The sequence below is a fragment of the Lentzea rhizosphaerae genome, from assembly GCF_042649515.1.
In the GTDB taxonomy this organism is placed as follows: Bacteria; Actinomycetota; Actinomycetes; order Mycobacteriales; family Pseudonocardiaceae; genus Lentzea; species Lentzea aerocolonigenes.
Window position 1 is genome coordinate 1 of sequence record NZ_JBHRZI010000046.1, and the last position, 111,126, is coordinate 111,126.

Consider the following 111,126-nt stretch of genomic DNA (forward strand, 5'->3'; position numbering starts at 1 on the left):
TTCGGCGGGCACGGTCTTCATGATCTCGGCGACTGCTGCGACGTGCTCGACCGACAGCGCACCCTCGGCCACCGCCTCGGCCGTGAGCGGAAGCGCCGGGGCGAGTTCGCTGCCGGTCGGGGTGATCTCGTTGGTCAGCAACGCGGCATTGGCGATCCAGCGCCTGGCGGTGGTGAGATCCCAGCGGACAGCATGCCGCAACACACGCGGCAAATCCTTGTACCCCAGCTCGCTGGCGGCTCCGCGCCGTTCGAGCTCGGCGATTTCCTGCATCACCTCGTTCTCGCGCACCCGAATCTCCGTCACCTTGCTGACGACACTGCGAAGCAGCTCGTCAGTGGGGAGGAGCCGGGTTTCGATCACGTGTTCTAATCTACCGCAAGATCACGACAAGATAACGGGAAATGTCGGACACTATCGAGTGAATCGCCCAACCGCCACCCCCACCGGGAACGCGATGCCGAAGGCGAGCCGGACAGACCTATGCGAACGCAGGCAAGCGGTAATGACGGAAGCCGAACAACAAACGGGACCACGCACGCTTGCGATTGGGGCTTGACTTTGGGTGCGAGGTGCTATGCTGGTTGGATCGGCCGGGCTCTTATTGCCCGGCTTTTTAAGGCCGATGAGCGCCTCGCAAGGGCCCCGAAGTCAAGCCCCAATCGCAATCGTCGCGAAGCGGCGATGACGCAACCAAAGCTCGTCACAAAACCAACGCAACCACGCTGGAACGCGACCCGAACAGCCCCAGAACACGACAAAGGGCGGCCAGGCCAAAGCCCAGCCGCCCCGTCAAGGCGTAACGAACAGCGATCAGCCGCGCTGCTTCAACCGCGACCGCTCACGCCCACGCAGGTTCGCGTCCAGCGTCACCTTGCGGACGCGCACGACCTCCGGTGCCACCTCCACGCACTCGTCGAAGGCGCAGAACTCCAGGGCCTCTTCCAGCGACAGCTTGCGCGGGCGGGCCAGGGTCTCCATCACGTCGGCCGTGGAGGAGCGCATGTTGGTGAGCTTCTTCTCGCGGGTGACGTTGACGTCGAGGTCCTCGGCGCGCGGGTTCTCGCCCACGACCATGCCCTCGTAGGCGTCGGCGCCCGGCTCCACGAAGAAGGTGCCGCGGTCGGCCAGCTGGATCATCGCGTAGGCGGTGATCGAGCCGGAGCGGTCGGCCACCAGGGAGCCGTTGTGGCGGGTGCGGATCTCGCCCGCCCACGGGCCGTAGCCCTCGGACACGGCGTTGGCGATGCCGGTGCCGCGGGTTTCCGTCAAGAATTCAGTCCGGAAGCCGATCAGGCCTCGCGACGGGACCACGTAGTCGAGCTTGATGCGGCCGGTGCCGTGGCCCGACATGTTCTCCATGCGGCCCTTGCGGTTGGCCAGCAGCTGCGTGACGGCGCCGAGGTGCTCCTCGGGGCAGTCGACGGACAGGCGCTCGAACGGCTCGTGGACCTTGCCGTCGACCGTGCGAGTGACCACCTGGGGCTTGCCCACGGTCAGCTCGAAGCCCTCGCGGCGCATCTGCTCGACCAGGATGGCCAGCGCCAGCTCGCCGCGGCCCTGCACCTCCCAGGTGTCCGGGCGCTCGGTCGGGAGGACGCGCACGGACACGTTGCCGATCAGCTCGGAGTCGAGACGCGACTTGAGCATGCGGGCGGTGAGCTTGGTGCCGCCGTTGCGACCCGCCAGAGGCGACGTGTTCACACCGACGGTCATCGAGATCGCGGGCTCGTCGACCGTGATGCGGGGCAGCGCGACCGGGGCCTCGGCGTCGGCCAGCGTGTCACCGATGGTGATGTCCGGGATGCCGGCGATGGCGACCAGGTCACCCGCGCGGGCGACCTCGGCGGGCTGACGGTCCAGCGCCTCCGTGATCAGCAGCTCGGTGATGCGGACCTTGACGGGCTCGCCGTCCTCGCGGCACCACGCCACGGTCTCGCCCTTGCGCAGCGTGCCCTGGTGGATGCGGCACAGCGCGATGCGGCCGAGGAACGTCGACGCGTCGAGGTTCGTGACGAGCGCCTGCAGCGGGCCGTCCACGTCGACCTTCGGCGCGGGGATGTGCTCGAGCAGCACCTGGAACAGGGTGTCGAGGTTCTCCTCGTCCGGCAGGCCGCCGTCCTCGGGCTGGGTGAGCGAGGCACGACCGGCGCGCGCGGAGGCGTAGACGACCGGCAGGTCCAGGACGGACTCGTCGGCGCCGACCTCGGTGGCCAAGTCGAGCAGCAGGTCGTGGGCTTCCTCGACGACCTCGGAGATCCGGGCGTCGGGGCGGTCGACCTTGTTGACCAGCAGGATCACCGGCAGGCCGGCGGCCAGGGTCTTGCGCAGCACGAAGCGCGTCTGGGGCAGCGGGCCCTCGGACGCGTCGACGAGCAGGACGACACCGTCCACCATCGACAGCGCGCGCTCGACCTCGCCGCCGAAGTCGGCGTGGCCGGGGGTGTCGACGACGTTGATGATCACGTCGCCGTCCGGCGTGTGGCGACGCACAGCCGTGTTCTTGGCGAGGATCGTGATGCCCTTCTCACGCTCGAGCTCGCCGGAGTCCATGACCCGGTCGACGAGCTCGGCACGCGCGGAGAAGGCGCCGGACTGGCGCAGCATGGCGTCGACCAGGGTGGTCTTGCCGTGGTCGACGTGCGCGACGATCGCTACATTTCGCAGGTCGGTGCGCGTCTGAAGGGCAGACGCGGTGGCCGTGGGCACGCAGAACTCCTAGAGCTTCGAAGGCGTTGGAGGGGCTCGCGCCGGACACTTCGATGCGCAGGGCCGCTGCTGATACTACCGGTTGCGTCGGCATTACCACACAAGTGTGCCGAGTGAAGTGAGCCTCACCTACTCTGGCGACACGTGTCGGAGTGGAGTGCAACCAGTGGGTAAGAAGCTCAAGAAGAAGTGCTGCAGGTCGAAGCCCCAGTGCAAGCGCTGCCCCGTGCCGTTCCTGCTCAAGGAGCGTGACAAGGCCCGCAAGAAGGCGGCGAAGAAGGCAGCGAAGGCGGCCAAGAAGGCCCTGAAGAAGGCCGCCTGATGCGGCTGGCGTTCCTGGCTGTGCTGCTGTTGATCGTCACCGCCGGTGAACCCGTCTCCGCACCCCGCGCGTATCTCGACACCGCACTCGACCTGCTGCAGCAGCACTCGGTGGAGAGCCCGAAAGCCGACTGGCCGCGGCTACGTGCCCAAGCTCACCGTGACATCGCGCACGCCCAACGGCCCGCCGACACCTATCGCGCCATCAACCGGGTGATCGCCCGGCTCGGCAACTCGCACACCTTCCTGGACGCCTCGGCTGCCGGCGGCGCGCCGTCCACGGTCGGCACCACCCCGGACGGCCGGATGATCGGCACCACCGCGTACCTGCGGATCCCGTCGGTCTCGTCGGACCACGGCGAGGCGTACGTCGATGCCGGCCGGCGCGTGTTCGGCGATCTCCTCGCCGCCCGGCCGCGGAGCTGGGTCGTCGACCTGCGCGGCAACGGTGGCGGCGACATGCACCCGATGCTCACGGTGGTCGCGCCGTTGCTGGGCGAAGGCAGGACGGGGTCGTTCGTCGGCCCGCGCGGCGGCATCGGGGACTGGGGTGTCCGGGACGGTCACGTCTACAACGGTGACGAAGTCGCATTCCCGCAGGTGAAGATGCCGGCCGCGGTCGACGGACCGGTGGCGGTGCTGGTCGACGGCCAGACCGCGAGCTCGGGTGAGGCGGTCCTGATCTCGTTCACCGGCGCGGCGAACGCACGCAGCTTCGGCGAACCGACGACGGGCTTCGCCACGGCCAACAACAGTTTCGAACTGCCCGATGGCGCGCGGCTCGCAATCACCGTGGGGCACATGGTCGACCGCACCGGCCGGGCGTACGGCAACGCCCCGATCGCCCCGCACACAGCCGTCGACAGTCGCAAAGCGCTCGACGCGGCGATCGAGTGGCTGGCCACGCGGCGCTAGTGCTGCAGCGCCACGGCCTCGTTCAGCTTCACGAGCTCCGGCGCCGTCCGCGTCGCCTCGAACTCGGTGATCTCGTACTTCACCAGGTTCTGCGAGGCCCACGGGTCCGTCGCGAGCAGCGCTTCGAGCTTCCCGCGGGGCATGGGCCGCGTGATGATCACGCCGCCGACCCTCGGCACCTGACGCCCGGAAGCGAGGAAGTAACCCCGCTCGTACTGCTTCTCGACCCACTCGCGGTGGTCGGGCAGGGCGTAGTCGATCTGTTCCAGTGGCGCGACGTACTTCAGCAGCACGATGAACATCCCTCAACGGTAGTCCTATACTGGTGATCGTGCGCACTCTGAACGCCTTCTGGCGGGCCGCTTCCAGGCGGCCGGAGTAGCTGTGCGCTGACTCGTTCACAGGCCGCCCGAGACGGGCGGCTTTTTTGTGCGTTTCGTCCGGGCGGTCCTCCACGAAAGGACCACCACCATGATCAGGCTCTCCGCGATCACTCCCTCCGGCCAGGTCCACCTGGGCAACTACCTGGGGGCGCTGCGGACCTGGGCTCGTGAGGGCACCCACGAGGACGTCTACTTCATCAGCGACCTGCACGCGATGACGTCGTCGCACAACCCGCAACGACTGCGATCCATGACGCGCGAACAGCTCGCCGTGCTGGTCGCGTCCGGCATCGACCCGGCGAGCGTGTGCGTGCAGAGCGACCTGATCCGCGAGCTGGGAGCCCTCAACTGGGTGCTGGAGTGCACCTGCACCTACGGCGAGGCCGCGCGGATGATCCAGTTCAAGGAGAAGTCGCTCGGGCGCGAGTCCGTGCGCCTCAGCCTGCTCACCTACCCGGTGCTGATGGCGGCGGACATCCTGCTGCAGGGCACCGCGGAGGTGCCGGTCGGCGAGGACCAGCTCCAACACGTCGAGCTGGCCCGCGCGCTCGCCCGGCGCTTCAACAACGCGTACGGGGACGCGTTCATCGTCCCCACCGCGGTCGTGCCGAAGGTGGGCGCGCGGATCAAGGACCTCTCGGACCCCGCGCGCAAGATGGACAAGTCCGCGCAGAACTCCGCGGGCGTCGTGTTCGTGCTCGACGAGCCGGACCTGGTGCGCCGCAAGGTCCGGCGCGCCGTCTCGTCCACGGAGGGCATCGAGAACCTGACCGAGATCCTCGCCTCCTGCACCGGCAAGGAACCCGAGGACTACACGAGCAGGTTCTCCGAGCTCAAGAACGTCGTGGCCGAGGCCGTGATCGAGGAGCTGCGTCCCGTGCGCGACCGGACGCTGGAGCTCCTCGCCGACCCGGCGGAGCTGGACCGCATCCGTTCGGCGGGTGCGGACAGAGCCCGTGACCGCGCCCAGCACCGGCTGGACGCGGCGCTGCGCCTCTCCGGGCTCAGTTGAGGAGCTCCTGAAGGGCCGGCACCAGCACCCGGTCCGCGGGCAGCCAGTCCGTCACCGGCAGCTCGGCGGCGGTGAGCCACCGGACAGCGTTGTGCTCCAACGCTTCCGGCTCATCGCCGTCGAGCTCCGCCAACTCGGCGGCGAAGATCCGCAGCACCATGTCCTTGCGCAACGGCACGTCCGGCCCGACCTGCTCGCCGACGACGACGCTCACGCCGAGCTCCTCGACGCACTCGCGAACCAGCGCCTCCTCCGGCTTCTCGCCGTCCTCGACCCGTCCGCCGGGAAGTTCCCACTGCCCCGCGTGACTCTCCGGATAGGACCGTTGCTGCGCGAGCAACCGTCCACTCCGGACGATCGCCGCCCCGACCACGAGCCTGGCCTCGCCGAGCTCCCTGGACCGTTCCGCGAGCAGCGCCGACCGCTTCTGCAGCACCCGCAACGCCATCCCGCGCCCGACCGTGACGTCCGCGAACCGCCCGACCACACCACCGACGGTCGTCCAGGCGACGCGGTCGATCACCATCGTCCCGGCCCCGGTGACCACGAGATCCGTGTGCAGCTCCAGAAAATCCCCGGCGGCGGACACACCGGACAAATCAGCGCGGGTGACCGTCAGCTTCACCCCGAACGGCCCGGTGAGCACATCTCCCAGGCACAGCAGGGGACCCGCCACCTTCACCCCGAACCCCGCGATCAGCGAGGTGTCCAGCAGGGCACCGGCAACGACGGCAACAGGCGCGTCGACCAGCGCCGACGCTCGCAACTCTGGCACCACCGTTGACTACCAGGAAGGCCAGCGGATCTCAAAACGCGCACCACCGGCAGGTGACTCCGCCGCCCGCACCGACCCGCCACGCCGCTGCACGAGGTGCGCCACCAGCGCGAGCCCGAGCCCGAACCCACCCGACCGCCGCCCGCGATCTTCCTCCACCCGGTAGAACCTGTCGAAGACCTTCGCCCGGTGCTCAACGGGAATCCCGTGCCCGTCGTCGTCCACGAGCAACCGCACGTCCCGCCCCACCGGCACCAATGTCAACGTGATCGTCGAGTACGCGTACCGCGCCGCGTTGCGCAACAGGTTGTCCAGCACCAGCTCGACCTCGGACCGCGCCGCCGACACCAGACAGGCCGACGGCGGAGCGCTCAACCGCACCAGCAACTCGGTGTCGAGCCGCGCGATGGCCGCCTCGGCCTCCAGCACGAGATCCACCGCCTCGGCCCGAGGCGGCGCCCCGGTGTCCGCCCGAGCCAGGATCAGCAACGAGTCCACCAGCGCACTGAGCCGGATCGACTCCTCGACCACCGACTCCAGCACCTCGATCGAAAAGTCCGGATCGGGATGCGCCACCGCCACCTCGGCCTGCGCCCGCACCGAGGCAACCGGCGACCGCAGCTCGTGCGCGGCGTCCCCCGTGAACCGCCGCAACCGCTCCGTTGCCTCGTCCCGCCGAGCCAGCAACGCGTTCAACGCCTCGGCCAACGCCTGCAACTCGTCCCGCGACGGCGGCACCGGCAACCGCTCCCCGTGCGGCAACTCCCCCGCAGCCACCCGCATCCGCTCCACCGGCCGCAACGACGACCGCACAGCCAACCAGGTGGCGATCCCCACCAGCCCCGCCACCAGCACAGCCGCAACGGCCAACCACCGAGTCCCCAACGTGTTGGCGTTCTCGTACCCGAGCAACGTGCTCCCGTACACCTCGAGCCGAGGCGTCCCGTCCTCCGCGAACACCACCCGCCCCCGGAACCGGTGCGCAGACTCCCCGTCCAGCCGCAACACGGGTTGCCCGGACTTCAACGTCCGAATGTCCTGAGCCGTCAACGGAAGCGGAGCCTCCCCGTCGACAGGCACCCCCGACACGTCCAGCACTCGCGGCGGCGACTTCTCCAGCTCCTGATCCACAGCCGTGATCTGGACCAGCCCGATCAACGCGGGCGCCAGCCCGGTGAACGCCAGCAAGCACAACAACGCCACCCCGGTGGCCACCACGGTGATCCGAAACCGCAGCGTCCGCCGAAACCACCAGCGGCGAGGGTTCACCGATTCCCCAGTGCGCTGTCGAGGTCCGGAGTGGACGCGATGTACCCGTGCCCCCGAATGGTCCGAACGACCTCCCCAGCCCCCACAGCCTCCAACTTCCGCCTGAGGTACCCCACGTAAACCTCAACCGCATTCCGCGTGGCGGCCTGCTCGTCCCCCCAAACAGTCCGCAACAACTCGTCCTTGGTCACCACAGACCCAGCCCGAGAAGCCAACACGTCCAGCACCGCGTACTCCCGCGGGCTCAACGACACGTCCTGCCCACCCCAACTGACCTCGCGCAACCCCCGGTCGATCACCAAACTCCCGAGCGTCAACCGCCGCCGAGCCCCACCCCCACGCCGCAACAGGGCCCGCACCTGCGCCACCAACACCACAAAACTGAACGGCTTGACCAGGTACCCATCGGCCCCGAGATCCAGCCCATCGGCCTGATCGATCTCCCCGTCCTTGGCCGACACCATCAACACAGGCGTCCGCACCCCATCGGCCCGCATGCGCTGCAAAATCCGGTACCCGGACAACCCGGGCAACATGATGTCCAACAACACGACATCAAAGGCCCCGGTCAACGCCACCCGCAAAGCGGTGGGCCCGTCAGAGGCCGTGACGACCTCCATCCCCTCAGCGGCCAGCCCACGCTCCAACGCCCGGCGCACGCCGACCTCGTCGTCCACGACCAGCACTCGAGGCTTCACACGCACAGCATGCCGCGCACGGCTCTCAGCCGCGCGAATGATCTCAGCCGACTCTCAGCAAGCACCCGGAAACCCGCGCAAACCCCCAGCTCAGAGTAGTCTCAGCACCATCTCAGCAACCCCACCCCAAGCTAGTAGTCACAAGCCCTTGGAGGAGGGGACAACAGATGAACAACCGAAAGGTGACCCTGGCCGCAGCAGCGGCCGGCGTGCTCACCGGCGCAGCAGGCCTGAGCCTGCTGGCCATGCCCGCAGGCGCAGGCCAGCCACCTTCCCTGCCGAACATCGCCCCGGAAACGCTGGTAGAACAGGTCCTGACCAGCAAACCAGGCGCATTCGGCGGCACGATCGAGGTAGACAACAAACTGGGCCTCCCGTCGATCGCCGAGATCCCGCAACTGGCAGACGGCAAGCACAGCGCCAGGATCTGGACCGACGGCAACGGCAAGCTCCGCCTGGCCCTCCCGAACGGCCAGTCCGAGCAGACGATCGTCGACGACGGCACCACCACGTGGTCCTGGAACTCTCAGGACAACGAGGTCACCAAGTCCGAGCACAAGCCGGACCAGTCGAAGGACCAGAAGGACCAGTCGGGCCAGAAGGGCACGCCCGAGAAGTCGATCGACCCCGCGACCGCCGCCAAGGAGATCGTCGCCAAGACCAAGGAGTTCAGCGACATCTCCGTGGACGGCACGGCACGGGTGGCCAACCGCGCCGCCTACGAGCTCGTCCTCACCCCGAAGGCCAGCGAGAAGACGCTGGTCCGCGAGGTCAGGATCGCCGTCGACTCCGAGCTCAAGATGCCGCTGCGCGTCGCCGTGCTGACCAACGGCACCGCGGAGCCGGTGGGTCAGGTCGGCTTCAGCCAGATCAACGTCGGCCCGCAGGACTCGAAGCTGTTCGAGTTCACGCCGCCGTCGGGCGCCAAGGTCACCACCCCGGAGGCCAAGGAAGAGCAGCAGAGGCACAAGCCCGAGGTCGGCGTCGAGCAGGCGCTGCAGGGTGAGAACCCGCAGATCTTCGGCACGGGCTGGGACACGGTCGTCGGGGCGAGGATCCCGGCTGACGCCATGACCCAGGTGCCGGCCGAGGCGCAGGGCCTGGTCGACCGGTTCACCAAGAAGGTGAGCGGGAACTGGGGCAGCGGCAAGCTGTTCACGACCAAGGTCGCCACGATCCTGATCGCGGACGACGGCCGCGTGGTCGCGGGTGCCGTGCCCGAGCAGGTGCTGTTCGACACGATCGGACAGGTGAAGTGACCACCTCGACCAGCGCGCCGGTGACAGCGCCGACAACACACGCTGTCGCCGCGCGGACCAAGGGTCTGCGCAAGGAGTACGGGAGCACGGTCGCCGTGGACCGCGTCGACCTCGAGCTGCCGGAAGGAGCCGTGCTCGGCATGCTCGGCCCCAACGGGTCGGGCAAGACGACCACGATCCGGATGCTGCTCGGGTTGGTCCGCCCCACGCAGGGGGAGATCGAGCTGCTCGGTCAACGTCTTCCGGACGGGGTCGAGCAGGCGCTGCCGCACGTGGGCGCGCTGGTCGAGGGTCCGGGGTTCCACCCGTTCCTCAGCGGGCGGGAGAACCTCATCCGCTGTGCCGCGTTCGAGCCTCTCCTGCCGAAGAAGCAGATCAAGCAGGCCGTGGAGGACGCTCTCGAACGCGTCGGGCTCGCGCAGGCGGCCCACCGCAGGTACCGGGGGTACTCGCTCGGCATGAAGCAACGTCTCGGCCTGGCCGGGGCGTTGCTCGTGCCGCGCAAGCTGGTCGTGCTGGACGAGCCGACGAACGGCCTCGACCCGGCGGGCACCAGGGAGATCCGCAAGATCATCGCGGAGCTGCACGGGCAGGGCAGCACGGTCCTCGTCTCCAGCCACCTGCTGAGCGAGGTCGAGGCGACCTGCACGCACGTCGCCGTCCTGCACCGCGGAACCGTGGTGGCGCAGGGAGAGCTGACCGAGCTGCTGCAGGCGGGCGGCTCGGCGCTGCAGGTGATCACCCCGGACGTCGAGACGGCGCTGGGCGCACTGCGGCAGGCCAAGATCTCCGCACGACCGCTGGGCGAGGGCCTGCGCGTCGAGCTCGCGGGAACGTCAGCGCCGCAGGTGATCGAGACGCTCGTCAAGGCGGGCGTCGGCGTCTACGAGGCCACCCGGTGGAAGACCGGTCTGGAGGAGCTGTTCGCGCGGCTCACCGAGGCCGAGGAGGCCGAGCGCGGAATGGCCGCTGTGGACACCCTGGACGGGGGCTCGCGATGATCACGCGTCAGTTCGGTTCCGAGGTGCGCTGGATGCTGCGCAGGCCCCGGACGATCATCGGTCTGTTCGGGCTCGTCCTGGTGCCGATCATCATCAGCTTCGGCATCTGGACCGCCGGCGAGGACGGTGGCGGCGGTCCGGGACTCTCCGCGATTCTGCAGGGCAACGGCATGGTCGTGCCCATCTTCACGCTGTTCCTGTCGCTCAACCTGCTGCTGCCGCTGGTCGCCTCGATCTGGGCGGCGGACGGCCTCGCGGGCGAGGCGCAGCACGGCACGTTGCGCGGCCTGCTGGTCGCGCCTGTGTCACGGGTGCGGCTGCTGTTCGTGAAGCTGTTCGGGCTGACCGCGATGTCGCTGTTCGCCGTCACGCTGATGGCGGTCGTGGGCATCATCGCGGGCACCGCGTTCCTCGGCACGGACGGCATGATGACGCTGTCCGGCACCACCCTCAGCACCGCTGAGGGCCTGGTGCGCATCGCCTTGTTCATCCTGCTGGTGACGTTCCAGATGGTGTCGATCGGCGCGGTCGCCCTCGCCGTCAGCTCGGCCACCGAGCACCCGCTGGTGGTGCAGGCGGCGACGATGACGACGATCATCGTGTTCCAGGTGCTGGGTCAGTTCCCGTCGCTCGACTGGCTGCACCCGTTCCTGATCACGACCGGTTTCCCCGGCCTGATCGACGTGATGCGGGACCCGATCCCGTTCGACCAGATCTGGGACAGCACGCTGCTCGCGGGCTGCTACCTGCTGATCGGGACGGGCCTCGCCGCGATGCGCCTGATCACCAAGGACAACTAGTTCTCGATGAACGGCGCATTTGTCCACGTGAGGTGGACGAATGCGCCGTTCATCACTTTCAGCGGAAACCGCCTTCGCTGTTGATCACCTGACCGGTGATCCACCCGGCGTCGTCGGTGCACAGCCAGGAGACCAGCCGGGCGGCGTCGTCCGGCTGGCCCCAGCGGCCGAGCGACATCCGCTCCCGCACCCACTCGTGTGTCTGGGCGCTCGCGTAACCGGTGTCCGTCGGGCCGGGGTTCACGGCGTTGACCGCGATCCCCTGCCTGATCAGGTGGTGCGACAGCGTCGGCATGATCCCCACCAGCGCACCCTTCGACGCCGCGTACGCGACCTCGCTGGGCATCGGCCCGAGGTTCTGCCCGGACGTCATGAACACGACCCGCCCGCCCGGCGCGCCGTCGTGCTGCCGGGCAAACGCTTGCGCCAGCAGGATCGACGACCTCGTGTTCACCGCGTAGTGCCTGTCCAGCATGGCCGCGTCCAGCTCGCCCAACGGTCCGTCCGACCCGCTCAGCGCGTGGTTGCACACCAGCACGTCGACGCGCCCGTACACCTCGACCGCGGCCGCCACCAGCTGGTCCGGCGCATCGGGAGCCGTCAGATCGAGACCGAGGTGCTCGACCCTGCCGTCGATGCCGTCGATCACCCGCCTCGATCGAGTCCGCGCCCCACGGCTGCGAGGCGTCGTGCGCGACGTGGTGCTGCACGAACAGATCAGCGCCCAGCCCCGCCAGCCGGGATGCGATCGCGTAGCCGATGCCCTGCCGCCTGCTCACTCCGGTGACGAGCGCCACTCGTCCATCAAGAGATCCCATAGGGCTCCCAGCTAACCGATTCGAGCGACGCCGTCCAAGTCGATTTCGAGCCGCACCCGGTCCCCGACCTCGGTCATGGGCCCGACGGCCTCGAACTCCTCGCCGTCGATCTCCACCAGCAACCGCACGTGATCACGCCGGTGCACCCGCTCCAGCACCGTGCCCTCCAACGGGCCGGAATCGGCCACCCGCAACGCCGTGGCCCGCAGCCCGACCCGTCCAGCGGAGAGCCCCACGAACGACCCCGGCACGAACTTGTTGCATCCCAGGAACTTCGCGGTCTCCACGTCGACCGGCGACGACCACACCTCTGCCGGTGGTCCGACCTGGACGATCCGGCCGCGCGACATGATCGCCACCCGGTCGGCCAGCGTGAACGCCTCGTCGTGGTCGTGCGTCACGACCAGCGCGGTGGTCCGAGCCTCCCGCAGCAGCCGCGCCAGGTCCACCGCGAGCTGCTCGCGCAACGCCCGGTCCAGCGCCGACAAGGGTTCGTCCAGCAGCAGCAACCGCGGTGACGGCGCCAACGCCCGCGCCAGCGCCACCCGTTGCTGCTCGCCGCCGGACAGCTGCGTCACCCGGCGGTCGGCATACCCCTCGAGGCCGACCAGTTCCAGCAGCGACAGCACCCGCTTGTCCCGCGACTCGCGCTCGACCTTCTGCATCCGCAGCCCGAACGCCACGTTCCCCGCGACCGACCGGTGCGGGAACAGCTGCCCGTCCTGGAAGACCAGCCCGAACTCGCGCCGGTGCACCGGAACGCCGGCCAGATCACGCGAATCCCACCGCACAGCACCGGAAGAAGGCTTCTCCAGGCCCGCGATCGTGCGCAGCAACGTCGACTTCCCGCACCCGGACGGCCCGAGCAGCGCCACGACCTCCCCGTCGGCGACGGACAGCGACACGTCCGACACCGCGACCGTCTGTCCATATCGGACGGTGATCGAGTCCAGTTCCAGCGCCATCAGAACTCCCCGCTGCTCGGCACGCGCAACCGTTCGATCAGCAGCACGCACCCGACCGTGACGACCATCAGCAGCGCGCACGCCGCGTACGCCATCTGGCTGTTCAACTCCCCCGGCCGCGACATCAGCCGCGCGATCACCACCGGCAACGTCGGCGCGTCCGGTCGCGCGAGGAAGCTCGTCGCCCCGAACTCCCCCAGTGCCACCACGTACCCGAACCCGGCCGCCGCCGCCAGCGAACGGCCGACCAGCGGCAGGTCCACCTCGCGCCACACGCGCCACGGCGAAGCGCCCAGCGTCGCCGCCGCCTGCCGCAGCCGTTCGTCGACGGCCCGCAACACCGGCAGCACCATCCGCACGATCAACGGCGTCACCACCAACGCCTGCGCCAGCGGCACCAGCATCGGCGAGGTCCGGAAGTCACCGGGCAACGCGTCCATCGTGACCAGGTAACCGAAGCCGACCGTCACCGCGGACACCCCGAGAGGCAGCATCAACGCCGTGTCGAGCACCTCGGAGATCCGTGATCCCGACCTCCGCAACCCGACCAGCACCACCGCCGAGAACACCCCGACCACCAACGCCACCAGCGTCGCGTCGAACGCGGTTCGCACCGAGTTCAGCGCGGCGTCGATCCCGGTCACCGCGAGCGTGCCGCGATCACCTCGGGACGCCAGCGCCGCGTAGCCCGCGAAGCTCCAGCCGTCCCGAGTGGACAGTGACCGCGTCACCAGCCCGACGACCGGCGTCAGCAGCGCGACCACGACACCGAACGCCACGGCCACGACGTACCACTCGCCACCGGACGGCCGCCGCGCCAGCTCTTCCCTGCCGCGCAACGACAACGCGGTCTCCCGCCGGCGCCGGGCGAGGGCCCCCAGCACCAGCACGGCGAGCACCGCGGCGAACTGGAGCAACGACAGCGCCGCCGCCCCCGACAGGTCGAACAGCTCGACCGTCCGCAGGTAGATCTCGGTCTCCAGCGTCCGGTACCGCGATCCGCCCAGCACCAGGACCACACCGAAACTGGTGGCGCAGAACAGGAACACGACCGCCGCGGCCGACCCGATCGCGGGCGCCAGCGCGGGCAGCACCACCGACAGGAACGCGCGCGGCCGTGAGGCGCCCAAAGCACGGGCCGCGTCCTCGGCCCGTCGATCCGTGTGCGCCCAGAGCCCGCCGACGGTTCGTGCGACGACGGCGACGTTGAAGAAAGCGTTGGCCAGCACGATCGGCAGCACCCCGCCGTCCGGCCAGAACGTGCGGAAGGCCAGGCCCACCACCACTGTCGGCAGCACGAACGGCACCATCACGGCCGCGCGCACGAACCCGAGCCCGCGCAGGCGGCAGCGCGCGAGCACGAACGCCACGGGCAGCCCGGCGACGACTGCCACGACCGTCGACGCCAGAGCCTGCCCGAGGGTGAAGCCGACGAGCTCCCAGGTCTCCCCGGAGAACACCGCGTCGAGCACGCCGCCCTCGCGCAGGCCGAGGGTGACGATGGCCAGGACCGGCCAGGCGAAGAACAGGGCCAGGAAGGCCAGCGGCAGCAGGGCCGCCGCTGACCAGCCAGAACGAGCCGTGATCAGCCCTGCACGAGCTTGCGCCACTGCTCGACCCACGCTTCGCGGTTGTCCTTCACCTTGTCCGCGGGCAGCGTCTGCGGGTTCGTGGGCAACGGCGCGTCCTTGGCCCACGACTCGGGCAGCGCGACGCCCTCGCGCGACGGGTAGACGTACATCTGCTCGGCGACCTGGGCCTGGAACTTCTCGCCCAGCAGGAAGTCGAGGACCTTCTTCGCGTCCTCCGGGTTCTTCGCCCCGGACAGCACCCCGGCGTACTCGACCTGGCGGTAGCAGGTGCCGAGCACGGCCTTGGTCTTGCCGCCCTCCGCCGACGGCGACGAGGCGTAGGACACCACGATGGGCCGCGTGCCCTTCGTGGCCGAGAACTCCTGGTTGTAGGCCTCTTCCCAGCCGCTCACGACCTTGACGCCGTTGGCCTTGAGCTTGGTCCAGTAGTCCTGCCAGCCGTTCTCGCCGAACTTCGCGATCGTGCCGAGCAGGAACGCGAGCCCCGGCGAGGACGTGGCCGGGTTCTCCACGACCAGCTTGTCCTTGAACTTCGGGTCGATCAGGTCCTCGTACGAGGTCGGCTCGACCCCGCCGAGCTTCGCCGGGTCGATGTTCAGGCACACGTCACCGACGTCGACGGCCTGCAGCCGGTTCGAGTCGTCGGCCTTGTACCGCTGCGCGCCCTTCGAGGCCTCCGGCGAGGCGTACTCGGCGAACACGCCCTCGGACAGCGCCCGCGAGGCGAACGTCGAGTCGACGCCGAACGCGATGTCGCCGATCGGGTTGGCCTTGGTGAGCACCAGCTTGTTCGTGAGCTCGCCGGCGTCACCCGAAGCGATCTGCTTCACGGTGATGCCGCTGGCCTTCTGGAACTCGTCCAGGAGGCCCTCCTTGACCGCGAACGAGTCGTGCGTCACCAGAGTGACCTCGTGCGTCTGCGGCGCGGTCGACGTACCGGCCGAACAACCGGTCAGCGCGACAGCGGCGAGAACAGCAAAAATCCTTCTCACGTCAATCTCTCCCTACGCCGGTATGACCCGGATCAGGTGGACGGTCGAGGGCTTGCGAGCCCTCCTCTCAGCCCGGCGCTTCACCGGACTCCCGTGGCAAACGCGCAGCTTACGTGACGTGGTGGGACGATCAGGACATGGCCGAGCTGTTGAGCGACGATCAGCTGAACGACGTGCTGCCCAAGCTGCCCGACTGGACCGCCCAGGACGCGACCCTGGTCCGGACCGTGGAACTGGCGAGCTTCGCGCAGGCGATCATGGTCGTGAACCGGGTCGCGGAGATCGCGGAGAACGACAACCACCACCCTGACGTCGACATTCGCTACAAGACCCTGACATTTCGCCTGAGCACTCACTACAAGGGAGGAATCACCGCGCTCGACGTGTCTCTCGCCGAGGAAATCGACGGGGTCCTGGACGCGTTGGCCTGATTCGGTCAAGATGTGCGCTGCCGCCGCCCGCGGATATGAGAGGGAACACCCTCATGCGGTTGCGCACACCACTTTCCGTCGTGGCGCTGGCAGGCAGTCTTCTGATCGCTCCGGCGGCCGCGCAGGCCGTGCCCTGTGCCGTGACGGACGTGATGATCAAGGCCAGTACGGCGTGGGTCACCAAGGGCACCGACCTCAAGGCGAACAACTGGTCCAACGCGAACTTCCACACGGGCAACATCGCGCAGGTCCGGACGACCGGGATCAGCAACCACAAGACGTGGCCGTGGGTGCAGGCCAACAAGTTCCTGCTGCCCCTCGACCCGGCGAACCCGTACGCCCCGGACCCGCAGGCGAGCGGTGAGGCCTACCTCGCCGTGTCGTTCTTCCACCCGGAGCCCGAGGTGCTCCAGCCGTTGCGGGACAACCTGCGGGCCCAGGCGAAGACCGGGAAGGTCGACTACTGGAAGTCGCCGGACGCGCTGACCATGTCGCTGCCGTCCTTCACCGAGGTCGCCGTGCGCGACCTCGACCAGGACCTGCTCGACTACTCCTACCGGTCGTACCGCAGCCTCAAGAAGCGCACGTTCAACGAGCTCACGGGCCTGTGGAGCCTGAATGTGCAAACCAACGGCTGGGCCGTGCAGGGTCTCGCCAAGGCGATCCTGGCGTTGCCGAAGGACAACCCGTACCGCGCCGACTACGCCAAGACCCTGCGCAAGAGCGCGCACACGCTGCGGTACCTGCAGCGCCACGACGGGTTCTGGGGCGCCACCGGCAAGGACTCGGCGGCCACGGCGATGATCACCTATGCGTTCGCCGCGGGCATCAACGCGGGCGTCCTCGACAAGGACACCTACCTGCCGCACGTGCAGAAGGGCTGGCAGGCGCTCCAGACCGCGCTCGACGCCGACGGCCTGCTCGGCTGGACGGCGGCCCGCAACTCGTGGAAGCCCGCCTCAGCCGGAGACTCGGCTGGGTTCGCCGTCGGCAGCTTCCTCCTCGCCGGTCAGCAGCTCGTCCCGCTGACGCCGGGTTGCTAGACCGATCGCCACCAGCGTGAGCACGCCCGCGGCCGGATAGCCCCAGCCGAGCAGCACGAAGATCCACGGCCGCGGGAAGTCCCAGATGTTCGGCTGGGCGAGCAGCAGGAACGAGATCAGGTAGCCGCCGGTCAGCACCACCCAGAGACCGGCGGTGATCTTGCACAGGAGGTGTCCGCCCTCGTAGATCAGCCACAGCAGGGCGGGCACCATCCACACCCAGTGGTGGCTCCACGAGATCGGCGAGACCAGCAGGCCGAGCATCTGGACGCTCACGATCAACGCGAGCACGTCCTTGGTCTTGCTGACCGCGAACCACGTCAGCGCCGCCGCCACGAGCACGGCGACGATGTAGATGGGCCCGGTCTTGACGTCGTAGCCGAAGGTCCGGCTCAACGCGCCGCGCATCGACTGGTTGATCGCACTGCCGACCGGCCCGACGCGGCTCGCGTCACCGAGCAGCTGGAACCAGAACTTGTCGGACTGCGCGGGCGAGATCGCCCAGCCGATGCCGTACACGACGACGAAGGCCACGAACGACCACACGGCGGCCATCCACCGCCGTTGGATCAGGAAGAAGAGCCCGGAGATCGCGGGCGTCAGCTTGATGCCCGCGGTGAAACCCACACCGGCGCCGCCGACCCAGTTCCGCGCACTGGCGAGCGTGCCGATCAGGATCGCGCACAGCACCAGGTTGATCTGGCCGTAGTTGAGCGTGGTGCGCACCGGCTCGATCCACAGCACCAGCGCGGTCCAGAACATCGCGCGGCGCGGGTCGTTCAGCTTCAGCAGCTTGAGGCTCGTGCGCACGATGAAGTACAGGCAGCCGAGACAGATCAGCTGCCAGACCCAGCGGGACGCCTCCCACGGGATCCAGCTCATCGGCGTGAAGATCGCGGCCGCGAACGGCGGGTACGTGAACGGCAGCGGGAACACGTCCGCGTACTGGTCGAGCCGCCACTCGTACAGGTCACCCTTGAAGAGGTGCGGCGACCCGTTCCGGTAGACCAGCAGGTCGATCATGGTCATCTTCGTCTGGAACGCGACCATGAACAGATGCCCGACGACCGACAGGGCGAGCAGCCACGGTGCTACGGAGAGCACACGCGCTTCCACAGCACGGAGTTTCACCCCGAAAACGTTACCCGAGGCAACGTTTGCGGGTACCCCGGCGTCATAGGGACGGGAGAGATCGCAAGAGGGAGTTTTTCTGATCATGTCTGTTGATCTTGTTGTTGCCGCTGTCGCCGCTCTGGCCATGCTGGGGGTCGCGTTCGGAGTGTTCGCAGCTGCCGCACGCGCGAAGAACAACGTGTAAAACCGTTGTAAGACAACACGAAGGGGGAGCCTCCACTGTGGAGGCTCCCCCTTCGTGGTTCCTCAGTGGGAACCGGACGCTCAGGCGGCCTTAGAAGTAGTGCGCGCGTCCACCGACCGGCTTGCCGACCGCGCCGAGCACGGCCAGGATCGCGCCGATCACCAGAAGCACTACTCCGATGGTCGTCAGGATGCTGATGCCAGCCAGCCATCCGACGACGAGCAGGATCAGACCGAGAACGATCATGACACCTCCAGGTGGGGAATCCTTCTCTGGGCTACCCCACAGAGGTCGGTACAAACCTAATCGAGTGAAGAGAGAAGTTCTCGCACGTCCGCGAGCTCAGGCCGCCCCAACTGCAGGTAGATGGACTCCGCTTCGACGAGGTGGCCACGAGCACTCCCGGCGTCTCCGGTGGCGAGGTGGACCTTGGCCAGGTTGACGAGCGACACCGCCAGGTCTTTCACGGCCTTCATCTGCCGCAGCAGCCCGATGGCCTCCCGGTAACTGTCGATCGACTCCGCGTGACGGCTGAGCTCGAAGTGGATGGCACCCAGGGTCTCGAACGCGGTGGCGCGGGCCTCGGTGGGCATCTGGTCGGGGAACCGGTCGAACAGCGCAGTCGCACGACTGCAGGCTTTCAACGCTTGTTCGTGCTCACCCACCTTGTGATGAGCGAACCCGAGCGCGCTGAGGTAGTTGGCTTCCTCCAGGCTCCCCCGCAGACCGGCGGCCTTCGGCTGGAACTCCTCCAGCACCCTGAGCGCGTCCTGCCTGCGTCCCTGCAGCTCGTAGACGAAGGACAGGCCGCGCAGGAGGTTCGACTCCTCCGGAAGGGGGCCGAACTCGCTTTCGTAGCGCAGCGCTGCCTCGAGGTGACTCACCGCCTGCGGCAGAGCACGCAGGCCGATGCAGGTCGCGGCGAGGCAGCGGTGCAGGCGCGCCTCTGCCCACCGGTCACCCAGCCGCTGGGCGGCGAGAAGCCCTCGTTGCTCGACCGCTTCGGCCTCTCGCAGATCACCGCTGAACAACAGGATCAGGTGCAGCGACAGGGCCAACCGCCAGATGGCGTCGTCCGCCCCTGCGGCCTCCGCCCGGGAAACAACGGACAGCAACACCCGGATTTCCGCGGCGAACCACTCCTGGGCGGCGTCGTAGTCCGCTGGGGCGACGACCAGCGCACCCCGCACCGGCAGTCCGCCGGCCTGCTCGGCGGTCACGTTGGAAATCATTCGCCAGGCGGCGAGCGAGCTGTGGACGTAGTGGTCGAACATCCGCCGCTGTGCCTCCGCGTGCCGTGCCGGTGGCAGCTCGGCGGCACGTTCCGCGGCGTAGTCCCGGAGCAGGTCGTGCAGGGCGAACCGGCCGGCGCCCAGCGCGCTCGCCAGACTGCCCGCGACGAGCTCGTTCAGCGCTTTCCGCGCCTCGGTGAGCGACAGTGCGGCGAGGCTGGCGACGGCGGCGACCGTGACGTCCGGCCCGGGATGCAGGCCCAGCAACACGAACACCTCCGCCGCGGCCTCGCCGACGGAGCGCAGCGACCAGGAGAAGACGGACCTGATGCCGGTCCGCGGATCATCGATGTCGAGCGCGTCGAGCCGTTCCTGGTCCAGTTCGTCCGCCAGCACGGTGAGCGAGTCCCCGTAGGCCGCCCGTGCGGCGACGATGCCGAGCGCCAGCGGCAACCCCGCACACCGTTCGACCAGCCGTGCCACCGCGCCGGGCTCCGCGTTCACCCGCGCCGCACCGATCCGTTCGGCCAGGAGCGCGACCGCGGCCTGCTCGTCCAGCACATCGACCGCGACTGGCCGCGCGCCCTCCCGCGCGACGAGACCGCTCAGGCGGTTGCGACTGGTGATCAGGACCAGACTCGCGGTGCCACCCGGCAGCAACGGACGGACCTGTTCGACGTCCCTCGCGTTGTCCAGCACCAGCAGCACCCGCCGCCGTGCCAGCTCGGACCGGTACGACGCGATCAACGCCTCCCTCGACGACGGCACGTCCTTCGCCGGCACGCCGAGCGCGAGCAGGAAGTCGCGGGCGACCGCGGCCGGGTTCAGCGGCTCGGCGCCGGTGTCGAAGCCGCGCAGGTTGGCGTGGAGCTGACCGTCCGGGAAGCAGTCGGCGACCTGGTGCGCCCACTGCAGCGCGAGGGCGGTCTTGCCGACGCCGCCGATGCCGTTGATCGCGGAGATCAGCAGCGGCTCTCCCGGCCGGGCGGCGAGCGTCTCGGTGAGCCGCTTCAGTTCGTCCTCGCGACCGACGAAGTGCGGAGGTGCGGGAGGGAGCTGGCGCGGCACCACGAGTGGGGCTTCACCGCGCAGCACCTGTTCGTGCGCCTCACGCAGCCGTTGCCCGGGGCTCGCGCCCAGCTCCTCGGCCAGCAGCTCGCGGATCTCCTGGTACGCGGCCAAGGCCTCGGCCTGCTGCCCGGCGCGGTGCAGGGCGAGCATCAGCTGCGCCCAGAACGTCTCCCGCAGCGGGTGCTTCTGGACCAACGACCGAAGTTCGGGCACCAGCACGTCCGTGGCGCGGGTGAGGTCGTCGTCGATCCGGCGTTCGAGCGCGACGAGCTGCTCCTCGACCAGCCGCGGCACGTCCTCGTGGTGCAACGACTCGGACCGGACGTCGGCCAGCACCGGTCCCCGCCACAGCTGGAGCGCCGCTCGGAACTGGCCCTGCCCGGCCAGCGCGCGGAAACGGGCGAGGTCGAGCTGGTGGGGTTCGACCTGCGCGCTGTACCCGCCCGACACCGTCCTGACGCAGTTGGCCGCGCCGAGCGCCTGCCTGAGGCGCAGCACGACCGTCTGCAACGTCTTGTGCGCGCGGTCCGGTGCCGGCGGCGCACCGTCCCAGATGCGGTCCACGAGCTGGTCGATCGGCACGAACTCGTTGGCGCGCAACAGCAGGGTGGCGAGCAGCACCCGGCCCCTGCCCGCGGGCACGACGACGGGCTCGCCGTCGAGCAGCACCTCCAACTGGCCCAGCACGCGGTACTCGACGATCACACCGCCGAAGTCTAGGCGCGCGAGATGCGGCGCACTGTCCACGCGAGCACGGTTGGGCTGCCGGCCTTCGGACATGCGGGGAGTGAGCAGAACAGCGCTGTGGGTGGCTTCGGTGCTGTGCACGGCCGCGCTGGGTTGATCAGGTACGACAGACTACGGCGATGGCGATCAGATCCGACTGGACCTTGGAGATCATGCTGGAGCAAGCCAGAGATGCTTGCGACGACAGCGACGCACGAGACTCGATCGTCGACGCTCTCACCCACATGAACAGCGGCAAGAGCGGTCGCCGGGGCGGCAGGCACCTGGTCGAGCTCATGCAGGCCGCGCTCGATCTCGCCGAGCGGACCGAGGACGAGTCCGTCGTTCAGCGCCTGCGCGACGGCATCGACTACGCCGAGGGCCGCAAGTTCAAGCGGGACATGGAGGACCGCTACCCGCTGTTCCGCGACAAGCGCAGCGACCTCAACCTGAGCTTCCTCGGGACCATGCTCCAGACCACCGTGGAGTACAGCAGGAAGATCTGCGAGGAGTTCTTGCAGGAGCACCCCTCCGCGACCGGCGACGAGGTCGTCAACCACCTGCGGTCACTCGAGCTCGACATCCCGTTCATGGACGCTCCGGCGGAACGGCCAGGTCGATACCGGCTGGTACGAGGACGCGCCGAAAGCGCGGCGTGGATCACCGCGGTCCTCGCCGACCGCATCGACGTCGAGGACGTCGACGAAGCCGCACGGAAGATCGTCACGAACCCCGCCGCACTGGCCGCCCTCGCCGCCGACGAGGGCGGGGAGGTGCTCATCCAGGCGATGGAACTGAAGCGCAGGCACAGCGGCCTGACGAACCTGCGCGCGGTGATCGAGGACCCCGACTCGTCCGAGCACGACATCCACCGCGCGTTGCGCGATCAGCTGTGGATCTTCGGAGGGCGATTCGTCGGCGAAGCGCGACACCGCCGTCTCGTGCCAGGTGACGAGCTGGACATCCCGCTGCTGCGCCCGGACGGCACCTTGTGCGTGGTCGAGTTGAAGCGCGCGAACGAGCGGGTCGTCAAACGGCACCGCGGCGCGTGGGTGGCGACCGCCGACGTCCACGCCGGGGTCAGCCAGGCGTTGAACTACCTGTGTGCGCTCGACGAGAACAGGAACGAGGTCGTCGCCGAGTTCGCGATCGACGCCCGGCGCGCCAACGCCATCGTGCTGATCGGACACCCGCAGTTCCAGCCCGACGTTCCCGAAGCGACCGTCAACGAGGCCCTGCGCATCCAGAACGCGCACCTCACCCGTGTCGAGGTGCTCACCTACAAGGAGTTGCTGGATGCCGCAGAGCGCTCGTTGCTCCTGGACGATCAGACGTTGAAGCGGAACTCCACCACGTCACCGTCGACCATCACGTAGTCCTTGCCTTCCATCCGAACCTTGCCGGCGGCCTTCGCGTCCGCCTTCGACCCAGCCGCCACCAGGTCGTCGAACGACACGACCTCGGCCTTGATGAAGCCCTTCTCGAAGTCCGTGTGAATCACACCCGCAGCCTGCGGCGCCGTCGCACCCTGCGGAATCGTCCACGCCCGAGCTTCCTTCGGACCCGCCGTCAGGTACGTCTGCAGACCCAGCGTGTGGAAACCCGCACGCGCCAACGAGTGCAAGCCCGGCTCGTGCTGGCCGATCGACTCCAGCAGCTCGCGCGCCGACTCCTCGTCCAGCTCCAGCAGCTCCGACTCGACCTTGGCGTCCAGGAACACCGCGTCGGCCGGGGCCACCAGCTCGCGCAGCTCCTTCATGCGGGCCTCGTCGCTCAGCACGCCCTCGTCGGCGTTGAAGACGTAGAGGAACGGCTTGGTGGTGAGCAGCGAGAGCTCGCGCAGCAGTTCGCCGTCCACTTCGGACTGCGCGGAGAACAGGGTGCGGCCGGAGTCGAGGATCTCCTTGGCCTTCTTCGCGTTCTCCACGGCGGCGCGGCGGTCCTTCTGCATCCGCGCCTCCTTCTCGATCCTCGGAATGGCCTTCTCGAGGGTCTGGAGGTCGGCGAGGATCAGCTCGGTGTTGATCGTCTCGATGTCGCTCGACGGGTCCACGCGGCCGTCGACGTGCACGACGTCCGGGTCGTCGAAGACTCGGATGACCTGGCAGATCGCGTTGGCCTCGCGGATGTTGGCGAGGAACTTGTTGCCGAGGCCCTCGCCCTCCGACGCGCCCTTGACGATGCCCGCGATGTCGACGAACGACACGACGGCGGGCACCTCGCGCTCGGAGCCGAAGATCTCGGCGAGCTTGGTGAGGCGCGCGTCCGGCAGCGGCACGACGCCCACGTTCGGCTCGATGGTCGCGAACGGGTAGTTCGCGGCGAGCACGTCGTTGCGCGTGAGCGCGTTGAAGAGGGTGGACTTGCCGACGTTGGGCAGGCCGACGATACCGAGGGTCAAACTCACGGGAAGCGAGTCTACGGCAGGCCACGGTCATGTCCGATTCCCGCGAGCCATTGGCCGTTCCCGCTGGCAGGATCGATGGCATGGTCATTGACGAAGAACACGCGTATCGGGTCTGCGCCGCGCGTGACGCCCGGTTCGACGGGTGCTTCATCCACGCGGTGCGCACGACCGGCATCTACTGCCGGCCGTCGTGCCCCGCGGTGACCCCGAAGCGCCGCAACAGCCAGTTCTTCCTGACGGCGGCCGCGGCGCAGTCGGCGGGCTTCCGCGCGTGCCGCCGGTGCCTGCCGGACGCCGTGCCGGGCTCGCCGGAGTGGAACCTGCGGGCCGACCTCGCGGGCCGGGCGATGCGCCTGATCAGCGACGGCATCGTCGAGCGCGACGGCGTGTCCGGGCTGGCGGCGAAGCTCGGGTACTCGGAGCGGCACCTCACGCGGGTGCTGACCGCTGAGCTGGGTGCCGGGCCGCTCGCCCTCGCCCGGGCCCACCGGGCCCACGCCGCCCGGTTGCTCATCGAGACGACCGAGCTGCCGTTCGCGGACATCGCGTTCGCCGCCGGTTTCGCGTCGGTGCGGCAGTTCAACGACACCATCCGCATGGTGTTCGCCTCGACACCGTCCGACATGCGCGGCCGCGGCAAGGCGCCAGTGGGTACACCGGGCCGGATCGTGCTGCGGCTGCCGTACCGCGCGCCGTTTGACGCCATCGGGCTGTTGACCTACTTCCGCGCGCACGCGTTGCCGGGCGTGGAAGAGGTGACAGACGACTCCTACGCGCGCACGTTGTCATTGCCCCATGGCGAGGCAACGGTCCGTTTGACGTTCCCTGCGGACCACGTGCTGTGCTCGCTGCGGCTCGCCGACGTGCGCGACCTGGGCGCGGCGGTCTCCCGCGTGCGGCGCCTGCTGGACCTGGACGCCGACCCGGTCGCCGTGGACTCGTTCCTCGGCGCGGACCCGGTGATCGGCCCGCTGGTCCGCGAGGTGCCCGGCATCCGCGTCGCGGGCAGCGTCGACGGCGCCGAGACCCTGCTGCGGCTGGTGGCACCGTTCGCCGGCACGCCGCTGCGGATCCCGGACGGGGCGCTGACCCACCTCTACTCGGCCGGGGACCACCCCGTCACCGAGGCCGTGACGAGCGGCAGACTCGTCGTGGACGTGGGCCGCTCGATCGAGGACCTGACCGAGGAGCTCACACCACTGGTCGGCGCACGGGTCGCCGACGAGGTGGCCATGCGGGTGCTGGGCGCACCGGACGTGCTGGTGCTCCCGCGGTCGATGCAGAACCTTGCTTCCCACGGCCCCGACTGGCGGCCGTGGCGCTCCTACGCCGGAGCACACCTGACCAGGAAGGCAGCAACATCATGAGCGTCGCACACACGTCCACTGTGGACACCCCGGCGGGGCCGTTCACCGCGGTGGTCGCGCCGGACGGAGCGGTGCTGGCGAGCGGCTGGACCAGCGACATCTCCCTGCTGACGCCCCAGATCCACGCTTCCCTGATGCCGTCGGAGATCACGCCGCGCGCCGACCTGGGCGACGTCACCAAGGCCGTCGTCGCCTACCACGAGGGCGACCTGACCGCGATCGACACGATCGAGGTCCGGCAGAAGTCCGGCCCGTTCCTGCAGCACGCGTGGGACGTCCTGCGCACGGTCCGCGCTGGCGAACCCGTGACGTACAGCGAGTACGCGGAACTGTCCGGCCGCCCGGCCGCCATCCGCGCCGCGGCCTCGGCGTGCGCGCGGAACTCGGTGGCGCTGTTCGTGCCGTGCCACCGGGTGATCCGGATCGGCGGCAACCTGGGCGGGTTCCGCTGGGGCCTGGACGTCAAGCGCTGGCTGCTCGCCCACGAGGCCTAACCGACGAGGTCGATCCCCGGCGGACCGGCCATGGTCACCAGTTCCGTGCCGCACCGGGGACACGGCCTGGTGACGGGCCAGACCTGGTCGGTCTGCACCGAGTCCTGCGGCCCGAACCAGTCGTCGTGGCCCGCGTCCCGGCAGACGTGACAGCCGACGCGGAAGTGCAGCCGCACCCACGGGCGCTCGGCCAGCTCGGAAGCGCGCTGGCCGGGCCGCTCGAGGTCGAAGAACGGCGCCCACCAGAAGGACAGCCGACAACGCAACCGCTCGACACCGCCGCCCGCGGTGGTGTCGAACCCGGTGATCCTGATCGGGGCCGGATGCGCATCCGCGACGTCGTCCTGCTCGTCGAGCCGGCCGTCCGATGAGTGGCAGAGCCCGCTCTCGGCGCCGGGGTGCAGCGCCACCGTGCGGCCCACCCGGCGGCACACGAAGCAGTCGTGCGAGTACTCCAGGCGGTTCGACCACACGAAGTGGGCGGCCGGGGTGACCGTGGCTCGCGCGGTGATCTCCACGTGGGACAGCACGAGGCGAGGATAGTGGGGTGGGTCGGGACGTTGCCGGATGAAACTTGCGGTGCGACCGGGTGCGGCACGGGTTGAAAGCTGCTGGGCGAACCCGCGACCCGACTGGCGCGACACAGTCCCGAAGCCGCCGAACCAATTCACGGTCCGACGGGTGCGACACCGTCCAGAAGCTGCCGGACCGATCCGCGGTCAAGTGGATCTGGCGCGGCGCGGAGTCGGGAGCCGCCCACCTCTCGCCCCAGGCAGGCCAACAGCCACGCCGCAGCGCGCCGAACTGCTCTTCAGCGTGCACGAGCGCCGCGTTGACGCCCTCCCGTTCGGCGACCAGCCACGCTGCAACTCCCCACACCCGTTCGGCGACCAACAGCGTGGCGACTCCCAGCACCCGTTCGACGATTAGCCGCGCGGCGGCTGCCAGCACCCGGTCGTCGTCGGCAAGCGGCTAGGCCAGCGACACCTCCAGCGTGGACCCCGAGCGCGCCTTGCGGACGCGGAGCCGGGTCGGGATGCGTTGGCGCAGCTCCTCCACGTGTGAGACCAGGCCTACGACTCGGCCGCCGGCTCGGAGTTCGTCGAGGGTGTTCATGACGATGTCGAGGGTGTCCGAGTCGAGGGTGCCGAAGCCCTCGTCCACGAACAACGTGTCGAGCAGGGCGCCGCCGGTCTCGTTCGCCACTACGTCTGCCAGGCCCAGGGCCAGGGACAGCGAGGCCAGGAAGGACTCGCCGCCCGACAGCGTTTTGGCGGGGCGGGAGCGGCCCGAGTAGTCGTCCAGCACGTCCAGGCTCAGGCCGCCTCGGGTGCCGCGGGCGCCGGCCGAGTCGGAGTGCACGAAGCTGTAGCGGCCCTGGCTCATGCGGTGCAGGCGGGCCGAGGCGGCTACGGCCACCTCTTCCAGGCGGGCTGCCAGGACGTACGAGCGGAGCGTCATCTTCTTCGAGTTCTGGCCGCGGCCGTTGATCACGTCGGTCAGCGCGTCCAGCTCCGCGTAGGTGGCTTCGAGCGGCTCCAGCGACTTCCACTCGGCTCGCAGGCGGGCGGCCAGTTCGCTCACGCGGTCGAGGGCCGCGCGGGCTCGGGCCAGGCGGGTGGCCGCTTCGGACGCTGCGGCGCGGGCCGATGAGGCCTGGGCTGTCACCTCGGCCAGGTCCACCTCGGTTGACGGGTCGATCTCCGCCAGTTCTTCGAGGGTCGCCAGAGCTGAGGCGCGGGCGCGTTCCCAGGCGGCGATGCGGTCGTCCAAGGCTGCGAGCTTGATCGCGGGGCGGGCGGCGGCCAGTGCGGACTCCACGTCCGGGAAGCCCGCTTCGGTGGCCAGGGCGGCTACTGAGGCCTGTTGTTCCTCCACGCGGGCCAGGGCGGCGTCACGGGCCGAGCGGCGGTCGGCCAGCTCCACCAAGGCCTTCGCGAGGCGCAGCAGGTGGTCGCGGCGGGTCAGGACGTCCTCGTGCTCGCCGCGCGCCTTGTCCAGCCGGGCGCCGCGTTCTTCGACGACGGTGGTCAGCGACGCGTGTTCGGTGCGCAGGCCCACCAGGTCCTGCTCGACCTTGGCCTTCTCGGCGCCCAGGTCGCGGGTTTTCGCTTCCAGCGCAACGAACTCCGTCTGGCGCTGCGACCGCGTGCGAGCGAGTTCGCGAGCCGCGCCGTACTCCGCCAGGACGGCGGACGGCTCGTCAGATCCCAGAACTTCCCAGCACGCCTGGATGCGCAGCTCGGCGGCGTGCGCGGACCGTTCGGCCTCGTTGCGGCGGTCCAGCGCCGACTGTTCCTCGGCGGCGGCCACTTCCTCGTCGGCCGCGTCCACGCCGCCCAGCATCGGCTGCGCGGGCGCGGGGTGGCTCGGCGAACCGCAGACCGCGCACGGCTTGCCGCGCTTCAACGCCGCGGCCAGCTCGATGGCCATGTTCTCCAGGCGTTGCTGACGAACCTGCTGCAGGACGTCCTTGGCCTTCTGGTGAACGTCGATCGCCTCGTGCAGCTCCTTCTTGGTGCGCTCCAACGCTTCCCCGGCGCCGGGCAACGACTCCGCCGCCTCCGCGCGCACCTTCAGGCTCTCCAACCGGCCCGAGGCCTCCACCGCCGCGTCCAGCTGAACCCTGCACTGCGCCAGGCGTTCCGGCAGCACCTCCAGCTCCGCGTTGAGCGCCAGCAACCGGCGTTCGACCTGGTACGACGAGTTCTTCAGCACCGACAGTTTGCGCACGTCCGCCTGCTGGCGTTCCGCCTCCGCCGCAAGCTCGCCCAGGCCGCCCGCCTCCTCGCGGTAGCGCTCGGCGTCCTCCCGCAACGAGGAACCCTCGTATCCCAGGCGCGCCAACGACTCCGCGGCACGGGCCTCGTCGCGCACGGCGAACTCGTAGGACTGCTGGAGTTTCGCGATCTCCCCGAACGCCGGCACGACAGGGCTCGCGCGGCGGGCCGCGTCGCGTTCGGCGAACCACGACGCCGAGTCCGCCGCCTCGACGCGGGCCAGCAGCTCGCGGGCCTCGCGCACGCGGCGGATCTGGTCGGCCTGCACGCGGGCCTGGGCCAGCAGGGCGTCCGCGCCGTCGGCCACGCCCGCCGTCTCCACCGACAGCGCATCGGCCTCCCGGACGGCGAGAGAAAGCCGCTCCAGCACCGATTCCAGCCAGCCCGGCTCGAACGACGGCTCCTCACCAGCCGCCTCCGCCACGCGGTGCATCAGCTCCGAGGCACCCTTGCGACGCTCCTCCAGCACCCGGCCCGCGGCGACTCGCTTGTCGCGGAACCACTTCTCGACGTCCAGGAACCGCTCGGTGCCGAAGAGCTTCTCCAGCAACACCTCGCGTTCGGCCGTCTCCGAGCGCAGGAACTTCGCGAACTCGCCCTGCGGCAGCAGCACGACCTGGAAGAACTGCTCGTACGACATCCCCAGCAGATCTTCGACGGCACGCGCCACGTCGTCGATGCGCGTGATGCCCTCGCCGTCCCACCCTTCGAGCCACGTCAGCGAGCACTTCGCGGGCTGCGTCGTGAAACCGCCGCCGCGCTTCTTCGGCCTGTCGAACTCCGGCGACCGCACGATCCGGAACCGCCGCGACTGCACCGTGAGCTCGAGCGACACCTCCGTCGGCACCTCGGGATCCGCGTACTCGCACCGCAGCTTCTTCACGTCGCCACGCGCACCCGGCACCCGGCCGAACAGGGCGAACGCCACCGCGTCGAGCAGCGTCGTCTTGCCCGCGCCCGTGTCGCCGTGCAGCAGGAACAACCCGTCCGCGCCCAGCTCGTCGAAGTCGACGGTCTCCGGCCGCGGGTAGGGCCCGAACGCGGTCAGCTCCAGGCGGTGCAGTCTCATTGCTCCTGCTCCCTCGCCACCGACGCGAACGCCTCGCGCAGCAACGCCTTCTCCGCTTCGGAAGGCTCGGAACCCCGCGCGTCCGACACGAAGCAGCAGGCCACTTCCTCGTCGGTGCGGCCGCGCACCCGTTCCGCGTACGTCATCGTGTGCTGCTGGGCCTGCTCCGGCCGCCACTCCACGTGCACCGCGTGCTCGAACCGCTTCTGCAGCTGCCGCAACGCGTCCATCGGCCGCACCTGGTCCGTCAGCACGACCGACAGGAAGTGGTCCTCGATCGGCGTGTGCGCCGGATCCTCCAGCACCTCGGCCAACGTGCCGCTCACGACGGCCAGCTGCCGCGGCACGGGCAGATCACGCCGCTCCACCCCGACGAGGCCGCCGGAGTCCAGCTCGACCAGCCACACCGACTTCCGCTGCCGCGCCTCGGAGAACGAGTACGCGAGCGGGCTGCCCGAGTACCGCAGGTTCTCCGCCAGCGTCTGCGGTCCGTGCAGATGCCCCAGAGCCACGTAGTCGACGCCCTCGAACACGTGCATCGACACGTCCTGCACGCCACCCACCGCGATGGTGCGCTCGGACTCCGACGGCGCCCCGCCGGTGACGAACGCGTGCGCCAGCACCACCGACCGCGCCTCGCGACCGGCCAGATCGGCACGGATCCGCCGCATCGCCTCACCGAGCACGGGAGCGTGCCCCTTCTCCGCGACCCCGAGCACGTGACGAGCCGGTTCCGGTTCCAGGAAAGGGATCCCGTACACCGCGACGGGACCGTGCTCGTCCTCCAGCTCGACGGGCTTGTCCAGCAACGAGATCTGCGTGCGGAGGAAGAGCCCGCCCGCCGCCGCGAACTCGCCGAACACCCCGATCCGCGCCGCCGAGTCGTGGTTGCCGGGCGTGATCACGATCCGCGCACCGGCAGCGCGGATCCGCATCAGCACCCGCGCGCACAACGCCACCGCGTCGGCCGAGGGCACCGCCCTGTCGTAGAGGTCGCCGGAGATGACCACGACGTCGACCTTCTCGGAAGACACCAGGTCAGCGAGGCCGCTCAGCACCGACTCCTGCTCGACGAGCAGGTCGCGGCCGTGGAAGGTGCGCCCCACGTGCCAGTCGGAGGTGTGCAGGATCCGCATGGCACCAACCGTAGAGACGAGGTCTGACAAATCTCCGGGAGGGTTCCCGGCGTGTCACCCGATCGAGTTCAACATCTTTGAGGGAGCATCATCGGTGCCGTGACCGCAGTGATCATCACCGCCTCGCTCGTCCTGGCGCTCGTCAGTGCCGGGGCGCTGGTCTTCGTCTGGCGCCTCTACCAGGACAGCGTTCGCCGCACCGACGAAGCGCTCAACGCCATCAGCACCGAACGCGCGCGCTACGACGCACAGCAACAAGCCCTGCAACGGTACGAAGTGGCGTTCTCCAGCGTCAGCGGCCGCGGTGAGCTCGGCGAACAGGTGCTCGTCGAGACGGCGCGCGCACTCGGCCTGAGGGAAAACCTCCACTACACGCTGCAGACCGACGTCGCCGGCGGCGGTGCGGTGCGTCCGGACATGGTGCTGAACGTCGGCGGCGGCCGCATGGTCCCGGTCGACTCGAAGATGTCCATGGCAACGTGGGCCGAAGCGGTCGAAACGGACGATCCGCAGGAACGTCAGGACGCGCTCAGGGTCCACGTCCGCAACATCCGCTCCCGCGCCGCCGAACTGGCGGGCAAGGGCTACCAGCGCTGGGCCGACGCGATCTACGGCACGATCATGTTCGTCCCCAACGACGGCGCGGTCGTCGCCGCCCTGGACACCGATCCCGAACTGCTGCGCTGGCTGCTGGACCGCCGCGTCTTCCTCTGCGGCCCGACCGGGTTCGCCGTGATCGCCTCCAGCGCGATGTTCGCGGTCACCGAACGAGCCCTCGCCGACGACGTCGAGCAGGTCAGGCTCCAGGCCGGGCGCGCCAACCGGGCCGCGGACACCGCCATCGAGGCGGTCAACCTCTCCACGACGCACCTGCAGCGCTTCCTCTCGGCACGGCGCAGGGAGCTCGACGCCCTGGAGGGCTTCCGGGCGAGCGTGGAGCCGCTCACGGACGCCTCGGCCACCCCCACGCCCCTGCCTCTCGTCCGAAGGGCGGACGAACAGTCCGCTTAAAACGCACGCAGAGTGCCCAAAGGTTGCTTCTGGGTGAGAAAGCAGCGGACCGGCGAACACCGAATGGCCGAACGGCTACCGTGTGCGGCGTGAGTGAGTTGCGCGAGCGTTCGGCAGCCTTCGATGACGACGTCGAGGACTATGACGCGGTTCCGTGGAACTACCGGGCTGCCTTCGGCGAGTTCAAGGGCATCCCGTGGTGGGCGGCGATCCTGTCGGCCCTGGTCCCGGCGTTCATCGGCGCGTTCATCGACATCAACTCCAGCAAGACCGTGGGCTGGACGTTCAACGCGGTGTTCTTCGTCGGCGCGCTCGCCGCGATCCTGCTGGTCCAGCGCCGCAGCCTGTTCGCGCCCATGGTCCAGCCGCCGCTGGTCCTCGCCGCCACCGTGCCCCTGCTCGTGCTGTTCACCGGCGGCATCCAGAAGGGCAACCTGGCGTCCATGGCGCTCGGCCTGGGCCGGCCGTTGATCGACAGCTTCCCGGTCATGGCGGTCACCACCGCCGTCACCGTCGCGCTGGGCATCGTGCGGATCTTCCTCCAGAAGGACCCGAACCGGCCGTCCAAGGACGAGGTCCGCGAGGCCAAGGCCGAGCTGAAGTCCCGCGGCAAGCCCGCCGCCCGCAAGCCCGCACGTGAGCGCGAGGAGCCCGCAGAGGAGCGCCCGCGCCGTCCCCGCCCGGAAGGCGCACCGGCGCGCCGCCCGCGTCCCGAGGGCGCCCCTGCCCGCCGTCCACGCCCGGAAGGCGCCCGCGGCGAGCGTCCGGCAGGCCAGCGCAGGCCGCGGCCGCCGCGTGAGGACCGCTAGCCGGTTGTTCGGGATCGCTCTCCGAACCACGAACAACGGATCACGGACAACAACGCCCTGACCTGCACCGCACTCTGCCAGCATGAGTGCGATGCCTAGAGGGGAACGTCCGCTGGACGACGGCGACAGTCCACTGCTGCTGTTCGCCGCGGACCTGCGACAACTGCGCACCAACGCGGGGAAGCCGAGCTACCGGGAGCTGTCCCGGCGCGCGCACTTCTCCGCGAGCACTCTGTCCGACGCGGCGGGCGGGCGGAAGCTGCCCGGCCTCGACGTCACGCTCGCCTACGTCAGGGCGTGCCACGGCGACGAGACCGCGTGGGAACGGCGCTGGCACGACCTCGCCGTCGCGATGGCGCGGAGCAGGACCACCGACGGGCCGTCCCCGTACGTGGGCCTGAACCCGTTCACCGCCGAGGACGCCGATCGCTTCTTCGGCAGGGAGACCCTCACCGCCTCGTTGCTCGACCGGCTCGGCCGCCAGCGGTTCCTCGCCGTGTTCGGCGCTTCCGGCGAGGGCAAGTCGTCACTGCTCAGGGCGGGCATCGCGGCGAAGTTCCCGAACGCGGTGGTGTGCACGCCCGGCCAGGACCCCGACGCCGCGATCGCCGAGGCGCTGGCCCGCGACCCCGAACTGCTCGTCGTGGACCAGTTCGAGGAGCTCTTCACGCTCTGCGAGGACGAGGTCCAGCGCACGGCGTTCCTGGACGCCCTGCTCACCGCCGGCTGCCGGCGCGTGATCGCCGTGCGGTCCGACTTCTACCCGCACTGCGCGCAGTACCCGAAGCTCGCGGACGCACTCACGGACGCACAGGTGCTCCTCGGCACGATGACACCCGACGAGCTGCGCCGTGCCATCACCCAGCCCGCCGCGACCGCCGGCTGCACGGTCGAGACAGCCCTGCTGACCACCCTCGTCGCCGAGGCCGCCGGACGCAGCGGAGTGCTCCCCCTCGTCTCCCACGCGCTGCTCGAGACGTGGCACCGCAGGCGCGGCCACACGCTCACGCTCGCGGGCTACCAGGCCGCCGGCGGCATCCAGGGCGCACTCGCACAGAGCGCGGAGGCCGCGTTCGCTTCCCTCGACGACTCCGAGCAGCACCTCGCCAGGCAACTGCTGCTCCGGCTGAGCTCCGACGGCACGAAACGCCCGGTCCCGCGCCTGGAGGTCGTGGGCGAGGAGGTCCTGAACGTTCTGGCCGAGACCAGGTTGATCACCGTCGGCGAGCACACCGTCGAGGTCACCCACGAGGCGCTGTTCTCGGCCTGGCCGCGGCTGCGCGCCTGGCTGGACGAGGACCGCGAAGGCCTCCGCACGCACCGCAGGCTCACCGACGCCGCCAGGACGTGGGCCGAGCTGGGCCGGGACACCGACTCGCTCTACCGGTCCACCAGGCTCGCCGAGACCGACGAGTGGGTCGCCCGCACCAGGCCGGAGCTGACCGGCACCGAGCGCGAGTTCATCGGCGCCTCCAGGGCTCTGCAACGCCGCCGCCTGCGCCGCCTGCGCTGGGTCGCGACCGGGCTGTCGGCCCTGCTCGTGGCCATCACGGCGACGGCGGTGGTCGCCGTGCAGCAACGCCGCGAGGTCGAGCGGCTCAGCCTCATCACGCAGTCGCAACAGCTCGCGTCGGCCTCGGACGCGCTGGCCGTCAGCGATCCCCTGCAGTCCGCCCGCAAGGCGACCGAGGCGTACCGGACCTACCCCACCACCGAGGCACGCAGCCGTCTGCTCAGCGCAGCAGCAGCGGCACGTGGCCGCAAGGTCGACCACAACGGCGCGTGGAGCTTCGGCACGGGCAAGGACACCATCAACCTGATGGGACCTGACGGGCTCATGCAGTACGACGCGGCCAGCCTGTCACCGAAAGCGAAGTGGCGGCCGAGCCAGGACAGCTACGTGCACTCCTGGGACATCGCACCGGACGGCCGCACGATCGCGGCGGTCCTGCAGAACGGGCGAATCCTCCTCTGGACGGGCCCAGAGGCCGACCCCGTCGTGATGCAGGAGTACGGCACACACGGCGGTGTCGCGTTCACGTCCGATGGCCGCTCTCTCGTCGTAGGCGGCGACGTCTGGGACATGACCACCCGCAAGCTCGAGTTCTCATTGCCGGTCGGCCAGGATTACGGCCCGTTCGCGCTCAACGACCGTGTCCTGGCGTTGTCGAAAGGCGACGCCATCTCGTTGTGGGACCTCCAGACACGGCAGCAGACCGGCACACTCCAGGTGCAGACGAGCGGGATCAGCAAGATCCGCCTGCTGCCCGGCGGCAAGCTCGTCGCGATCGCCACCACCGAAGGCCAGGTGCAGGTGCGCGACCTCGCCACGGGTGCGGTGGCCGCCACCCCGCCCGCCCACACGGGCATCGTCCAGGACCTCTTCCTCAACCCTGACGGCAGCGTGCTCGTCTCGGCAGGTGAGGACGGCCGTGTGCACCTGTGGGACCTCACGCGCAACGCGGTCATCACGACGCTCACGGTCAACGAACCCGCCCGCAGCGCGAAGTTCACCGCGGACGGCACCCTCGCCGTGCTCACGCCGCGTGCTCTGCGGTTCTGGCCTCCCGGCAGCCTGCCGACGAGGGTCGGTCACACGGTCCAGGCGCTCGCGGTGGACAAGGACGGCTCGGTGCTCACCCTCGACGAGATCGGCGTGATCGAACGCCGCGACTCGGCCCTGCGCACACAGCAGCGCGTTGAGACCGGTGCAGAACAACACACATCGGGCCGTTTCAGCCCCGACGGCACTCTCGTCGCGACGAGCTGGCCGTTCGCGGTGCGTGACGTGGCGACGGGAAAGCCGGTCATCGAGCCGAAAGCGGGCGGCGGCAGCCTGCTGATGTCGCGCTCGGCGGTCGCGTTCGGCGAGAACGCCGTCGCCGTGGTGGGCGCCACCAGTCCCGACGCCGTCTGGCCGCTCACCGGCGAGATCACGCCGTCGTACATCGGCGGCGACTCAGCGGGCCCGCGCACCGCGGTCTCGTTCGGCCGGCGCGGCAACCAGCTCGTGCTCGCCCGTGAGGACGGCGAGGTGCAGATCCGCGACGACGGCCTGAACACGCTCACGTTGCCCCGCACGCACTCCGCGGCCGTGCGGGCGATCGCGCTCTCCGCCGGCCGGAAGTTCCTCGCAACGGGCGGCGACGACGGCCTGATCGCGCTCTGGGACACCGCGACGTGGAAGAAGATCGGCGAGCTGCGCGGGCACTCCGACGCGGTCACGGCGCTGCAGTTCAGCCAGGACGGCAACCGGCTCGTGAGCGGTGGCGCCGACCGCACGGTGATCGTGTGGGACGTGCGCGCGCAGGCGGCGTGGGCGAAGCTGCGCGGCCACAGCCGGGGCGTCACGCACCTGGCGTGGGGCAAGGAGGGCAGGACCGTGGTGTCCGCCGGTCCCGACGGCATCGTGGTGTGGGGCCTGGACGTGGACCAGGCCCTGCGCACCCTCGGCTGAACGGCACGCGGGGCCCTCTCGTGCGCTCAGAGTGCACGAAAGCTCCCCGCGTGCACTCGGAACTAGCGGACCATGTCCTTGCGGAGCTCGCGTGGCAACGCGAAGGCGATCTTCTCGTTGGCCGTGGTGATCTCCTCGACCTCACCGAACCCCTGCGACTCCAGGAACTTCAGCAGCTCCATCACCAGGATGTCCGGCACCGACGCGCCCGACGTGACGCCGACGGTCTCGACGCCCTCGAGCCACGCCGTGTCGACCTCCTTGGCGTAGTCGATGAGGTACGAGGCCTTGGCGCCGTGCTGCAGCGCGACCTCGACCAGCCGGACGGAGTTCGACGAGTTCTTCGAGCCCACGACCAGCACCAGGTCACACGACGGCGCCATCGTCTTCACCGCGGTCTGGCGGTTCGACGTGGCGTAGCAGATGTCGTCCGACGGCGGGTCCTGCAGCTCGGGGAAGCGGTCCTTGAGCTGCCGCACGCGCACCATGGTCTCGTCGACCGAGAGCGTGGTCTGCGACAGCCAGATGACCTTGGACGGGTCGCGCACCTCGACGGTCGCGGCGTCCTCGGCGGTGTCGACGAGCTGGACGTGGTCCGGCGCCTCACCGGCGGTGCCCTCGACCTCCTCGTGGCCCTCGTGGCCGATCAGGAGGATGTCGTAGTCCTCCTTGGCGAAGCGCACGGCTTCCTTGTGCACCTTCGTCACCAACGGGCAGGTGGCGTCGATGGTGCGCAACGAGCGCTGCGCCGCCTCCTCGTGGACGGCGGGCGACACGCCGTGCGCTGAGAACACCACGAGTGCGCCCTCAGGAACCTCGTCCGTCTCGTTGACGAAGATGGCACCGCGGTCGGACAGCGTCTCCACGACGTACTTGTTGTGGACGATTTCCTTGCGCACGTAGACGGGTGCGCCGTACTGCTCGAGAGCGCGCTCGACCGTCTCCACGGCACGATCAACGCCCGCGCAGTAACCACGCGGCTTCGCCAACAGGACTCGCTTGGGCATGACACCAGGGTACCCAGCGCGAGTTCTTCGCATCTCAGCCGCTGTTGCGGCAGGCTAGTGGCCATGAAGCCACTGCCTCTGGGTGTCCGCGTCGCCGCCGGACTCGCGGTGACCGCCCTCGAACAGGCCCGCAAGCTGCCGCAGCAGCTCGCCGGACTCCCGTTGACGGTGGTCAGCGAGGCGATGCAGCTGTCCATGCGCGTTCAGCAGCATGTGACCGAACTCGCCATCAAGGGCGACGACGTCCTCTCCGGACTGAGGCCCGCGGAGGAGGAGCCGGAGTGGGCGACCTTCGACGAGGACGAGACGCCCGTCACGACTTCTCAGGAAGTGATCGCCGACGACCCGTGGGAAGAGGAAGAGCGGGCGATCGCCGAGGTTCCCGAGTTCCTGCCGTCCTACGACGAGCTGTCGATCGCCCAGCTGCGCGCCCGGTTGCGCAACCTGGACGTGGAGCAGCTCGAGGAACTGCTGCGCTACGAGAAGGCGCACGCGGCCAGGCCTGAGTTCGTCGGCATGCTCAACCGCCGGATCGCGACGGTCAAAGCTCAGTGACCGACGCGAAATCCACGCCGGAGAACCCGTGGCCGGTGCGGACCGTCGCGCGCAAGCTGCTCGACTGGATCAACCGGCTCGGCGACGTCTGGGTCGAGGGCCAGGTCACGCAGCTCAACGCGCGCAGCTCCACGGCGTTCCTGACGTTGCGCGACCCGAGCGTCGACATGTCGATGTCGATCACCTGCAACGCCGGGATGATCCGCGAGCTGCAGCTCACCGAGGGCAGCCGCGTGATCGTGCACGGGAAGATCAGCTTCTACCCGAACCGCGGCACGCTGTCGTTGCGGGCGGACGACATCCGCGCGGTCGGCGTCGGCGAGCTGCTGGCGCGCATCGAACGGTTGCGCAAGCTGCTGCACGCCGAGGGCCTCTTCGACCCGCGCCGCAAGCGCCGTCCGCCGTTCCTGCCGAACAAGATCGGCCTGATCACCGGTCGCGCCTCTGCGGCCGAACGCGACGTGCTCACGAACGCGCGCAACCGCTGGCCCGGAGCGCACTTCCGGGTCATCAACGTCGCCGTGCAGGGCCCGATGGCGGTCACCCAGGTGATGACCGCACTGTCCACTCTGGAACGCGACCCCGAGTGCGACGTGATCATCATCGCCCGGGGTGGCGGCAGCGTGGAGGACCTGCTGCCGTTCTCCGACGAGGCGTTGTGCCGCGCGGTGTCCTCGTGCCGCACGCCGGTGCTCTCCGCGATCGGTCACGAGCCGGACACCCCGCTCCTCGACCACGTCGCGGACCTGCGCTGTTCGACGCCGACCGACGCGGGCAAACGGGTGGTTCCCGATGTCGCCGAAGAGAGTGAACGCGTCCGCCAGATGCGCGACCGCGGGCGGCGGGCGCTGCACGGCTGGGTCGACCGGGAACGCAAACTGCTCGACGCGCTGCGGTCACGACCAGTACTTTCGGACCCGTACGGCCCTCTGGAGCGCCGCGCCGAGGACGTGAAACGTTTTCGCGACCAAGGCCGTAGGGCTGTCACGCAACGTCTCGACACCGAAGACGTCCACCTGTCGGGGACGAAAGCCCGCTTGACGACCCTCGGACCAGCCGCCACGCTGGCCCGCGGCTACGCCGTTGTGCAACTCGTCACACCTGAGGGGCCGGACGGCGTGCTGCGGTCTGTGGTGGACGCCCCGAGCGGAACACAGCTGCGGGTACGCGTCGTTGACGGAGCAGTGGGAGCAGTGGTCACCAACGTGGAAGGGGGAGGTACCGATGATGCGTGATGCCGTGTTCCTGCCCCTGACCATGGAGGCGGCCGGCTCGTGCGGCTCGGGGCTGCGGAACAAGGCGGAGGCGGCGAACAGGGCCGCGGCCGAGTGCTGGACGGAGATGGTGGGCGACTGCGACACCACCAGCCGCCGCACGCTGATCCTCACGTTGCACGACCTGAGCGAGGCCACCGCCGGAACTGTGCAGTACCGGCGTGTTGCGGAGGCCGAGGCGCTCATCGACGAGGCGGTGCGAGAGGGTGACGGCGAGGAGTTCGCGGAGGCGCTCGTCGGGTACGACCTGGCCGTCGCGACAGTGCTGAGCCGTCTGAGGAGCCAATCCGCGTGAGTTCGGAAACACTCGGTTACGAAGCCGCCCGCGACGAGCTGGTCGAGGTGGTCCGCAAGCTGGAGGCCGGTGGCCTGTCGCTGGAGGACTCACTCGCCCTGTGGGAACGCGGTGAGGCGCTCGCCAAGACGTGTGAGCAGCATCTCGCCGGTGCGCGCGAGCGAATCGATGCAGCTCTCGCTGTGGTCGAGGAGGACGTTTCCGAGGCGTGATCCCGTGCAAGGATTCAGTTGCCGATCACAAAATCCGGCACGCTGAGTAGTCGCATGGAGGCGCGCAATGGTGAACACCCCCGCGGAACGACGTCGCGAAGCCCCCGACCGGAACCTGGCATTGGAGCTCGTGCGCGTCACCGAGGCCGCGGCCATGGCCGCCGGCCGGTGGGTGGGCCGCGGCGACAAGAACGGCGGTGACGGCGCCGCGGTCGACGCGATGCGCAAGCTGATCCACACCGTCTCGATGCGCGGTGTCGTCGTGATCGGCGAGGGCGAGAAGGACGAGGCGCCCATGCTGTTCAACGGCGAGGAGGTCGGCAACGGCGAAGGGCCGGAGTGCGACGTCGCGGTCGACCCGATCGACGGCACCACGCTGATGTCCAAGGGCATGCCGAACGCGCTGGCCGTGCTGGCCGTGGCCGAGCGCGGGGCGATGTTCGACCCGTCCGCCGTCTTCTACATGGAGAAGCTCGCCGTGGGCCCGGAGGCGGCCGACGTCATCGACATCACCGCCCCGCTCGCGGAGAACATCCGCCGCGTCGCGAAGGCCAAGCACAGCGACGTGTCCGACGTGAACGTGTGCATCCTGGACCGGCCGCGGCACGAGTCGATCGTGCAGGAGGTGCGCAAGGCCGGCGCCCGCATCCACTTCATCTCGGACGGCGACGTCGCGGGCGCGATCGCCGCCGCACGCCCCACGTCGGGCGTGGACATGCTCGTGGGCATCGGAGGCACGCCGGAGGGCATCATTGCCGCGGCGGCGCTCAAGTGCGTCGGAGGGGCCATTCAGGGCCGTCTGTGGCCCAAGGACGACGAGGAGCGCGAGAAGGCGATCGGCGCGGGCCACGACCTGTCCCGCGTGCTCACCACGAACGACCTCGTCTCCGGCGACAACGTCTTCTTCTGCGCCACGGGCGTGACCGACGGCGACCTTCTGCGCGGCGTGCACTACCGGGCGGGTGGCTGCACCACGCAGTCGATCGTCATGCGGTCCAAGTCCGGCACCGTGCGCATGATCGACGGTTTCCACAGCCTTCACAAGCTGCGCGAATACGCCTCGGTCGACTTCGACCTGCCGGAGGACGCGCAGCAGCCGCTGCCGTAGTTCCCTGTGAAGCTGTGAACCGTCAACGGACAGTCACCCTCCGAGTGACCCTAGTGACGAAGTCACTTTCGTCCTTAGTTTCCGACCTGACCCCGGCAACCCTGCGCCGGGTTCAGGAAGGAATCTCAACGATGAGGGCACGTTCGTTGTTCTCCGCAATCGCCGTGGCCGCGGGCGCCCTGCTCGCCTCGGCCGCCTCGGCCACCGCGGCTCCGACGCCCACCACCGACGGTGAGATGGGCACGATGATCGTCGGCGGCACCAACGCCACGCAGGTCTACTCCTGGATGGTCTCCCTGCAGAGCACCTCCGGCAGCCACTTCTGCGGCGGCACGCTGATCAAGGCCAACTGGGTCGTGACCGCGAAGCACTGCGTCCAGGGCTCGTCGCCGTCGTCGATCCGCACCCGGATCGGCACCACGAACCGCACCAGCGGTGGCACGGTCACCGGCGCCTCGCGGATCGTCAACCACCCGTCCGCGGACCTGGCGCTCGTGCAGCTGAACACGTCGGTCAGCCAGGCACCCGCCCCCGTGGCGTCCGTGTCCGGCCCGGTCGGCACCGCCACCCGGATCATCGGCTGGGGCCAGACCTGCCCGACCCGCGGCTGCGGCTCCGCCCCGATCACGCTGCAGGAGCTGAACACGTCGATCGTGACGGACAGCCGTTGCAGTGGCATCAGCGGCGCCACGGAGATCTGCACCAACAACACCGGTGGCAACAAGGGCGCCTGCTACGGCGACTCGGGTGGCCCGCAGGTGAAGTCGGTGAACGGCCGCTGGGAGCTCATCGGCGCGACCAGCCGCTCCGGTGGTGGCGCGACCTGCGCGACCGCTCCGTCGATCTACGTGGACGTTCCGGCGTTCCGCTCGTGGATCAGCCAGTACGCGGGCTCGGTCTAAACCGGTAAACGCGTTGCGAGGGCCCGTCTCCCATTCGTTATGGGAGGCGGGCCCTCCGCGTTGCAACCTCGGCCATCCCCCCGTCGTCTACATCGGCAAAGGATGGGATCACAAGGGGGTGCGCGATGCGGATGTTGCTCGCGGCGGTCGCATTGATGTCGGTGGCGGGGTGCACACAGGGAACCGTGCACGCGGAAACTCCGACAGCACCACCGCCGCCTCCGGTGTCTTCTTCCGTGCCGACCTCTTCTCCGGCGCCGCCGCCCTCGTCCTCGGAAACGCCTCCCCCGCCACCACCTCCCGTGGTGAAGCCAACGCCGTGCAGCATCAGCGACGGCGCGTGCATCCAGCTCTCCACGAACCAGTCGTGGGTCGTGCGCGGCGACAAGATCGTCTACGGTCCGGTGCAGATCACCCACGGGCGCAAGGGTTTCGAGACGCCGCTCGGCGACTTCCCGGTGCTGCGCAAGGTGAAGAACGAGTGGAGCAAGCCGTACAACGCGCCCATGCCGTGGTCGACGTACTTCACCAACAGCGGAATCGCGTTCCACGAGGGCTCGCTGACCGTGCCGTCGCACGGCTGCATCCACCTGGATCCCGCGGCGGCGCAGTACTACTTCCAGAACCTCGCGCTCGGCGAGACCGTTCAGGTCATCGCATAGGACGATGATTCAAATCACCCGGCAGTGGTTACTCCACCACTGAGGGGTGATGTGAGATGCGAGTTCTGATCGCGACGGTGCTCCTGATCCTCGGTTTCGCGGTACCCGCGCAGGCGCAGGCGGGGTGCACCGTCTACAACGGAGCGTGCCTGGAGAAGCACACGAACAAGGCATGGCTGGTGTACAACGGAAAAACCAGCTACGGCCCGGTGCCGATCAGTCACGGCAAGCCGGGGTACGAGACCCCGGTCGGCACGTTCTCGGTGCTGCGCAAGGTGAAGAACGACTGGAGCCGCCCCTACAACGGGCCGATGCCGAACGCTGTGTACTTCACCTCGAACGGCATCGCGTTCCACCAGGGTGACACCAACGTCCAGTCGCACGGCTGCATCCGGCTCGGTGCCGATGCGTCGCTGGTGTTCTACGACAACCTGATGATCGGCGAGAAGGTCCAGGTCCTGCCGTGACTCGACCGCTGCCCACCGGCACCGCCGGTGGGCAGCCCTTTCACGCGAGGAGCTCGCGGACCGTTTCCTCGATCCGGTCCACCCTGCGCAGGGCCGTCTGGTGGTCGGCGCCGTCGTCCTCCCTGGCGAGCGTGTAGATCACCCCGCCGGCACTGGCGACGTGGTCGGGCACCCACACGATGCCGCGTTCCTCCAGAAGATCGGCGACGCCGTCGTCGGTGAGCTGGTTGTTGGCGGGACCGACGACGAGCTTGACGTTGAGCCTTGCGACGGTCTCCGGGCTCAGCACACCGCCGACCGCCGCCGGGACGAGGACGTCGGCTTCCACCTCGTACGCCTGGTCGGGTTCCGCCCAGCCGAACTCGGCCGTGCGCCTGCTCGCGTCCACATCGGACACGACCACCTCCGCGCCTTCGAGGCTCCTCGCGATCAGCTCGCCGACCGAGCCGAACCCGCTGATCACGACCTTCTTCCCGGCCAGATCGTCCGTTCCGAAGACGTGGTGTGACGCCGCTTTGAGCGCTGCCAGCACGCCCCGCGCGGTGGGTCCGCTCGACGACCCCGTGCCGCCGTGTTCCTCCGGCAGGCAGTAGGCGTGCGGCGTCAGTTCCCTGAGCACCAGCATGTCGTCGGGTCCGGTGCCGACGTCAGGGCCCGCGCGGTAGGCGCCGTCGAAGGAGTTGATCAGGTCGGCGTGATCGAGCAGCACGTCCCGGCGCAGCTGCGGGGTGAGCGGCCGGTCGGCGACGATCACGCTCTTGGCTCCGCCGTGCGGAATTCCGGCCGCCTCGCACTTGAGCGTCATGGCCTTCGACAGCCTCAGCACGTCGGTGACGGCGTCGGTGATCTGGTCGTACCGCTTCATCCGGCACCCGCCGACCGCCGGTCCGGCCGCGGTCGAGTGCAGGGCGACCATCGTCGTCATCCCCGACCGCTTCCCGGTGCGGACCACCAGCTGTTCGTGTTCCCACATGTGCGTTCCCTTCCGAACTTCCGCCATGCCCTGGCCTCGAAGTTAGGGTGAAGAACAACGCTCAAGTGACTCCGCCGAACGATGTTCGGCAGCGAGGTTCGGGGAGTGAGATGGACGAACTTGATTCGGCGATCGTGCGGGAACTGCAGCGCGATGCCCGGCAGTCGAACCGCGACATCGCCCGCAAGGTCGGCGTGGCACCGTCGACGTGCCTGGAACGCACCCGGCTGCTGCGCGAACGCGGCGTGATCCGCGGCTACCACGCCGACATCGCCCCGTCCGCGCTGAACCGAGGCGTGCAAGCGCTGGTGTCCGTGCAGGTGCGCCCCTTGAGCCGGGTCGTGATCGACGCCTTCAAGACCTTCGCCGCCGGGCTACCAGAGGTGCTGTCGGTGTTCGTGATGGCGGGCAGCGACGACTTCGTCATCCACGTGAGCGCTCAGGACAACGAGCACCTGCACGCGTTCCTGGTGGACAGGTTGAGCCAGCGCAAGGAGATCGTGGGCTTCCGGACCTCGATCATCTTCCAGCACCTCGCGAAGCACGACCCCGCGCCACTACCAGGTCAGCCCGCGTCGCTCGAGTGACCGGGGAACAGGTGCGCGGACGGGTTGAGCGCGACCGCGATGTTGTTGACCGCCGTCGCCGCCTCCCCGAACCCGGTGGCGATGAGCTTGACCTTGCCGGGGTACTGCGCGACGTCGCCCGCCGCGTAGACCCGGTCCAGCTTGGTCTTCATCGTGGTGTCGACGACGACCGCGCGGTGGTCGAGCTCCAGTCCCCACGACTCGATCGGCCCGAGGTCGGCCGTGAACCCGAGCGCCGCGACGACGGTCTGCGCGGGCAACGTCTTCACGTCCTCACCCTTGACCTTGACGTCCACTTCGGACAGCGGTTCACCGCGCAGCTCGAGCACCTCGGCGTCGGTCACGATCTCGACCCCGAGCTCCCTCACCTGCCGCACGGTGGCCGCGTGCGCCCGGAAGTTCGCCCTGCGGTGGACGATCGTGACGCTGGCGGCGATCGGGTGCAGCGCGAGCGCCCAGTCGAACGCCGAGTCGCCACCTCCGACGATCACCACGTGCTGACCCGCGTGCTCGGCCAGCACGGGCACGAAGTGCACCATGCCGCGCCCCAGCCAGCCGTCACCCGCGGGCAGCGGACGAGGGTTGAACTCGCCCATGCCCGCCGTGATCAGCATGGCGCCCGCGGTGATCGTGGTGCCGTCCGCCAGGCCGATCCGCAGACCGTCCTCTGTGGACTCCAGCGTGCGCGCCTGCCTGCCGAGCAGGTAGGTCGGCTTGAACTGCGCAGCCTGCTCCACCAGCCCGTTGACGAGGTCGCGCCCGCGGATCGCGGGGAAGCCGGCGACGTCGAAAATCATCTTCTCCGGATACATCGCGGTGACCTGGCCGCCGGGCTCCGGCAGGGCGTCGACCACGGCGGTTCTCAGTTCCCGGAAGCCTGCGTAGTACGCGGCGAACAACCCCGTGGGACCAGCGCCCACGATGAGGAGGTCGACGTCACGCTCCATGAGTGGTGCCCTTCTGCCAGTGGTGGGTGGCAGTGCTGTGATCGACCATAGAGACTCGAAGGCATGTCTGAACAGGAGTACCGCGTCGAGCACGACACGATGGGTGAGGTCCGCGTGCCGGTCGACGCATTGTGGCGCGCCCAGACCCAACGCGCGGTCGAGAACTTCCCGATTTCCGGTCGAGGCCTCGAACGAGCCCAGATCAGGGCCCTCGGCCTGCTCAAGGGCGCCGCGGCCCGGGTCAACGCCCAGCTGGGCGTCCTGCCGGACGACCTGGCCGCAGCCATCGCCGCGGCAGCCGACGAGGTGGCCGCGGGCAAGTGGGACGACCACTTCCCGGTCGACGTCTTCCAGACGGGCTCCGGCACGTCCTCGAACATGAACGCCAACGAGGTCATCGCGACCCTCGCGACCCGCGCCCTGGGCCGTGACGTGCACCCGAACGACCACGTCAACGCCTCGCAGTCGTCCAACGACACGTTCCCCACGACCCTGCGCGTGGCGGCCACCGAGGCCGTGGTGACCGACGTGATCCCGTCCCTGGAACACCTGGAGTCGGTTCTCTCGTCGCGCGCCGCGGAGTGGTCCGACCTGGTCAAGTCGGGCCGCACGCACCTGATGGACGCCGTGCCCGTGACGTTGGGCCAGGAAGCCGGCGCCTGGGCGTCCCAGGTCCGCTACTCGGTGGAACGACTGCGGTCCTCCGTGCCCCGCCTGGCCGAGCTGCCGATCGGCGGCACCGCCGTGGGTTCGGGCCTGAACGCCCCCGCCGAGTTCGGCGCCCGCGTGTCCGCGGAACTCGCCTCGGCCACGGGACTGCCACTCGTGGAGGCCCGCGACCACTTCGAGGCCCAGGCCACCCAGGACGGCGTGGTGGAGATGTCCGGGCAGCTCCGCGCGTCCGCCGTGGCGTTGTTCAAGATCGCCAACGACCTCCGCTGGCTCGGCTCTGGCCCCCGCACGGGCCTCGGCGAGCTGGCCCTGCCCGACCTCCAGCCGGGCTCCTCGATCATGCCGGGCAAGGTCAACCCGGTGATCTCGGAGGCCACGATGATGGTCGTCGCCCAGGTCATCGGCAACGACGCCGCCGTCGCGTTCGCGGGCTCGCAGGGCAACTTCCAGCTGAACGTGATGCTGCCGGTCATCGCCCGCAACGTCCTGGAGTCCTCCCGCCTGCTGGCCGCGGTGGCACGTCTGCTCGCCGACAAGGTCCTCGCGGGCGCTGAGGCCCAGACCGACCAGATGCGCGAGTACGCCGAGTCGTCGCCGTCGATCGTCACGCCGCTGAACCGCTACCTCGGCTACGAGGAGGCCGCGTCGATCGCCAAGCAGTCGCTGAAGGAGCGCAAGACCATCCGCGACGTGGTGCTGGAACGCGGCCACGTGCCGTCGAAGCTGACCGAGGAGCAGCTGGACGCCGCGCTGAACGTGCTGAAGATGGCCCGCGGTGGGCGTTGACGTCAGGGTGGTCCGGCCGGAGTCGCGGCACCGCGTGACGGTGGTGGGCGTGCTGCCGGACCCCGGCTTCGTGTTCAGCGAACTGCTCGAGCGGGTGGACCACCCGCTGCTGAACCGCATCGACCCGTACGGCTACCGGGAGCTGGGTTCCGTCGACATGTCGGACTTCGCGGCGGCGCTGGACGCCGTGGGCGCGGAGGGGCGGCATTTCGACGCCCTCCGCGCTCTGGCGGCGGTGTGTGCGGCGGACCGGTCGCTGACGATGGAGTTCGCGGGCGACTGACCAGGTCAGGAGTACATCGCGAGCCAGATCGCGATGTAGTGGCAGATCGCCGCCACCACCGTCGCGGCGTGGAAGAACTCGTGGTACCCGAACACCTGGGGCCACGGGTTCGGCCACCGCGTCGCGTAGAACACCGCGCCGACCGTGTAGAGCGCCCCACCCACCAACAGCAGCACCAGCGCCGCAACCCCGGCGTGGTGCAGCAGCTCGGGCAGCACGAAGACCGCGACCCACCCGAGAGCGATGTAGATCGGCACCCCGAGCCACCGCGGCGCGTGTGGCCACGCCAGCTTCAGCGTCACGCCTGCCAGCGCTCCGATCCAGACGACCCAGAGCACCGTGCTCCCGGTTCCCGGATCCATCGCCAGCAAGGCGAACGGGGTGTAGGTGCCCGCGATGAACACGAAGATCATCGAGTGGTCCAGGCGCTTCATCCACGTGCGCACGCGGTCGGACTTCCACGTGACGCGGTGGTAGAGCGCCGAGACGCCGAAGAGGCCCAGGACCGTCAGGCCGTAGACCGAAGTGGCCAGAGCGGCGCGCGCTGACACTGTGGACGCTGCCAGAGCGATCAGTGTCGCGCCGGTCGCCACGGAAGTGATGAACGACCAGAGGTGCAGCCACCCACGAAGGCGCGGCCGCAGTCCGGGCTGTGGAGGAATGGTCGCAGTGGTCACAAGAACCCAGGTTACGCGACCGTAGGTTTCGGGACCGCTGCTCAGTGATGAAGCTTGCACGGCGTACGCTGTTCGGACGTGGCACTCCGCACCCGTGTGAAAGACGTCGCTATCCACTTCTACGAGTGGATTCTCCGTCGCGAGCTGAGCGAGAACACGCAGGTGCCGAAGCACGTCGGCGTCGTCCTCGACGGCAACCGCAGGTGGGCGAGGGAAGCCGGGTTCACCGACGTCGCGCACGGGCACCGGGCCGGCGCGCGGAAGATCCTCGAGCTGCTCGACTGGTGCGGTGACGCCAAAGTGGAGGTCGTCACGCTCTGGATGCTGAGCACCGACAACCTCAACCGCGACATCGAAGAACTGGCCCCGTTGCTGGACATCATCGCGGACATCACCGACGAGCTCGCCGAGGACGGCAAGCCGTGGCGCGTCAGGCACGTCGGCGCCATCGACATGCTCCCCGCGGAGCACGCGGAACGTCTCACCAACGCCGCCAACAAAACCAAGGACCGCACGGGCATCCAGGTCAACGTCGCCGTCGCGTACGGCGGCAGGCAGGAGATCGCGGACGCCGTCAGGAAGCTCCTGCAGGCGCACGCCGAGAGCGGCGGCACCATCGAGGAACTGGCCGAGGTGCTCGACGTCGACCACATCGCGGAGCACCTCTACACGTCCGGCCAGCCAGACCCCGACCTGATCATCCGCACGTCCGGCGAGCAGCGGCTCTCCGGCTTCATGCTCTGGCAGTCGGCGCACTCGGAGTTCTGGTTCTGCGAGGCCTACTGGCCCGGCTTCCGGCGCACGGACTTCCTGCGGGCCCTGCGCGAGTACGCCAAGCGCCACCGCAGGTACGGCAGCTAGCGCCTGTATCGAAGTAGAGCGGCTCAGGCCTACCGGACATATTTTTTGGCGCGAGAAGCACGTTCGGGCCATCTATCGGCCCGAACGTGCTTCTNCCCCCGCCAAACAGCAGGGGCTCGGTACGGACTTCGATACAGGCGCTAGTCCCCCAGGCAGCGAAAAGGGGCGCTCACCGCGAGGTGAGCGCCCCTTCCAGAAGCGAGACGACGAGATCAGTCGTCGTAGCCCCAGTCGTCGCCGTCCTCGATGCCGCCGGCGGCGCACGTCTCGGTGATGGAGGGCGAGTTCACCGGAACCGCGCCACCGAGCACCGCGACGTTGTTGCCGCACGCGCCCACAACACCGTTGAGGTTGTTGGCGTTGCCGACGATCAGCAGCGGCGCGTTCTCCCAGTGGTGGCCCTGAACGGCCATCGCGGGGGAACCAACAGCGAGGAACGCCGCGGCCGCGCCGAGAGCGGCACCTGCCTTCTTCAGCACGATTTTCTCCTTAAACGGGATATTGCGGTGAAAAAACATCTGGGGGCGCCAGAAATGACGCCCCCAGACGCAGAACAAAAGAGGAGATCAGCCCTCGTCGACGATGCCGCCGGCGGCGCAGGTCTCGGTGATCGACGGCGAGTTGATCGGCACGGCGCCACCCAGGACACCGACGTTGTTGCCGCAGGCACCGATCGTGCCGTTGAGGTTGTTGCCGTTCAGCAGAACCAGCAGCGGGCCGTTCTTCCAGTGGTGTCCACCGTGGCCGTGGTGGCCTTCGCCCGCCATGGCGGCCGGGGCGAACGCGAGCGACAGCGCAGCAGCGGCCGCAACCGCGGCACAAGCCTTCTTCACGTCATTCTCCTTCATGTCGGGTCATCCCCGTCATTTCCGGAGTCTTCGGGGATCTCCGGAGGCTGGGGTCTCCGGGCGGAGACGCTATCGGTGCAGAACTCAATTGGCGGCCCGCATGACCCCATTGTGTGACACCAAGATCAACAACATTCCCCGATCAGGTGGTCGTCCATTCACGATTCGGTCGCGAGTAAGACGCTGTGGTAGACGCTCTACGCTCTCCGACTCATGGACGCCAACGAGCTGGTGCGCGGATACCTGGTGCTGGGGCTGCGGCTCGGGCGCCTGGTGCACGGGTTCGTCGACTCGTTCACCGGCGACCCCGCGCTGAGCCGCGCCGTCGACAACGAACCGCGCCTGCACCCGCGCGCGCTCTCGGACCACGCGCGGCTGCTCCGCAAGGAACTTCCCGGCAGCGACCTCTCCGACCAGCGCAAACAGTTCCTCGACGCGCACCTGCGCGCGCTGGAGTGCACCGCGCGCAAACTCGCCGGCGAACGCGTCACGTTCATCGACGAGGTCGAGCAGTACTTCCAGGTCCGCATCCGCCCAGGTGACGAGGACGCGTACGCGCAGGCCCACCGCAACATCGACGCGGTGCTCGAGGGTCCGGGCTCGCTCACCGAACGCCTCCACGCCTTCCGCACGGCCGACGAGGTGCCCGCACGCAGGCTCCAGGGCGTCGTGCAGGCCCTGTCGAGCGCCCTGCGGGACCGGGTGCGGCAGAAGTACGCGCTGCCCGAGCAGGAGATCGTGGAGTACCAGGTCGTCACGAACAAGCCGTGGAGCGGCTTCAACTACTACCTCGGCGGCTACCGCAGCCGCGTCGCCATCAACGCCGACCTCGGCCACCGCATGTCGAACCTGCCGCACCTGGTCGCCCACGAGTCCTATCCGGGCCACCACACCGAGCACTGCCGCAAGGACGCGGGCCTGGTCGCCAAGCGCGGCCACGCCGAGCAGTCGATCTTCCTGATCAACACGCCGCAGTGCCTGATGGCCGAGGGCATGGCGGACCTCGGCCTGCACGCCGCGGTGGGGCCGGGCTGGGGCGTCTGGGCGGAGCAGATCTTCCGCGACCTCGGGTTGCGAATGGACGGCGAACTGTCCGAAAAGGTCGAATCAGCGGCATCCGGGCTGCTCACGGTGCGGCAGGACGCCGCCCTGCTGCTACACGATCGGGGTGCGGATCAGGATGACGTGGTTGCGCATCTGCGCAGGTGGCTGCTAGTGCCGGAGCGCCGCGCACGGCAGATGGTCCGCTTTCTGGCAGACCCGTTGTGGCGCGCGTACACCACCACCTACGTCGAAGGAGTGCGCCTGGTGAGGGCCTGGCTCGACGTCCGAGCGCCCGGCGAGTCGCTCGATTCCCGGTACCTGAGGCTTCTCGACGAGCCCCTCGTGCCGAAATCGCTCGAATCCCAGGTGAGGGACGGCTTGTCGTGGCTCGCCCGCAACACCCACGAAAACAGCATCTGACCAGCGAAAACACGTCTGCGCTCACGTTGCGGGTTGTTTTCGGGCAGATGACAAATACGGATTCACCTGTGTGGCTTCGTGCCGACGGGGTACTTCCGCAGGTAACTTCGAAAGCGGCGGGACGCGACCACTGCGGACCGCGCAGGGAGGCTCTGATCGTGGCAGACAACGTCGCGAGGGGGCCGGCACCCGGCCCTCGTGGTCGACCTGCCTGACGCCTGACGGCGGAAGGCGAGACGACCGATCAGGGTGGTGCCTGGCCCAGCGAGGAGCGGACGCGGGTGCCGCGTTCGTGAGGGAGTTGCCGTGAACGCACGACGTCCCGCGAGCCGTTCCTCAGGCTCATCGCGCAGTTCTTCCTCCAGGCGCAAGTCCGCCGCACCAGCCATCACGACATATGTGCTGGACACGTCGGTACTGCTGTCCGACCCACTCGCCGCCACCCGGTTCGCGGAGCACGAGGTCGTGCTGCCGCTCGTGGTGATCAGCGAACTGGAGGGCAAGCGCCACCACCCCGAACTGGGCTGGTTCGCGAGGGAGGCCCTGCGTCTGCTCGACGACCTGCGCTTGCGGCATGGTCGCCTCGATTCGCCGATCCCCATCGGGGATCTGGGAGGCACCTTGCACGTCGAGCTCAACCACTCCGACCCGGAGGTGTTGCCATCAGGTTTCCGAACGGACTCCAACGACGCCCGGATCCTCGCCTGCTCTCTCAACCTCGCTGCTGAGGGGCGAAACGTCACTCTGGTGACAAAGGACATGCCGCTGCGGGTCAAGGCCGGATCGGTCGGCCTGCAGGCGGAGGAGTACCGGGCGCACGACGTGACCCTGTCCGGCTGGACGGGAATGTCCGATCTGGACGTTCCGCAGTCGTTGATAGACAGCCTGTTCAAGGAGAACGTCGTCGACCCGACCCAGTACGAGGACCTGGAGCACATCGCGGAACTGCCCTGCCACACCGGACTCCGGATGCTGGCGGGCACCTCGAGCGCTCTGGGCCGGGTTACCGCGGACAAGCAGATCAGGCTGGTGCGCGGAGATCGGGAGGCGTTCGGACTGCACGGAAGGTCCGCTGAGCAGCGGATCGCGCTGGACCTGCTGCTCGACGCCGATGTCGGCATCGTCTCGCTGGGCGGACGTGCGGGCACCGGCAAGTCGGCGCTGGCGCTGTGCGCCGGCCTCGAAGCGGTGATGGAACGCAGGCAGCACCGCAAGGTCGTGGTGTTCCGACCGTTGTACGCGGTCGGTGGTCAGGAGCTCGGTTACCTGCCTGGCAGTGAGAACGAGAAGATGGGGCCGTGGGCGCAGGCCGTGTTCGACACGCTCGGCGCACTGGTGAGCCAGGCGGTGCTGGAGGAGGTGCTGGACAGAGGCATGCTCGAGGTCCTGCCCCTCACCCACATCCGCGGCCGCTCGCTGCACGACTCCTTCGTGATCGTCGACGAGGCGCAGTCGTTGGAGCGCAACGTGTTGCTGACCGTGCTGTCCCGCCTGGGCAGCAACTCGCGGGTGGTGCTGACGCACGACGTGGCGCAGCGCGACAACCTGCGGGTGGGCCGGCACGACGGCGTGGCGGCCGTGATCGAGAAGCTGAAGGGCCACCCGCTCTTCGCTCACGTCACGCTGACCCGCTCGGAGCGTTCGCCGATCGCGGCTCTCGTCACGGAGATGCTGGAGGACTACGCCTCCTAGCAGTGTCCTGAGAAGACGATGAACGGCGCTTTTGTCCACCTGAGGTGAACAAAAGCGCCGTTCATACTTTCTAGTCCAGGGCCCGTTTCATGAAGCCGCGCAGGCCGAGCCCGCCGAAGCCCGCGATCGCGACGACGAGCACGAGCAGCACGATCGGCAACGGGATGTGCGGCACGTCCGGCACCAGCTCGGCGCGCATGCCCTCGCTCACGTACGTCAGCGGGTTGAGCGCGCAGATCACCTTGAACCACAGCAGGTCGTCGCTCAGCGACCGCCACGGGAACTGCGCGGAACCCGTGAACAGCAACGGCGTCAGAATCACCGCGAACATGACGTTGACCCGGCGCGCGGGCACCGACGTGCCGATGACCAGGCCGACCGCGCCACCGGCCAGACAACCCAGGATGATCACGACGAGCGCGCCTGGAATCCCTGACCAGGCCCAGGAGACGTCGAGCATCACGAATCCGACCGGCACCATCAGCACGGCCGCGAAGAACCCGCGGATCGCACCGAACACGATCTTCTCCACGGCGACGAGCGGGATGGAGATCGGCGCGAGCAGCCGGTCCTCGATCTCCCGCGTCCACGAGAAGTCCAGCACCAGCGGCAGCGTCGTGTTCTGCAGCGCACCCAGGAAGCCGTTCATCGCGATGATGCCGGGCAGCAGCACCTGGGCGAAGTCGTCCTGGACGTATCCGATGTCCCCCAGGACCTTCGCGAAGATGAACAGGATGAAGAACGGCTGGATGATCACCTGCGCGAGGAAGCTCGGCAGCTCGCGGCCCGTGACGAAGACGTCGCGCCACAGGATCGCCTGGAACGTCCTGATCTGGCTCACCGCAGCTCCCTGCCGGTCAGGTGGATGAAGACGTCTTCGAGGCTGGGCTTGCCGATCGCGACGTCGCTGACGACGACGTCGAGGTCCCGCAACACGTTCAGCACCGCGGGCAACGTGATCGCGGTGTCGACGTCGGTGTAGACGCGGAACATGTTGCCGACTTCCTCGACCCGCTGCACACCGTCCACCTCGGACAGAGCCTTGGTGATCTTCGCGGGCTCGTGGCCGTTGGGACTCACCGTGACGCTGACGGTGTTGCTGCCGGGCAGGCTCCTGGTGAGCTCGACCGGTGTGTCGAGCGTGAGCAGCTTGCCGTGGTCGACGATGCCGACGCGGTCGCAGAGCTTCGCGGCCTCGTCCATGTCGTGCGTGGTGAGCACGACCGTGACGCCCTCCGCGTGCAGTGCGGCGACGCGTTCGTGGACGAAGAGCCTGGCCTGCGGGTCGAGTCCGGTGCTCGGCTCGTCGAGGAACAGCACCTTGGGCCGGTGCATCAGCGCGCGGGCGATCATCAGCCGTTGCGCCTGACCGCCGGACAACGTGTCCACGAGCGCGTTCTGGTGGTCCTTGAGGCCCATCCGCTCGAGGATGTCGTCGGCGAGCTCCTGGCGTTCCCGCGGCCCGATGCCGTGGTAGGCCGCGTGGAACAGCAGGTTCTGCCGCGCGTTGAGCGAGCGGTCGAGGTTGTTGCGCTGCGGCACGACGGCGAGCAGCTGGCGTGCGCGTTTGGAGTCCGCGACCACGTCGACGCCCTCGACGAACGCCTGCCCCGCGGTGGGGCGGACGCGCGTGGTGAGCACGCCGACGGTGGTCGTCTTGCCGGCCCCGTTGGGACCGAGCAGGCCGAAGACCTCACCGCGGCGGACGGTGAAGCTCAGCCCGTCCACCGCAGGTTTTTGTCCTGTTTTGTAGACTTTGCGGAGTTCTCTCACCTCGACCGCTTCGTCCATTCTCACCATCCCCCTGGCAAAGGCCTGCCTTCCGCGAACCCAGCCGCCGACTGGATGCCGAGAACAGCCCTGGAGTGGAATTCCTCCAACGAGGTCGCACCGGCATACGTGCAGGCCGAGCGGACGCCGGAGGTTATCGCGTCCAGCAGATCCTCCACGCTGGGACGCACCGGGTCCAAGCGCATTTTCGACGTGGAGATGCCCTCTTCGAACAGCCCCTTCTTGGCCCGGTCGAACGCGTTGTCACTGCGCGTCCGCGCGGTCACGGCACGCTTCGACGCCATTCCGAAGGATTCTTTGTAGAGGTTTCCCCGCTCGTCGCGCTGCAGGTCACCGGGCGACTCGTAGGTGCCGGCGAACCAGCTGCCGACCATGACGCTGCTGGCCCCGGCCGCAAGCGCCAACGCGACGTCCCGCGGATGCCGCACACCGCCGTCGGCCCACACGTGCTTGCCGAGCTTCCGCGCCTCGGCCGCGCACTCCGCGACCGCGCTGAACTGCGGCCGCCCCACACCCGTCATCATCCGCGTGGTGCACATCGCGCCCGGCCCGACACCGACCTTGATGATGTCCGCGCCGGCCTCGACCAGATCCCGCACACCCTCGGCCGTGACGACGTTGCCCGCCGCGACCGGCACGCCGGGGTTGGCGTCCTTCACGGCCCGGAGTGCGGTGAGCATCTTCTCCTGGTGCCCGTGCGCGGTGTCCACGACGAGAACGTCCACACCGGCCTTGACCAGCGCCTCGGCCTTGGCCCGCACATCCCCGTTGACCCCGACCGCAGCCGCGATCCGCAGCTTGCCGGCGTCGTCGGTGGCAGGCCGGTAGACCTCAGCCCGCAACGCCGTCAGCTCGGTCAGCACGCCGCTGAGCCGCTGCTCGTCGTCGATGCCGAGCGCGATCTTGTACGCGCTGTGGTGCAGCTGGTCGAAGACGTCCTGCGGCTTCGTGGCGAGCGGCAACTTCAGCACGTCGGTGTTCATCACGTCGCCGAGCCGCGCGAACCGGTCGACGCCCGTGAGCGCAGCCTCGTCGACGACCCCGATGGGCCGGTTGCCCTCATCCACGACGATCACCGCGCCGTGTGCCCGCTTGTGCAGCAGGTTCCACGCGTCCGCCACCGCGTCACCTGTGGTGAGCGTCAGCGGCGTGTCCCAGACGGGATGCCGCTCCTTGACCCACGCGATGATCTCCGCCACCGCCTCGGTGGGCACGTCCTGCGGGATGACGACGAGCCCGCCGCGCCGAGCGATGGTCTCGGCCATGCGCCGCCCGGCGACAGCCGTCATGTTCGCGACGACGATCGGGATCGTGGCCCCGGTACCGTCCGAAGTGGAGAGGTCGACGCCGAACCGGGACTCCACGGCACTGCGGCCGGGAACGAGGAACACGTCGTCGTAGGTCAGGTCGTAAGAGGGTCGATGCCCTTCGATGAACCGCACGTGCTTCCACGATACCCGGTGCGTCTCACCTGGGCATGCGACCTCGGCCGCAGCGGCCTTGCCCGCCCGTCTCCCCAGGCAGCTCGTCCCAACCACACCGGGCACCTCGTCCCGGCCTGACTGGCCACGTCGTCCTGGCCTCACTGGCCACGTCGTCCCGGACCCGTTGTGGCCGTCCGAGCCCGCCCCCCGCGCTTCCTCACCTTGCGGAACGAAGGGAAAGCGGTTTGGGTTCCCGGCTGTCCACAGCTTAGCGGGCGAGGCGTTTCCGCAGGTAGAACGACCACAACCTGTGGACAACTCGAGATCATGGCTTCCACACGTAGCCCGTGGTCGTGGTGACCGCGACGAACCCGAGCCGCTCCAGAATCGGCCGACTGTCCTCGGACGCGTCGACCTGGAGGTACTTGATGCCGCGCTGCACGGCCATTCGCGCGCGGTGGGCGACGAGCGCGCGGTAGATGCCCTTTCCGCGCCACTCGCGGAGTGTGCCGCCGCCCCACAGACCGGCGAACTCCGTGCCTGGCACGATCTCGATGCGCGAGGACGACACGACCTGACCGTCGGCTTCCGCGACCACCGCGACGATGTTCGGGTCGTCCTTCTTCTCGATCAGGCGGTCGACGAGCCAGTCGTGCTTCCTGCCGAACACCTCGGTGGCAGTGGCGGCGAGGCGATGCACGTCGGCCTCGTCCGTAACCTCCCGCAGGTCGATGCCGTCGAGCTCGACCGGCGCGGTCATCTCCTCGGCGAGGCCGATGAGCACGGTTTCCCGGCCCTCGGACTCGAAGCCGGCTGCGAGCAGGCGTTCGGGCAGGTCAGCCGGGGTGTCGTGGCCCCACGTCTTCCACTCGACGCCCTGGCCCCGCTCGGCGAAGAAGTCGCGCTGGCGGGCGATGAGCTCGTCGAGTCCGGCGCCGCTGACGCCCAGGTCGGGCGGGCCCCCGACGAAACCGCTGCGGCGAGGCCAGCTCACGCGGAAGACGGGACCGTCGCGGTGGACGGTGGCGCCTGGGTCCAGGACCGTCCACTCGGCGGGGCGGGCCTGGTCGTCGAACGCTCGGAGTAGCGCGGCAGCATCGGTCACTGGCCCGACGCTATTGCCGGATGTCGGTGGGCCGCACGCGATTTTCCGCGTCGGTGTACCGGCGCCACCACACGCGGTGCGGCCGCTCGTCAGTCGGCGCGCGTCGCGGCAGCGGGTTCGGCGGCCGGGACGGGCCACAACGGATCTGTTGACCACTCAGGCGACTTCGCCCAGCGCGACTCTCGCGGTGGCGATGAAGGTCGCGCTCGCGAACACGCGGAGCAGCGCGGTGGCACCGGTCGATGGCCCAACGGGTTGGTCGCCAAGGGCCGCACCGACGAGCTGCTCAAGCGGCAGACCACACGCGTTTTGGCACTGACGAGTGCCACCACCCGCGGGTGCCGCCACTCGTCGGTCGGCACGCGTCGCGGCAGCGAGTCCGGCGACCGGCGCGGGCCGCAACGGATCCGTTCACCGCTCGGACTTCGCCCAGCGAGGCTCGTGGTGACGATGAAGGCCCGGCTCTCGCACACGCGGAGCAGTGCGGCAGCATCGATCGCTGGCCCGATGGGTGGCGATTGGCCGCACGCGATTTTGGGGACCGACGGATGCCAATTGGCCGCACCCGGTTCGCGACACCAACGCGTGACCTCCACCCGCGGGTGCCGCCACTCGTCGGTCGGCGCGCGTCGCGGCAGCGAGTCCGGCGACCGGCGCGGGCCGCAACGGATCCGTTGACCACTCAGGCGAGTTCACCGGCCAGCGCGACTTCTGCAGTGGCGATGAACGTCCGGCTCTCGCGCACGCCGTCGACCGCACGATCCTCGGCGGACGTGTCCTGACAGGACTGCCCCGCAGCGGATGGCGCCTCGGGCCGGTCAGCTCTCGGGATTCACTTGTGCCGCAGGAAGAAGTGCCCTCACCTCCTCGATCGTCGTCGCCTCCGACGGGTCCTTGTCCGGGCGGTAGCGCACGACGCGGGCGAACCGCAGCGCCACACCGCCGGGATAGCGCGGCGAGACCTGGACGCCGTCGAGTTCGATCTCGATCACCAGTTCCGGGCGGACCTTGACCACCCAGTCGTTCTGCTCGGTGGCGATCTCCTGCAACGCCGTGGTCTGCCACTTGAGCAGCTCGTCGGTGAGGCCCTTGAAGGTCTTGCCGACCATCACCGGCGGGCCGCCGTCCGGGTCGCGGGCGCCGAGGTGCAGGTTCGACAGCCAGCCGCGGCGGCGGCCGCTGCCCCATTCGACACCGAGCACCACCAGGTCGAGCGTGTGGACCGGCTTCACCTTCTGCCAGGCTCTGCCGCGCCTGCCCGCCGCGTAGGGCGAGGCCAGCGACTTCACCATCACGCCCTCGTGGCCCGCGGACAGCGCCGCCGTGACCACCTCCGCGGCCTCCTCCGGCGACGGGTCCAGCACGCCGGGGATGACGTGCTCGCCCGCCACCTGCCGCAGTGCGGCGAGGCGGTCGCGCAACGGCTCGTCGAGCAGGTCCTTGCCGTCGAGGTGCAGACAGTCGAAGAAGTACGGGTGCAGCAGGAGCTCGCGCTCGTCCTGCGCGCCGAAGCGGCTCATCGTCTCCTGGAACGGGCGGGGTCTCCCCTCGTCGGTCAGCGCCAGGGTCTCGCCGTCGAGCACCACCGCCGCGCACGGCAGCCCGCGGACGAGCTCGACCAGCTCGGGCACCGTTTTGGTGATCTCGCGCAACGTGCGGGTGTAGACGTGGACCTCGTCGCTGGAGCGGTGCACCTGGATGCGCGCGCCGTCGAGCTTGTGCTCCACCACGCAGCTGCCGAGCTCGTCCAGCGCCTCGTCCAGCGACTCGGCGGGCGAGGCCAGCATGGGGCGCAGCGGCCGGCCGACCTCCAGCCGGAACGCCTCCAGCGCCGCCGCACCGCCGTCGAGCGCGGCCACGGCGGTCTCGGGTAAGCGGCCCGACAGCATGAACGCCCGCCGCACCGTCTCCCCCGGCACGTCCGCGGCCGAGGCGATCGCGTCCAGCATCACCCCTTCGAGTGCACCTTGACGCAGTTCGCCCGTGAGCAGCCTGCGTAAGAAGTCCTGCTCCGCCTCCGTGGCACGGCCGAACAGCGCCACGAGCAGGTCGGCCCGGCGCTGCGCCGAGCCCTTGCCGGACGTGGTCGCCACCTCGGCGAGCGCGGCGTCGACCTCGGCGACCGTGAGGCCGGCCGCGGCGGCCGGAGGCACGGACAGGTCGAAGACCGTGCGCCAGCCCGCGCCGATGCGACCCTGCCGCGGCGTGCCTATGAGGAAGGACACCACCGCGATCACGACGTCGGCCGACGCCGAGCGCAGCAACGCCGACAACGCCTTGACCTTGGCAAGGCGCGACCGGGTCGCCGCCACGGCGGCCGACGTGTCGACTACTTCGGACAGAAGCACGGGTCTCATGGTGCACCCGAGCACTGACAATTTCTCGAGGCTCGGGTTAGGCTGACCGCGACGACCGTTCTACCTGGGGGTTTTCCGAATCATGCGTGTTTTCAAGATCGTTGCTGCCGCCCTGCTGTTCGCCGCCGTCGCGGCACTCGCGGGGCCCGGCACCAGCGACCGGGAGCACATCATGAGCGTCGACAGCACGAACGCGCGCGAGCACATCCTCTAGGCCACGGCGACCTTCGCGATCTCCCTGACCGCCTCCCGCAGGCGGTCAGGCGTGAGCGACGCGTACCCCAGCACCAAACCGGGCCATGTCGGCGTGCGCGTGTACTGCGCCAACGCCCAGACGTGCACACCACGCTCCTCAAGCCTGCTCTTCAGCGCGAGGTCGTCCGTCCCGTCAGGCATGCGCAACACCACGTGCAGACCGGCCGCAACGCCGATGGACTGCCATGCGGGCAAATGTTCCGCAACGGCTTCCAACAACGCGTCCCGCCTCTTCCGGTAGAGCGCGCGCGTACGGCGTAGATGCCGGTCATAGCCGCCTGTCCGCAACATGTGCGCGAACGCGGCCTGAGGGATCGTGCCGGTCCCCATGTCGTTGTACTGCTTGCGTTTCACGATGCCCTCGCGCAGACGTTCGGGCACCACCAGCCATCCGAGCCTGAGCGCGGGCGCCAGAACTTTGCTCGTCGTGCCCTGGTACACCACGTGCTCGGGAGCCAGCGCCTGCAACGCTCCCAGCGCCGGCCTGTCGTACCGGTGCTCGGCGTCGTAGTCGTCCTCGATGATCAACCCGTCCCGCTCACGCGCCCACTCCACGAGCGCACGCCGCCGTTCCGGGTGCAGCACGACGCCCAGCGGGAACTGGTGCGCCGCCGTCACGAGCACCGCACGACAGTCCGTTTTGGACAGAAGATCGACGCGGATCCCCTTGTCGTCCACGGGAACAGGCACGGTGTTCAAACCGTGCGACTGCAACAGGTGCTCGCCACCGAAGTGGCTCGGCTCCTCGATCGCGATGCTGCCGTTCAGGAGCCGCGCGGTGAGCTGCAACCCGTCCGCCGCGCCGTTGGTGATCACCGCGTCCCGTGCCACGACCGCGCGAACCCGTGCCAGGTAGTCGACGATCTCCTTGCGCAGCCCCACGAATCCGGCCGGATCGGGGTAGGCGAGATCGTCGTCGGGCAGCTCGGCGAGCGCGGCGCGATGAGCGGCAACCCACTCGGCACGGGGAAACGCGCCCAGCGCGGGCAGTCCGGGCCGCAGGTTGAACCGCCATCGCTGCGGCGGTTCCGGCACACCGGACGGGCCGGCGGGTCCGAGGCTCGCGACCGTCGTCCCCGAACCGCGCCTGGTGGTGAGGTAGCCCTCCGCGACGAGCTGCGTGTACGCCGACGTCACCGTCCCGCGCGCGACGCCGAGCTGGGCGGCGAGATCACGGCTGGACGGCAGCCGCGTCCCCGGCACGAGCCGCCCGTCCCGGATGGCCCTGCGCAGTTCGACCTCCACCCCGCGACGCCGCTGGTGCCCCGGCAACAGCAGCTCGCGAAAAGTGGTCCAGTTCGTGCTCATTGAAGTGGAGCTTAAACCTGGACCAGTTCAGCGCAAGGCTGAGCGACATGAAAATCGGGGTGGCCGCGGGAGCGACAGCGGCATCGATCGTCGGCGCGTCAGTTCCGGTCACGGGCATGCTGGAGGGCTACCCGGTCCTGACCGGCCAGGCCATGCGTTACGCGCTGGGCGCAGCCGTGTTGTTGCTGGTAGCGCGCCGTCTGCCCATGCCGTCGTGGCGCGACATTCCACCGCTCCTGGGCGTGGTCGCGTCGGGCATGCTCGGCTTCAACGCCCTGCTCATCGCCGCCCAGCAGTACGCGGAACCGGGTTTCGTGGCCGCGGTCATGGGCGGCTCCCCCGTTGCTCTGGCTCTGCTGTCTCGCCAACGAACCGCATCCGCCGTTGTGGGTGCCGTGGTGGTGGCGGCGGGCATCGTGCTGTTGTCCGGCGGCGGGTCGTGGCACGGCCCAGGGCTCGTGCTCGCGTTGCTGACGATGGTCGGCGAGGTGTGCTTCACGCTGTTCGCCGTCGGAGTGGTGCGGCGACTGGGAGTGCTGGGGGTGGCCACGTGGACGTGCCTGCTGGCGACGGTGATCGGCGCGGTTCTCGGCACGTTCGTCGGCGGCTGGCAGGTGCCGGACACCAGGCAGACCTTCGCCCTCGTGCTGCTGGCCGTGGTGGTGACCGCGCTGGCGTTCGGGCTCTGGTACTTCGCCGTGAACCGGCTGGGATCGGACCGCGCCGGCGTGCTCATCGGTCTGATGCCGGTGTCCGGGCTGGCGACATCGGTGTTGTTGGGCCTACAGGAACTCACGCTCGTGTCGGTCGTTGGCGTCAGCACGGTCGCACTCGGGTGCGTCATCGGGCTCCGCAGGGGACCACACCACACACACGACGCTGGCCGGGTACCCCCAAAATCAACAATAGCGAACGGGTCTGACACTCCGGCGGGAGTTGTTGTGCCGTAACGGCTGAACCTTGGGGTTGAGCGGTACGGCGGGCCAGGCTCCCTGTCAGGGCTTGCCGCCGCGGAAGGACGCCATCGCGTCGGCGGCGTCCTTCAGCAGGGAGAGGCGGCCGGTGGCCTGACCGTCGAACGTCGTGAGCAGGGTCAGCACGAACCAGGCGACCGCCGCGACGACGAACGCGCCGCCCATCGGGCCGCTCAGGTTGAGGCCGACGACCTTTGCGCCGAACACGGCCGCCAGTGGGATGAGACCCAGTACCAGGCTGCGGACGGCGTTGCCGAGCACGGCCAGGCGGCGTGGGCCTGGTGGGGCGGTGGGGAGTTCGTCCAGGTTGCCGCGCACGAGCACGTGGATCAGGTTGACGATCTCCGCCTGCAGGTCCGTCCGGGTTTCCCTGCGCGGCAGGACGATCCAGAGGTCGAACGAGCGCAGCCGCTGGGCGCACTGGCGGCATCTCGACCGCCAGGTGTTGCGGCTCAACGGGTTCGTGAGCTGGATCTGTTTCCAGAAGTGTGTTTCGAGCACCACTGCCGCGTTGTCCAGCTTGCGCAGGAGAAGCGACTGGTCGTCGAGTGCGCGCGGGTTGCTCAACGCGTGCGCCAGCGCGAAGAGCTCGGTCAGCAGGGCGAGACGTGGTCGCGCGCGCTGGACGGACCGGGCCTGAAGCCAGTACGCAGGCGCCAGGATCGGGGCCATGAGGCCGAAGAGCACCACCGGGACCAGGCTGAAGCCGGTCAGCGCGATGCGCCACATGTCCGTCGCGATCGTGTCCAGCAGGGCGTCCGCCGAGCCCGACTTGCGCCACAGCAGGTAGAGGCCGCCTGCCGTACCGGCCGTGCCGCAGCCGTAGACAACCACCTGCAGACCGGAGGGCAGTCTTCTCAGGAAAGAGGTCAGGCCGCGGAGTGCCAGGAAGCCGGTGAACCAGCCACCGAAGTAGAACACCGCAGCGAGCCAGCCGGACGAGGCCCTGACATCGAGCTGCACGAACAGAAGAAAGAGCCCGGCGTAGAACAGGATGTTGATCAGTCGTTCCGCGGTGGCGTCGATCCGCCGGTCGCGCGCTTCACGACGCGCCTGCCAGCGGTAGGACTCCCGGTACGCGGCGGCGAGGTCCCGTGCGAGCTCGTCGTCCGCGACCGCGTGCAGCACGGCCTCGCGGTCGCGCAACGCGGTGCGGACGACGTCCCGCACACGGGAACCGGCGCCGAGGTCTGGAAGTCCCACGGCCGCAGGTTCGCGGCCGAACGCTCAGGCGTTACCGATCACCCGAGATCGGGGCCCTGCGAACGCAGGTCGTCCACCTTCGACATCGCGTCCCGCAGCTCGCCGAGCCACGAGTCCGCGTGCTCCCCGACCAGCCGGACAGCCCACGCCAGGGCGTCCGCGCGGGACCGGGCCACGCCTGCGGCCACGAGGGTGTCGAGCACCTGGCGTTCCGGCTGGCGCAGGCGCGTCATCACCGGCACGGCCAGGTGCGTGAACAGCTCTCGGGTGCCGCCCAGGGAGGCTCCCCAGGCGACCTTGCGGCCGTAGCGGTGCTCTGCCTGGCGGGCGATCTCGATGCGCTCGTCGCGCGTCTCCTCGCGCCACCGGGAGATGCGGCCCGACTCGGCCGCGGCGCGGGAGGCGTCGTCGAACTCGCCTTCCAGCGGCGTCAGCGTGCCGATGACCGTGATCTCCTCGCGGTCCACGATCACCTCTGGCGCGCCCGTGAACCAGCCGTCGGGCAGCCTGCCCGTGAACCAGGCCGCCGCGTCGTCCGCCGAGGGCAGGTCAGCCTGCTGCCAACCGCCTCTTCCTCGCCATCCTCGTCCCATGTCACTCACCCCTGATTACATGATTACGTCGTTACCGACGTTACGCCTGCAATCAACTAGCGAGTGTTCGCCGTCAGCGAAGTGACCAGCGCATCCACCGACGCGACAGGCCTGTCGCACACGTAACCGCGGCACACGTAGGCGGCGGGCGCCTCGTCCACCAACGGACGGTCTTCCAGCAACGGCACGGATGCGGGCTCTCCTGCCACGACGACGCCGCCTCCTGGCACATGCGCGACCGCCGCCGCCCACAGCGACGCACGGCGCGGGTCGTCGCCTGCACCGACGACGGCCACCTGCAACGGGCCCGCGACCAGGGCTTCGGCGACGGTCAGCCAGTGGCCTGCGAAACGGGGTGCGCGTGCGGCCAGCAGGCCGGCGCGGGTCACGGCCGCCGAAGCCGCCTCGAAATACCGCGAAGAACGATCAACGCCGGACAGCAGAGAAGCCGCCAGCAGGGCCGCCGCCAGCGAAGACGCACCCGACGGCGACGCGTTGTCGGTGGAGTCGGCTGGGCGGCGCACCAACGTCTCCGCGTCGTCGGCGGTGTCGTAGTAGGCACCGGGTGAATCCGGTACGGCGAAACGAGAGAGAGCGGTGTCCAACAGGCCGCACGCCAGGTCGAGCCAGCGGATCGAGCCCGTCACCTGGTGCAACGCCAGCAGGCCGTCGGCCACGCAGCCGTAGTCCTCCAGCACGCCGAACGAAGGACCCGCGACACCGTCACGAGACGTGCGGAGCAGCCTGCCCTCGACCAGGTGCACCGAGGCCAGCAACGTCGCCGCCTCCGAGGCCGCCGTGATCCACGCGGGCTCACCGAAGAACGCACCGGCCTCAGCCAGCGCCGCGATGGTCGTGCCGTTCCACGCGGCGACCACCTTGTCGTCACGGCCGGGCTGCGGGCGCGCGGCACGAACGGCGAGCAACGCGGCCCTCACGTCCTCCCCCGGCTCCGACACGAACCGCAAGGTCGACTTGCCGTCCTCGAAGTTCGGTTCGGAGGTCACACCAAAGGCCTCAGCCGCAGAACCGAGCTCCTCGAACGACCACACGTAGGTCAGGCCCTCGACGCCCTGAGTGTCCGCGTCCAACGACGCCGCGAACCCGCCCTCCGCAGTCCTCAAATCACGCAACAGGAACGCAGCCGTGTCCCGCGCGACCCGCTCATAGCGCTCAGAACCGGTCACGCGCGTCAGATGCGTGTAGAAGCGAAGCAGCAAAGCGTTGTCGTACAACATCTTCTCGAAGTGCGGCACCACCCACGACGCATCGACGCTGTACCGCGCGAAACCACCGCCGAGCTGGTCGTACATGCCGCCGTTCGCCATCGCGTCGGCCGTCGCGGTCGCCATCGAGATCGCCTCGACCGAACCCGTGCGTTCGTGGTGGCGCAGCAGGAACTCGACCACCATCGACGGCGGGAACTTCGGCGCGCCACCGAATCCTCCGTTGCGCCGGTCGAACTCGCCGAGCAACGACACGACCGCGCCGGACAACGCCTCTTCATCCACAGTGGACGGAGGCAGCGGCGCGGTGTGCCGGGAAATCTCTTCCACCACAGCGGAAGCCGACTCCAGGATCTCGTCGGGGCGCTCGGCCCACGTCGCCGCCACGGCCTGGACGAGCTGCGTGAACGACGGCATGCCCGGCCGCGGCGACGGCGGGTAGTAGGTGCCCGCGTGGAACGGCCGCGCGTCCGGCGTCAGGAACACCGTCATCGGCCATCCGCCTTGGCCCGTCATGGCCTGCGTGACCTCCATGTACACCGCGTCGACGTCCGGACGTTCCTCACGATCCACCTTCACGGACACGAAGTGCTCGTTCACGAACGCGGCGACAGCAGGATCTTCGAACGACTCATGCGCCATCACGTGGCACCAGTGGCAGGCCGCGTAGCCGACGGACAGCAGCACCGGGACGTTGCGCCGTCGCGCCTCCTCGAACGCCTCCTCGCCCCACGGCCACCAGTCGACCGGGTTCTCAGCGTGCTGCAGCAGGTACGGGCTGGTCGCGTCCGCAAGTCGGTTCGCCATGCCTCCACCCTAAATCGCCTGCGGAAACAACGACTCTCGATCAGACTCGACCTCGTGTTGCTCACCATGACCACGACCCACCAGCCGGCGACCGACCTCGGTCACCTGCTGCACAAGCACCCGGACCGGGCTCAGTCCTTCACGACGAGCTCGGGCGTCGCGCACGTCTTCTACCCGAAGGCGACGAACGAGGAATGCACGGTCGCCCTCCTGCTGGAGGTCGACCCCATCGCGCTGGTGCGAGGTCCCGGCAGCACGCTCACGCAATACGTCAACGACCGCCCGTACGCGGCGGGGTCGTTGCTCACGGTCGCGCTCGGCAGCGTGTTCCGCACGGCGATGAACGGCCGCAGCGAGAGCTACCCCGAGCTGGCGAACACGCCGATTCCGCTGGTCATCCGCATTCCCGCGCTGCCGCACCGGCTCGCAGACCGGTTGTTCACGCCGCTCGGCTGGACGGTCGAGATCACCGAACACAGCGAGCGCTACGGCGACGTCACGCTCACCGGCACCGTCCGGCTCAGCGACGCCCTGAAGCACCTCTACGTGCTGCTGCCCGTGCTCGACGGCGGCAAGCACTACTGGGTCGCCGCGGACGAGGTCGACAAGCTGCTCAAGGCCGGTGACGGCTGGCTGTCCCAGCACCCGGACAAGGAGCTGATCACCACCAGGTACCTGGCGCGCAAGCGTCCGTTGATCACCTCTGCCCTGGAACGCCTCGCGGACGTCGACGAGGTCGAGCCGGAGGAGCTCGACAACGCGCTCACCGAACCGAAGATCTCCCTTGCCGCACAGCGCAAAGAGGCCGTGATCAAGGCGCTGAAGCAGGCAGCGGCGCAGCGCGTGCTCGACCTCGGCTGCGGTGGCGGCGCGTTGCTGCGCGAGCTCGTCAAGGACCCCGGATTCACCGAGATCCACGGTGTCGACGTGTCAGCGAAGGCGTTGCAGGAGGCCGCGCGCAAGCTGCACCTCGACCGCATGGACGACCACAGGCGCGAGCGGATCACGTTGCGGCAGTCGGCTTTGACGTACGCGGACACCGCGCTCGCCGGGTACGACGCGGCGGTGCTGATGGAGGTCGTCGAGCACGTCGACCCGTCGCGCCTGCCCGCGCTGGAGCACTCGGTGTTCACCGTCGCACGGCCGCGCACGGTCCTCGTGACCACGCCGAACGTCGAGTACAACCCGCTGTTCGAAACGCTGCCGGAGGGCCAGATGCGGCACTCCGACCACCGTTTCGAATGGACCCGCGCCGAGTTCCAGGAGTGGGCGGACGGCGTCGCCGCACGCCGTGGCTACACCGTGAGTCACGTGCCGATCGGACCGGAGGACGCCGAACGCGGCGCGCCGACCCAGATGGCCGTGTTCACCTCGAAGGGAGGAAAGAACTGATGGAGCTGAAGATCCCCGACCTGTGCCTGGTGGTGCTCGTCGGCGCGTCCGGTTCGGGCAAGTCCACGTTCGCTCGCAGGCACTTCCTCCCCACGCAGGTGCTGTCGAGCGACTACTTCCGAGGGCTCGTGTCCGACGACGAGAACGACCAGTCGGCGTCCGCGGCCGCGTTCGACGTGCTCCACTACGTGGCGGGAAAGCGGCTGGAGGCCGGCAAGGTCACCGTCGTCGACGCCACCAACGTGCAGGCGCCCGACCGCGCCAAGCTGATCGAGGTCGCGAAGAAGGCCAACGTGCTGCCGGTCGCGATCGTGCTCGACACGCCGACCGACGTGTGCCTGAAGCGCAACGCACAGCGCCCGGACCGCGACTTCGGCGCGCACGTCGTGAAGCGGCACCGCTCGGCGCTGCAGCGGTCGTTGAAGTACCTCGGCAAGGAGGGCTTCAAGCGCGTCCACGTGCTGCGCTCCGAGTCCGATGTGGACAGCGCGATCATCGTGTACGAGCGGCTGCTCAACGACCTGCGGCACGAGACCGGCCCGTTCGACGTGATCGGCGACGTGCACGGCTGCCGCGCCGAGCTGGAGGAGCTGCTGACCGAACTGGGCTACCAGGTCCAGCGCGACGACGAGGGCCGTGCGGTCGACGCGATCCCGCCCGGCAATCGCAAGGCGGTCTTCGTCGGCGACCTCGTCGACCGCGGACCGGACACGCCCGGCGTGCTGCGTCTGGTCATGGGCATGGTCGGCAACGGCCACGCCCTGAGCGTGCGCGGAAACCACGAGGAGAAGCTCGTGCGCGCGTTGCGCGGCCACAAGGTGACGGTCCGGCACGGGCTTGAGAAGTCGCTGGAGCAGCTCGCACACGAGTCGGAGGAGTTCCGCCGTGCTGCCACGAAGTTCTGCGACGGCCTGGTGGCGCACTACGTGCTCGATGGCGGCAACCTCGTCGTCGCGCACGCCGGTCTGCCTGAGCGCTACCACGGCCGTGCGTCGGCCAAGGTGCGCAGCTTCGCGCTGTACGGCGACACGACCGGTGAGACCGACGAGTACGGCATGCCGGTGCGCCTGCCGTGGGCGAACGACTACCGCGGCAACGCGATGGTGCTGTACGGGCACGTCCTGGTGCCCGAGGCCGAGTGGATCAACAACACCATGTGCCTGGAAACCGGTGTGGTGTTCGGCGGGAAGCTGACCGCGTTGCGCTACCCGGAGAAGGAGCTCGTCTCCGTCAAGGCGCACGAGGTCTGGTACGAGAACGACCGCCCGCTGGAGACCCTCGTCGTCCAGCGCGAGCCGGACGTCCTGGCGTTGAGCGACGTCACGGGCCTGCGTCGGATCGAGACGTCGCTGCTCGGTGCCGTCACGATCCGCGCGGAGCAGTCCGCTTCGGCGTTGGAGGTCATGAGCCGGTTCGCGATCAACCCGCACGACCTGCTGTACCTGCCGCCGACGATGGCACCGACGGCGACCTCGCAGCGCGACGACGTGCTGGAGCACCCGGACGAGGCCTTCGCCGAGTACCGGGCGGCCGGTGTCGCCCAGGTGATCTGCGAGGAGAAGCACATGGGCTCCCGCGCGGTGTTGTTGGTGCGCAGGGACGGTGGCGCGATCTACACGCGCACCGGCCGTGCGTTCTTCGACGGTGCGCTGGGCGACGAACTGCTCGACCGCGTGCGCGGGGCGGCGAAGCCGTTGTTCGACGAGTTCTCGACGGACTGGCTGCTGATCGACGCCGAGCTGATGCCGTGGAACGCCAAGGCGTCCGGACTGATCCGCGAGCAGTACGCGGCGGTCGGAGCGGCGGCGGGCGGCGCACTTCCGGTCGCGGTCGAAGCACTGGAAACGGCGAAGGCACGTGGCATCGACGTCACGGACCTGCTGGCGCGCACGGCTCAGCGCTCGGCCAACGCCGCGGCCTACCGCGCGGCGTACGAGCGGTACTGCTGGCCGACCGACGGACTGGAGGGCGTGCGGATCGCACCGTTCCAGCTCCTGGCGGTCGAGGGACGGACGTTCCACGACCGTTCGCACCTGTGGCACCTGGAGACGTTGAGCCGGCTCGAAGGTCCGCTGTTCCAGCAGACCCGGCACCTCGTGGTCGACACCGCGGACCCGGCCGCCGGCGTGCGGTGGTGGGAGGAGCTGACCGAGGCGGGAGGTGAGGGAATGGTCGTGAAGCCGCTGGCGAACCTCGGCGGGCGGGTGCAGCCGGGCGTGAAGGTGCGCGGGCGCGAGTACCTGCGGATCATCTACGGCCCCGACTACACGTCGCCGGAGAACCTCTCGCGGCTGCGCAAGCGTTCTCTCGGCCGCAAGCGCGGACTCGCCCTGCGCGAGTACGCCCTGGGCATCGAGGCGCTCGAACGCGTCGCGCGCGGCGAACCGTTGTGGCGCGTGCACGAGTGCATTTTCGGTGTGTTGGCGTTGGAATCGGAACCGGTGGACCCACGACTGTGATTCTCGAAGCGATCATCGGGTCGCACGCCTACGGGCTCGCGACCCCTGATTCCGATGTGGACAGACGCGGTGTGTTCGTCGCGCCCACGGAGGCGTTCTGGCGCCTGGAGAAACCCCCGGCGAGCGTCGAGGGCCCGGAACCGGAACGGCTCAGCTGGGAGGTCGAGCACTTCTGCAAGCTGGGCCTGAAGTCGAACCCGACGGTGCTCGAAACGCTGGTGAGCCCGCTGGTGGAGATCAGCACGCCTCTCGGAGAGGAACTGCGGGACCTGCTGCCCGCGTTCCTCTCCCGGTACGCGGTGCGGGCGTTCACGCGCGCGACGGAGATGCAGCTGTCACGCGCGGGACGCAACCTCAAGCCGAAGCAGCTCATGCACGTCGTGCGGCTGCGGTTGGTGGGCCTGCACCTGCTGCGGACCGGCAGGTACGAGATCACGGCCGACCGCGCGCTGCTGAAGATCCGCGACGGCTCGATGCCGTGGGACGACGCCTTGGCGTGGGCGCACCGGCTCGGTGACGAACTGGCTCACGCCGACGGCCCTCTTCCTGAGGAGCCGGACCGGGTGCGTGTCGAGGACTGGTTGGTTTCGGTGCGCAGGAGGTCGTTGTGAGTTACGAGGTTCCTGAGAAGCTCGACGGGCCGGACCACCTGCCCGCACTCATCGAGGCGAAGGTCCTCGGCGAGCACCGGGGGCTCGCCGGCGTGCCGCACCGGCCTGCTCCCGAACGGCTGGAGGCCGACCTCGCACACCGGCAGGAGGAGCTGAGGGTCGCGCGGGAGACGAGCGACCTCCCCGAACACCCGCCCGCCTTCGAGGCGGTGCACGAGTTCGTGGTCGAGACCCGGCTCGGCTAGTCCTTCTTCTTCTCCTCCGCGGCCTCGTCCGAGGCCGGTGCGGGCTCGTCGAACGACGCCGGCACCCGCTTGAGGTGCTTGTTCATCGACTTGACCAGGAAGAAGACGGCGATGAAGAAGAGGATCAGCAGGACGAGGCCGACCGGGGAGGACTTGCCGAAGTCCTCGCCCTGGCCGCCCTTGTCGTTGTTCGTGTTCGACGGCTGCACGGCGACGAACGCCACCGTGCTTCCGAGGTCGAATTCTGGGGAGAGCACCCCTAGACCTTAACTCCGGCGAACAGGTCGTTCTCCGGCAGCGTCGAGTCCACCTGCGAGCGCACGAGCTCGTACTCCTCGGTCGGCCAGACTTCGCGCTGCAGGTCCTGCGGGATGGCGAACCAGCGGCTGGTCGGGTCGATCTGGGTGGCGTGCGCCTTGAGCGCCTCGTCCCGGATCTCGAAGTAGTCGGCGCACTCGACCTGCGTGGTGACGCGGTCCATCACGTCCGGCCGGTTCGCGTCCCAGTTCGCCAGCCACTCGGTGTACGGCGACTCCATGCCACGAGCCTCCATGGCCTCGTGGAACGCCATCAGCTTCGCACGGGAGAAACCGTGCGAGTAGTAGACCTTCTGCGTTTCCCACGCCTCGCCCAGTGAGGGCTGGAACTCGGGGTCGGCAGCGGCGTCCAGCGCTGCCATCGAGATCTCGTGCGTGCGGATGTGGTCCGGGTGCGGGTAGCCGCCGTTCTCGTCGTAGGTCACGACGACGTGCGGGCGGAACTCGCGGATGACCTGCACCAGCGACGGCACCGACTCCTCCAGCGGCACCAGGGCGAAGCAGCCCTCGGGCAGCGGTGGCTTCGGGTCGCCCTCCGGAAGGCCGGAGTCCTTGAAGCCGAGCCAGCGGTGCTGGATGCCGAGGATCTTGGCCGCGGTGGCCATCTCCTCCCGGCGGATCTCGACCATGTTCTCGAGCACGTCCGGCCTGTCCATCGCCGGGTTCAGAATGCTGCCCGCACCACCGTCGGTACAGGTCACGACCATCACGTCGTGCCCTTCCGCGATGTAGCGGGCCATCGTGGCCGCGCCCTTGCTCGACTCGTCGTCGGGATGTGCGTGCACTGCCATGAGGCGCAGCTTGTCGGCCATGACCCCCGTGGTCCTCCTGTGTGAACGGTCCTGCGACACTCAACAACTGAACGTCGGTCACCATTGTTCCCCAGAGGTTGAGGAGGGCGCGGGAAAGTGGCACAGCGCGCGCTCCCCGAGGGGCGGTACAGCAGGCAGACCCGCAGGCCGCTGGGCAGGTGGGCCCGCTGGGCGTTACTCGCTGTAGCCGTGACCGCAGGTGCCCTGATCGCCTTCGTCGGTTACCGAAATCTCGGCACAAAGCCGATCGAGGCGAAGCAGACAGCGTTCATCATCCTCGGCGACGACAGCGTGAAGGTCAGTTTCGAGGTTTCCCGAGATCAACCGGACCGTCCGGCGGTCTGCATCATTCGGGCCCGATCCAAGGACGGGGACGAGACGGGCAGACGCGAAGTTCTGGTTCCGCCGGGGAATTCCGTCGTCGTCGAGACAACAGTTCTCCGCACCTCGAAGCCGCCGGTCACCGGCGAGGTGTTCGGGTGCTCCTACCAGGTTCCCGCCTACTTGTCCACGAGCTAGCGGCCAAGCGGGTGATCTGCGGTTTAAACGGCGATCTGGGGAACAAATCGCCGTCGCTGAACGTTGTCTTCGTGTTACTATTGCCGCTCAAGCACGGCCCCGGCGCGGGCCGTGTTTTTCCGTTCCGGGCCCCCGGCCCGGGAACTATCTGGGGCACACGTGTGCACCAGAGCAAGACGAGGAGTTGGTGACCGTGAGCGACACCCAGGTGACCTGGCTGACCCAGGAGGCCTACGACCGGCTCAAGGCTGAGCTGGACGAACTCATCGCGTACCGCCCGGTCATGGCTGCAGAGATCAACGCCCGCCGCGAGGAGGGCGACCTCCGCGAGAACGGTGGCTACCACGCGGCTCGTGAGGAGCAGGGCAAGCAGGAGGCGCGGATTCGCCAGCTGCACGAGCTGCTCCAGGCCGCGAAGGTCGGCGAGGCCCCCACCACCAAGGGTGTTGCGGCTCCGGGAACGGTGCTCACGATCCGCTACGAAGGCGACGACGAGACCGAGACCTTCCTCCTGGCGACCCGCGAGGAGGGCGCGCACGGCGAGATGGAGGTCTACTCCCCGTCCTCGCCGCTCGGCAAGGCCCTGAACGGCGCGAAGGACGGCGAGACCGTCGAGTACGAGCTGCCGAACGGCAAGCTCCAGAAGGTCACGCTGATCGAGGCGCTGCCCTACGCCGGGTGATCACCCGGCTCACACAACGTGTCTTGAAATAAGCACAGGGGCGGTCACCCTCGCGGTGGCCGCCCCTTCGCCTTCTTCACGCGTTCCAGGAGCGGCCGCACGCGTGGAGGCACCGGCGTGGACAGAGCGATCGACGTCGAGAGCCGACGCACGTGCGGCACGTCGACGATGTGGTCGACCACGCGCTGCAGGTCCGCGTTCGACCTCGCGACCATCCGCACGAAGAGGTCCCCCTGACCGGTCGTGGCGTGCACCTCGCACACCTCGGGGATCGCGGCCAGGCCCTCGCACACCTCGGCGCGCCTGCCCTGCGCGATCTCGACGACCGCGAACGCCGTCAGCCCGTAGCCCATCGCGCCGAAGTCCAGCGCCGGCGGGAACCCGGTGAGCACGCCGCGTTCGACGAGACGGTCCAGCCGCGCCTGCACCGTTCCGCGGGCGACGCCCAGCCGGCGGGAGCATTCGAGGACGCCGAGACGTGGCTCGTCGGTGAGGAGCAACAGCAGCCTCGCGTCCAGTTCGTCCACCGGCTGGTCAGAGTGCTCACTCTGCTGATCTGAAGGCACAGATCACTATACAAACTGCTCAGCAAAATCGCTGACTGTTGCTCACCCTGTCGGGTCGACTCATGCTGAGAGGCATGACGCAGCAGCTTGACGACGTGAGCTACGACCAGCTCCGGCAGCTCGTGGGCTTGGTCGACTACGACGCGACCAAGGACCCCTTCCCCGTGCGCGCCATGGATGCCGTGGTGTTCGTCGCGGGCAACGCGACCCAGACCGCCTGGCTCTACCAGGTGGCGTTCGGCATGGAGCTCGTGGCCTACGCGGGCCCCGAGACCGGCCAGCGCTCGCACAAGTCGTTCGTGCTGAAGTCGGGCTCGGCCCGCTTCGTGATCCACGGTGGCGTCCAGCCCGGCTCGCCGCTGCTCGACCACCACCGCAAGCACGGCGACGGCGTGGTCGACCTGGCGCTCGAGGTCGGCGACGTCGACCAGTGCATCAAGCACGCCCGCGAGCAGGGCGCGACCGTGCTGGAAGAGCCGCACGACGTGACCGACGAGCACGGCACCGTGCGTCTCGCGGCCATCGCGACCTACGGCGAGACCCGCCACACGCTGGTGGACCGTTCCAAGTACACCGGCCCCTACCTGCCCGGTTACGTCGCGCGGACGTCGTCGGTCAAGCGTCCCGAAGGTGCCCCGAAGCGCCTGTTCCAGGCCGTCGACCACTGCGTCGGCAACGTCGAGCTCGGCAAGATGGACTACTGGGTCGAGTGGTACAACCGCGTCATGGGCTTCGTGAACATGGCGGAGTTCATCGGCGACGACATCGCCACCGACTACTCGGCGCTGATGTCCAAGGTCGTCTCCAACGGCAACCACCGCGTCAAGTTCCCGCTCAACGAGCCGGCGATCGCGAAGAAGAAGTCGCAGATCGACGAGTACCTCGAGTTCTACGAGGGCGCGGGCGTGCAGCACATCGCGCTGGCGACCAACGACATCATCAAGACCGTCTCGGCGATGCGCGACGCGGGGGTCGAGTTCCTCGAGACGCCGGACTCCTACTACGACGACCCGGAGCTGCGTGCCCGGATCGGCGAGGTCCGCGTGCCGATCGAGGTGCTCAAGGAGCACCGCATCCTGGTCGACCGCGACGAGGACGGCTACCTGCTGCAGATCTTCACCAAGCCGATCGGCGACCGCCCGACCGTCTTCTACGAGCTGATCGAGCGGCACGGTTCGCTCGGCTTCGGCAAGGGCAACTTCAAGGCCCTGTTCGAGGCGATCGAGCGGGAGCAGGAGCGACGCGGCAACCTCTGATGGCGTTCCCCCGGTAAGGTGCTTTACGGGGGATACACATCGTGGGGAGGTGGCATGGCACTCGTACGACGCGTGGCCGCGGTGATTCCGCTGGTCGGAGCCGTGACCACGGCTGCGGCACTGACCGGCGCGGCGTTCTTGACCGTGGCTCACGCGGGCTGCGACGAAGCCGGCCGCTTCGTCCGCACCGCCGAGTCGATCGAGTTCGTCGGCGGCTGTGTCAACGGCGCCGATCTACCGTCGGCTCCGACGGCCGAGGCCGAGAACGTCGACAGGTTCGGCGGCTCCAAGAAACCGTAGGCCAGCTCGATGAACGGCGCATTTGTCCACCTGAGGTGGACAAATGCGCCGTTCATGCGTTGGTCAGGGAACGATGCCTTCGTTCGCCGAGGCTGCGGCGTTGAGAAGACGAAAGGCCCTCCCCGGTCGGGAAGGGCCTTTCACCGCGGTCGGACTCAGCCCAGGGCTTCGAGCAGGTCGGCCACCAGGTCGTCGCCGGACTCGATGCCCACGGAGACTCGGACCAGGTCGGCCGGCACCTCGAGCATCGAACCCGCCGTGGAGGCGTGGGTCATCTTGCCGGGGTGCTCGATCAGCGACTCGACGCCGCCCAGCGACTCCGCCAGCGTGAAGAGCTTGGTGCGGGCGCAGACCTCGAGCGCCGCCTCCTCGCCACCCTCGACGAGGAACGACACCATGCCGCCGAACCGGCGCATCTGCTTGGCCGCGACGACGTGGCCGGGGTGCGACTCCAGGCCGGGGTAGATGACCTTCTTCACGCGCGGGTGCCGCGTCAGGGCCTCCGCCACCAGCTCGGCGTTGTCGGAGTGCTTCTCCATGCGCAGCTCAAGGGTCTTGATGCCGCGCAACGTCAGGTACGCGTCGAACGGTCCGGGCACCGCGCCCGCGCCGTTCTGCAGGAACCCGAACGCCGCGTCGATCTCCTCGTCCGAGGTGATCAGGGCACCGCCGACGACGTCGGAGTGGCCGCCGACGTACTTGGTCGTCGAGTGCAGCACCACGTCCGCGCCCAGCTCCAGCGGCGTCTGCAGCGCGGGCGAGGCGAACGTGTTGTCCACGACCAGCTTCGCGCCGGCCTCGTGGGCGACGGAGGCGATGGCCGCGATGTCACCGATGTTCAGCAACGGGTTCGTCGGCGTCTCGATCCACACGAGCTTCGTGGCCGGGGTGATCGCGGCGCGGATCGCGTCGACGTCCGAGACCGGCGCCGGCGAGTGGGTGACGCCCCACTTGGAGAAGACCTTGTCGATCAGCCGGAACGTGCCGCCGTACGCGTCGTTCGGGATGACGACGTGGTCGCCGGGCTTGAGGAACGTGCGCAACGCCGCGTCGGTCGCACCCATGCCGGAGGAGAACGCACGGCCGTAGCGGCCGCGTTCGAGCGACGCGAGGCACGTCTCCAGCGCGCGGCGGGTGGGGTTGCCGGTGCGCGAGTACTCGAAGCCCTCACGCAGCCCTCCGACGCCGTCCTGGGCGTACGTGGAGGTCGCGTAGATGGGCACGTTCACCGCACCCGTGGTCGGGTCCGGGTCCTGACCGGCGTGGATCGCCCTGGTCGCGAAGCCGTAGGGGGTGCTCATGTTCGAAGAGTACTCACCCATCTGGCGGTCGACGGGAGTAGTCCAAGCAGTGAACCGGCCACCGCGAACACCAGCGTGAACCACACGACGTCCTGCACGTGCAGGAACGCGAACGCCATCACCGGTACGACCGCGCCGAACGGGAACTCCTGCAGGATCGCGACCAGCACGATGCCCGCCACCACGACCGCGCCCACGGGGAGGAGGAACCTGCCGAAGCCCACACGCAGGCACAACAACAACCCGCCGCACAGCAGCAGCACGGCCGCGAGCGCCTGCAACGCGAGCAGGACCAGCGGGGTCACCGCGTCGATCAGCAGACCGAACGTCCCGCCGATCTGGACCAGCGCCCAGATCGTGCCGATCAGGACGAAGAGACCGGCCAGCACTCCCGAGATGCCACCGAGCACGCCCGTCACGCCACTCGGGCGCGCCGGACCGGGCCTGCCACCAGGCCCCGGATACGAGCCAGCCCCCGGCCACTGGGTGGCCGGGGGCTGGTACGGCTGCTGAGGGTTCACCAACCCTGCTGCTGGCCGCCGTAGCCCTGCTGCGGCGGCTGGCCGTAGCCACCCGGCTGCTGCTGCTGCTGCGGGTACCCACCGGTGCCCGGCTGCTGCTGGTAGCCACCGGTGCCCGGCTGGCCGTAGCCGCCCCCGTACGGGGAGGCCGCCTCCGGGGCGTTGACCACGACGGTGCCGCAGATCTTGTCGGAGTACGTCTGGTTCTTCGGCTTGTTCCACAGCGGCGACAGGTAGTTGATCAACGACCCGATACCGCAGAGCAGACCGAACGCGTAGTTGAGCAGAAGGCGGAGGAAGGCCACACCGCCGCCGGGCGGCTGCTGCGTGTCCTCCTTGATCACCTTGATCTTGGCGACCTTCTTGCCGATCGACTGTCCGGTCGAGCCGCCCTTGAGGACGGTGTTCCAGATGAAGAAGCCGAAGAGGCCGCCGTAGCCGACGATGTAGGCGAGCGCCACGAAGAGACCGGCCGAGGAGGCGTCACCGGTGCTCGCACCGATACCGGCGAAGATCCCGATGATGATGGCCGCGACAACGCCGGGCGCGGCGTAGTCGATCAGACCCGCGACCGCGCGCGGGCCCCACTCGGCGTAGCCGGTGGGAGGCGCCGGCGCCATGCCGTAGCCGGGCGCGCCGTAGCCGCCGGGCTGGCCGTACGCCTGCTGCTGCGGCTGGCCGTACGGGTTCGACTGCGGAGCACCGTACGGCTGCTGCGGCTGACCGTAGGGCTGCTGCTGCGGCTGGCCGTACGGGTTGGACTGCGGCGCACCGTAGGGCTGCTGCTGCGGCTGCCCGTACGGGTTCGACTGCGGGGCACCGTACGCGGGCGGCTGCTGGGCGGGGAAACCGCCAGAGCCGGGTCCCTGTGCCGGGAAGCCGCCCGAACCGTGGGCTGCCGCTGGCGGCACCTGGCCGGGGCTGACGACCTGGGTGGCGTCCGCGTTCTGCTGCGGTGCTGCGGGAGCCTGACCAGGCGAGACGACCTGCGTCGCGTCCGGGTTCGGGTTCGCCGCGGACGGCTGCCCACCCCCCGGGACGATCTGCGTGGCGTCCGCGTTGGGCTCCTGCGGCTGACCGCCGAACTGGTTTCCTGGCGGCTGCGGAGCGTTCATCCGGTTTCCAACCCCCTTGGCTGGTCCGTGCGAGTAAGACTGATGATCTGGGGCGTCACGCTATCGGACGCACCCGGTTCCACGCTCAGCGACCAGCCAAGAACCCCAGAATGTCCTGACGGGTCACCACGCCGGCGGGCTTGCCGTCCTCCAGGACGAGCGCCGCGTCGGCGTGCGAGAGGGCGTTCATCGCGATGCCGACGGGCTCGCCCGCGCCGAGCGTGGGCAGCGGCGGTGACATGTGCTTGTCCAGGCGGTCCGACAGCTGCGCCTTGCCGGTGAACAGGGCGTCGAGCAGGTCGCGCTCGTTCACCGCGCCCGCGACCTCGGCGGCCATGACCGGCGGTTCGGCGTTGACGACCGGCATCTGCGACACGCCGAACTCGCGCAGGATCGCGACGGCGTCACCGACGGTCTCGTTCGGGTGAGCGTGGACGAGGTCGGGCAGCATGCCGCCCTTGCGGCGCAGCACGTCGCCGACGGTCGCGCCGGTCGAGTCCGGCGGGAGGAAGCCGTAGGAGGCCATCCACCGGTCGTTGAAGACCTTCGAGAGGTAGCCGCGGCCGCCGTCGGGGAGGATCACGACCACGACGGCGTCCTCGGGCAGGTCCTTGGCGATGCGCAGCGCCGCGGCGGCCGCCATGCCGCAGGAACCGCCGACGAGCAGGCCTTCCTCGCGGGCGAGGCGGCGGGTGATGTCGAACGAGTCCGCGTCCGAGACCTCGACGATCTGGTCGCAGATGGTCTTGTCGTACGCCTCCGGCCAGAAGTCCTCGCCGACGCCCTCGACCAGGTACGGACGACCGGTGCCGCCCGAGTACACCGAGCCCTCTGGGTCCGCGCCGATGATCTTCACCGCGCCGTCCGAGACCTCCTTGAGGTAGCGGCCGGTGCCGGAGATCGTGCCGCCGGTGCCGACGCCCGCGACGAAGTGCGTGATCTTGCCCTCGGTCTGGCGCCAGATCTCGGGGCCGGTCTGGTGGTAGTGGCTCGCCGGGTTCTCCGGGTTGGAGTACTGGTTCGGCTTCCACGCGCCGGGGATCTCGCGGACCAGCCGGTCGGAGACGTTGTAGTACGAGTCGGGGTGCTCGGGCGCGACGGCGGTCGGGCAGACCACGACCTCGGCGCCGTAGGCCTTGAGGACGTTGCGCTTGTCCTCGCTGACCTTGTCCGGGCAGACGAAGACGCACTTGTAGCCCTTGCGCTGGGCGACCAGGGCGAGGCCGACGCCGGTGTTGCCGGACGTGGGCTCGACGATCGTGCCGCCGGGCTGGAGCTCACCCGAGCGCTCGGCCGCCTCGACCATCCGCAGCGCGATGCGGTCCTTCACGCTGCCGCCGGGGTTCAGGTACTCGACCTTGGCCAGCACCGTGGCCTTGATTCCCGAGGTCAGGGAGTTGAGCTTGACCAGCGGCGTGTTGCCGACCAGATCGACGACGTGCTCGACGTACTCCACCGCGTAACTCCCCACTCCCACTCTTCGAGATAGCGAACGAAGCCTAGCTCTAGTGACTGCGGAGGTTAATTCGAACAGCGGTACCGACGATTCACTTCGAAAGGGGGTGTTGCGGATGATCGGACTGAGAACGCTGCGAGCGGTGGCGATGACCGCCGCGACGCTCGGCGGGCTCTCGGGCGCGCTCGTCGGGTTGCTGAACGAGCAGAGCAGACGCGCTCGCGTGGCCATCGGCGTGCTGGAGCACCTCTGGCCCGCCCCGGACGGTGTCTACCTGGACGACGGCGGCGATCCGCTGCGGCTGGCCGTGCTCGGCGACTCGATGGCGGTGGGCGTCGGTGTGACGCATCCCTCGCAGATGCCGGGCGTGCTGCTGGCCCACGCGCTGGCGGAGGAGGCGGCACGGCCGGTGCGGCTCTCGACGTACGCCGTCAGCGGCTCGACCACCCGCGACCTGGTGCGGCAGGTCGACGCCGCCGTGCTGGACGAACCTCAGGTCGCGTTGATCATCATCGGCGCGAACGACGTGACGTCGCGGCTCGGCGTCCGGGAATCCGCTGCACTGCTGGGTGAGCAGGTGCGGAAGCTGCGCGCCATCGGGTGCGGTGTCGTCGTGGGGACCTGCCCGGACCTGGGAACCGTGCGGCCGATCCCGCAGCCGTTGCGGATGGTCGGGCACCAGTACAGCGTGCGGCTCGCGGCGGCCCAGACGGCCGAGGTGTCGCGGTCCGGCGGTGTGCCGGTGTCGCTCGGGAACCTGCTCGCCCCGGAGTTCACCGCGCGGCACGTGGACATGTTCAGCTCCGACCGCTTTCACCCCAGCGCCGTCGGCTACGAGGCCGCGGCGGGCGTGCTGCTCGCACCGTTGTGCCAGGTGGCGGGGCTGTGGCCGGGCTGGGTCGTGTCGTCGTCGCCGGTGCGTTCGGCGGCGGCGCTGGCGGTCCGGACGTCCCGCGTGCCCGCGTGGCTGCAAAGGCGGCACGCCTGAGTTTCGAAATCCCCGTCACGTGCGCTGGCCGGGGTGAGCGGGCGTTAACTACGCTCGACGGCAACCTTGACTCTCAACGAGGAGTTTCGTGATGCCTGAGGCCGTGATCGTCTCCGCTGCCCGTTCCCCCATCGGCCGCGCGGGCAAGGGCTCGCTGAAGGACGTGCGGCCAGACGACCTGGCGGCGCAGATGGTTCGTGCAGCGCTCGACAAGGTCCCCCAGCTCGACCCCGCGCAGATCGACGACCTGATGCTCGGCTGCGGCCTGCCCGGCGGCGAGCAGGGCTTCAACATGGCGCGCGTCGTGTCCGTGCTGCTGGGCCAGGACAACCTGCCCGGCACCACCGTCACCCGGTACTGCGCCTCGTCGCTGCAGACCACGCGCATGGCCCTGCACGCCATCAAGGCGGGCGAGGGCGACGTGTTCATCTCGGCCGGCGTCGAGACCGTGTCGCGGTTCGCCAAGGGCAGCTCCGACTCGTGGCCCGACACCCACAACCCGCTGTTCGCCGACGCCGAGGCGCGCACGGCGTCCACCGCCACCACCGGCGCCTCGGAGTGGATCGACCCGCGCACGCTGGACGTCGTGCCGGACGTCTACATCCCGATGGGCCAGACCGCCGAGAACCTGGCGCTGCTCAAGGGCGTGACGCGCCAGGAGATGGACGAGTTCGGCGTCCGCTCGCAGAACCTCGCCGAGAAGGCCATCGCCGACGGCTTCTGGGCCCGCGAGATCACCCCGGTGACGCTGCCCGACGGCACGGTCGTGTCGGCCGACGACGGCCCGCGCGCCGGCGTCACCTACGAGGCCGTCTCGCAGCTCAAGCCCGTCTTCCGCCCCGACGGCCGCATCAACGCCGGCAACTGCTGCCCGCTCAACGACGGCGCCGCGGCCCTCGTGATCATGTCCGACACGAAGGCGCGCGAGCTCGGCATCACCCCGCTCGCCAGGATCGTCTCCACCGGCGTCTCGGGTCTGTCGCCGGAGATCATGGGCCTCGGCCCGGTCGAGGCGTCGAAGCGCGCGCTGGCCCTGGCCGGACTGTCGATCTCCGACATCGACCTCGTGGAGATCAACGAGGCGTTCGCCGCCCAGGTGATCCCGTCCTACCAGGACCTCGGAATCGACATTGATCGTTTGAACGTGAACGGCGGCGCCATCGCCGTCGGCCACCCGTTCGGCATGACGGGTGCGCGAATCACCACGACCTTGATCAATTCCCTGCAGTTCCACGACAAGCAGTTCGGTCTCGAAACCATGTGCGTCGGCGGTGGCCAGGGCATGGCGATGGTGATCGAGCGCCTCAGCTGAGGTTTTTCCTCAAGATCTGCAAATTGACGCTTGCAAGTAGCTCCGCTTCACCCGAACGGAGCTACTTGCCTGCGACCTTTCTGCCGATGAGGTATTTCGTCGCGCAACGGCGTCATCCGGCGAGGGGAAGTCCGTCCCTACCGATGAGCAAGGAGGGTCGGACATGCCGTACGTGTGGTGGCAAAGCGAATACGACTTGCAATGCCATGCCTTCTCCCTCGACCAGGCCAATGGTTCCCGGAGCTTTTACGAGGCCGTCTGCGAGCACTCGGTCCCCGATGAACGGGTTTCGCGTGCTCAGGCGGGCGCCCTGTGCACGACCTGCCTGATCAAGGTGGGTACCGAACTGCCCGACGTGCGGTGGCGCGTCTAGGTGCGTTTCATGCCGGTCGACGCCGGGGCGCTTTCGACGAAACCGTGCCGTTCGTAGAGACGGCGGCCGGGCGGGTCGGCCAGCAGGTTGACGTACGCGTTCGGTGCGTGTTCGTCGATCTTCGCCAGCAACGCGGTCATGATCGCGTCACCGATGCCTTTGCGTTGATGATGCGGTAGAACGGCCATGTCGATGATGTGGAAGTACCAGCCGCCGTCGCTGATCACGCGGCCCATGCCGGCGGTTTCGCCTGATTCCACGTGAATGACGCGTGCGCAGGCCCAGGCACCGTTCGCGCCGTTCTCGGCCTCTTCGCGAGTCCGTTCGCTGAGCCCCGCCTCCTTGCGCAGGCGCAGGTAGTCGTCGACGGACGGCGGTGCCATCTCCAGGCGGTACGCGTGATCCACGACGTCACCCTACAAACGCCGAAGGGCGCCCCGCCGAAGCGGAGCGCCCTCCGAACCCACCTGCGGGACGTCAGTCCGAGTTGAAGTACGACAGCAGGCGCAGGATCTCGGTGTACAGCCACACCAGGGTGACCGTGAGACCGAACGCGATCTGCCACGCGAACTTGGCCGGCACACCGGCCCGGATCGCCTGGTCGGCGGCGTCGAAGTCGATCAGGAAGCTGAACGCCGCGAGGCCGATGCAGACGAGGCTGAAGATGATCGCGAGCGTGCCACCGCTGCGGAGGCCGAGGCCACCGTCGGTGAAGAAGCTCATGATCAGGTTGAACAGCATCAGGACGGCGACGCCGATGATCGCGCCGGTGATCCACTTGGTGAACTTCGGCGTGACGCGGATCGCACCGGTCTTGTAGACCACGAGCATGCCGGCGAAGACACCGATCGTGCCGATGATGGCCTGGCCGATGACCACGACGCCCTGGCCGGGGTTGCCGGTCCAGCGGTCGATCATGGCGCCGATGATCCCGCTGAACGCGCCGAGGAAGATGCCTTCGACTGCGGCGTAGGCGATGACGAGGGGCGGGCTCGGGTTGCGCTTGAACGTGATGATCAGCGCGAGCACGAGACCGATGATCGCGGCCGGGAACAGCAGTACCCAGGCCTTCATCAGGTAGGTGACGACCGCGGTGGCAGCCACCACGGCCAGCGTGATGCCGGTCTTGGTGACGACGTCGTCGATCGTCATGGGCCGCTCGCTGGTCAGCGGCGGCGGAGCCTGCTGGTAGCCGGCCTGTTCAGGCTGGCCGAAGCCTGCGTAGCCTCCGTACCCGCCGCCTGTCGGCAGGTTACGGAAAGCCGGGTTGCTGCTGGAGCGCACCTGGTCCTCCTGGGGCGTTGCTTTACGCCGTCACGGGTACAACGAGCACGCTTGGTGCCAGGTTCCCCGTCGGTAAAGACGACTTTACCCCCGACGACGATCACACGTGCGCAAATACTGCGCTAACTCCGGAGCGTAGTGAAGTTACGGCGTGTCGCGGCGTGTCCTACACAAAGTGCGTAAGCCCTGTCACATTCCGATCACGTTCACACGGAAAGTAGCGACACACTTCCTCCCTGTGGCGGCTTGTCCCCGATGTGGGGGACCGACAAGCTCGCACGCGGGATTAACACAGGTCAGAGGGGATCAAGATCCAAAATGGGCTGGAAACGTCTGGCCGCCGTGGCGATGGTCTCAGGGCTCGCGCTCCTGACCGTTCCCGCGACGGCGTCAGCGGTCGGCGTCAAGGGCATCGGTCACAACGCGTCAGGGCTCCAGCCCAACGCCACTCCGGGTAGCGAGTGGCACGGGTCATACGTCTGGCAGGAGAAGCACGTGTGGTGCGTGCAGTACGCACTGCCCGCGCCGGACAGCAACGTCGGCTACAAGGAAGGCGACGCGCTGCTCACCAAGGCGGGCAAGGCGCTCGCCCCGGACATCGCGGCGAACATCTCCTACCTCCTCCTCCGCTACTCCACGACGAAGTCGCCGGACGAGGCCGCCGCTCTCGCGCACCTCCTGCACAGCTGGACGTCCGCTCCGGACGGTGCCGTGCGCCTCGACACCACCGACCCGAAGTTCCTCGCCTACGACGCGCCGTTCTACGCCGCGCGGCTGCCGAAGTCCGTCATGGACGCGGTCGCGAGCATGAAGGCCGACGCCGAGGCCAACCGCGGCCCGTGGACCCTCAGCGCCACCGCGCCGAAGGAACCGCTGATCATCGGCGCCGACTCGAACTGGACCGTCGCGCTGACCAAGGCCAACGGCAAGGGCGTGCCGAACGCGCCGATCGCGTACAAGCTCACCGACGCGAAGCTCTTCGACGGCAGCGTCGAGGGCACGGTCACGACGGCCCCCGACGGCGCCCCGGCCGCCATCAAGATCATTCCCACCGGTCCCGAGCCCTCGATCGCGGTCACCGCGGACTCGCCCGCCGACCGGCCGGTCGTGCACCAGCCGATCCAGACGGACAACATGCAGCGCATGGTCACGACCGGTGGCGAGAAGAAGCTCAACGCCGCCGCCAACGGCCAGGCCAAGACCGCGCCCGGCGCCGTGAAGATCACGAAGATCGACTCGGAGACCAAGAAGGCCATCGCCGGCGTCCCCCTGCGCGTGACGGCCAAGGACCAGACGAGCCCCGCCCTCAAGCAGGACGACTCGCCGCTGGTCGGCACGGACGGCAAGCCGCTCGTGCTGCAGACCGGTTCCGACGGCACGGTGGCCGTTCCCGACCTGCGCACCCCGCAGGAGATCTGCCTCGTCGAGGTGACCGCGCCGAAGGGGTACGAGGAGTACTTCGACCCGAAGGCGCCACCGGCCGCGTGCGGCACGCTCGCCGCGGGTCAGACGCTCGCGCTGGAGCTCGTGAACAAGCCCAACAAGCCCGTTGTGCCGAGCACGATTCCGGCGGGTGCGGACGGCAAGACGCCGGTCGCGACCGCGTCGTTCGACACGCAGCTGCGTCCCGGTCTGATGCTCGGGGTGGGTGGCCTGGTGCTGCTAGGCGCGGCGCTGGCAGGCTTCCTGGTGTGGCGCAGGCAGTGAGTCCCAAGGCGTTTCTGACCGGCGTGCTGGTGGCAGGCGTCGCCGCCACCAGCGTGCTGGTCACCAACACCGACACCGAGATCCTCGAAGGACGAGCGATCGCGGACGAGATCCCCGTGGTCGGGCCGGGCCCGGTGGCGGACAGCCTCAGCACCGGCCGCGGCACCGACCTCACCGGTCTGGTCGGCGGGGCGAACACGGCCAACGCCAAGCCCGCCGACCCGGCCGCGCAGGCGCCCGCGCCGCCCAAGGCGGGCCCCGGCTCGGTCCGGCTGCCCGCGGGAGGTTCGGCCACGCTGGTGCGCAAGGAGGTCAAGGACGGCGTGCTGCCCGTGCCCGACGGCATCGGCGAGGCGACCTGGTGGGGCACGGACCTCGCCGGCGCGGAAGGCGCGACGGTGCTCGCCGGGCACGTCGACTGGAAGGGTGCGAAGGGCCCGTTCGCGGAGCTGTGGCAGGCGCAGAACGGCCGCGAGGTCCTGATCACCGACAGCGCGGGCAAGGCGTTCAAGTTCCGCATCAAGCAGATCGAGACGGTCCGCAAGGAAGAACTTCCCGCCCGTGCCGTCGAGTTCTTCGGCCCGCGCGGCCCGCACCGGTTGGTGCTGGTCACCTGCGGCGGCACGTGGATCGGCGGACAGCAGGGGTACGAGGCGAACCGAGTGGTGATCGCCGAACCCGTTGGGTGACCAGTTGCTTCCTCCGCGCAACCCGTTCGGGTGACCAGCCGTCTCCTTAAGTGTGAAACGGTGGGGATGGTTGACCACGGGTCTGGCGCTGGGGCTGGTTCTTGCGATGGTGATGACCCTCGGGTCGCGCAAGGAGCCGGAGACCCAGGCGGAATCCGGTCCGTTGCCGATGGCACCGCGACTGCCCGCCCCCAAGGACGCCGGACCGACACCGACGGTGCCCGCTCCCACCCCCGAGCAGATCCAGAAGCAGCCGTGGATGCACAAGCTCGCGCCGGGTGAGAAGCCGCCGCAGTTCGTGCTGTTCTCCTTCGACGGCGCGGTGTCCAAGCAGCACTGGGACAAGGTCCTGCCGATCGCGAAGGCCAAGAACGCCCACGTCACCGGTCTTCTGTCGGGCGTGTACATGTTGTCCGACCAGGACAAGATGCAGTACCAGCCGCCGGCCGGACTCAAGCGCGGCGTCTCCGACATCTCGTTCGGCGGCAGCAGGCAGGACATCGCGGCACGCATCGGCTACCTGAACCAGGTGATCGACGAAGGCCACGAGATCGGCACCCACTACAACGGCCACTTCTGCTCCGGCGGCACGCAGCCTTCGGTGGACAAGTGGGACAGCAAGGCGTGGAACGAGGAACTGGCCCAGTTCAAGCAGATCGTCGACAAGGCGCGGGCGGCCGGGTTCAAGCTGCCCGACGGCGCTGTCCGGGGTGGACGGACGCCGTGCCTGGAAGGCAACTGGGACCAGGCTTTTCCCGCGATGGCCGCGAACGGCCTGGTCTACGACACCAGCAAGGTGGCGCTCGGCGTGCAGTGGCCGTCCGTCCAAAACGGACTGTACGAGTTCCCGATGCCCGAGGTGCGGGTTCCGGCGCTCGGCAAGCAGGTCGTGATGATGGACTTCAACCTCTGGTACTCGCTCAACCAGGCCAAGGACGAACCGCAGCGCGCGTCCGAGTTCAGCCAGATCGTCTTCGACACGTACAAGTCGGTGCACCAGGCCGCGCTGAACGGCAACCGCGCGCCGATCGTGGTCGGCAACCACTTCAACGAGTGGAACGGATCGGCGTTCTCGAACGCGATGGAGCAGTTCCTCGAGTACGTGTGCGACAAGCCGGAAACGGTGTGCGCCACCTACACCGAGGTGATCCAGTGGATGCAGCTGCAGGATCCGGCGGTGCTGGACCAGCTCCGCCGGATGCCCGCAGCTCGCAACTAACCCTCACCCGTCCGTGTCTGCTGACTGCACGCGGGGACCCCGCGTGTCGTTGTGGTGCACGGAAGGTCCCCGCGTGCCGTGCAGGAAGCACTCGAACGGGGGACGCTCAGCCGTCGGTGGAGATGATCCGGTCGTCGTTCGAGCTCGGCGAACCGTTGTTGTCCTGGTTGGACGTGCCGAGCCACAACGTGCCGTCCGGCGCGGGAGCCACCGCGCGCACGCGGCCGTAGCTCGTGAACACCGACTGCGGGGTGCCGAGCGAGGTGCCGTTCACCGGGATCTTCCAGACGCGCTTGCCGGTGACCGCGCCGACGTACAGGGCGTTCTTGTAGAACGCGATGCCGGACGGGCCGGCCTGGCTGGTGCTCCAGGTCTTGACCGGGTTGGTCATGCCTGCGGTGCTGCAGTTGCCCTCACAGGTCGGCCAGCCGTAGTTCTTGCCGGCCTCGATGCGATTGATCTCGTCGGTCCTGCTGTTGCCGAACTCGGTGGCGTACGCGGTGTTGCCGACCCACGTGATGCCCTGGACGTTGCGGTGGCCGATCGAGTAGACGACGCTGCCGGCGCGAGGGTTGCCGGCAGCGGCCTTGCCCGCGGTGTCGAAGCGCAACACCTTGCCGCCCAACGAGTTCCAGTTCTGCGCGGTGGACGTGTTCTGTCCGTCACCCGTGGTGGCCCAGAGGAAGCCGTCCGGGCCCCACTCGAGTCCGCCGCCGTTGTGGTAGCGGTTCTTGGGGATCCCGGTGACGATCGGCTGCGGGGTGCCGCCGAGCTGCAGCTTGGCGATGCGGTTGTCGTTCGCCGTCGAGTAGTAGATGAAGACGGAGTTGTCGGTGGCGAAGGTCTTCGACACGGCGAGGCCCAGCAGGCCTCCTTCGCCACCGGTCGTCTGGGCCTGCTCGACCGTGTCCAGCTCGGTCACGGTCGTGCCCTTGATCTTCTTGATCTTGCGGGTGTCCCGCTCGGTGAAGATGCCGCTTCCGTCCGGTAGGAACTCGATGTCCCACGGGATGTCCAGCTTCGTGGCGAGGGTCCGCTCGGCGAGTGCCGAGGGATCGCCCTGAGCCGAGGCCGGCACGACGCAGAGGGTTGCGACTGCGGCAGTGCAGGCTGCCGCGGCTGCGATGCGACGAGCACGCATGTGTGCTCTCCTTTGGTCCGCTCGTGAGTGTCTGCGGCGGCGTTGCAGGGCGTGCCCACCCAAGCACACATCGTGCACACAGGCAAAGGTCCTCCGATGTGTCGAGACGGATGAACGGCGCTTTCGTTCACCTCAGGTGGACAAAAGCGCCGTTCATCGCTTGAAACGTCCACTGGGACGGAGTGCTCATCGGATGATTTTAGGGAACTTTCTGTACGGTCTGGACCTCGACGGGCCGGAGGACATACCGTGTGGTTCGCCGCCGCACCCCACGGAAAGTGCCACGCCTGCCCACGTCGGGCTCGCTGGCCGGAGACCCGAGGAGTTGCGCCATGAACGTTGCAGTCCCCACCACCGAGACGAAGCTTCCCGAGGTCAAGCGCGAGTGGGTGAAGCCCGACTTCCGCGACTTCGAGACGCCGATGGAGGTCACGGCCTACGCGGCCCGCAGCTGACGTTGCTCCGCGCCGGGGTTCCCACCTCCTGCCGGGAGCCCCGGTTCCTCCTGGTGAACCGAGGAGTTTTGCGTCCATGACTGCCGTTGCCCCCGCGGAGTTCGTCGCCGAGCTGCGCGCCCTCGCGCCCCGGTACTGGGACAGCCACCCGTTCCACCTGCGCATGCACGCCGGACAGCTGAGCAAGCACGAGCTGCAGGCGTGGGCCGCGAACCGCTGGTACTACCAGCGCTGCATCGCGCAGAAGGACGCCGCGATCCTCTCCAACTGCCCGTCGCCGGAAATCCGGCGGCAGTGGCGCGAGCGGATCATCTGGCACGACGGCACCCGACCGGGAGAGGGTGGCGCCGAGAACTGGATCCGGCTCGCGGAAGCCGTTGGGCTGACGAGGGAAGAGGTGCTCGACGAACGCCACGTGCTGCCCGGCACGAGGTTCGCCGTCGACGCCTACGTGAACTTCGCGCGCACCAAGCCGTGGGTCGAGGCGATCGCCTCCGGGCTCACCGAGATGTTCTCTGGTGCGTTGATGCGCAGGCGTTTGGCGGCGCTGCGGGAGCAGTACCCGTGGATCGCCGAGGAGGGCTTCGCGTACTTCACCAACCGCATCGAGGCGGTCGCCGGGGAGGGGCGGGCCACTCTGGACATCGTGGTCGAGCACTCGCTGACCCGCGAGCAGCAGCTGGCGGCCGTCGCCGCGTTGTCGTTCAAGTGCGATGTCTTACGCGCCGTGCTGGACGCCGTCGACTACTACTCGGGCAAGGGAAAGCCGTGATCTCGGCCGTCGCGCTGGACGCCGTGCCGCGCATCCGGCGCGGGGTGAAGTGCACGTACGACCAGATCCGTTCCGCGCACGTCGTGCTGTTCCCCGAGGGCGTGCTGGTGCTGAACGAGACAGCTGCTTCCGTCGTGTCGCTTTGTGATGGCGTGCGTTCCGTCGGGGACATCGCTCTCGTCCTGGGTGACGAGTACGACGGTGTCGAGCCCGCGGACATCGCCTCGCTGGTCGCTCGCCTGGTCGAGCGGAGGGTGGTGGACGTCGATGGCTGAGGCTCCCTTCGGCCTGCTGGCCGAGCTGACGCACCGGTGCCCGTTGCAGTGCGGCTACTGCTCGAACCCCGTCGAGCTGGTGCGGCGCGACGCCGAGCTCTCGACCGAGGACTGGCGGCGCGTGTTCGACCAGGCGCGGTCGCTCGGCGCGTTGCAGATCCACCTGTCCGGCGGCGAACCGTTGCTGCGCCCCGACCTGCCCGAGCTGGTGACGCACGCGAACAGCCTCGGCTGCTACGTCAACCTGGTCACGTCGGGCGTGGGCCTGTCCCGGGAAAGGTTGCGGGACCTGGCTTCGCGCGGTGTCGACCACGTGCAGCTCTCGTTGCAGGACGCGACCCGCGAGGGCAACGACCGGATCGCGGGCATCAAGGCGTTCGACCGCAAGGTGCAGGCAGCCGCCTTCATCCGTGACGAAGACCTGCCGCTGACGGTCAACACCGTGCTGCACCGGCAGAACCTCGACAACGTCGCCGGCATCATCGCGATGGCGGAGGAGATGGGCGCCGAGCGCCTGGAGCTCGCCAACACCCAGTACTACGGCTGGGCGTTGCGCAACCGGGCCGTTCTCCTGCCGACGCGCGACCAGCTCGCCGCCGCGGACCCGGTCGTCGCCGCCGCGCAGGAACGGCTGCGCGGGCGGATGGAGATCGTCTACGTCATCGCGGACTACCACGAGGCCCACCCGAAACCGTGCATGTACGGGTGGGGTGCCCGGCAGCTGACGGTCGCACCGAACGGCGACGTCCTCCCCTGCCCCGCCGCCACGGTGATCTCGTCACTGACGATCGAGAACGTGCGGGAGAAGTCCCTGCACGACATCTGGCACGACTCGCCGTCGTTCAACGCCTTCCGCGGCTTCGAGTGGATGCGGGACCCGTGCCGCTCGTGCCCGCGCAAGGAGATCGACTTCGGCGGGTGCCGCTGCCAGGCCTTCCAGCTCACGGGCGACGCCGCCGCGACCGACCCGGTCTGTTCGCTGTCCCCCGCTCGGTCCACTGTGGACCTGATCCTGGAGACAGAGATGGCACCGTCCGAGGTTCCCGCCATGGCCATGAGGAAGATGACTTGAAAGCCGTTCTGCTCGGCACCACGGCAGGCGGTGGCTTCCCCCAGTGGAACTGCGCCTGCGCCCTGTGCGTGCGCGCCCGGTCGGGCTCACTGCCGTCGCGGTCGCAGGACTGCCTCGCGATCAGCGGCAACGGCACGGACTGGTGGCTCGTCAACGCCTCGCCGGACATCCGCGCCCAGATCGCCGGGTGCTCTTTCCTGAACCCCGGCCCCGGCCCGCGCGACACCCCGTTGCGCGGCGCGTTGTTCACCGACGCCGAGCTGGACCACACGCTGGGCCTGCTGACGTTGCGCGGCGGGGCGGGCCTGACGGTGTGGGCGCCCGGCACGGTCCTGCACGCGTTGCGGGACCAGTTCGACCTGCGCACGGTGATCGACGGCTACGCGCCCGTGGCGTGGCGCGAGGTGGACGCGGACTTCGATCTCGGCGGTCTGCGCGTCACCGCGATCCCGATCAGCGGCAAGCGCCCGAAGTACGCCCGCTCGTCCACTGTGGACGGCTACTGGGTGGTGGCGTACCGGTTCCTCGACCCGGTCACAGGGGGCGTCCTGGTCTACGCGCCGTGCCTCGCGTCGTGGCCCGCGGGCTTCGACGAGGTGGTGGCGCAGGCCGACTGCGTGCTGCTCGACGGCACGTTCTACGCGGCCTCCGAGATGGGTTCGGCGACGGGCAGCTCGTCCGGCCAGGCCGCGATGGGGCACCTGCCGATCACGGCCAGTCTGCCCGAGCTGCGGCGGTTTCCCGACGTGCGGCGGATCTACACGCACCTCAACAACACCAACCCGGTGCTGGATCCGTCGTCGCCGGAGTCGTTGAAGCTGCGGGAGGCAGGCGTCGAGGTTCCGCTCGACGGCACGGTGATCGAGCTCTAGATCGGCCAGAATCGGCGGATGTCCTACGTGATCGGCGGACGTCCGGTGGCCGACCGGATCGTCGCGGAGCTGCCCTCCTTCGCGCGGCAGGTGATCGCGGCGCTGGTCGAGCGCGTCCCCGCGTACGCCCAGCTGCCCGCCGAGGAGCTCCAGGGCGACATCTTCCGGGTCGTCGACCACGCGTTGCGCGCCTTCGCCCAGGTGCTCGGGAGCGGTGAGCTGCCGTCGGAGGACGAGTTGCGGTTCCTGCGCGAGTCGGCGGCGCGGCGGGCCGAGGAGGGCGTGCCGATCGACGTGGTGCTCACGGCGTACCACGTGGGCATCCAGGTCGTGTGGGAGTCGCTGGTGCCCGAGGCGCGGCCGGAGGAGGTCGGGGAGGTGCTGGCGCTGAACGCGTTGGCGTTGCGGTACCTCCAGCTCGTGACGCCGGTCGTGAGCGCCGGGTACCTCGACGAGCGGCAGACGATGTTCGACGACGAGAGGTCCGCGCGGCACACGTTGCTGGCCGGGTTGCTCGACGGGTCCGTGGAGGCATCCGGACCGCTCGTGGTGCTGGCGCTGCACGTGCCGCCGCACCCCGACGAGCTGCTGGCCGGTGTGGACGCGGCCATCGCCGGGCGGCGGAAGCTCCGCCGGCTGCGGACCGAGCTGGAGCGGCACAGCCGGGAGCCGGTGCTGTCCTCGCTCACCCCGGACGGTGGGATCGCGCTGCTGCCCGGCGAGGACGACCGCGTGGACCGGATCGTCGCGGACGTCGCGAAGGCCGCGGGTGTGCCGATCACGGTGGCGGCGGTCGCGACCCAGCCCTCCGGGGTCGCGGCCGCCGCCGGGCTCGCGCGCGAGGTCCTCGCCGTGGCCGTGCGGTCGGGTCCTGGCCTGTACCGGCTCACCGACGTGCTGCTCGAGTACCAGCTGTCCCGGCCGAGCGCGGCGCTCGGGCCGTTGGCTTCCATTGTGGAACCGTTGACCGAGGAACTGGTGCAGACGCTGGAGGTCTACCTCCGGCGCGGGTCACGGCGTCCTGCCGCGACCGAGCTGCACGTGCACCCGAACACCGTCGACTACCGGCTGCGTCGGGTCGCCGAGCTGACCGGGCTGGACCCGACCCGGATCGAGCACGTCACGCTGCTGACGGCTGCGCTGGCCGCACGGCGCTCGCGACCGTAGTCCCGAACGCCTTCATGCCCGCGGCGTTGGGGTGCAGCGGTGCCGCGATCGTCGTCGGGATCAGGCCTTCGAGGTACCGGTCGGCGGGTTCTGCGCAGATGTCGTGCCCGACGGTCACCGCGGCGAAGTCCACGAACGTCGCACCGCGCTGGGACGCCTCGGCCTTCGCCGTCGCGCTGATCCTGTTCATGACGCTCTGCAGGTAGTCGCCGTCGCGGCCCCAGACCGGCTGACGCGGGTAGCAGCCGCCGGGCCTGATGTACGTGCCGTACCCGGTCACCAGCAGCTTCGCGTTGGGCGAACGGCGCTTGATCTCGTCCAGCGCGGCGCCGAACTCCGGCGCCCACTTCTCCACGGCCGCGGCGAGCTGGTCGGTACCACCGGCGGTGTAGCGGTCCTTGCAGGACAGCCCCGCCGGTTCGGGGAGGAGGTTGATGCAGCTCAACGCGGTCTGGAACAGGCCGATGTCGTTGGCGCCGATCGTCAGCGACACGAGGTCGGTGCTCGGCTTCAACGCGTCGTACTGCGGTGCGACGAAACCGAACTGGCGGCCCGCGAAGTCGTCGGTCTTCGCGCCGGAGCACGTGACGTCGGTGAGCCTCGCGCCGAGCAGCTTCGCCGCGACCTGCGGGTAGTTCTGGTCCGAGCGCAGGCACCACAGCGCCGGGTCCTGGTTCGGGATGAGCGGACCGGCCGCCGCCGAGTCCCCCAGTGCCACGTAGTCGAGGGTGTCGTCCGCCTGTGCTGCGGTTGTTCCGGCGACCAACGTCGCCACGAGCGCCAACCCGGCCACGATGCGCATTCCGAACCTCCAACGTCGCTGTCAGGTCTGCTCATCGTGGTGGTTCTGGTCACTGCCGCGGGTGGGACGCTGCCCAGAGTCAGCCGGACGTGTTTGTGACGGATCACAATGGAGCCGTGACTCCTGGGGATCTTCTCGCTCTGGCCGCACGGTCCTGCGCGGACGCCGCGAAACTGCTGCACGAGCTGCCGGTCGACGTGTCGGCGAAGGGCACGTTCGACCAGGTCAGCTCGGCGGACCTGGAGGTCGAGGCGTTCCTGCGCCGGGTGCTCGTGGCAGCCGTGCCGGAGTCGGCGGTGATCGGAGAGGAGCTCGGATCGTCACGGGCCCCGATCACCTGGTACGTCGACCCGATCGACGGCACCCGCAACTTCGTGCGCGGACTGCCCTTGTCGTGCATCTCGGTGGCCGCGGCCGTCGACGGCGAGCTGGTCGCGGGCTGCGTGCTGGACCCGTTCCGCGACGAGCTGTTCACGGCGGCCGTCGACGTGCCGTTCACGGTCCGCTCGACCGGGCTGGTGATCCCGCCCGGCACCAGTCCGCGGCCGCTCGTGCTGACCGACATCCCGTTGCCCGGCAGCCCGTACCGCGGCGAGATGGACCTGCTGGGCGAGCTGATGGAGGTCGCGGACGTGCGCCGCGTCTACTCCACAGCCCTGTCGCTCGCCTGGGTCGCGGCCGGGCGGGCGGACGCGACGGCGAACCTCGGCATCCACCCGTGGGACGTCGCGGCGGGCGCGGTGCTCGTCCGCTCGTCGGGCGGGGAGTTCCGCGAGATCGGTTCCAACGGGTTCGTGGCGGGCCGGGGTGAGATCGTGTCGTGGCTGGCCGACCGACTGGAGGGTGTCGTCTCGTGATCGATCTCGGCGGCAGGGTCGTGCTGGTCACCGGAGCCGGCGGCACCATCGGCGCGGGCATCGCGGCCCGGTTCGCGGACGCGGGCGCCACGGTCGTCCGCCACCTCGGACGTGCCGACGGCGACCTGCGCACGGACGCCCCGAGGATCGTCGACGAGGCCGTCGCACGGCACGGCAGGCTGGACGCGGTCGTCAACAACGCCGGTGTGCAGCCCGTGGAACCGTTGCCGGACATGACGACCGAGCAGTGGCGGTCCGTCGTGGACACGAACCTGACGGTCCCGTTCGCCGTCACTCAGGCCGCGGTGCGCCACCTGGGCCGCGGCGGTTCGATCACCCACATCGCGTCGATCGAGGGGTCCCACCCGGCGCCCGGCCACGCCCACTACGCCGCCTCGAAGGCCGCGCTGATCATGCACGCGCGTGCGGCGGCGCTGGAGTACGGCCCGCGCGGGATCCGCGTCAACACCGTGTCACCGGGCCTGGTGGCCAGGCCCGGCATCGAGGAGCAGTGGCCGGAGGGCGTCACCCGGTGGCAGGCGGCGGCACCGTTGGGGCGGCTCGGGACGCCGGAGGACATCGGCAACGCGTGCGTGTTCCTCGCCTCGGACCTCGCCTCGTGGATCACCGGCCACGACCTCGTGGTCGACGGCGGCGTCACGGCTCGCCCGACCTGGTAGCCCTACCCAGCAGCGATCGTTAGCAAACATCACTATCCGTGACCCGCGCACGCGCGTACATCAGCGTCCGTTACACCAACAGAGCACAAAGACCTTTCCTCGACCCGCACAAGAACCCCAGGTCAGACGCGATATGTCACCTGGCCACCACTGTGCGTATTAGCTGGCTATGGAATGTGTCAAGTTGGTCACGGACTCAAAAATGACTACCCGGAGTGATAACACGCGCGTCCTCTTCGTCGAATCCTCAACCAGTCGACCTGGACCAGAGGGGGACGGACGACATGACAACCGAGAACCGAGGACTTTCCCGACGGACACTGCTGACCGCCGCGCTGGGAGGTGCCGCGGTGAGCGTCGTGGGACACAGCGTGTTCGCCGGAGTCGCCTCGGCGGCGCCCGGAAGCAAGAAGCTGATCATCGGCAGCGTGGACCACCTGGGCAACGGGATCGTGCAGCTCGCCGACCCGAGTCTGACCGGCCCGTCCACGATCGTCGCCGTCAACGGCCAGCCCAACGGGATCACCGGCTCGCCGGACGGCCTGCGCGCCTACGTGGCAACGGCGTTCGGGCCGGGCCTGAGCGTCGTGGACGTGGACGCCGCCAAGGTCACCGGCGAGATCGCCGTGGGCGGGTTCGCCAACGAGGTGGTGGTCTCACCCGACGGCAAGATCATCTACGTCGCGACCGGGTCGAGCGGTGCCGGTGGTTCCCGCGGGCACGTGGCCGTGGTGGACGCGGCGACCGGCGACGTCCGTGCCCGGATCAACGCGGGACTGTGGCCGCGCTCGCTGGCCTTGACGCCGGACGGCACGCAGCTGTTCGTCGGCGACGAGCGGGCGAAGGGCATCACGATCGTCGACACCGCGAAGAACGCGGTGGCCGGTTCGTTCAGGACCGAGAAGCAGGTGCTCGAACTCGCCATCGACCCCAAGGGCAAGAGCCTCTACGCGGCCTCGTTGCGCGAACTGGTCACGTACGACCTGCGTGGCGGCAAGTCGGGCACGACCGAGCTGGAGGGCGTCCCCTGCGGCCTGGCGGTGCACCCGAACGGAACGTTCGCGGTGGTCAGCCTCTACGCGGGCCGCAACGCCGACTCGCAGCTCGTCACGGTGAACATCGCGTCCAACAAGGTCAGGACGAAGGAGCCCAACGGCAAGGCGAACGGTCCTCTCACGATGAGCAAGGACGGTGACCGCGCGTTCGTGCTGGACAAGAAGAACCGCAAGGTCACGTCCGCGGACACCGCGTCCGGCAAGCCGGACAACTCCCTGTCGACCCCCAACTCGAACACGCCGACCTGCGTCGCGTTCGTCGAGACCGTCTGAGCCGGGAGGAACCCGCGATGCCTTTCTCCATGGCCGTCAAGACCCTGGACTACACCCCGACCTGGCCCACCTACCCGAGCCTGTGGATGGGCGGCTACTGCGGCGCGCCCCGCGGCAACCAGGGCGCGGTCGACCGACGGCTGCGCGCGCAGTGCGTCGTGATCGACGACGGCAACGGCCCCAAGGTCATGCTGCGCGTCGACGTCGTCAGCATCCCGCGCTACGTCCACCAGGCGATCAGGTCCGCCGTGGTGCCGTTGGTGGGCAACAACAACGGCAACTTCCTGATCATCGTCAGCCACACCCACTCCGGCCCGATGATCGGCACGACGAGCCCGAGCCCGTACGTGATGATGAACCTGACGCCCGCGGACATCAGCGCGATCGAGGGCACCACCACGGTGTTCATCGACCAGATGATCACCCTCGTGGAGCAGACGCTCGCAATGAGCCGCACGCCGGTCACCTTGTGGTACAAGGAAGGCGACACGACGATCGGCTACAACCGGGCAGAGGAACCCAACGTCCTCACCACGATCTCCGCGCTGATCGCCCGCCGCACGAGCAACAACAGCCTGTTCACCGTCCTCTTCGGATACGCCTGCCACGCCGTGTCCCGCGGCAACGACAGGGTCTTCTGCAGCGACTACCCCGGTGCCGCGACCGACGTGATCAGCAACGCGCTGGGCGTGCAGGCGTTGTTCTTCCAGGGCGCCGCGGGCGACCAGGAGCCCAACGACCCGCATTCCCCCAGCCAGGTCACCAACCTCGGCACGACACTGGGCAACGCGGTCGTGTCGATGGTGAACTCGGGCGGCTGGAACGCCGTCACCGGTCCGGTCAGCACCTTCTACAACGAGGTCAACCTCCCGCTGACGGTGGACTTCGGCGACCCGGCGGCGGTGATCCGCGCCAGGAACTCGTACAACAACCGGATCGACACCTTCCCGCCGGACGACTTCGCGTACCGCCACGCCGAGGTCATGATCGAGAAGATCAGCGGCCCCGGCCTGCCCAAGGTGTTCCCGATGCCCATCCAGCGCTGGAACCTGGGCGGCCTGAACATCCTCGCGATGTCGCACGAGGTCCTCTCGCAGTACGCGGTGACGTTGCAGAACCAGACCCCGGGCTGGCTCTGGATCATGGCCTACGCCAACGAGACCGAGGGCTACGTCGCGGCCAACGGCGTCCTGCAGGCAGGCGAGGCGAAGCACTTCGGCTACGAGGCCGGTTGGACCGACGACGACCAGATGTCGGGCCCTGGCTCGTGGACGACGTTCTACGCCTGGCCCGCACCGCTGAAGTTCACCCCGAGCGGCGCCGCCGCGGCCGGGACCACCGAGCGTCTGGTTCTCGACGCCTGCACCGCCATGCTGAACCTCTGAGGGGTGGAGTGAGACATGCCAGGACCCAGCACCACGTTGTCGGCCCGCTACGGCCTCGCTCCGGTCTACCCGTGCGACAACGTCGGCGACCTTTACCTGTTCGAACACTCGACGCCGACCACCGGCACGTTCTCCTGGGGCGAGAGCTACCAGGTGGGCGCGGGCTGGCAGGGCCGCGTGCTCGCGGGCCCGAGCGGGTGGATGTTCAGCATCACCACCGGCGGTGAACTGAGACTGTTGCACTACAACGGAACCAACTGGGACCTGTTCAACGGCAGCGAGTACCTCGTGCTCGCCCAGGGCTGGTCCTACACGGCGGCCAACACCCGCTACCGGATCTCGGTGGACGAGGACGGCGTGATCTACACGCTCGACACCCTCGGCAACCTCAAGGCGCACTACTACAACTTCGCGACCCAGCAGTGGGCCGTGCAGGGCGCTCTGCTGGACACCGGGCTGACCCAGTACAACGCGATCGTGGCGACGAGCCGTGGTGTGGTCTACGCGCGCAACGCCGCCGGTGCGATGTACCGCTACTACATCGACTTCTGGTCCGGCGCCACGGCGACGTGGGTCAAGCCCGTCTCCGCGGTCACCACGGGCTGGGCGAACCTGAAGAACCTCAGCTCGGGCGGCGGCGAGACGTTCTACGCCGTCAACCAGAACAACGGCAACCTGCTCTGGTACAGCTACAACCCGGTCGCCAAGACGTGGAAGAACGCCAAGATCATCGGTTACGGCTGGAACAGCGAGCAGGACGTCGTCGTGCAGTCCAACGCGTGCAGCCGGTTCCCGTGGGTCTCCGCCTGCAACTCGTTCGGTCCGCAGGACGGTGGCGCGGTGATCACCCGGCTGAACCAGGTGAAGAAGAACTGAGTCCGTGAGTGGACCGGCGGAGGACCAGCTCCGGCTGCACGAGCCGGCGCCGGTCCACGCCGGTCCGTTCGTTGATGAGCGCGATCAGCAGGTCGACCGCCTCCTCACCGACCCGGTCCGGGCGCAGGCTCACCGCGGTCACGGGCGGGGTCGTCGTCGCGTAGTCCGGGTCCTCGCTGATGCACGCCACCAGCAGGTCCCGCGGCACCCGGAGCCCGTGGTGCCGGGCGGCGGCGAGGATGTTGTGGCCCGAGTCGGAGTAGACGCCGACGACGGCGTCCGGTCGCGGACCGCGGTCGAGCAGCAGGCCGGCCGCGGTCTGCTCGGTCGTGAAGTAGTCGGGCAGCGAGGCGTACCTCTCGACGAGGATCGGCACGTCCCGTTCGGCGCACCAGGACACGTAGGCCTGCTCGACCAGGTGCGGGTACGTGTCGTCGTGCACCGGCAGGGTGAGCGCGATCCGCCGGGCGCCGGCCTGGGCGAGGTGGTCGAGCGCGAGCCGCAGTCCCGCGTCGTGGTCGGCGTCCACCCACGCGTCGCCAGGGCACGGCCGGCACGGTCTGCCCTCGCTGACGATCGGGATGCCGCGTTCCCGCAGGAGGGAACGCACCGGGTCGTCGGCGCGCGGTCCGACGTGGATGACACCGTCCATCGGCGTGCTGAGCCACATCCACGGTGACAACGAACTCGGCATCACCATGAGCATGTAGCCGCGCTCGTGCGCCGCCGCCATCGCGCCCAGCGCCAGCTGTCCGTAGTACGGGATCTCGGTGTACGACACGGGAAGGTCGCCGTACGTCGTCATCGTCAGGCCGAGCACCCCGGTGCTGCCGGACGCCACGGCCCTCGCCGTGCTGGCGGGGGCGTGACCGAGCTCGCGGGCCGCGGCGATCACGCGCTGCCTCGTCGCCTCGGACACCCGTCCGGTGCCGTTGAGAGCGTTCGACACCGTCGCCGTGGAGACCCCGGCCAGTGCGGCCACGGCTCCGAGCGTGGGACGCCGCCAGACATGCGTGGTCTTCAGGTCCATCTCAACAGGCCCGCCCGGCTTGTGGTTAAGACGTTAATCACTCAACCTACCGGCGAACGCGGGTGGGAACGAGTGCTTCATGTGGACAGAGGGGAAGCGGTGGAGGCAAAGATTTCACAGGTGCGGCAACGCACCGCACCTCCGGTCGTCGCGGCGCGGTGGGCGCTGTGGGCGTTCGTCGTCGTCAACCTGGTGATCGTCGAGGTCCTCTTCTTCACCGCCGGAACCGGCAAGAACGAGGTGCTGACGGTCGCCAAGTTCTTCGGCATGCACGCCGCCGTGGTGATGCTGTTCCAACTGCTGCTGGTGGCGCGGCTCCCGTGGCTCGACCGCCGGATCGGCATGGACCGGCTCACGGTCTGGCACCGCTGGGTCGGCTTCACCCTGCTGTGGACCATCCTCACCCACGCCTTCATCGTGGTGCTGGGCTACGCGACGCTCGACAACGCGTCGATGGGCAAGACGTTCCTCGCACTGGCCGGAGTACCGGCCTCGCTGCTCGGCATGTGCGCCGCGCTGATCATCGTCGTGATCGGCACGGTCTCCACCCGATCCGTGCGGCGGCGGCTGCGGTACGAGACGTGGCACGGTCTGCACCTGTTGCTGTACTTGGCGTTGGGCCTGGCGTTCGTCCACCAGCTGCGGGAGACCACGACCTTCAAGTCCTCGCCGTTCGCCCAGATCTACTGGTGGGCCCTGTGGCTGTTCGCGTTCGGCGCGCTCGTCATCGGCCGGATCGTGATGCCCCTGTGGCGCAACGCCTACCACCACTTCGAGGTCGCGGCAGTCGTCCCGGAGTCCGACGACGTGGTGTCGATCCACGTCACCGGCCGCCACCTCGACAAGCTGCCGGCCAGGGCAGGCCAGTTCTGCATCTGGCGCTTCCCCGGCCACAACCACTGGTGGCTCGCAAACCCGTTCTCCCTCTCGGCAGCACCCGACGGCCGCACGTTGCGCCTGACGGCCAAGGCAGTGGGCAAGGTCAGCGCCGGCCTGCGCAACGTCCCGGTGGGAAGCCGAGCGTTCGTCGAAGGCCCGTACGGCGCGTTCACCTCACTGCACCGCACGCGCCCCGGCGCCCTGCTGATCGCCGGCGGGGTGGGCATCACGCCGATCCGAGCCCTTCTGGAGGAGGAACCGGCAGGCGACGTCGTGGTGCTCTACCGCGTCCGCAACGCCGAGGACGCCGTCCTGGCCGACGAGGTGCGCACGCTGGTCTCGGAACGCGGCGGCCGACTGCACCTGCTCACCGGCCGCACGGCGGACAGGCCCTCGCCGTTCGAGCCGGGCAGTCTCCGCACCCTGGTTCCCGACATCGACGAGCGCGACGTGTACGTGTGCGGGCCGCCCGCGATGACCTCGGCGGTGCTCAGCGCGCTGCGCCGGTTGAAGGTGCCTGGGCGGCAGGTGCACTCGGAGCGGTTCGGGCTGGCGTGACTCCTGGCTGAGGTGGACGGGCTCGCTGCTCCGGCGGCGAGCCCCGAAGCGGCGCCATCTCGTGACGAAGACCACATCGTCCGACACGCCGAAGCCGTCCGGCCGCAGACAGGCAACATCACGCCGTTAAACGCACCAAAAGCCCCTGACCTGCAGCTACGACACCGTCCAAGATCACTCGGCTCAGCGTCCACCTGACCGCTGACCAAGATCAACTAGCGGTTACTCTCCGCTGTCTCCCGGTCATCGTTCGGAGGCATCAGACCCAGCCGGAACGACCGCGAAACCGGCTCCAGCGCCACGCAAAATGCCTGCTCAAGCACCACGTGGCGGTACTGCCGCAGATGGTGCCCCCGACGCGGTACGCACTGAATCCTTGCGGGGTCGCACCTGCCGTGAACTGCAGATATCTGCCACCGTTCCGATCACGCATCGCCGTCGGCGCCGTAGCGGTGATGCCCGATGAGGCGCCAGGACTGGTCACTCTGGCTCCAGTGCGCATGTACCGGGCTGGTGGCACTCGGCGCAGCGTATGCGTCGTATCGCCATGGTCGGGAGTTCGCGCTTCGGCACGGCGCCGATGCGACAACCGCGGCGATCTGGCCACTGATCGTGGACGGGCTGCTCACCTCGGCGACGGTCGAGCTGTGGAAGAGCGGTGCCGGCTCCCGTTGGAAGGCGTGGTCGGCCTTCGGGTTCGGCATCGTGCTGTCGCTGTGCGCCAACATCGCCTCGGCTCCCGAACTGACGGCATTCGCAGTCGCGGTTGCTGCCTGCCCGCCGCTGGCCCTGCTGCTCGCAGTCGAACTGCTGAACCACTCGCTCAAGCGCCGCCGAGCCGAGATCTCGACCGAGACCAGCGACGAGACGGCCGAGATCGGCCGGGTGGTGCGTCTCGTAGACGGCTCGCATACGGATCCCGTCCGCGAACCAACCGCTGAAGAGCAGATGTGGGCCTACTTCCAGATCCAGCGCGCCCGCGGCCGCTGGCCGAGTGGTGCCGAACTCGACCGCGTCGCTGGCACCAACAACTATGGCCGAAAACTGCTCCGCCGATGGAAGGAGGAGGGCCACACGAGGGCAGACTGCGCCACACACTGACGATTCAGAGCCACTCGAACGTGTAAACAGCCTCGAAGGTTCCCAACAGACGCTCGGTACAGCTGGAGGACTTCGGACGCGAGACAACATCGCCTAGGCCTGAGCTGGGCCTCGGCACCTGTTCACTATCGTTGCGGCGGGCACTAGCGCTGTCCCACCGGACCACCGTCCCAAGCTGGCACAACGTCCCGCACGCCTTGATGTAGCGAATGCGAGCGGTTGCACGACAGTATCTAGCGTGGTGGACACATCAAGGGCAAAGCGCGCACTTGTCCCGAGCATCGGCGGTCTCGTCGCGGTTTCCGCGTCGCTGAGCGCGATGTCAGGCTGGCCTGACTGGATTGCTGTGGTGAGAACCGCGCGCCCGTACCTGCCGCAAGCATCATTCTTGATAATCGCCGCAATACTGTTCTTTATTGCCGCAAGGCGCCTGATCACCCCGCCCAAAGAAAATTCTCCTGGCACGTTCACTCTCAATTGGTGGACTGTAGCCTTGTGCGGTGCCATCATCGTCATAGTCGGATGGCTGACAACAAGCTGGTTACTCACCGAGGCAAATCGAGCGAAGGATCCCGCAGCCGCCCGTGTTGAAGCAATCAAAACTGGACTAAGCATCGGCGCCGGAACCGGTGGCGTGCTCGCGTTGCTCCTGGCCGTACGGCGTCAATGGCATCAGGAGCTCACTGCAGCGGACACCACTCACGATGCCACAGAAAAAAGGATCACCGAGCTCTACAACAATGCCGTCAATCAGCTTGGCCACGAAAATGCAGCCGTTAGACTTGCTGCTCTATACGCCTTGGAACGTCTCGCTCAGGCCAATCAAAACCACCGCCAGACGGTCGCGGACGTAATCTGCGCGTACTTGCGCATGCCAGTAAACGACCCCGAACCAAAACAGAACAAGAAAGACACTTCCACCAAAGAGGAAATGGACGAAAAGGTTCGCCTTCAGCAAGAGTCAGAAGTTCGAAAGACTGCACAAAGGCTTCTTTGCAAACACCTCAAGTGGCCGCGTTGGAGCAAATTCGCCCCTGTCGACTTCTGGTCGAACATCGACATCGACTTGACGGGAGCGAAATTAGATCACTTCAACTTCGAAAACTGCCGAGCGCGACAAGCACTCTTCAACTCTGCAATATTCACTGGGGAGTCTTTCTTCGTTAGAGCAACTTTCGAAGGCGAGCCATGGGGTAAAAACGGTCCATCCGGCACAGGAGGCGCCTACTTCATCGGAGCAAAGTTCGAAGAAGGAGCAATTTTTGAAGATGCACTATTCTTTGGCGATGCACACTTCAGATCTGCATCATTCAGCAAAGAAGCATACTTTGGCGGTGTGCACTTCCACGGGAAGGCCGAGTTCGATGAAGCCAAGTTCAACCAATACTGCTTATTTGAAGGATCGGAATTCCATGACACGGCAAGCTTCAAAGAAGCCCACTTTAAGGGCCTAGTTTCATTTCAGCCGGAAGGAATTTACGTCGAGAGCACCAGGTTTCGCGATGAAATATTCACCGACTTCAGCGGAGCAATTTTCGACAGTGGCGCACTATTTGAAGGCGTCATCTTCGACGCGAAGGATTCCGGGCGCAGTAACTCCGTAAACGGTGTCTTCTTTGGCGCGACCAGAATTGCCGCAACTAAGAACCCGAAACTGAGGTACTGGCCGGAAGGTTGGAAAGAAAGTCATGATGATCATGACTCTTATGGCACCCTCGTCCCCGCTGACGCCGACCGCGCCGCAGAGCTAGAAAAACAAAAGAACTCCGCATGGCGTCGACCGTAGGAGAATGCATCAACATCTCAAAGAGTTAGACTATCCATATCAGGAATACTCGCCCTGACGGCGGAATAAGCGAATTCTTTACCTCCGCGCGCCGCACCGACAGTCCTGGTTTTACGAAGGGCGCCCACGGCTGTAAGGCGCTTTAGCCGATTGTTGGCATTCTGAGGGCTGATACCGAGCCGTTGAGCGAGGTCATTTGCTTTAAAATCACCTAGCTCCAAGGCTGCATCGAAAGTCTCGGGGAGTGGTGCCGGCCCATCAAGCTTGAGCGTCCCGTCTCTATCAAGGACAACCACTTGGACGTCCCGGCGCTCGAGACAGATGGTGACCGCCTCGGCGTTCTCAACGTTCAAGCCGGTGACCTTGAGCGTCACATCTTGACTTGCGGCATCGAGAGAGGCCAGGAACTTACCGAGGAACTCGTCAGCGAAGCTGATGGTCATCGCCGTCACGTTGGTGAAGTCGATGGTGAGATCGACTCCGGTCTTACCCGCGAGGATCCCCTCAAGCAGGCTGCGACCATCGCGGGCCTTGCTACGCGTAGCGGGGAACTCACCCAGCTGGACGACGTTGAAGACGGCTGCGTGTGTCATGGTTTCTCCGGTTTCATTGTACCGATTGAACCATCTTTACGGGTGTTGCGGAAGTTCGTGGGACAGCCACGCCCAAGTGCCTCGGGTTTGGTCTGGACGAGGGCGACGCGACACGGTTCGAGGCTGATCGCCTGCAGTGACGGTGATCTCACCTGTACCGGAACGAATATGGAAGCGGATCGTGCCGTACTTCCCTCCACCGTCGATGAGATCACCGAGACCGTGGCCTCGTGTGTCCGAGGTGCCCGTAACGCCGTCTTTCAAGGCCTCCTCGAGTGCGTACACATCGGAGTTAAGGTGTTGATGCGCCGGGTTCTGCCGCAGGTGTTGCAAAACTCCGATGCCGTTGTCGCAGACCGCCAACTCCAACCGCGGCTGCTTAGTGGTCGCGCCTGTGTAGGTCTGCGCCGCAATGAAGGCTCCTTCATCGCTCTCCCCGTGCTCGACAGCATTATCGAGAAGCTCGTTGCAGGCTTTTGTTAGAGCTGGCCCAACATCAGGTGGGTAGAACGCTGTGATCAGGTAGCCGACCTTCTCAGCCAGATCGTCCACGGTGGCTCGCGTAAGTGGCGAAACCTCAAGCAAGCGATGCGGTAGATCCACCCGTTTCTCAGGCGCGATGCGGCCCACTATTTGGGTATGCAGAGGCATTCGACGCAGCACGTCCATCCGCTGGAAGTAAGAGGCCGTGTTGGGTTCCCTAGGTAGGCGGAATATTACGGGAATGGCTACCGCGGACGCCCAGTGTGCAATGGCAAGCACGCCAGCCAAGTCCAGCGGACAGACGAAACCGATCTCCCTTGCGTCGATCACCAGAACCTCGGGACCTACCAGGTTCAGCATGGCTGCTGTGGCCAGCGGCTTGTCCCCGATGAGGTTCAGCTCCATGTCTCCAGTCTCCCTGAGGCCCGCGTACACCGACAGTGATCCTTCCGCGATTCGGTTTCACGGAGTACAGTGAAACCGATGATACGCTGATGGTGGTCCGGCGGCATCCGCCAAGCGGGTCCTGAGCAAGGAGGTCCGAGAGATGAGCAACACCAAGCGGCACGTCGTGCCGAACCCTGACGGCGGCTGGGACATCAAGAAGCCCGGTGGACAGCGCTCGAGTGGCCACCACCCCACGCAGCAGCAGGCCGTCGACCGCGCCCGCGAGATCGTCCAGAACGCCGGCGGCGGCGAGGTCGTCACTCATGGCCGCGATGGCCGGATCCGTGACTCCGACACCGTCGCGCCCGCCCGCGACCCGTTTCCCCCACGCGACACCAAGTAGCCGACATCACCACGGCTCGTGAGCCGTCGAGCATCAGCAGGGAGAAGTCAATGACGACCGCAGAAGTCGACACGCAGCACCCCGGTCACGACAACAAGACCGTGACCATCGTGGTCAACACCCGCGAGCACTCGTGGGACCAGAAGGAGATCTCGTTCGAGCAGGTCTTCCAGCTCGCCTACCCCGGTCACCAGCTCGCGGACGGCGAGACCGTGACGATCCAGTACTCACGCGGCCCGAACGAGAAGCCCAAGGGCTCGCTCACTGCCAACCACAGCGTGAAGGTCAAGAACAAGATGGTCTTCGATGTCTACCTCACCACTCGTTCGTGACACCGACCTCGGGCGTCTTCTGGACGACGGCTACGACGTCGTCGTCCGGGAGGGCCACCTGGTTGTTCGCCAAATCCCATACGTCACAACCGAAGCAGCCGTTGCGTACGGCTTCCTCACGTACCCAGTCACGGTTGCTGGCGACCGCATCGTGTCCGGCACCGATCACCGCATCTGGTTCGGCGGCAGTACTCCATGCGACGAGCACGGCCGGCCGATCAAGTGCGCGAACGCGGAAGAACATGCCGTCACCTCCGACATGCGCGCCACATTCATGCTGTCGAGCAAGCCGGGACCCAACGGGTACGCCAGCGAATACGAGAAGGTGACCGCGTACATCCGCATCCTGTCCCACCCAGCCGTCGCGCTAGACGATTCAGTTACCCCGACCCCAGGCGCAGCGTGGCAGGAGGTCGAAGACGACCTGCCCTTCCGCTACCGGGACACCGCCACCGCTCGCGCTGGCTTGGCTGCGCTGAACAAGGTCTTCTTCAACCAGAAGATTGGCGTGGTCGGCACGGGTGGCACGGGCGGCTATGTCGTTGATCTAGTGGCGAAGACACCGGTCGCCGAAATCGCACTGTACGACGGCGACACCTTCGACAACCACAATGCATTTCGGGCACCCGGCGCTGCCGACATCGAGGTTCTTCGTGCTCGACCAAATAAGGCAGAGTATTTCGCGCAGGTGTACGGGCACATGCACACCGGCGTCACCGCCTATCCGGTCTTCATCGATGAAAGCAACCTCACACTGCTCAATGATCGCACTTTTGTCTTTTTGTCGATGGACAACACTTCAGCCAAGCCCGCCATCATCAAACACCTCAGGGAACGAAAGATCCCGTTCATTGATGTAGGAATGGGAGTTGAGGAGATTGACGGAAAGCTCTCGGGCTTGCTTCGCGTAACCCTGGGCCTGCCCGACTCTACCGCCACTGACGCTCAAATCCCAACGAAGCGCGGCGATGTCGACGAGGACGACTACAGCCGCAACATCCAGATCGCAGATCTAAATGCTCTGAATGCAACCTTCGCCGTGGGTAGATGGAAGCGCTGGCTCAGCTTCTACGCAGACGGGTCCAAGGAGACCTCCATGACCTATTCCATCTACGTCAACGAGCTCTCTAACGAGGTTGCCCAGTGACCAAGGAAACTCATCTTCGACCAGAGTTCGTGACATCATTTCCCACTCCCATGGAGCACGGAGTGATGTACGTGTCAATCGAGTACAACAATTGCGGACACCTCTGCGCCTGCGGATGCGGTCGAGAGGTAATTACGCCCTTGTCACCAGCGCAGTGGTCAATCACATACGACGGCGAGAAAATCTCAATATGGCCCTCAGTTGGCAACTGGTCCCTGCCGTGCCAATCCCATTACATCGTGGACCGAGGCAGAATCCGTTGGGCCCGGAGCTTCACTGAACGCGAGATTGAGCGAAACAGGGTGCACGATCGCGCCCTTCTTGAAGGACAATACGGCGGAAACGAAAAACTAGCCGATGAACGGGCCGATTCGGTCGAAACGACCTCAAGCTTCCCCAACTCTGACAGACACCGAGTCGGTACGTGGAAATGGATTCTGAGCCGCGTGCGCCGCCTCATAAGCTGACAACCCTCACGCCGAACCGCCCCTGTTCAGCTCCTTTCCATTTTCTAACAGCTTATGCAGCAGCGGGGGCGGCGCATGCTCAGAGCTTGAATCCATCAGCCTTGGTGTACGCGAGGAAACTGAGCCATGCGCCCGCGCCGACGGCGAATGACCCGCCATCTGGATCCTTGCTGTCGCGCATCGCGGCCTCGGTCTCGCTGACAGCAAGCTCGACACAGTTGTTGTCAGGTGCGGTGTAGCTGGACTTGCGCCACGTCTTCTCAGGGTTCGTCATGTCGCTGGAGTCTCTCCTTGAAGAGTTCAGCCTGCTCGCGGATGATCTTGAGCGACTCTTCGGGCGTGAAGGCCAACTCCTCCGCGATCTCGTTGAACGACTTGCGGAACTTGTCTACGTCAACGTCATTCTCCACCCATCGACCACCTCCCCTGGTCTCCAGGTAGACGACGTCGGGGAAGTCCTCGTCGTCGAAGCTCAGGATGGTCACGCCGTCGATGGCGTAAGCGCCGGCGTCCTCACCGATCACCTGGATCGTCACGTTCGGCAGGGCCGCGGCCGCCATCAGGTGGAGCAACTGCGCGTACATGGCAGCAGGTCCGCCGACTGCACGGCGCAGAGCCGCGATGTCGATCAGGAAATGAGCCTGCAGCGGAGCGTCTCCGTGTAGCCGCATCTGGCGGCTCTGCCGAGCGGCGACGGTGCGGTTGGCGGGAACCTTCGGGTTGACGAACCGGTGCGCCGCTTCGCGGAGCGCGAGCGTGTACTCCGGGACCTGCAACATGCCTGGGATCCAGACCGCTTCCACCTGCTTCAGCTGTGAGGCATCGGCTTCAGCACGGGCGTACGAGCGAGCCGCCTGGTTGTACGCGGCTGGATGTTGGACGCGCGTGCTGTCCTGCTTGGCGTCCTCCCAGTACTCGGTCGCCTTTCGCCGGCGGTCTTCGTCTGCCTCGACGAGGTCGAGGAACAGACCGAGGTCGGCCCAGCCGAGGAGGTTCGTGCCGTTCAAGCACTTGGAGAGGTGCGCCTCGGTCTTCCGGAGCTCGCTCGCGAGGTACCCGAGGTCCTTGCCCGCGTCCTTGCGAAGCTGATCAAGCAGGCGACCCAGCTTGGACTTCCTGTACGTCTTGTCGCTCGGCACCCAGTTGCCTCCTCGCACTACGGCACGCGTGATCACCCTAGCCACGTCGCAGGTCAGGACGTATTCACACGATCCGGGTATCGCATTCGGGGTTAATTAACCCCTACGGTAGGCGCTGTCGACGGGATCCTTGGCCCCTTGCGGGGAGATGACCCGGACGGGCGTGTCCGGTTCAGCTAGCGCGCCACGCCCGAGGATCCCGTCGGCCCAGGTCGATCCCAACGAAGGGTTCCGGTGATGGCGCATCTTGAGGATGTCGTTCCGGTCGTCGTGAACCTGACACGGGCGCAGACGGCAGTGCTCGCGCGAGCCGCTGTGGTGGTCACTTCGGCTCTGGACTGCAGGGAAGCGAACGCCGCGGAGCAAGGACTTCTCTCGTTCCGTCAGGCGGTTGCGCTCGCCTTCGTCAACGACAGGACGTCGAACCCAACCGAGCAGCCGCGGCAGGTTGGGCACTCCCGCCTCCGAGCCAGTTAGCAGCCGAAGGGCGTGCAGCCATGGGCAACCTGGTCTTGTTTTCCGAACTGCGCCGACGACTCGTGGAGCACCTGGACCTCGTGTCACGGATCGCCGCCGAGGGCGACGGTGCGTCCGCGTTGTCGATGGCGAGGCAGGAAGTCCCGCGGCTGGTGGCCGCGCTGCGTGTGTTCGTCGACCAACACCAGCCTGACGAGAACGGCTGTTGCAGGAAGTGCCGGAGCGGGCCGGTCTGGCGAAGGGTGTCGGCGCCCTGCCGCATGTTGCTCGACGTCCATCTTGCCGCCCAGGCGGCGACTGCAACGACGCGCGAACGCGCATGCTGGCAGCCGAAGAGGCATCGGGCATGAGCGTCGGATACGGACTCACGGATCAAGAACAGGCTTGATGGCACATGGCGCTACAACTGGTCGACGGGAGAGCAAGCCTGGAGGTCCGCGCGTTGAGCCGGACTGTGCTGGGCTGGCGGACGAAGCGCGGTTGGTCTCTCACGGAGTTGGGCGATCGGGTCGGGTTCTCGACCGCGAAGCTGTCGCACCTCTGCAGGGCTGCTCAGCGCATTTCTCCGAGTGAGGTCGTGACGATCGGCGCCGTGTGCGGTGCGTCAGACGACGAGATCGAACTCTGTGTCCGTGTCGCGCAGCGGGCCTTGGATCCTCAGATGTGGGATCGGATCAACGGCGATGCGTGGGCACGGCTGACGTGGACGCCGTGGGACGTCATCGCCGAAGCCAGCGAACTGACGATCGTGGCGACCGACGCGCTACCTGAGCTTGTGCGCATCAGCGCGTACCACGATGCCCTTGTCGAGTCCGGCGCAGCGGTGAGCAATCTCGATCTCGATCTGCAACAAGACGCCCTGCGACGCTTGGGATTGGAAGCGAAGGAAGCTGCCCAACCAGGAAGCCCGCGGCTGTTGAGCGTCCGGCTGATCGTGACGGAGTCGGTGCTCAACAGCGGTGCCGGCGGTTCACGAGTGATGGCGGACCAGCTGGAGCACCTGGACGAGCTGAGCGAGCTGCCTGGGTTCGAGCTCCGAATCGTTGACGGTGACGCAGGGCCTTACCTCGGCATGGGTACGCCGTTCACAGTGATGCGGTTCGCCGAGAAGCGCTTTGACGATGTCGTCCTTCTTCGAACTCTGCACGGCGGCGATACCTGGCTTGAGTCCGCCGCGGACCGCGCGCCCTACGAACGCGCCCTAGTTGCACTCGGCGATGTCGTCCGGACCGAGGAGCTGTCCTCGCTCTGGTTGAACGAGACATCGCTACGACTTCGAGATCCGTCGCGAGTTCCAGCACGGCACTTGCAGCTGGTTACCGATCAGGCGAGGAGCTAGGCATGCCGAAGAGGTTCTCCACAGCGCGTGGTCGCGAATTGGGCGGCGGCATACGGGCAGCCATCGCGGGTGCTGGCCTGACCTCGCGTGCAGCCGCCGAGATCATGGACTGGGACGAGGCCAAGGTCTCGGACGTGGTGAACGGCAAGGGTGGCGCCACCCTGATCGAGATCGCTGCACTGCTGGGTGCTTGTCGCGTCAACTCCGACGAACTCGCTCACCTGTTGGCGCTGTACCCCGAGTCGGGAGTCTTGGGCTGGTGGCAGCAGCACGGCGTGTGTTCACCTATCCGGCTTCGCACGGCGGTTGAACACCTCAAGGTGGCGAAGTCGCTGACTTGCTGGCACACGCACATGGTGCCGTTGTTTCTGCAGACGACCGACTACATGCGCGAGGCGCTTCTCGCTTCCGTTACGTCACCCGCAGACGAGCTGGAGGACCGGATGCAGGCCCGGCTCGCGATGCAGAAGCTAATTCGGAACGGCACGAAGTGCAGCTTCTTCATCCACGAGCTGGCTCTGCAGCTCAGGATCGGCGGTGTCGAGGTACAGCTCGGACAGCTGTTGCACCTCATGTTCATGGCGAACCACCCGAACATTCGGATCCGGATCCTGCCGGTCGCGTGTGGCGCGCACGCGGGGCTGGCCGGGCCGTTCACGCTGTTGACCTTCGCGAAGTACGAACCCCTGGTATGGGTTGAGACCGAGAACTCCAGCCTCTTCTCTGAGGCGAAAGACTCCGTCGAAGGCTACGAGACTGTCGTACGTGCACTTGAGCAGGAGAGCCTGGACGAGGCAGGGTCCAAGGATTTGCTTCTCCGTCTGTGCGACGACTTGCGCACGACCGACTGATGTCGAACCGATAACTATCGAAGTTCCTCTGTCCAATCAGGCCTCGAAATCCGGAGTTAAGGGGTGCACGAGCGACTACGGCTCGGCAGCTCCGGAGGGAGGCAGCCATGGACAGCAGTGCGGATGGGTCAGCGCATGGACCTGCGCATGGGGAAGCGGATGCAAGGCGTTCT

113 protein-coding genes are annotated in these 111,126 nt (G+C 68.3%); 65 read left to right on the top strand and 48 right to left on the bottom strand.

The features are described 5' to 3' along the window. Both ACFOWZ_RS41785 and typA read right to left on the bottom strand, forming a co-directional pair. Positions 1 to 363, bottom strand: a 363-nt coding sequence (locus ACFOWZ_RS41785; RefSeq protein ID WP_382379536.1) for a DUF222 domain-containing protein, incomplete at its 3' end; no start/stop codon positions are given. 450 nt (positions 364 to 813) lie between these two features. After that, a complete protein-coding gene (gene typA, locus ACFOWZ_RS41790) occupies positions 814 to 2,709 on the bottom strand; it encodes a translational GTPase TypA (RefSeq protein WP_382379537.1) in 1,896 nt (631 codons plus the stop codon). A gap of 166 nt (positions 2,710 to 2,875) precedes the next feature. On the opposite strand from typA, the gene ACFOWZ_RS41795 reads away from it, so the two are divergent. After that, entirely contained in the window at positions 2,876 to 3,031 is a 156-nt protein-coding gene (locus ACFOWZ_RS41795) for a hypothetical protein (RefSeq protein ID WP_162185756.1), read from the top strand. Beyond that, on the top strand, positions 3,031 to 3,945 hold the full coding sequence (locus tag ACFOWZ_RS41800; protein ID WP_382379538.1) for a S41 family peptidase: 915 nt from the start codon (positions 3,031 to 3,033) through the stop codon (positions 3,943 to 3,945). The genes ACFOWZ_RS41795 and ACFOWZ_RS41800 overlap by 1 nt, the downstream gene beginning before the upstream one ends. Here the strand turns inward: ACFOWZ_RS41800 and ACFOWZ_RS41805 are convergent. Continuing rightward, a complete protein-coding gene (locus ACFOWZ_RS41805; RefSeq protein ID WP_030472949.1) occupies positions 3,942 to 4,247 on the bottom strand; it encodes a YciI family protein in 306 nt (101 codons plus the stop codon). The genes ACFOWZ_RS41800 and ACFOWZ_RS41805 overlap by 4 nt on opposite strands. A gap of 169 nt (positions 4,248 to 4,416) precedes the next feature. Here ACFOWZ_RS41805 and trpS point away from each other — a divergent pair, with 169 nt between their 5' ends. Then, on the top strand, positions 4,417 to 5,340 hold the full coding sequence (trpS, locus tag ACFOWZ_RS41810; protein WP_382379539.1) for a tryptophan--tRNA ligase: 924 nt from the start codon (positions 4,417 to 4,419) through the stop codon (positions 5,338 to 5,340). On the opposite strand, the gene ACFOWZ_RS41815 is transcribed toward trpS, so the two are convergent. Genes ACFOWZ_RS41815 through ACFOWZ_RS41825 form a run of 3 tightly spaced genes read right to left on the bottom strand, consistent with a single transcriptional unit; the run spans position 5,333 to position 8,070 of the window. Continuing rightward, positions 5,333 to 6,115, bottom strand: a complete 783-nt coding sequence (locus ACFOWZ_RS41815) for a (deoxy)nucleoside triphosphate pyrophosphohydrolase (RefSeq protein WP_382379540.1) — start codon at positions 6,113 to 6,115, stop codon at positions 5,333 to 5,335. The two genes, trpS and ACFOWZ_RS41815, sit on opposite strands and share 8 nt — an antisense overlap. Positions 6,116 to 6,124: 9 nt before the next feature. Then, the gene (locus tag ACFOWZ_RS41820) at positions 6,125 to 7,330 is read right to left on the bottom strand and encodes a sensor histidine kinase (protein ID WP_382379541.1); all 1,206 of its coding nucleotides are present in this window, start codon (positions 7,328 to 7,330) and stop codon (positions 6,125 to 6,127) included. 50 nt (positions 7,331 to 7,380) lie between these two features. Further along, entirely contained in the window at positions 7,381 to 8,070 is a 690-nt protein-coding gene (locus ACFOWZ_RS41825; RefSeq protein ID WP_382379542.1) for a response regulator transcription factor, read from the bottom strand. A 179-nt stretch (positions 8,071 to 8,249) separates the two neighbouring features. Here ACFOWZ_RS41825 and ACFOWZ_RS41830 point away from each other — a divergent pair, with 179 nt between their 5' ends. From ACFOWZ_RS41830 to ACFOWZ_RS41840, 3 genes are read left to right on the top strand one after another with little or no spacing between them, the layout of a single operon-like run. Further along, entirely contained in the window at positions 8,250 to 9,341 is a 1,092-nt protein-coding gene (locus tag ACFOWZ_RS41830; RefSeq protein ID WP_382379543.1) for a LolA family protein, read from the top strand. Beyond that, on the top strand, positions 9,338 to 10,342 hold the full coding sequence (locus tag ACFOWZ_RS41835; RefSeq protein WP_382379544.1) for an ABC transporter ATP-binding protein: 1,005 nt from the start codon (positions 9,338 to 9,340) through the stop codon (positions 10,340 to 10,342). The genes ACFOWZ_RS41830 and ACFOWZ_RS41835 overlap by 4 nt, the downstream gene beginning before the upstream one ends. Further along, a complete protein-coding gene (locus tag ACFOWZ_RS41840) occupies positions 10,339 to 11,142 on the top strand; it encodes an ABC transporter permease (RefSeq protein ID WP_382379545.1) in 804 nt (267 codons plus the stop codon). Before ACFOWZ_RS41835 ends, ACFOWZ_RS41840 begins: the two co-directional genes overlap by 4 nt. A 58-nt stretch (positions 11,143 to 11,200) precedes the next feature. Here the strand turns inward: ACFOWZ_RS41840 and ACFOWZ_RS41845 are convergent, their stop codons facing one another. From ACFOWZ_RS41845 to ACFOWZ_RS41860, 4 genes are all read right to left on the bottom strand, one after another. After that, positions 11,201 to 11,791: an SDR family oxidoreductase gene (locus ACFOWZ_RS41845; RefSeq protein ID WP_382379546.1), complete on the bottom strand. Its 591-nt coding sequence runs from the start codon at positions 11,789 to 11,791 to the stop codon at positions 11,201 to 11,203. 180 nt (positions 11,792 to 11,971) lie between these two features. After that, a complete protein-coding gene (locus tag ACFOWZ_RS41850; RefSeq protein WP_382379547.1) occupies positions 11,972 to 12,925 on the bottom strand; it encodes an ABC transporter ATP-binding protein in 954 nt (317 codons plus the stop codon). Then, complete coding sequence (locus ACFOWZ_RS41855) at positions 12,925 to 14,535, bottom strand: ABC transporter permease (protein WP_382379766.1); 1,611 nt, start codon at positions 14,533 to 14,535, stop codon at positions 12,925 to 12,927. Before ACFOWZ_RS41855 ends, ACFOWZ_RS41850 begins: the two co-directional genes overlap by 1 nt. Then, the gene (locus ACFOWZ_RS41860; RefSeq protein ID WP_382379548.1) at positions 14,511 to 15,509 is read right to left on the bottom strand and encodes a thiamine ABC transporter substrate-binding protein; all 999 of its coding nucleotides are present in this window, start codon (positions 15,507 to 15,509) and stop codon (positions 14,511 to 14,513) included. The genes ACFOWZ_RS41855 and ACFOWZ_RS41860 overlap by 25 nt, the downstream gene beginning before the upstream one ends. Positions 15,510 to 15,646: 137 nt before the next feature. Here ACFOWZ_RS41860 and ACFOWZ_RS41865 point away from each other — a divergent pair, with 137 nt between their 5' ends. Then, the gene (locus tag ACFOWZ_RS41865; protein WP_382379549.1) at positions 15,647 to 15,940 is read left to right on the top strand and encodes a 4a-hydroxytetrahydrobiopterin dehydratase; all 294 of its coding nucleotides are present in this window, start codon (positions 15,647 to 15,649) and stop codon (positions 15,938 to 15,940) included. Positions 15,941 to 15,999: 59 nt separating this feature from the next. After that, a complete protein-coding gene (locus tag ACFOWZ_RS41870; RefSeq protein WP_382379550.1) occupies positions 16,000 to 16,983 on the top strand; it encodes a glycoside hydrolase family 88 protein in 984 nt (327 codons plus the stop codon). Here ACFOWZ_RS41870 and ACFOWZ_RS41875 read toward each other — a convergent pair. From ACFOWZ_RS41875 to ACFOWZ_RS41885, 3 genes are all read right to left on the bottom strand, one after another. Then, a complete protein-coding gene (locus ACFOWZ_RS41875) occupies positions 16,900 to 18,114 on the bottom strand; it encodes a mannosyltransferase (RefSeq protein ID WP_382379551.1) in 1,215 nt (404 codons plus the stop codon). The genes ACFOWZ_RS41870 and ACFOWZ_RS41875 overlap by 84 nt on opposite strands. Before the next feature lie 277 nt (positions 18,115 to 18,391). Further along, positions 18,392 to 18,547: a DUF6131 family protein gene (locus ACFOWZ_RS41880; protein ID WP_086662791.1), complete on the bottom strand. Its 156-nt coding sequence runs from the start codon at positions 18,545 to 18,547 to the stop codon at positions 18,392 to 18,394. A gap of 56 nt (positions 18,548 to 18,603) precedes the next feature. Then, positions 18,604 to 21,351: an AfsR/SARP family transcriptional regulator gene (locus ACFOWZ_RS41885; protein WP_382379552.1), complete on the bottom strand. Its 2,748-nt coding sequence runs from the start codon at positions 21,349 to 21,351 to the stop codon at positions 18,604 to 18,606. A gap of 119 nt (positions 21,352 to 21,470) precedes the next feature. Here ACFOWZ_RS41885 and ACFOWZ_RS41890 point away from each other — a divergent pair, with 119 nt between their 5' ends. Continuing rightward, positions 21,471 to 22,706: a Shedu anti-phage system protein SduA domain-containing protein gene (locus tag ACFOWZ_RS41890; RefSeq protein WP_382379553.1), complete on the top strand. Its 1,236-nt coding sequence runs from the start codon at positions 21,471 to 21,473 to the stop codon at positions 22,704 to 22,706. On the opposite strand, the gene ychF is transcribed toward ACFOWZ_RS41890, so the two are convergent. Then, the gene (gene ychF, locus ACFOWZ_RS41895; RefSeq protein ID WP_382379554.1) at positions 22,658 to 23,737 is read right to left on the bottom strand and encodes a redox-regulated ATPase YchF; all 1,080 of its coding nucleotides are present in this window, start codon (positions 23,735 to 23,737) and stop codon (positions 22,658 to 22,660) included. The genes ACFOWZ_RS41890 and ychF overlap by 49 nt on opposite strands. Positions 23,738 to 23,817: 80 nt before the next feature. On the opposite strand from ychF, the gene ACFOWZ_RS41900 reads away from it, so the two are divergent. Beyond that, positions 23,818 to 25,104 carry a DNA-3-methyladenine glycosylase 2 family protein gene (locus ACFOWZ_RS41900; protein WP_382379555.1) on the top strand — a complete coding sequence of 429 codons (1,287 nt, stop codon included), beginning with the start codon at positions 23,818 to 23,820 and terminating at the stop codon, positions 25,102 to 25,104. Then, positions 25,101 to 25,598, top strand: a complete 498-nt coding sequence (locus tag ACFOWZ_RS41905; RefSeq protein ID WP_382379556.1) for a methylated-DNA--[protein]-cysteine S-methyltransferase — start codon at positions 25,101 to 25,103, stop codon at positions 25,596 to 25,598. The genes ACFOWZ_RS41900 and ACFOWZ_RS41905 overlap by 4 nt, the downstream gene beginning before the upstream one ends. On the opposite strand, the gene ACFOWZ_RS41910 is transcribed toward ACFOWZ_RS41905, so the two are convergent. The 3 genes from ACFOWZ_RS41910 to ACFOWZ_RS41920 form a co-directional block, all read right to left on the bottom strand. Then, positions 25,595 to 26,128, bottom strand: coding sequence for a hypothetical protein (locus tag ACFOWZ_RS41910; protein WP_382379557.1), 534 nt, complete (start codon positions 26,126 to 26,128; stop codon positions 25,595 to 25,597). The genes ACFOWZ_RS41905 and ACFOWZ_RS41910 overlap by 4 nt on opposite strands. A gap of 442 nt (positions 26,129 to 26,570) precedes the next feature. Beyond that, a complete protein-coding gene (locus tag ACFOWZ_RS41915) occupies positions 26,571 to 29,447 on the bottom strand; it encodes an AAA family ATPase (RefSeq protein ID WP_382379558.1) in 2,877 nt (958 codons plus the stop codon). Next, the gene (locus tag ACFOWZ_RS41920; protein WP_382379559.1) at positions 29,444 to 30,583 is read right to left on the bottom strand and encodes an exonuclease SbcCD subunit D; all 1,140 of its coding nucleotides are present in this window, start codon (positions 30,581 to 30,583) and stop codon (positions 29,444 to 29,446) included. The genes ACFOWZ_RS41915 and ACFOWZ_RS41920 overlap by 4 nt, the downstream gene beginning before the upstream one ends. A gap of 99 nt (positions 30,584 to 30,682) precedes the next feature. Between ACFOWZ_RS41920 and ACFOWZ_RS41925 the strand changes: the two genes are divergently transcribed. The 3 genes from ACFOWZ_RS41925 to ACFOWZ_RS41935 all read left to right on the top strand — a co-directional run bounded on the left by ACFOWZ_RS41925 (position 30,683) and on the right by ACFOWZ_RS41935 (position 35,860). Further along, a complete protein-coding gene (locus ACFOWZ_RS41925; protein ID WP_030472927.1) occupies positions 30,683 to 31,594 on the top strand; it encodes a DNA recombination protein RmuC in 912 nt (303 codons plus the stop codon). A gap of 89 nt (positions 31,595 to 31,683) precedes the next feature. Continuing rightward, positions 31,684 to 32,403 carry a DUF6542 domain-containing protein gene (locus ACFOWZ_RS41930; RefSeq protein WP_382379560.1) on the top strand — a complete coding sequence of 240 codons (720 nt, stop codon included), beginning with the start codon at positions 31,684 to 31,686 and terminating at the stop codon, positions 32,401 to 32,403. Positions 32,404 to 32,494: 91 nt separating this feature from the next. Beyond that, positions 32,495 to 35,860, top strand: a complete 3,366-nt coding sequence (locus ACFOWZ_RS41935) for an nSTAND1 domain-containing NTPase (protein ID WP_382379561.1) — start codon at positions 32,495 to 32,497, stop codon at positions 35,858 to 35,860. A gap of 62 nt (positions 35,861 to 35,922) precedes the next feature. Here ACFOWZ_RS41935 and ACFOWZ_RS41940 read toward each other — a convergent pair whose 3' ends face one another. After that, positions 35,923 to 36,867 (bottom strand): 4-hydroxy-3-methylbut-2-enyl diphosphate reductase, encoded by a 945-nt coding sequence (locus tag ACFOWZ_RS41940; protein WP_382379562.1) that lies wholly within the window; start codon positions 36,865 to 36,867, stop codon positions 35,923 to 35,925. A gap of 63 nt (positions 36,868 to 36,930) precedes the next feature. Between ACFOWZ_RS41940 and ACFOWZ_RS41945 the strand changes: the two genes are divergently transcribed. The 8 genes from ACFOWZ_RS41945 to ACFOWZ_RS41980 all read left to right on the top strand — a co-directional run bounded on the left by ACFOWZ_RS41945 (position 36,931) and on the right by ACFOWZ_RS41980 (position 42,342). Next, positions 36,931 to 37,422 (top strand): lipid droplet-associated protein, encoded by a 492-nt coding sequence (locus tag ACFOWZ_RS41945; RefSeq protein ID WP_382379563.1) that lies wholly within the window; start codon positions 36,931 to 36,933, stop codon positions 37,420 to 37,422. Beyond that, the gene (gene xseA / locus ACFOWZ_RS41950; RefSeq protein WP_382379564.1) at positions 37,419 to 38,657 is read left to right on the top strand and encodes an exodeoxyribonuclease VII large subunit; all 1,239 of its coding nucleotides are present in this window, start codon (positions 37,419 to 37,421) and stop codon (positions 38,655 to 38,657) included. The genes ACFOWZ_RS41945 and xseA overlap by 4 nt, the downstream gene beginning before the upstream one ends. Continuing rightward, complete coding sequence (locus ACFOWZ_RS41955; protein WP_382379565.1) at positions 38,647 to 38,991, top strand: sugar ABC transporter substrate-binding protein; 345 nt, start codon at positions 38,647 to 38,649, stop codon at positions 38,989 to 38,991. The genes xseA and ACFOWZ_RS41955 overlap by 11 nt, the downstream gene beginning before the upstream one ends. Then, positions 38,988 to 39,203 (top strand): exodeoxyribonuclease VII small subunit, encoded by a 216-nt coding sequence (locus tag ACFOWZ_RS41960; RefSeq protein WP_229813098.1) that lies wholly within the window; start codon positions 38,988 to 38,990, stop codon positions 39,201 to 39,203. The genes ACFOWZ_RS41955 and ACFOWZ_RS41960 overlap by 4 nt, the downstream gene beginning before the upstream one ends. 67 nt (positions 39,204 to 39,270) lie before the next feature. Beyond that, positions 39,271 to 40,311 (top strand): class II fructose-bisphosphatase, encoded by a 1,041-nt coding sequence (gene glpX, locus ACFOWZ_RS41965; RefSeq protein ID WP_382379566.1) that lies wholly within the window; start codon positions 39,271 to 39,273, stop codon positions 40,309 to 40,311. A gap of 131 nt (positions 40,312 to 40,442) precedes the next feature. After that, a complete protein-coding gene (locus ACFOWZ_RS41970) occupies positions 40,443 to 41,213 on the top strand; it encodes a S1 family peptidase (RefSeq protein ID WP_382379567.1) in 771 nt (256 codons plus the stop codon). 125 nt (positions 41,214 to 41,338) lie between these two features. Next, positions 41,339 to 41,875 (top strand): L,D-transpeptidase, encoded by a 537-nt coding sequence (locus ACFOWZ_RS41975; RefSeq protein ID WP_382379568.1) that lies wholly within the window; start codon positions 41,339 to 41,341, stop codon positions 41,873 to 41,875. A gap of 56 nt (positions 41,876 to 41,931) precedes the next feature. Next, on the top strand, positions 41,932 to 42,342 hold the full coding sequence (locus ACFOWZ_RS41980) for a L,D-transpeptidase (RefSeq protein ID WP_382379569.1): 411 nt from the start codon (positions 41,932 to 41,934) through the stop codon (positions 42,340 to 42,342). 40 nt (positions 42,343 to 42,382) lie between these two features. Here the strand turns inward: ACFOWZ_RS41980 and ACFOWZ_RS41985 are convergent, their stop codons facing one another. Continuing rightward, a complete protein-coding gene (locus tag ACFOWZ_RS41985; RefSeq protein ID WP_382379570.1) occupies positions 42,383 to 43,315 on the bottom strand; it encodes a Glu/Leu/Phe/Val dehydrogenase dimerization domain-containing protein in 933 nt (310 codons plus the stop codon). A gap of 110 nt (positions 43,316 to 43,425) precedes the next feature. On the opposite strand from ACFOWZ_RS41985, the gene ACFOWZ_RS41990 reads away from it, so the two are divergent. Then, positions 43,426 to 43,902, top strand: coding sequence for an Lrp/AsnC family transcriptional regulator (locus tag ACFOWZ_RS41990; RefSeq protein WP_382379571.1), 477 nt, complete (start codon positions 43,426 to 43,428; stop codon positions 43,900 to 43,902). On the opposite strand, the gene ACFOWZ_RS41995 is transcribed toward ACFOWZ_RS41990, so the two are convergent. Then, positions 43,881 to 44,849 (bottom strand): NAD(P)/FAD-dependent oxidoreductase, encoded by a 969-nt coding sequence (locus ACFOWZ_RS41995; RefSeq protein ID WP_030472915.1) that lies wholly within the window; start codon positions 44,847 to 44,849, stop codon positions 43,881 to 43,883. The genes ACFOWZ_RS41990 and ACFOWZ_RS41995 overlap by 22 nt on opposite strands. 63 nt (positions 44,850 to 44,912) lie before the next feature. Between ACFOWZ_RS41995 and ACFOWZ_RS42000 the strand changes: the two genes are divergently transcribed. Both ACFOWZ_RS42000 and ACFOWZ_RS42005 read left to right on the top strand, forming a co-directional pair. Then, the gene (locus ACFOWZ_RS42000; protein WP_382379572.1) at positions 44,913 to 46,307 is read left to right on the top strand and encodes a class II fumarate hydratase; all 1,395 of its coding nucleotides are present in this window, start codon (positions 44,913 to 44,915) and stop codon (positions 46,305 to 46,307) included. After that, on the top strand, positions 46,297 to 46,590 hold the full coding sequence (locus ACFOWZ_RS42005) for a hypothetical protein (protein WP_382379573.1): 294 nt from the start codon (positions 46,297 to 46,299) through the stop codon (positions 46,588 to 46,590). The genes ACFOWZ_RS42000 and ACFOWZ_RS42005 overlap by 11 nt, the downstream gene beginning before the upstream one ends. A gap of 5 nt (positions 46,591 to 46,595) precedes the next feature. Here ACFOWZ_RS42005 and trhA read toward each other — a convergent pair whose 3' ends face one another. Further along, on the bottom strand, positions 46,596 to 47,267 hold the full coding sequence (trhA, locus tag ACFOWZ_RS42010) for a PAQR family membrane homeostasis protein TrhA (RefSeq protein WP_382379574.1): 672 nt from the start codon (positions 47,265 to 47,267) through the stop codon (positions 46,596 to 46,598). 78 nt (positions 47,268 to 47,345) lie between these two features. On the opposite strand from trhA, the gene ACFOWZ_RS42015 reads away from it, so the two are divergent. Next, on the top strand, positions 47,346 to 48,128 hold the full coding sequence (locus tag ACFOWZ_RS42015; RefSeq protein ID WP_382379575.1) for an isoprenyl transferase: 783 nt from the start codon (positions 47,346 to 47,348) through the stop codon (positions 48,126 to 48,128). 212 nt (positions 48,129 to 48,340) lie between these two features. Here the strand turns inward: ACFOWZ_RS42015 and ACFOWZ_RS42020 are convergent, their stop codons facing one another. Together ACFOWZ_RS42020 and ACFOWZ_RS42025 are read right to left on the bottom strand one after the other, a co-directional pair. After that, entirely contained in the window at positions 48,341 to 48,607 is a 267-nt protein-coding gene (locus ACFOWZ_RS42020; protein ID WP_382379576.1) for a hypothetical protein, read from the bottom strand. Between the two features lie 87 nt (positions 48,608 to 48,694). Continuing rightward, entirely contained in the window at positions 48,695 to 48,976 is a 282-nt protein-coding gene (locus ACFOWZ_RS42025; RefSeq protein ID WP_035913502.1) for a hypothetical protein, read from the bottom strand. A 213-nt stretch (positions 48,977 to 49,189) separates the two neighbouring features. On the opposite strand from ACFOWZ_RS42025, the gene ACFOWZ_RS42030 reads away from it, so the two are divergent. Continuing rightward, the gene (locus tag ACFOWZ_RS42030) at positions 49,190 to 50,440 is read left to right on the top strand and encodes a DUF885 domain-containing protein (protein WP_382379577.1); all 1,251 of its coding nucleotides are present in this window, start codon (positions 49,190 to 49,192) and stop codon (positions 50,438 to 50,440) included. A gap of 387 nt (positions 50,441 to 50,827) precedes the next feature. Then, positions 50,828 to 52,132 carry a PhoH family protein gene (locus ACFOWZ_RS42035; RefSeq protein WP_372497498.1) on the top strand — a complete coding sequence of 435 codons (1,305 nt, stop codon included), beginning with the start codon at positions 50,828 to 50,830 and terminating at the stop codon, positions 52,130 to 52,132. Positions 52,133 to 52,202: 70 nt separating this feature from the next. Here the strand turns inward: ACFOWZ_RS42035 and ACFOWZ_RS42040 are convergent, their stop codons facing one another. The 5 genes from ACFOWZ_RS42040 to ACFOWZ_RS42060 all read right to left on the bottom strand — a co-directional run bounded on the left by ACFOWZ_RS42040 (position 52,203) and on the right by ACFOWZ_RS42060 (position 58,800). Next, on the bottom strand, positions 52,203 to 52,973 hold the full coding sequence (locus ACFOWZ_RS42040; protein ID WP_382379578.1) for an ABC transporter permease: 771 nt from the start codon (positions 52,971 to 52,973) through the stop codon (positions 52,203 to 52,205). Then, positions 52,970 to 53,923 carry an ABC transporter ATP-binding protein gene (locus ACFOWZ_RS42045; RefSeq protein WP_382379579.1) on the bottom strand — a complete coding sequence of 318 codons (954 nt, stop codon included), beginning with the start codon at positions 53,921 to 53,923 and terminating at the stop codon, positions 52,970 to 52,972. The genes ACFOWZ_RS42040 and ACFOWZ_RS42045 overlap by 4 nt, the downstream gene beginning before the upstream one ends. Before the next feature lie 2 nt (positions 53,924 to 53,925). Then, positions 53,926 to 55,365: a GuaB1 family IMP dehydrogenase-related protein gene (locus ACFOWZ_RS42050; RefSeq protein WP_382379580.1), complete on the bottom strand. Its 1,440-nt coding sequence runs from the start codon at positions 55,363 to 55,365 to the stop codon at positions 53,926 to 53,928. Positions 55,366 to 55,672: 307 nt separating this feature from the next. After that, positions 55,673 to 56,452: a GNAT family N-acetyltransferase gene (locus ACFOWZ_RS42055; protein WP_382379581.1), complete on the bottom strand. Its 780-nt coding sequence runs from the start codon at positions 56,450 to 56,452 to the stop codon at positions 55,673 to 55,675. Between the two features lie 818 nt (positions 56,453 to 57,270). Continuing rightward, positions 57,271 to 58,800 (bottom strand): ATP-dependent DNA ligase, encoded by a 1,530-nt coding sequence (locus ACFOWZ_RS42060; protein WP_382379767.1) that lies wholly within the window; start codon positions 58,798 to 58,800, stop codon positions 57,271 to 57,273. Between the two features lie 91 nt (positions 58,801 to 58,891). Here ACFOWZ_RS42060 and ACFOWZ_RS42065 point away from each other — a divergent pair, with 91 nt between their 5' ends. Next, positions 58,892 to 59,023: a hypothetical protein gene (locus ACFOWZ_RS42065; RefSeq protein ID WP_382379582.1), complete on the top strand. Its 132-nt coding sequence runs from the start codon at positions 58,892 to 58,894 to the stop codon at positions 59,021 to 59,023. Here the strand turns inward: ACFOWZ_RS42065 and pdxR are convergent. Then, positions 59,020 to 60,372: a MocR-like pyridoxine biosynthesis transcription factor PdxR gene (pdxR, locus tag ACFOWZ_RS42070; RefSeq protein WP_382379583.1), complete on the bottom strand. Its 1,353-nt coding sequence runs from the start codon at positions 60,370 to 60,372 to the stop codon at positions 59,020 to 59,022. The genes ACFOWZ_RS42065 and pdxR overlap by 4 nt on opposite strands. A 47-nt stretch (positions 60,373 to 60,419) precedes the next feature. On the opposite strand from pdxR, the gene ACFOWZ_RS42075 reads away from it, so the two are divergent. Beyond that, positions 60,420 to 61,322 carry a DMT family transporter gene (locus ACFOWZ_RS42075; RefSeq protein WP_382379584.1) on the top strand — a complete coding sequence of 301 codons (903 nt, stop codon included), beginning with the start codon at positions 60,420 to 60,422 and terminating at the stop codon, positions 61,320 to 61,322. A gap of 45 nt (positions 61,323 to 61,367) precedes the next feature. Here the strand turns inward: ACFOWZ_RS42075 and ACFOWZ_RS42080 are convergent, their stop codons facing one another. From ACFOWZ_RS42080 to ACFOWZ_RS42090, 3 genes are read right to left on the bottom strand one after another with little or no spacing between them, the layout of a single operon-like run. Further along, positions 61,368 to 62,549, bottom strand: a complete 1,182-nt coding sequence (locus tag ACFOWZ_RS42080; RefSeq protein WP_382379585.1) for a hypothetical protein — start codon at positions 62,547 to 62,549, stop codon at positions 61,368 to 61,370. A 38-nt stretch (positions 62,550 to 62,587) separates the two neighbouring features. Continuing rightward, a complete protein-coding gene (locus ACFOWZ_RS42085) occupies positions 62,588 to 63,142 on the bottom strand; it encodes a hypothetical protein (RefSeq protein ID WP_382379586.1) in 555 nt (184 codons plus the stop codon). A gap of 56 nt (positions 63,143 to 63,198) precedes the next feature. Further along, a complete protein-coding gene (locus ACFOWZ_RS42090) occupies positions 63,199 to 65,175 on the bottom strand; it encodes a thioredoxin domain-containing protein (RefSeq protein ID WP_382379587.1) in 1,977 nt (658 codons plus the stop codon). Between the two features lie 54 nt (positions 65,176 to 65,229). Here ACFOWZ_RS42090 and ACFOWZ_RS42095 point away from each other — a divergent pair, with 54 nt between their 5' ends. From ACFOWZ_RS42095 to ACFOWZ_RS42110, 4 genes are read left to right on the top strand one after another with little or no spacing between them, the layout of a single operon-like run. Then, positions 65,230 to 66,567: a 3' terminal RNA ribose 2'-O-methyltransferase Hen1 gene (locus tag ACFOWZ_RS42095; protein ID WP_382379588.1), complete on the top strand. Its 1,338-nt coding sequence runs from the start codon at positions 65,230 to 65,232 to the stop codon at positions 66,565 to 66,567. Next, positions 66,567 to 69,026, top strand: a complete 2,460-nt coding sequence (locus ACFOWZ_RS42100; protein WP_382379589.1) for a polynucleotide kinase-phosphatase — start codon at positions 66,567 to 66,569, stop codon at positions 69,024 to 69,026. The genes ACFOWZ_RS42095 and ACFOWZ_RS42100 overlap by 1 nt, the downstream gene beginning before the upstream one ends. Further along, complete coding sequence (locus ACFOWZ_RS42105) at positions 69,023 to 69,637, top strand: nucleotidyltransferase domain-containing protein (RefSeq protein ID WP_382379590.1); 615 nt, start codon at positions 69,023 to 69,025, stop codon at positions 69,635 to 69,637. The genes ACFOWZ_RS42100 and ACFOWZ_RS42105 overlap by 4 nt, the downstream gene beginning before the upstream one ends. Then, positions 69,634 to 69,882, top strand: coding sequence for a hypothetical protein (locus tag ACFOWZ_RS42110; protein ID WP_382379591.1), 249 nt, complete (start codon positions 69,634 to 69,636; stop codon positions 69,880 to 69,882). The genes ACFOWZ_RS42105 and ACFOWZ_RS42110 overlap by 4 nt, the downstream gene beginning before the upstream one ends. Here the strand turns inward: ACFOWZ_RS42110 and ACFOWZ_RS42115 are convergent. Both ACFOWZ_RS42115 and mca read right to left on the bottom strand, forming a co-directional pair. After that, positions 69,879 to 70,106, bottom strand: coding sequence for a hypothetical protein (locus ACFOWZ_RS42115; protein ID WP_382379768.1), 228 nt, complete (start codon positions 70,104 to 70,106; stop codon positions 69,879 to 69,881). The two genes, ACFOWZ_RS42110 and ACFOWZ_RS42115, sit on opposite strands and share 4 nt — an antisense overlap. A gap of 35 nt (positions 70,107 to 70,141) precedes the next feature. Then, entirely contained in the window at positions 70,142 to 71,011 is an 870-nt protein-coding gene (gene mca, locus ACFOWZ_RS42120) for a mycothiol conjugate amidase Mca (protein ID WP_382379592.1), read from the bottom strand. A gap of 96 nt (positions 71,012 to 71,107) precedes the next feature. Here mca and ACFOWZ_RS42125 point away from each other — a divergent pair, with 96 nt between their 5' ends. Then, on the top strand, positions 71,108 to 71,530 hold the full coding sequence (locus ACFOWZ_RS42125; protein WP_382379593.1) for a DUF4307 domain-containing protein: 423 nt from the start codon (positions 71,108 to 71,110) through the stop codon (positions 71,528 to 71,530). Positions 71,531 to 71,714: 184 nt separating this feature from the next. Next, the gene (gene greA / locus ACFOWZ_RS42130; RefSeq protein ID WP_156094372.1) at positions 71,715 to 72,212 is read left to right on the top strand and encodes a transcription elongation factor GreA; all 498 of its coding nucleotides are present in this window, start codon (positions 71,715 to 71,717) and stop codon (positions 72,210 to 72,212) included. Between the two features lie 44 nt (positions 72,213 to 72,256). Here greA and ACFOWZ_RS42135 read toward each other — a convergent pair whose 3' ends face one another. After that, a complete protein-coding gene (locus ACFOWZ_RS42135) occupies positions 72,257 to 72,739 on the bottom strand; it encodes an Lrp/AsnC family transcriptional regulator (protein WP_382379594.1) in 483 nt (160 codons plus the stop codon). Positions 72,740 to 72,852: 113 nt separating this feature from the next. Between ACFOWZ_RS42135 and hppD the strand changes: the two genes are divergently transcribed. Both hppD and ACFOWZ_RS42145 read left to right on the top strand, forming a co-directional pair. After that, positions 72,853 to 74,034 carry a 4-hydroxyphenylpyruvate dioxygenase gene (hppD, locus tag ACFOWZ_RS42140; protein ID WP_382379595.1) on the top strand — a complete coding sequence of 394 codons (1,182 nt, stop codon included), beginning with the start codon at positions 72,853 to 72,855 and terminating at the stop codon, positions 74,032 to 74,034. 54 nt (positions 74,035 to 74,088) lie between these two features. Next, the gene (locus ACFOWZ_RS42145) at positions 74,089 to 74,334 is read left to right on the top strand and encodes a hypothetical protein (protein WP_382379596.1); all 246 of its coding nucleotides are present in this window, start codon (positions 74,089 to 74,091) and stop codon (positions 74,332 to 74,334) included. A gap of 155 nt (positions 74,335 to 74,489) precedes the next feature. Here ACFOWZ_RS42145 and ACFOWZ_RS42150 read toward each other — a convergent pair whose 3' ends face one another. From ACFOWZ_RS42150 to ACFOWZ_RS42165, 4 genes are all read right to left on the bottom strand, one after another. Next, entirely contained in the window at positions 74,490 to 75,635 is a 1,146-nt protein-coding gene (locus tag ACFOWZ_RS42150; RefSeq protein WP_382379597.1) for a cystathionine gamma-synthase, read from the bottom strand. Beyond that, positions 75,632 to 76,156 carry a hypothetical protein gene (locus tag ACFOWZ_RS42155; RefSeq protein WP_382379598.1) on the bottom strand — a complete coding sequence of 175 codons (525 nt, stop codon included), beginning with the start codon at positions 76,154 to 76,156 and terminating at the stop codon, positions 75,632 to 75,634. The genes ACFOWZ_RS42150 and ACFOWZ_RS42155 overlap by 4 nt, the downstream gene beginning before the upstream one ends. Next, on the bottom strand, positions 76,153 to 77,271 hold the full coding sequence (locus ACFOWZ_RS42160) for an RDD family protein (RefSeq protein WP_382379599.1): 1,119 nt from the start codon (positions 77,269 to 77,271) through the stop codon (positions 76,153 to 76,155). The genes ACFOWZ_RS42155 and ACFOWZ_RS42160 overlap by 4 nt, the downstream gene beginning before the upstream one ends. Before the next feature lie 85 nt (positions 77,272 to 77,356). Next, positions 77,357 to 78,727 (bottom strand): cystathionine beta-synthase, encoded by a 1,371-nt coding sequence (locus ACFOWZ_RS42165; protein ID WP_382379769.1) that lies wholly within the window; start codon positions 78,725 to 78,727, stop codon positions 77,357 to 77,359. Between the two features lie 115 nt (positions 78,728 to 78,842). On the opposite strand from ACFOWZ_RS42165, the gene ACFOWZ_RS42170 reads away from it, so the two are divergent. The 3 genes from ACFOWZ_RS42170 (at position 78,843) to ACFOWZ_RS42180 (ending at position 81,400) form a co-directional block, all read left to right on the top strand. Continuing rightward, positions 78,843 to 79,715: an SGNH/GDSL hydrolase family protein gene (locus ACFOWZ_RS42170; protein WP_382379600.1), complete on the top strand. Its 873-nt coding sequence runs from the start codon at positions 78,843 to 78,845 to the stop codon at positions 79,713 to 79,715. A 91-nt stretch (positions 79,716 to 79,806) separates the two neighbouring features. Further along, positions 79,807 to 81,027, top strand: a complete 1,221-nt coding sequence (locus ACFOWZ_RS42175; RefSeq protein WP_382379601.1) for an acetyl-CoA C-acetyltransferase — start codon at positions 79,807 to 79,809, stop codon at positions 81,025 to 81,027. Between the two features lie 163 nt (positions 81,028 to 81,190). Then, positions 81,191 to 81,400 carry a hypothetical protein gene (locus ACFOWZ_RS42180; RefSeq protein WP_382379602.1) on the top strand — a complete coding sequence of 70 codons (210 nt, stop codon included), beginning with the start codon at positions 81,191 to 81,193 and terminating at the stop codon, positions 81,398 to 81,400. Here ACFOWZ_RS42180 and ACFOWZ_RS42185 read toward each other — a convergent pair. Next, the gene (locus tag ACFOWZ_RS42185) at positions 81,397 to 81,807 is read right to left on the bottom strand and encodes a GNAT family N-acetyltransferase (protein ID WP_382379603.1); all 411 of its coding nucleotides are present in this window, start codon (positions 81,805 to 81,807) and stop codon (positions 81,397 to 81,399) included. The genes ACFOWZ_RS42180 and ACFOWZ_RS42185 overlap by 4 nt on opposite strands. 70 nt (positions 81,808 to 81,877) lie before the next feature. Continuing rightward, on the bottom strand, positions 81,878 to 82,684 hold the full coding sequence (locus ACFOWZ_RS42190; RefSeq protein ID WP_382379604.1) for a Bax inhibitor-1/YccA family protein: 807 nt from the start codon (positions 82,682 to 82,684) through the stop codon (positions 81,878 to 81,880). 318 nt (positions 82,685 to 83,002) lie between these two features. Between ACFOWZ_RS42190 and ACFOWZ_RS42195 the strand changes: the two genes are divergently transcribed. The 3 genes from ACFOWZ_RS42195 to ACFOWZ_RS42205 all read left to right on the top strand — a co-directional run bounded on the left by ACFOWZ_RS42195 (position 83,003) and on the right by ACFOWZ_RS42205 (position 86,299). Beyond that, positions 83,003 to 84,391 (top strand): MSCRAMM family protein, encoded by a 1,389-nt coding sequence (locus ACFOWZ_RS42195; protein ID WP_382379605.1) that lies wholly within the window; start codon positions 83,003 to 83,005, stop codon positions 84,389 to 84,391. Then, the gene (locus ACFOWZ_RS42200) at positions 84,376 to 85,080 is read left to right on the top strand and encodes a class F sortase (RefSeq protein WP_382379606.1); all 705 of its coding nucleotides are present in this window, start codon (positions 84,376 to 84,378) and stop codon (positions 85,078 to 85,080) included. The genes ACFOWZ_RS42195 and ACFOWZ_RS42200 overlap by 16 nt, the downstream gene beginning before the upstream one ends. A 70-nt stretch (positions 85,081 to 85,150) precedes the next feature. After that, positions 85,151 to 86,299: a polysaccharide deacetylase gene (locus tag ACFOWZ_RS42205; RefSeq protein WP_382379607.1), complete on the top strand. Its 1,149-nt coding sequence runs from the start codon at positions 85,151 to 85,153 to the stop codon at positions 86,297 to 86,299. Between the two features lie 106 nt (positions 86,300 to 86,405). On the opposite strand, the gene ACFOWZ_RS42210 is transcribed toward ACFOWZ_RS42205, so the two are convergent. Further along, positions 86,406 to 87,440, bottom strand: a complete 1,035-nt coding sequence (locus tag ACFOWZ_RS42210) for a PQQ-dependent sugar dehydrogenase (protein WP_382379608.1) — start codon at positions 87,438 to 87,440, stop codon at positions 86,406 to 86,408. A 332-nt stretch (positions 87,441 to 87,772) separates the two neighbouring features. Here ACFOWZ_RS42210 and pqqA point away from each other — a divergent pair, with 332 nt between their 5' ends. The 6 genes from pqqA to ACFOWZ_RS42240 all read left to right on the top strand — a co-directional run bounded on the left by pqqA (position 87,773) and on the right by ACFOWZ_RS42240 (position 92,053). After that, positions 87,773 to 87,895 carry a pyrroloquinoline quinone precursor peptide PqqA gene (pqqA, locus tag ACFOWZ_RS42215; protein WP_063757028.1) on the top strand — a complete coding sequence of 41 codons (123 nt, stop codon included), beginning with the start codon at positions 87,773 to 87,775 and terminating at the stop codon, positions 87,893 to 87,895. A 76-nt stretch (positions 87,896 to 87,971) separates the two neighbouring features. After that, entirely contained in the window at positions 87,972 to 88,667 is a 696-nt protein-coding gene (gene pqqC / locus ACFOWZ_RS42220; protein WP_382379609.1) for a pyrroloquinoline-quinone synthase PqqC, read from the top strand. Continuing rightward, positions 88,664 to 88,942 (top strand): pyrroloquinoline quinone biosynthesis peptide chaperone PqqD, encoded by a 279-nt coding sequence (pqqD, locus tag ACFOWZ_RS42225; protein WP_308202604.1) that lies wholly within the window; start codon positions 88,664 to 88,666, stop codon positions 88,940 to 88,942. Before pqqC ends, pqqD begins: the two co-directional genes overlap by 4 nt. After that, positions 88,935 to 90,014 (top strand): pyrroloquinoline quinone biosynthesis protein PqqE, encoded by a 1,080-nt coding sequence (gene pqqE, locus ACFOWZ_RS42230; RefSeq protein ID WP_382379610.1) that lies wholly within the window; start codon positions 88,935 to 88,937, stop codon positions 90,012 to 90,014. Before pqqD ends, pqqE begins: the two co-directional genes overlap by 8 nt. Continuing rightward, positions 90,011 to 90,886: a pyrroloquinoline quinone biosynthesis protein PqqB gene (pqqB, locus tag ACFOWZ_RS42235; RefSeq protein WP_382379611.1), complete on the top strand. Its 876-nt coding sequence runs from the start codon at positions 90,011 to 90,013 to the stop codon at positions 90,884 to 90,886. Before pqqE ends, pqqB begins: the two co-directional genes overlap by 4 nt. Before the next feature lie 18 nt (positions 90,887 to 90,904). After that, a complete protein-coding gene (locus ACFOWZ_RS42240) occupies positions 90,905 to 92,053 on the top strand; it encodes a PucR family transcriptional regulator (protein WP_382379612.1) in 1,149 nt (382 codons plus the stop codon). On the opposite strand, the gene ACFOWZ_RS42245 is transcribed toward ACFOWZ_RS42240, so the two are convergent. After that, positions 92,007 to 92,855, bottom strand: a complete 849-nt coding sequence (locus ACFOWZ_RS42245) for an SGNH/GDSL hydrolase family protein (protein ID WP_382379613.1) — start codon at positions 92,853 to 92,855, stop codon at positions 92,007 to 92,009. The genes ACFOWZ_RS42240 and ACFOWZ_RS42245 overlap by 47 nt on opposite strands. 116 nt (positions 92,856 to 92,971) lie before the next feature. Between ACFOWZ_RS42245 and ACFOWZ_RS42250 the strand changes: the two genes are divergently transcribed. The 5 genes from ACFOWZ_RS42250 (at position 92,972) to ACFOWZ_RS42270 (ending at position 97,981) form a co-directional block, all read left to right on the top strand. Further along, entirely contained in the window at positions 92,972 to 93,712 is a 741-nt protein-coding gene (locus ACFOWZ_RS42250; RefSeq protein ID WP_382379614.1) for an inositol monophosphatase family protein, read from the top strand. Beyond that, positions 93,709 to 94,392 (top strand): SDR family NAD(P)-dependent oxidoreductase, encoded by a 684-nt coding sequence (locus tag ACFOWZ_RS42255; protein ID WP_382379615.1) that lies wholly within the window; start codon positions 93,709 to 93,711, stop codon positions 94,390 to 94,392. Before ACFOWZ_RS42250 ends, ACFOWZ_RS42255 begins: the two co-directional genes overlap by 4 nt. A gap of 284 nt (positions 94,393 to 94,676) precedes the next feature. Beyond that, complete coding sequence (locus ACFOWZ_RS42260; protein ID WP_382379616.1) at positions 94,677 to 95,720, top strand: YncE family protein; 1,044 nt, start codon at positions 94,677 to 94,679, stop codon at positions 95,718 to 95,720. Positions 95,721 to 95,737: 17 nt separating this feature from the next. After that, positions 95,738 to 97,105 carry a hypothetical protein gene (locus ACFOWZ_RS42265; protein ID WP_382379617.1) on the top strand — a complete coding sequence of 456 codons (1,368 nt, stop codon included), beginning with the start codon at positions 95,738 to 95,740 and terminating at the stop codon, positions 97,103 to 97,105. A 15-nt stretch (positions 97,106 to 97,120) separates the two neighbouring features. Beyond that, positions 97,121 to 97,981: a tachylectin-related carbohydrate-binding protein gene (locus ACFOWZ_RS42270; RefSeq protein ID WP_382379618.1), complete on the top strand. Its 861-nt coding sequence runs from the start codon at positions 97,121 to 97,123 to the stop codon at positions 97,979 to 97,981. Here the strand turns inward: ACFOWZ_RS42270 and ACFOWZ_RS42275 are convergent. After that, the gene (locus ACFOWZ_RS42275) at positions 97,950 to 99,011 is read right to left on the bottom strand and encodes a LacI family DNA-binding transcriptional regulator (RefSeq protein ID WP_382379619.1); all 1,062 of its coding nucleotides are present in this window, start codon (positions 99,009 to 99,011) and stop codon (positions 97,950 to 97,952) included. The genes ACFOWZ_RS42270 and ACFOWZ_RS42275 overlap by 32 nt on opposite strands. Positions 99,012 to 99,110: 99 nt before the next feature. On the opposite strand from ACFOWZ_RS42275, the gene ACFOWZ_RS42280 reads away from it, so the two are divergent. The 3 genes from ACFOWZ_RS42280 to ACFOWZ_RS42290 all read left to right on the top strand — a co-directional run bounded on the left by ACFOWZ_RS42280 (position 99,111) and on the right by ACFOWZ_RS42290 (position 103,335). Further along, positions 99,111 to 100,448 carry a ferredoxin reductase family protein gene (locus ACFOWZ_RS42280; protein ID WP_382379620.1) on the top strand — a complete coding sequence of 446 codons (1,338 nt, stop codon included), beginning with the start codon at positions 99,111 to 99,113 and terminating at the stop codon, positions 100,446 to 100,448. Between the two features lie 462 nt (positions 100,449 to 100,910). Continuing rightward, a complete protein-coding gene (locus ACFOWZ_RS42285; RefSeq protein WP_382379621.1) occupies positions 100,911 to 101,549 on the top strand; it encodes a DUF2637 domain-containing protein in 639 nt (212 codons plus the stop codon). A gap of 238 nt (positions 101,550 to 101,787) precedes the next feature. Continuing rightward, the gene (locus ACFOWZ_RS42290; protein WP_382379622.1) at positions 101,788 to 103,335 is read left to right on the top strand and encodes a pentapeptide repeat-containing protein; all 1,548 of its coding nucleotides are present in this window, start codon (positions 101,788 to 101,790) and stop codon (positions 103,333 to 103,335) included. A 17-nt stretch (positions 103,336 to 103,352) separates the two neighbouring features. Here ACFOWZ_RS42290 and ACFOWZ_RS42295 read toward each other — a convergent pair whose 3' ends face one another. Continuing rightward, positions 103,353 to 103,928: an STAS-like domain-containing protein gene (locus tag ACFOWZ_RS42295; RefSeq protein WP_382379623.1), complete on the bottom strand. Its 576-nt coding sequence runs from the start codon at positions 103,926 to 103,928 to the stop codon at positions 103,353 to 103,355. Positions 103,929 to 103,964: 36 nt separating this feature from the next. After that, a complete protein-coding gene (locus tag ACFOWZ_RS42300) occupies positions 103,965 to 104,816 on the bottom strand; it encodes a hypothetical protein (protein ID WP_382379624.1) in 852 nt (283 codons plus the stop codon). Positions 104,817 to 104,958: 142 nt separating this feature from the next. Between ACFOWZ_RS42300 and ACFOWZ_RS42305 the strand changes: the two genes are divergently transcribed. From ACFOWZ_RS42305 to ACFOWZ_RS42320, 4 genes are all read left to right on the top strand, one after another. Further along, entirely contained in the window at positions 104,959 to 105,201 is a 243-nt protein-coding gene (locus ACFOWZ_RS42305; RefSeq protein WP_382379625.1) for a DUF2188 domain-containing protein, read from the top strand. Positions 105,202 to 105,251: 50 nt separating this feature from the next. Then, on the top strand, positions 105,252 to 105,533 hold the full coding sequence (locus tag ACFOWZ_RS42310; RefSeq protein ID WP_382379626.1) for a multiubiquitin domain-containing protein: 282 nt from the start codon (positions 105,252 to 105,254) through the stop codon (positions 105,531 to 105,533). Further along, entirely contained in the window at positions 105,508 to 106,680 is a 1,173-nt protein-coding gene (locus ACFOWZ_RS42315; RefSeq protein WP_382379627.1) for a ThiF family adenylyltransferase, read from the top strand. Before ACFOWZ_RS42310 ends, ACFOWZ_RS42315 begins: the two co-directional genes overlap by 26 nt. A 65-nt stretch (positions 106,681 to 106,745) precedes the next feature. After that, positions 106,746 to 107,147 carry a DUF6527 family protein gene (locus tag ACFOWZ_RS42320; protein WP_382379770.1) on the top strand — a complete coding sequence of 134 codons (402 nt, stop codon included), beginning with the start codon at positions 106,746 to 106,748 and terminating at the stop codon, positions 107,145 to 107,147. Between the two features lie 79 nt (positions 107,148 to 107,226). Here the strand turns inward: ACFOWZ_RS42320 and ACFOWZ_RS42325 are convergent, their stop codons facing one another. After that, a complete protein-coding gene (locus ACFOWZ_RS42325) occupies positions 107,227 to 107,421 on the bottom strand; it encodes a DUF397 domain-containing protein (RefSeq protein WP_382379628.1) in 195 nt (64 codons plus the stop codon). Then, positions 107,408 to 108,286 (bottom strand): helix-turn-helix domain-containing protein, encoded by an 879-nt coding sequence (locus ACFOWZ_RS42330; RefSeq protein WP_382379629.1) that lies wholly within the window; start codon positions 108,284 to 108,286, stop codon positions 107,408 to 107,410. The genes ACFOWZ_RS42325 and ACFOWZ_RS42330 overlap by 14 nt, the downstream gene beginning before the upstream one ends. Positions 108,287 to 108,783: 497 nt before the next feature. Between ACFOWZ_RS42330 and ACFOWZ_RS42335 the strand changes: the two genes are divergently transcribed. The 3 genes from ACFOWZ_RS42335 to ACFOWZ_RS42345 are packed head-to-tail and all read left to right on the top strand — an operon-like array spanning position 108,784 to position 110,953. Further along, a complete protein-coding gene (locus ACFOWZ_RS42335) occupies positions 108,784 to 109,113 on the top strand; it encodes a hypothetical protein (protein WP_382379630.1) in 330 nt (109 codons plus the stop codon). Positions 109,114 to 109,157: 44 nt separating this feature from the next. After that, positions 109,158 to 110,102 carry a Scr1 family TA system antitoxin-like transcriptional regulator gene (locus tag ACFOWZ_RS42340; RefSeq protein WP_382379631.1) on the top strand — a complete coding sequence of 315 codons (945 nt, stop codon included), beginning with the start codon at positions 109,158 to 109,160 and terminating at the stop codon, positions 110,100 to 110,102. Positions 110,103 to 110,104: 2 nt separating this feature from the next. Further along, positions 110,105 to 110,953: a Scr1 family TA system antitoxin-like transcriptional regulator gene (locus ACFOWZ_RS42345; RefSeq protein WP_382379632.1), complete on the top strand. Its 849-nt coding sequence runs from the start codon at positions 110,105 to 110,107 to the stop codon at positions 110,951 to 110,953. Positions 110,954 to 111,126 lie beyond the last annotated feature (173 nt).

Excerpts from the sequence above, each read along its gene's own strand:
- ACFOWZ_RS41990 (WP_382379571.1), top strand. The coding sequence starts at position 43,426 with ATGGACGAACTTGATTCGGCGATCGTGCGGGAACTGCAGCGCGATGCC.
- ACFOWZ_RS41970 (WP_382379567.1), top strand. The coding sequence starts at position 40,443 with ATGAGGGCACGTTCGTTGTTCTCCGCAATCGCCGTGGCCGCGGGCGCC.
- trpS (WP_382379539.1), top strand. The coding sequence starts at position 4,417 with ATGATCAGGCTCTCCGCGATCACTCCCTCCGGCCAGGTCCACCTGGGC.
- pqqC (WP_382379609.1), top strand. The coding sequence starts at position 87,972 with ATGACTGCCGTTGCCCCCGCGGAGTTCGTCGCCGAGCTGCGCGCCCTC.
- ACFOWZ_RS41945 (WP_382379563.1), top strand. The coding sequence starts at position 36,931 with ATGAAGCCACTGCCTCTGGGTGTCCGCGTCGCCGCCGGACTCGCGGTG.
- hppD (WP_382379595.1), top strand. The coding sequence starts at position 72,853 with ATGACGCAGCAGCTTGACGACGTGAGCTACGACCAGCTCCGGCAGCTC.
- ACFOWZ_RS41865 (WP_382379549.1), top strand. The coding sequence starts at position 15,647 with ATGGCCGAGCTGTTGAGCGACGATCAGCTGAACGACGTGCTGCCCAAG.
- ACFOWZ_RS41850 (WP_382379547.1), bottom strand. The coding sequence starts at position 12,925 with ATGGCGCTGGAACTGGACTCGATCACCGTCCGATATGGACAGACGGTC.
- ACFOWZ_RS42275 (WP_382379619.1), bottom strand. The coding sequence starts at position 99,011 with ATGGACCTGAAGACCACGCATGTCTGGCGGCGTCCCACGCTCGGAGCC.
- ACFOWZ_RS41880 (WP_086662791.1), bottom strand. The coding sequence starts at position 18,547 with ATGATCGTTCTCGGTCTGATCCTGCTCGTCGTCGGATGGCTGGCTGGC.
- ACFOWZ_RS42325 (WP_382379628.1), bottom strand. The coding sequence starts at position 107,421 with ATGACGAACCCTGAGAAGACGTGGCGCAAGTCCAGCTACACCGCACCT.
- ACFOWZ_RS42210 (WP_382379608.1), bottom strand. The coding sequence starts at position 87,440 with ATGCGTGCTCGTCGCATCGCAGCCGCGGCAGCCTGCACTGCCGCAGTC.
- ACFOWZ_RS42300 (WP_382379624.1), bottom strand. The coding sequence starts at position 104,816 with ATGGAGCTGAACCTCATCGGGGACAAGCCGCTGGCCACAGCAGCCATG.
- ACFOWZ_RS42310 (WP_382379626.1), top strand. The coding sequence starts at position 105,252 with ATGACGACCGCAGAAGTCGACACGCAGCACCCCGGTCACGACAACAAG.
- ACFOWZ_RS42265 (WP_382379617.1), top strand. The coding sequence starts at position 95,738 with ATGCCTTTCTCCATGGCCGTCAAGACCCTGGACTACACCCCGACCTGG.
- pdxR (WP_382379583.1), bottom strand. The coding sequence starts at position 60,372 with ATGAGCACGAACTGGACCACTTTTCGCGAGCTGCTGTTGCCGGGGCAC.
- ACFOWZ_RS42320 (WP_382379770.1), top strand. The coding sequence starts at position 106,746 with ATGTACGTGTCAATCGAGTACAACAATTGCGGACACCTCTGCGCCTGC.
- ACFOWZ_RS41985 (WP_382379570.1), bottom strand. The coding sequence starts at position 43,315 with ATGTGGGAACACGAACAGCTGGTGGTCCGCACCGGGAAGCGGTCGGGG.
- ACFOWZ_RS42345 (WP_382379632.1), top strand. The coding sequence starts at position 110,105 with ATGCCGAAGAGGTTCTCCACAGCGCGTGGTCGCGAATTGGGCGGCGGC.
- ACFOWZ_RS42100 (WP_382379589.1), top strand. The coding sequence starts at position 66,567 with ATGGAGCTGAAGATCCCCGACCTGTGCCTGGTGGTGCTCGTCGGCGCG.
- ACFOWZ_RS42305 (WP_382379625.1), top strand. The coding sequence starts at position 104,959 with ATGAGCAACACCAAGCGGCACGTCGTGCCGAACCCTGACGGCGGCTGG.
- ACFOWZ_RS42145 (WP_382379596.1), top strand. The coding sequence starts at position 74,089 with ATGGCACTCGTACGACGCGTGGCCGCGGTGATTCCGCTGGTCGGAGCC.
- ACFOWZ_RS42340 (WP_382379631.1), top strand. The coding sequence starts at position 109,158 with ATGGCGCTACAACTGGTCGACGGGAGAGCAAGCCTGGAGGTCCGCGCG.
- ACFOWZ_RS42160 (WP_382379599.1), bottom strand. The coding sequence starts at position 77,271 with ATGAACGCTCCGCAGCCGCCAGGAAACCAGTTCGGCGGTCAGCCGCAG.
- pqqE (WP_382379610.1), top strand. The coding sequence starts at position 88,935 with ATGGCTGAGGCTCCCTTCGGCCTGCTGGCCGAGCTGACGCACCGGTGC.
- ACFOWZ_RS41905 (WP_382379556.1), top strand. The coding sequence starts at position 25,101 with ATGAGCGTCGCACACACGTCCACTGTGGACACCCCGGCGGGGCCGTTC.
- ACFOWZ_RS42335 (WP_382379630.1), top strand. The coding sequence starts at position 108,784 with ATGGGCAACCTGGTCTTGTTTTCCGAACTGCGCCGACGACTCGTGGAG.
- ACFOWZ_RS41900 (WP_382379555.1), top strand. The coding sequence starts at position 23,818 with ATGGTCATTGACGAAGAACACGCGTATCGGGTCTGCGCCGCGCGTGAC.
- ACFOWZ_RS41980 (WP_382379569.1), top strand. The coding sequence starts at position 41,932 with ATGCGAGTTCTGATCGCGACGGTGCTCCTGATCCTCGGTTTCGCGGTA.
- ACFOWZ_RS42030 (WP_382379577.1), top strand. The coding sequence starts at position 49,190 with ATGGACGCCAACGAGCTGGTGCGCGGATACCTGGTGCTGGGGCTGCGG.
- ACFOWZ_RS42270 (WP_382379618.1), top strand. The coding sequence starts at position 97,121 with ATGCCAGGACCCAGCACCACGTTGTCGGCCCGCTACGGCCTCGCTCCG.
- ACFOWZ_RS42045 (WP_382379579.1), bottom strand. The coding sequence starts at position 53,923 with ATGGACGAAGCGGTCGAGGTGAGAGAACTCCGCAAAGTCTACAAAACA.
- ACFOWZ_RS41940 (WP_382379562.1), bottom strand. The coding sequence starts at position 36,867 with ATGCCCAAGCGAGTCCTGTTGGCGAAGCCGCGTGGTTACTGCGCGGGC.
- ACFOWZ_RS42000 (WP_382379572.1), top strand. The coding sequence starts at position 44,913 with ATGTCTGAACAGGAGTACCGCGTCGAGCACGACACGATGGGTGAGGTC.
- ACFOWZ_RS42025 (WP_035913502.1), bottom strand. The coding sequence starts at position 48,976 with ATGAAGGAGAATGACGTGAAGAAGGCTTGTGCCGCGGTTGCGGCCGCT.
- ACFOWZ_RS41975 (WP_382379568.1), top strand. The coding sequence starts at position 41,339 with ATGCGGATGTTGCTCGCGGCGGTCGCATTGATGTCGGTGGCGGGGTGC.
- ACFOWZ_RS42295 (WP_382379623.1), bottom strand. The coding sequence starts at position 103,928 with ATGACACACGCAGCCGTCTTCAACGTCGTCCAGCTGGGTGAGTTCCCC.
- ACFOWZ_RS42090 (WP_382379587.1), bottom strand. The coding sequence starts at position 65,175 with ATGGCGAACCGACTTGCGGACGCGACCAGCCCGTACCTGCTGCAGCAC.
- ACFOWZ_RS42150 (WP_382379597.1), bottom strand. The coding sequence starts at position 75,635 with ATGAGCACCCCCTACGGCTTCGCGACCAGGGCGATCCACGCCGGTCAG.
- mca (WP_382379592.1), bottom strand. The coding sequence starts at position 71,011 with ATGGCCGACAAGCTGCGCCTCATGGCAGTGCACGCACATCCCGACGAC.
- ACFOWZ_RS41805 (WP_030472949.1), bottom strand. The coding sequence starts at position 4,247 with ATGTTCATCGTGCTGCTGAAGTACGTCGCGCCACTGGAACAGATCGAC.
- ACFOWZ_RS42180 (WP_382379602.1), top strand. The coding sequence starts at position 81,191 with ATGCCGTACGTGTGGTGGCAAAGCGAATACGACTTGCAATGCCATGCC.
- glpX (WP_382379566.1), top strand. The coding sequence starts at position 39,271 with ATGGTGAACACCCCCGCGGAACGACGTCGCGAAGCCCCCGACCGGAAC.
- ACFOWZ_RS42175 (WP_382379601.1), top strand. The coding sequence starts at position 79,807 with ATGCCTGAGGCCGTGATCGTCTCCGCTGCCCGTTCCCCCATCGGCCGC.
- ACFOWZ_RS41920 (WP_382379559.1), bottom strand. The coding sequence starts at position 30,583 with ATGCGGATCCTGCACACCTCCGACTGGCACGTGGGGCGCACCTTCCAC.
- ACFOWZ_RS42245 (WP_382379613.1), bottom strand. The coding sequence starts at position 92,855 with ATGCGCATCGTGGCCGGGTTGGCGCTCGTGGCGACGTTGGTCGCCGGA.
- ACFOWZ_RS42240 (WP_382379612.1), top strand. The coding sequence starts at position 90,905 with ATGTCCTACGTGATCGGCGGACGTCCGGTGGCCGACCGGATCGTCGCG.
- ACFOWZ_RS42170 (WP_382379600.1), top strand. The coding sequence starts at position 78,843 with ATGATCGGACTGAGAACGCTGCGAGCGGTGGCGATGACCGCCGCGACG.
- ACFOWZ_RS42260 (WP_382379616.1), top strand. The coding sequence starts at position 94,677 with ATGACAACCGAGAACCGAGGACTTTCCCGACGGACACTGCTGACCGCC.
- ACFOWZ_RS41955 (WP_382379565.1), top strand. The coding sequence starts at position 38,647 with ATGATGCGTGATGCCGTGTTCCTGCCCCTGACCATGGAGGCGGCCGGC.
- ACFOWZ_RS41830 (WP_382379543.1), top strand. The coding sequence starts at position 8,250 with ATGAACAACCGAAAGGTGACCCTGGCCGCAGCAGCGGCCGGCGTGCTC.
- ACFOWZ_RS42285 (WP_382379621.1), top strand. The coding sequence starts at position 100,911 with ATGAGGCGCCAGGACTGGTCACTCTGGCTCCAGTGCGCATGTACCGGG.
- ACFOWZ_RS41915 (WP_382379558.1), bottom strand. The coding sequence starts at position 29,447 with ATGAGACTGCACCGCCTGGAGCTGACCGCGTTCGGGCCCTACCCGCGG.
- ACFOWZ_RS42085 (WP_382379586.1), bottom strand. The coding sequence starts at position 63,142 with ATGGGACGAGGATGGCGAGGAAGAGGCGGTTGGCAGCAGGCTGACCTG.
- ACFOWZ_RS41995 (WP_030472915.1), bottom strand. The coding sequence starts at position 44,849 with ATGGAGCGTGACGTCGACCTCCTCATCGTGGGCGCTGGTCCCACGGGG.
- pqqA (WP_063757028.1), top strand. The coding sequence starts at position 87,773 with ATGAACGTTGCAGTCCCCACCACCGAGACGAAGCTTCCCGAGGTCAAG.
- ACFOWZ_RS41800 (WP_382379538.1), top strand. The coding sequence starts at position 3,031 with ATGCGGCTGGCGTTCCTGGCTGTGCTGCTGTTGATCGTCACCGCCGGT.
- ACFOWZ_RS41840 (WP_382379545.1), top strand. The coding sequence starts at position 10,339 with ATGATCACGCGTCAGTTCGGTTCCGAGGTGCGCTGGATGCTGCGCAGG.
- ACFOWZ_RS41890 (WP_382379553.1), top strand. The coding sequence starts at position 21,471 with ATGGCGATCAGATCCGACTGGACCTTGGAGATCATGCTGGAGCAAGCC.
- ACFOWZ_RS41935 (WP_382379561.1), top strand. The coding sequence starts at position 32,495 with ATGCCTAGAGGGGAACGTCCGCTGGACGACGGCGACAGTCCACTGCTG.
- ACFOWZ_RS42195 (WP_382379605.1), top strand. The coding sequence starts at position 83,003 with ATGGGCTGGAAACGTCTGGCCGCCGTGGCGATGGTCTCAGGGCTCGCG.
- ACFOWZ_RS42065 (WP_382379582.1), top strand. The coding sequence starts at position 58,892 with ATGCGTGTTTTCAAGATCGTTGCTGCCGCCCTGCTGTTCGCCGCCGTC.
- ACFOWZ_RS42075 (WP_382379584.1), top strand. The coding sequence starts at position 60,420 with ATGAAAATCGGGGTGGCCGCGGGAGCGACAGCGGCATCGATCGTCGGC.
- ACFOWZ_RS42315 (WP_382379627.1), top strand. The coding sequence starts at position 105,508 with ATGTCTACCTCACCACTCGTTCGTGACACCGACCTCGGGCGTCTTCTG.